Raw genomic sequence first — 98,540 nt, 5'->3', positions numbered from 1 at the left:
GCGCCGTACAGGGCACGTTCCCGTTCCACCAGCAGCGGCATCTCCTCCGAGACGGTCACCAGGTCCCGCAACGGGTAGCGGGCCAGCACCGCGTCCACCTCCGGCGTCAACGCCGCCGCCAGACGGGAGGCGGCGGGCCTCGACTCGTCGCGCAGGGCGTCGACGACGGCGAGGACGGTGGCGCGCAGGCCGTCCGCCGTGGGCACCCCGGCTGCGGCGCGTTCGTGCAGCCGCGCGCCCTCCTCCAGGACCAGGTCCGTGTCGATGCCGGCGGGGACCTTGATCTGTGCGTGGTGCCGCCAGGTGGTGACCGGATCGCCCCAGGCCTCCACGGTGAACGTCCACCGGCCGGGCGCCCCGGCCGTGACGGTGGCGCCCCAGCGGTCGGTGCCGGGGGACAGTTCCCGCATCGGCGTCCAGGGACCCCGCCGCCCTTCGGGATCCCTGAGTACGACATTGGCGGCGACGGCGTCGTGTCCCTCGCGGAACACGGTGGCCGACACCTCGAACTCCTCGCCGGTCACCGCCTTGGCGGGGCGGCGTCCGCGCTGGACGACGGGGCGGACGTCGAGGACCGGTATGCGCCCGACAGCGGTGTCGTCGCCCGCGAAGGGTGGCTCCGGGGCCGGCGGACCGGCGTCGGCGGGGCGCCCGGGGAAGGTCTCGTGGCCTCGGGTGCTGGGTGTCGGGGGTGCTGACGAGTGGTGCGTGGCTGGCATCACCGCTCCTGTCCGCGTCAACGTGGGTGGGCGGATGGCATGTGGGAGATGGGTCATGCGTGAGGTGCCTGCGGGGTGTTCCGCAGGCAGCCTTCCCACCCTATTCGGGTGAGCAATCCGGCACTTTGTTAACTACTCACGCGTATGTCTACACACAAGACCGGCCTCGTCCGAGAGGGTTGGAGCAGATGGCGTGAGTGTGCCCTCAAGAGGCCGGTACACGCCGGAGTTCCTCCGGTGAGCCGGTGCTCTGACCGGAGACATTGCCGTGCGCCGCGCCCACGGCGAACGCGCTCCCCAACGGGCCGTCCCGTGCGCCCCGTTCGCCGTATACGCGTGGCGTGGACCGTTACGGCCCTGGGCAGCCTCTCGTGCGGGGTGCGGCGTCCAAGGGTGCCCGGGGGGCGGAATCGGCCATATCGTCCGAAGTGGGCAGAGGGGGATCGCGGCGATTTCCGGACGAACTGCCGGGTGCCACTCCCAGCGGAGGCGGTGTCCGCGCCGGTACCGTTTCCCGTCAGACGACGAGACCGCCCCCGGCGGTCTCTTCCACAACCGCCGAGGTGGAATGTGAAGGCGATCCGTCGGTTCACCGTCCGTCCCGTACTCCCCGAACCCCTTGCGCCCCTGAGCGATCTCGCCCGCAACCTCCGCTGGTCCTGGCACCCCGAGACCCGTGACCTCTTCCAGTCCGTCGACCCCGAACGCTGGGCCGCCTCGGACGGCGATCCCGTACTGCTGCTGGGCAGCGTGGCGCCGGAGCGGCTCGCGGAACTGGCCGGTGACCGCCGCTTCCTGCGCCGCCTCACCACGGTCGCGGCCGACCTGCACGACTACGTCACCGGCGACCGCTGGTACCAGACCCAGCCGAACTCCGCCGAACTGCCCGCCGCCGTCGCCTACTTCTCCCCCGAGTTCGGCATCACGGCCGCGCTGCCCCAGTACTCCGGCGGCCTCGGCATCCTCGCCGGCGACCACCTGAAGGCGGCCAGCGACCTCGGCGTCCCGCTGATCGGCGTCGGTCTGCTCTACCGGCACGGCTACTTCCGGCAGACCCTCTCCCGGGACGGCTGGCAGCAGGAGCACTATCCCGTCCTCGACCCCAACGAACTTCCGCTCGTCCTGCTCGACGAGGCCGACGGCACCCCCGCGCAGGTCGCCCTCGCGCTGCCCGGCGGGCGGTCGCTGCGCGCCCGGATCTGGCTGGCCCAGGTCGGCCGGATCCCGCTGCTGCTGCTCGACTCCGACGTGGAGGACAACGACCCCCACGAACGCGGGGTGACCGACCGGCTCTACGGCGGCGGCAGCGAGCACCGGCTGCTCCAGGAGATGCTGCTCGGCATAGGAGGTGTGCGGGCGGTGCGGACGTACTGCCGGCTCACCGGGCATCCCGCGCCCGAGGTGTTCCACACCAACGAGGGCCACGCGGGCTTCCTCGGCCTGGAGCGGATCGCCGAGCTGTGCGACGGGGGGCTGGAGTTCGACGCGGCGCTGGAGGCGGTGCGCGCCGGGACGGTGTTCACCACCCACACGCCCGTCCCGGCCGGGATCGACCGCTTCGACCGGGAGCTGGTCGCCCGCCACTTCGGCAGCGACGCCGAACTGCCCCGCATCGACGTCGAGCGCGTCCTGAACCTGGGCATGGAGACCTACCCCGGCGGGGAGCCCAACCTGTTCAACATGGCCGTGATGGGCCTGCGCCTCGCCCAGCGCGCCAACGGGGTCTCCCTGCTGCACGGCGACGTCAGCCGGGGCATGTTCGCGGGGCTCTGGCCGGGCTTCGACCCCGACGAGGTGCCGATCACCTCCGTCACCAACGGGGTGCACGCGCCCACCTGGGTGGCGCCGGAGGTGTTCCGGCTCGGCGCGCGGCAGATCGGCGCCCAGCGCACCGAGGACGCGCTGTCGGTGGGCGGCTCCGAGCGCTGGGACGCCGTCGCCGACATCCCCGACCAGGACATCTGGGACCTCCGGCGGGACCTGCGCGAACAGCTCGTCGTGGAGGTACGGCGACGGCTGCGGGCCTCCTGGCGGCAGCGCGGCGCCGGGACCGCCGAGCTGGGCTGGATCGACGGGGTGCTCGACCCGGACGTCCTGACCATCGGGTTCGCGCGGCGTGTCCCCTCGTACAAGCGGCTGACGCTGATGCTGCGCGACCGGGACCGGCTGATGGAGCTGCTGCTGCACCCCGAACGGCCGGTGCAGATCGTCGTCGCGGGCAAGGCGCACCCGGCGGACGACAGCGGCAAGCGGCTCGTCCAGGAACTGGTCCGCTTCGCCGACGACCCGCGGGTGCGGCACCGGATCGTCTTCCTGCCCGACTACGGCATGGCCATGGCGCAGAAGCTCTACCCCGGCTGCGACATCTGGCTGAACAACCCGCTCAGGCCGCTGGAGGCGTGCGGGACGAGCGGGATGAAGGCCGCGCTCAACGGCTGCCTCAACCTGTCCGTCCTGGACGGCTGGTGGGACGAGTGGTTCCAGCCCGACTTCGGCTGGGCGATCCCCACCGCCGACGGCGCGGCCACCGACGCGGACCGGCGCGACGACATAGAGGCCGCGGCGCTGTACGACCTGCTGGAGCAGCGGGTGACCCCGCGCTTCTACGAGCGCGGGGCGACCGGGCTGCCGGACCGGTGGATCGAGATGGTCCGCCAGACGCTCAGCCTGCTCGGCCCCAAGGTGCTCGCGGGCCGCATGGTCCGCGAGTACGTGGAGCGGCTGTACGCCCCCGCCGCCCGCGCCCACCGGGCCGCCGGCCCGGACTCCGCGCGCGAACTGGCCAACTGGAAGGCCCGGGTGCGCGCGGCCTGGCCGCGGGTCACCGTCGACCACGTGGAGACCTCGGCGACCGCCGCCACCGCCGAACTCGGCACCACGCTCACCCTCCGGGTGCGCGTCGGCCTCGGCGACCTGGGCCCGGACGACGTGGAGGTGCAGGCGGTCTCCGGCCGCGTCGACTCCGAGGACCGCATCGCCGACGCGACGACGGTCGCCCTGAAGGCCGCGGGCGGTCCCGACCTGGAGGGCCGCTGGGCCTACGAGGGCCCCCTCGCCCTCGACCGCACCGGCCCCTACGGCTACACGGTCCGCATCCTCCCCGCCCACCGCCTGCTGGCCTCGCCCACGGAGGTCGGTCTGGTGGCGGTGCCTTCGGAGGAGGTGGCGGAGGGGGCCGGGGTGCTGATGCGGTGAGGTGCGCCGGTCCGGGGTGCGGCTCAGTCCTGTGCGTGCGGGGCGCACAGGCGGCGCAGGACCTTGCCGCAGCGGTGGGCGTAGGCGTGCTGGAAGCCGCGGTTGGCGGGGCCGCCCGCGCGGGTGTACCACTTCGCCGGGCGGCTGAAGGCCCGTACGGTCAGCCAGACCGTGCCGTCGCCGGTGCGTTCCACGACGAATGCCTCCTCCCCGCACTCGGGGTGGCCGTCCAGCGTGCCGTACGCCCATCCCGAGCGGCGGTACTCGTCCACCGTCCACACCACCCGGCAGGGCGCCTTCACCACCCCGGCGAGCCGGACGGTGACGTCGACGCCGGGGGCCGCGCGGTCGGCGCCGGTGTCCATGGTGACGCCCATCGTGCGGTGCAGCTCCCAGGTGCCCAGGGCCTCGGCGGCCCGCCGGAACACCGCCTCGCCCTCGCCGATGCGGGTGCGCACGTGCAGCCGGTGGAACCCGGGCGGACAGAAGTCCGGCTCCCGGGTCGCGCCGACGTCCTCGTAGGTGAACTCCGCCCCAGCCATGGGACCCAAGCGTACGGCGGCAGCCGGAGCCCGGTGGCTCCGGCTGCCGCTGGGACGCGCTGCGGTGGAGGGTTTACGGGAACGTCAGCTTCCAGCTGTTGATGTAGCCCGTGTCGTAGCGCGCCTGGTCCTGCACCCGCAGTCGCCAGGTGCCGTTGGCGGTCTCGGAGGACGCGTCGACCGTGTAGGTCTCCTGGACGTTGTCCGCCGAGTCGGAGGAGGAGAAGTTCTTCAGCCGGTACGCGGTGCCGTCCGGCGCGAGCAGGTCGATCACCAGGTCACCGCGCCAGGTGTGCACGATGTCGACGGTGACCCGGAGGTTCGCGGGAGCGTTGCCCGCCCGGCCGGTCACGGCGATCGCGGAGGTCACCGCGGCGCCGTTGTCGGGGATGGACACGTCGGCGGTGTTCTCGAAGGACGTGCCGGTCTCGTCGCCGCCACCGGAGCGGGCGCCGACGTTCACGCCCGCCCAGGCGTCCTGCACCGCCTTGTACTCGGTGCTCGTGGTGCCGTACAGCTCACCGGCGACCGCGAGGGTGCCGGTGCGGGCGGCGGCGTAGTTGGTGGTGGAGGTGAACTTCGTGGTGAGCGCCTTGAACCAGATCTGCTCCGCCTTGGCGCGGCCGATGCCGGTCACCGGCAGACCGTCGGAGGTGGGGGAGTTGTAGGTGACACCGTTGATGGTCTTGGTGCCGCTGCCCTCGCTGAGCAGGTAGAAGAAGTGGTTCGCGGGTCCCGAGGAGTAGTGCACGTCGATCGAGCCGATCCCGGAGTACCAGCTGTCCTTGGACGAGCCGTCCCTGCTGGGCTGGTCCATGTAGCGCAGCGGGGTGCCGTTGCCCCGGATGTCGATCTCCTCGCCGATGAGGTAGTCGCCGACGTCGGAGGAGTTGGCGGCGTAGAACTCGACGGCGGTGCCGAGGATGTCCGAGGTGGCCTCGTTCAGGCCGCCGGACTCGCCGCTGTAGACCAGCCCCGCGGTGTTGGAGGTCAGCCCGTGGGTCATCTCGTGCCCGGCCACGTCGATCGAGGTGAGTGGGTTGGAGTTGCTCGCGCCGTCGCCGTAGGTCATGCAGAAGCAGCTGTCGGACCAGAAGGCGTTGACGTAGTTGTTGCCGTAGTGGACCCGCGAGTAGGCGCCGACGCCGTCGCCGCGTATGCCGTTGCGGGCGTGCACGTTCTTGTAGTAGTCCCAGGTCAGCGCGGCGCCGTAGTGCGCGTCGGCGGCGGCCGACTCCGCGTTGGCGGGGGTGCCGTCGCCCCAGACGTCGTCGGCGCCGGAGAAGAGGGTGCCGGTGCCGGAGGTGCCGCGGTTGAGGTTGTAGGTGCGGTGGTTGCCGCGGGCGCCGTCGGTGAGGTTGTACGTCGACCCGGACTGGGTGGTGGTGAGCGGGACCGTGCCGCTGTAGACGGTGTGGCCGGTGCCGGTCTCGACGGCCTCCCACTCGTACAGCTTCTCGCCGCTGACGGCGTCGGTGACGACGTGCAGTTCCTGCGGGGTGCCGTCGTGCTGGAAGCCGCCGACGACGGTCTCGTAGGCGAGGACCGGTGTGCCGTCGGCCGCCCAGACGACCTTGCGGGCCTCGCGGCTGACGTCGGGACTCTTGGCGTCCTCGGCCTCCGCCGCGGCCAGGGCCTGCCGTTCGGCGTGCGCGGCGCCGACCTCCGGGGTCAGGGTGGGCACCTTGAGGGCGGCCCGGGTGGCGCGGGTGACGTTCTCGACGGCGCCGGACGCGGAGGTGGCGACGACCAGGTCACCGCCGAGGACGGGCAGACCGGCGTAGGTGCGCTCGTAGCGGGTGTGCAGGGTCCCGTCGCGGTCCTTGACGATGTCCTTGACGACGAGCTTCTCCTTGGCGCCGAGGCCGATCTCGGCGGCGGTCCCGGTGGTGTCCGCACCGGCCTCGCGCAGCAGCGCGGCGCGCTGGGCGGGGGTGAGCTTGACGGGCAGGGCGCCCGGGTCGGCCTTGCCCGCGACCGGCCGGGCCTGACCGGCCTGCTCCGGGGCGGCGGTGGCGGCGCCCGACTGGACGGCCGTGGCGACCAGGGCGGCGACACCGGCCAGCGCCACGGCGGCGGCGCGGCGGCGTGGGGTGCGGGAGGGGGTGGGTCTGTGGGGGTGGCTGCTCACACTGACTCCTTCTGCGTGACCGCGGGTCGCGCGGCCATGGGGAGACCGGACGGCGGGTCGGCCGTCCGGGCAGAACAGGTGGTGCCTGGGGTGCGGGGCCGTGGGAAGCGTGACAGGAGAGCGCGGTTTCTGTCAGGAGCGCGTCAATAGAATGGCCGGATGTGGTCCGTTGACCGGGAGTTCACGTTCGATAAACGGACCGGTTCCCGGGCGGCAGGGGCGGCCAGGGCGTCTGGCCGTGTCCGGCTAGGGCGTGTCCCCGTGCCACGTCCGCCACAGCCGCGCGTACGCCCCGTCCGCCGCCACCAGCTCCTCGTGCGTGCCCAGCTCGGTCAGCCGGCCGTCCTCCATCACCGCCACCCGGTCCGCGTCGTGCGCGGTGTGCAGCCGGTGCGCGATCGCGATGACCGTACGGCCCTGGAGTACGGCGGCGAGGGCGCGCTCGGTGTGCCGGGCGGTCGCCGGGTCGAGCAGCGCGGTCGCCTCGTCGAGGATCAGCGTGTGCGGGTCGGCCAGCACGACCCGGGCCAGGGCGAGCTGTTGCGCCTGCGAACCGTCCGCGCCCTGGGCGCCCGTGCCCAGCTCGGCGTCCAGGCCGCCCGGCAGCTCCCGCACCCAGCCGTCCGCGCCGACCGCGGCGAGCGCCGCCCACAACCGCTCGTCCGTGGCGGCCGGTTCGGCGATCCGGAGGTTGTCGCGGACCGTGCCGAGGAAGACATGGTGCTCCTGGGTGACCAGCACCACCTGGCGGCGCAGCTGCTCCGGGCCGAGCGCGGCCACCGGCACCCCGCCCACCGTCACCGACCCCTCTGTCGGCGCGTCCACTCCCGCCAGCAGCCTGCTCAGCGTCGTCTTGCCCGCGCCGGACGGGCCGACCACCGCCAGCCGCTCCCCGGGCCGCACCGTCAGATCGACCCCGCGCAGCACCTCACCGCCCCGGTCGTAGGCGAACCGCGCCCCGGTCACATCGATCCGGTCACCGGCGGGAACGAGCCCTTCCGTGCCGGCCGGCCGGTCCACCGCCGCCAGCCCCTCCACCCGGGCGAAGGAGGCGGAACTGGCCTGCAACTGCTCCACGCGGATCAGCAGTTGGTCGAGCGGTTCCGTCAGCTGCCGCAGGTACAGCGCGGCCGTCACCACCGCGCCCAGGCTCAGCGCGCCCTCCGTGTACCGCCAGCCGCCGAACATCAGCACCCCGGCGACGGGCAGCACGTAACTGAAGTCCACCGCCGGGAAGAACACACTGCGCAGCCAGAGCGTGTGCAGCCGGGTGCGACGGGCCGCCTCCAGGGCGTCCCCACCGGCCGCCGTCCGCCGCTCCCGCAGCCCGAACGCCTCCACCGTGCGGGCGCCCGCCGCGGTCGCCGCGACGATCTCCGCGACATCGGAGGTGGCCGCGCCCTCGGCGAGATAGGCGGTCCGCGCCCGGCGCAGGTACCAGCGCACCGACAGCCACACGGGCGCGAGGGTGACCGCGGCGACCGCGCCCAGCAGCGGGTCCACCACCACGACCGCGGCGAGCAGGAACAGCACCTGCACACCGGAGACCAGCAGTTCGGGCCCGGCGTCCCGCAGGGTGGTGCCCACGGCGGCCACGTCCGCGGTGCCGCGTGCCGTCAGGTCCCCGGTACCGGCCCGCTCCACCACCGACGCGGGCAGCCCCAGCGCCCGCCCGACGAACCCCTCCCGGATCCGCGCCAGCGTCCGTTCCCCGAACCGGTGCCCCGCGTACCGCGCCCAGCGCGCCAGCAGCAACTGCGCCAGCGCACAGCCGACGATGACGAGCGCCAGCCGGTCCACGGTGGCCACCCCGGCCCCCGAGCGCACCTCGTCGATGATCCGCCCCAGCAGCCACGGCCCGGCCAGCCCGGCCCCGGCCGCCGCCGCGTTCAGCCCGAGCACCACGGCGAACCCCCGCCCGTCGGCGCGCACCAGCCGCCCGGTCGCCCGCCGCACCTCCTCCCGCGAGGCGACGGGCAGCCGCCCGTCGGAGCCGGTCATGACAGGTTCTCCTCAGGGGTGGTGTCGGTGTCGGGGCCGGTTCCGCTGTCGGTGCCCCGGGCAGGGAGGGGCCGGTGGCTGGTTCCGCCCGGCCGGTCCGGGGCCCGCCGCAGCGCTCCTCGCCCGGCGACCGGCAGCTCTCCGTGGCAGCCGGTCACGGCAGAGCCTCCTCGGCGTCGGGGTCCGCGTCCCGGGCCACCAGGGAGCGGTACGCGGGGTCGTAGGACAGCAGGCCCTGGTGGGTGCCGTGGGCGACGGCCTTTCCGTCGACCAGGTGGTACACCACGTCCGCCTGGTCCAGCACCAGCGGCGAGGTCGTGGTGACGACGGTCGTACGGCCCGCCCGCGCCGCCCGCAGCCGCTGGGCCACCGCCGCCTCCGTGTGGGCGTCCAGCGCGGACGTCGGCTCCACCGCGAGCAGGACCTCCGCCTCCGCCAGCAGCGCCCGCACCAGCCGCACCCGCTGCCGCTGGCCCCCGGAGAGATTGCGGCCCTGCGCGTCGATCCGCGAGTCCAGGCCGTCCGGCAGCCCCTGCACGATGTCGTCGGCGACCGCCGCGCGCACCGCCCGCGCGATCGCCGCGTCGTCCGGTCGCCGCCGTCCGCTCACCACCTCCCGCAGCGTGCCCGCGAACAGGTCGGCCTCGTGGTCCGCGACCAGGATCCGGTCCCGGACCTGCGGCAGCGCGATGTCGTCCAACCGCTCCCCGCCCCAGGTGGCGTCCGACGGCACGAACCGCCCGAGCCGGTCGACCACCGCCGCCGCGTCCGCCGGGCGCGCGCAGGCCAGCGCGGTCAGCCGCCCCGGCAGCACCCGCACCCCCGACGCCGGGTCGTACAGCGCGGCCGGTTCCGTGGGGGCGTCCCGCACCCCGGTGTCCGCGAGCGGCTCAAGACCCAGGAACCGTACGACCCGCCGCGCCGCCACCAGACCCCGGCTGACCTGGTTGCCGAACTCCAGGAAGTACGCCACCGGCACCACCAGCACCGCCACGTACCCGTACACCGACACCAGCTCGCCCACCGTGATGTCGCCCCGCACCACCAGCCGCGCCGCCAGCCAGGTCACCACCGCCAGGAAGACCGTCGGCAGCCCGAGCCCCAGCGCCTGGATCCAGCTGGTCACCGCGCCCACCCGGTAGCCCTCGGCGCGCAGCCGCCCCGAGTCCCGGTCGAACGCCTCGGCCACCAGCCGCTTGCCGCCGAGCCCGTTCAGCACCCGCAGACCGCCCGCGAGGTCCCCGATCCGCGCCGTCAGCATGCTCTGCCGCTCCCGGTACGCCGACTCAACCCCCTGCAACCGCCCCATCAACGGCCCGACCAGCACCCCGATCACCGGCACCCCCAGCAGCACCACCACGGCCAGCAGCGGCGACACCGCCAGCAGCAACACCGCCACCAGCGCGTACGTGACGACCGCGCCCACCCCCGGCCCGATCACCGTCAGCGCGGTGGCGATGGTCTGCACATCGCCCACCCCGATCGTGACGACCTCCCCGGCCGCGACCTGCCGCCGCAGCGAGGCCCCCAGCCGCACCGACTGCGCGAGCACCACCTTCACCGTGCGGAAGTTGGCGTCCATCCGGACCCGGGTCATCGTGCGGTGCCGCGTGATGTCCAGCCAGGAGATCACCATCCCCGCCACCACCAGCACCGTCACCCAGCCCGCCAGCACCCCCAGCGCGCCCGGTTCCAGCCCTTCGTCGATCGCCCGCGCCATCAGGTACGGCACCAGCGCCGCGGTCGCCAGCGACACCGTCCCCTGCACCGCCGCGGCCACCGACCGGCCCGCCTGCGCCCGCACCAGCCACCACAGATACCGCCCGCCGCCGCGCCGGTCCGGGGTACCGGGGTCCCCGTACGCGTCGATGCCCGGCCGCCACCACCGGGCGCTCACGCCAGACTGTCCCGCCACGCCCGGTGCAGATCCGCGAAGCGGCCCGCCCCGCCGATCAGTTCGGCCGGGGTGCCGTCCTCGACGACCCGGCCGTGCTCCATGACCAGCACCCGGTCCGCGATCTCGACGGTGGACAGCCGGTGCGCGATGACGACCGCCGTACGCCCCTTCAGCACCGTCGCCATCGCCCGCTGCACCGCCCGCTCCCCGGGGACGTCCAGCGAACTCGTCGCCTCGTCCAGGATCAGCACCGCCGGATCGGCGAGCAGCGCCCGCGCGAACGCCACCAGCTGCCGCTGACCGGCCGAGATACGGCCACCCCGCTTGCGTACGTCCGTGTCGTAGCCGTCCGGCAGCGCGGCGATGAAGTCATGCGCGCCGATCGCCCTCGCCGCCTCCTCGATCTCCTCGCGGGACGCCTCCGGGCGGCCGATAGCGATGTTCTCGGCGACCGTGCCGGAGAACAGGAACGCCTCCTGCGTCACCATCACCACCCCGCGCCGCAGCTCCGGCACCGGCAGCTCGCGCAGGTCGACGCCGTCCAGCAGCACCCGGCCCTCGGTGGGGTCGTAGAAGCGGGCGAGCAGCTTCGCCAGCGTCGACTTGCCCGCACCGGTCGAACCGACCACCGCGACCGTCTGTCCGGCCGGAAGGGTCAGGTCGAAGCGGGGCAGCACCTCACCGCCGGTGCGGTACGCGAACCGCACCCCGTCGAAGACGACCTCCCGCCCCGGCCCGTCCGACCGGCGCTCCGGCAGTTCCCCGGGTGCCGACGGCTCCGGCACCGACGGCGTCTGTGCGAGCAGGCCCGCGATCTTCTCCAGCGAGGCCGCCGCCGACTGGGCGGAGTTCAGGAACATGCCGAGCCGGTCGATCGGGTCGTACAGCCGCCGCAGGTAGAGCACCGCCGCCGCCAGCACACCCAGCGCCAGCGTGCCGTCCGCCACCCGGTACGCGCCCCACAGCACGATGCCCGCGACGGCCGTGTTGGCGACCAGCCGGGAGCCCACCACATAGCGGGCCATCTCCAGCAGCGCGTCGCCGTTGGACCGCTCGTGCCGCCGGTTCAGCACCCGGAAGTCGGCGTCGTTGGCGGCCTCCCGGCGGAACGCGCGCACCGGACGGATGCCGTTCATCGTCTCCACGAACTTCACGATCACCGACGCGATCGCCGTCGACCGCACCTGGTACACCTGCCGCGCCCGCCGCTGGTAGAGCCGCACCAGCCCGTACAACGGCACGAACGACGCCACCGCGACCGCGCCGAGGCCCAGGTCCAGCCAGAGCAGCAGCGCCGCGATGTACACGAAGGACAGGATGACGGTGACCAGTTCCTGGAGGCCCTCGTCCAGCAGCTCGCGCAGCGACTCCATGTCCGTGGTGGAACGGGAGATCAGCCTGCCCGAGGTGTACCGCTCGTGGAAGTCGACGCTGAGTGCCTGCGCGTGCCGGAAGATCCGGCCGCGCAGATCCAGCAGCACGTCCTGGTTCACCCGCGCCGCCGCCACGATGAAGCCGTACTGCAACCCGCCCGACGCCAGCGCGCACAGCAGATAGCCGACGCCGACCGCCACCAGCGGCCCCAGGTCGTCGGCGCGGAACGCCGGTACGGCATGGTCGATGGCGTACGCCACCAGCAGCGGGCCCGCCTGCACGGCCGCCTGCTGGAGCAGCAGCAGGAGTGTCGTGAACGCCACCCGGGCCTTCATCGGCGCGAGCAGCGAACGCAGCAGCGCGCCGGTGGCGCCGGGCGGCGTGGGCAGCACATCCCGGTCGAAGGGATCGCCGGAGGTGTCAGCGGCGCGGGGCCGGTCCTCGTCCTCCTCCGCCGTGACGGGCGGGGACGTCGTGGGGGCCGTCATCGGTCGTCGTCCTCCCCGGACATCAGATGGGCGTACTCGGCGTTGCCGTGCAGCAGTTCGTGGTGGGTGCCCACGGCGGCGATCCGGCCGCCGGACAGCAGCGCCACCCGGTCGGCGAGCAGCACCGTCGACGGGCGGTGCGCCACGATCAGGGCGGTGGTGTCCGCGAGCACCTGCCGCAGCGCCGCCTCCACGGCGGCCTCCGTGTGCACGTCCAGCGCGGACAGCGGGTCGTCGAGGACGAGGAACTCCGGCTGTCCCACGACCGCCCGCGCGAGCGCGAGGCGCTGCCGCTGGCCGCCGGACAGGCTCAGACCCTGCTCACCGACCTGGGTGTCCGTCCCCTGCGGCAACGCGTGCGCGAACTCGGCCTGCGCGACGGCGAGCGCCCGCTCCAGCTCACCCGCACCCGCGCCGTCCCGGGCCCCCATGAGGACGTTCTCCCCGATGCTGGCGGAGAAGAGGGTGGGTTCCTCGAACGCGACGGCGACCTTCTCGCGAAGCTCCTCGCGGCTCATGTCCCTGATGTCGACACCGTTGAGGGTGATCCGCCCCGAGGTCACCTCATGCAGCCGCGGCAGCAGCGCGGTGAGCGTCGTCTTCCCGCTGCCGGTGGCCCCGACGAGCGCCATGGACTCCCCGGGCCGGATGTGCAGATCGATGTGGTGAAGGACCGGCGGAGAGTCGGGCGGAGCATCCGGATACCGAAAACTGACGTCGTGGAAACGGAGCCCGGCTTCCGCTGAGCCGGACGCCCCCGCACCGGCAACCCCGCTGTCCTCGACCCCCTCGTCCATCACCTCGAAGTACCGCTCCGTGGCCGTCGCCGCCTCCTGACTCATCGCCAGCAGGAACCCGATCGAGTCCACAGGCCACCGAAGAGCGAGCGCCGTCGACAGGACGGCGACCAACGTCCCGGCGGACAGCCCCCCGTCCGCCACCATCACCACGCCCACCACCAGAGCCGCCCCGATGGCAAGCTCCGGCAGCGTGATGATGACCCCCCAGATCGCCGCCAGCAGCCGCGCCTTGCGCAGCTCGGTCCCCCGCAGCGTCCGGGACAGCTCACGGAACGCCCGCGCCTGACTGCGGTGCCGCCCGAAGCCCTTGATGATCCGGATGCCGAGCACGCTCTCCTCGACGACCGTCGTGAGGTCCCCGACCTGGTCCTGCGCCCGCCGCGCCACGACGGCGTACCGCTTCTCGAAGACCGCGCAGGTGACCATCACCGGCACCGCGGGCACGAGGACGACCAGCCCGAGCACCCAGTCCTGCGCCAGCATGATGATCACGCCGACGAGGATGGTGACCCCGTTGACCAGCAGGAACGTCAGCGGAAAAGCGAGGAACATCCGCAGCAGCATCAGATCCGTGGTCCCCCGGGACAGCAGCTGCCCCGAGGCCCACCGGTCGTGGAAGGCGACCGGCAGCCGTTGCAGATGCCGGTACAGATCCGCCCGCATCTCCGCCTCGACGCCCGCCAGCGGCCGTGCGACGAGCCACCGCCGCAGCCCGAACAGCAGCGCCTCGGCGATGCCGAGCAGCAGCAGGTACAGCGCCCCGAGCCACACCCCCGCCGGGTCCCGGTCGGCGACCGGCCCGTCCACGATCCACTTCAGCACGAGCGGGATCACCAGCCCCGTGCAGGAGGCGACGATGGCGATGAACGCGGCGGTGAACAGCCGCGCCCGCACGGGGCGGACGTACGGCCACAGGCGCAGGAGGGTGCGGACGGCGTGCCGGTCGGAGCGGTCGCTGGGGGAGGCAGGTGTCGTGGGCATCAGGGGCGAGCCTACGGTTTGCCACTGACACTGCCCACCGAGTTTCCGGGCGTCCGCAGGTCACCCGGCACACGCGGGCTCACGCGGGGTTCCGCAGCTCACTCCGAGACCCGCAGCAGCAGCACGGTCCGCGCCGGCACGGTCACCTCCGCCCCCGCCGCGAACTCCACGCCCGGCGCCTCCCCCTGCTCCTCCCGCGAGGTGTCCACGACCACCTCGTACCGCTGTGCCCACGGCGGCCCCGGCAGGACGAAGTCCACCGGCGCCTCCCCGGCGTGCAGCACGGCGAGGAAGCTGTCGTCGCAGACCGGCGCCCCGCGTTCGTCGCGACCCGGGATGTCCCGCCCGGAGAGGTACATGCCCAGCGTCGCCGCGGGCGCGTACCAGTCGCCCTCGGTCATCTCCGTGCCCCACGCGGTGAACCAGGCCAGGTCCCGCAGCCCGTCGGCCGAGTGCGCCCGCCCGGAGAAGAAGGCGCGGCGGCGCAGCACGGGGTGGCGGTGGCGCAGCGCGATCAGCCGGGAGGTGAGGTCGCACAGGGCCCGCCAGCCGGGCTCGGCCAGCAGTTCCCAGTCCACCCAGCTGATCTCGTTGTCCTGGCAGTAGGCGTTGTTGTTGCCGCGCTGGGTGCGGCCCATCTCGTCACCGGCGACCAGCATCGGCACGCCCGTCGACAGCAGCAGCGTCGTCAGCAGGTTCCGCAGCTGCCGCCGCCGCAGCGCCCGTATCCGCTCGTCGTCGGTCTCGCCCTCGGCGCCGCAGTTGGCCGAGCGGTTGTCGTCGGAGCCGTCCCGGTTCCCCTCGCCGTTGGCCTCGTTGTGCTTGCGCTCGTACGACACCAGGTCGCGCAGGGTGAAGCCGTCGTGCGCGGTGACGAAGTTGACCGACGCGTACGGCCGCCGCCCGCCCCAGGCGTACAGGTCGCTGGAGCCGGAGAGCCGGTAGCCCATCTCCCGTACGTCGGGCAGCGCGTGCCGCCAGAAGTCCCGCACGGCGTCGCGGTAGCGGTCGTTCCACTCCGTCCACAGCGGCGGGAAGGCGCCCACCTGGTAGCCGCCGGAGCCCACGTCCCAGGGCTCGGCGATCAGCTTCACCCGGCGCAGCACCGGGTCCTGGGCGATGACGGCGAGGAAGGGGGAGAGCATGTCGACGTCGTGCATGGAGCGGGCCAGCGCCGCCGCCAGGTCGAAGCGGAAGCCGTCCACGCCCATCTCGGTCACCCAGTAGCGCAGCGAGTCGGTGATGAGGCGCAGGACGTGCGGCTGGACGACGTGCAGGGTGTTCCCGCAGCCGGTGTAGTCGGCGTAACGGCGGGCGTCCGCCTGGAGCCGGTAGTAGCCGCGGTTGTCGATGCCCTTCAGGGAGAGCGTCGGGCCCAGTTCGCCCGCCTCGGCGGTGTGGTTGTAGACCACGTCGAGGACGACCTCGATCCCGGCGGCGTGCAGCGCGCGCACCATCCGCTTGAACTCGCCGACCTGCTGGCCCGCCGTGCCGGTGGCGGCGTAGGCGGCGTGCGGGGCGAAGTAGCCGATGGAGTTGTAGCCCCAGTAGTTGCGCAGGCCACGGCGGAGGAGATGGTCCTCGTGCGCGAACTGGTGCACCGGCAGCAGTTCGACGGCCGTCACACCGAGCCGCGTCAGGTGCTCTATGGCCGCCGGGTGCGCGAGTCCGGCGTAGGTGCCGCGCAGCTCCTCGGGGATGCCGGGATGCAGTTTGGTGAAGCCGCGCACGTGCAGTTCGTAGATGACCGAGTCCGCCCACGGCGTCTTCGGGCGGCGGTCGTCGGCCCAGTCGTCGTCATCGTGGACGACGACACCCTTGGGGACGTACGGCGCCGAGTCCCGCTCGTCGCGGACGGTGTCGGCGATGTGCTGCTGGGGCCAGTCCCGGACGTGCCCGTACACCTGTGGCGGCAGTCCGCAGGCCGCGTAGTCGCCGTCCACCGCGCGCGCGTACGGGTCGAGCAGCAGCTTCGCGGGGTTCCAGCGGGCGCCGGTCCACGGGTCCCAGCGGCCGTGCACCCGGTAGCCGTACCGCTGTCCGGGCGCCACCCCGGGCACGAAGCCGTGCCAGATCTCGTGCGTCAGCTCGGTCAGCGGCAGCCGCCGCTCGGCGCCGTCCGCGTCGAACAGGCACAGCTCGACGGCCTCCGCGCCGCCCGCCCACAGCGCGAAGTTGGTGCCCGCCACCCCGTCCGGGCCCACCCGGTAGCGGGAGCCCAGCGGCATCGGCGCACCCGGCCACACCGGCCCGGCGGCGGACGGCGCCGGGTGCCGTGCGCCGTTCACCACGGCGGCCGGACGCCCGCCCGCCGTGGCGTGTTCTCCGGTCGCCGTCTCCTGCTCGGCTGCGCTCGACACCTGTCGGCCTCCCGCGGCTCGTGGGCACGACACCGCGAGGAGCCGTCGGCGCCCCGTCCGCGGCTCCCCACGCATCGTCCTCCCCCTGTTCTGCCCAGCGCGTGGCTCGCACTCACGTTTCCCCAGGGCGGGGCGCGTCGTTGGGTTCGTTTGTGAGGCACGAACATGGGCGCGCGCGACGCGCGAGGGCCGCACTGGCCGCCGTAGTGACATGGGCAGGACTGCTCGCCGGGACCGCATGCACCGCCGACGGCGGGCCCCCCGGGATCGGCGCGCTCGGCGCGCCCCGCGCGGCGGAGGACGTCATCCGCGTCACGCCCCGCGACGGCAGCGAGGATGTGCGCCCCGAGGAGAAACTGCTGGTCCGCATCCCCAGCGGCCGTCTGGAGTCGGTCGAGGTCACCCGGTCCCAGGACGCCCGCCAGACCCCGGTGCCGGGCCGGATCTCCGACGACGGGCTGCGCTGGGAGCCCACCGAGGAACGGCTGTCGCTGGCCGCCGAGTACACCGTCGACGTGGTCGCCCTCGACGGCCACGGACGCCGCTCGGCCCGCCACACCACCTTCGCCACCCAGGTGCCCGAGGAGCGCTTCATCGGCTACGTCACCCCGGAGAACCGGGCCACCGTCGGCACCGGAATGATCGTCTCGCTGGAGTTCAACCGGGAGATCGTCAACCGCGCGGCCGTCGAACGCGCCGTCCGCGTGAGCGCGCGGCCGGCGGTCGAGATCCGCGCCCACTGGTTCGGCGACGACCGTCTCGACTTCCGCCCCGAGAAGTACTGGCGGCCCGGCACGCGCGTGACGGTCGACCTGCGCCTGCGGGACGTCGAGGGCGCGCCCGGTGTCTACGGCCTCCAGTACCGGACGTTCACCTTCACCGTCGGCCGCGACCAGGTCTCGGTCGTCGACGCCGCCGAGCACACCATGGAGGTGCGCCGCGAGGGCGAACTCCTCGGCACCGTCCCCATCACCGCGGGCGCCCCCAGCACCACCACGTACAACGGCAAGATGGTGGTCACCGAGATGCTGGAGATGACCCGCATGAACGGCGCCACGGTCGGCTTCAAGAAGAAGGACGGCAAGGGCGAGTACGACATCCCGGACGTCCCGCACGCGATGCGGCTCACCGAGTCCGGCACCTTCCTGCACGGCAACTACTGGGCGCCCGCCGAGGTGTTCGGCGAGTCCAACGTCAGCCACGGCTGCATCGGCCTGCGCGACGACAAGGGTGGCGGCTCCGACACCCCGGCGGGCTGGTTCTTCGACCGCAGCCTCGTCGGGGACGTGGTGGAGGTCGTGGGCAGCGCGGACCGGACGGTGGCTCCCGACAACGGGCTCGGCGGCTGGAACATGGCCTGGCCGCAGTGGAAGGCGGGCAGCGCCCTGAAGTGACCTCCGGTCACCCTCGCACCGGGCCCCCGGAACTCGGTACGGAACGGTGACAAACGCGCGACGTCAACCCCTGTGAGCATGTGGTTAATATGCGCGGACGCGCGAGTCGCGCGAGACGCGCCGCGTGTACGGCGCTGGGGAACGGGCCCGTTCGGGCCCGCGAGGGCCCCTGTCACGGGCCCGCGGAGGGGAGAACAACTTGAACGTGCGACCGATATCGGGGGCGTCGGTTGACGCGCGCGGGGGGCGTGGCGGCGGGCGGCGCAGGGGGCTGCTGGCGCTGCTGCTGGGCGTGCTGCTGCTGGCCGTCACCGCATGCGGCGGCGGGGGATCGGGCCCGGGGTCCGGGTCCGACTCCGCGAACGGCGGCGGCAAGGGCAAGAACGGGGACTCGTCCAGCGCGCGCAGCGCACAGTCCGATGCGGTCGTCACCATCGCCCCCAAGAACGGCGCCGAGTCCGTCGACACCAGCGGTGACCTGTTGGTCACCGCGGCCAAGGGCAAGCTGACCGAGGTCGTCGTCAAGGACACCAAGGGCAGGAAGATCGAGGGTGAGATATCCGGGGACGGCGCCACCTGGAGGCCGTCCACCCACCTGGCCGCGTCGACGAAGTACCAGGTGCACGCGGTCGCCGAGGACTCCGAGGGCCGGGAGGCCGCCGAGGACTCGACGTTCACGACCCTGACGCCGCAGAACACGTTCATCGGCTACTTCACCCCCGAGGACGGTTCCAAGGTCGGCGTCGGCATGACCTTCTCCCTGAACTTCACCCGGGGCATCACCAACCCCGAGGACGTCGAGAAGGCCATCGAGATCAAGACCGAGCCCGCCGTCGAGGTCGAGGGCCACTGGTTCGGCAACGACCGTCTCGACTTCCGCCCCGAGAACTACTGGGAGCCCGGCACCAAGGTCACCGTCAACCTCAACCTCGACGGTGTCGAGGGCCGCGACGGCGTCTACGGCGAGCAGTCCAAGACCGTCTCCTTCACCATCGGCCGCAGCCAGGTCTCCGTCGTCGACGTCAAGAAGCTGACGATGACCGTCAAGCGCGACGGCGAGGTCGTCAGGACCATCCCCGTGACCACCGGCAAGGCGGGCATGGAGACCTGGAACGGCAAGATGGTCATCACCGAGCGGCTCCCCGTGACCCGGATGAACGGCGAGACGGTCGGCTACGGCGGCGAGTACGACATCAAGGACGTCCCGCACGCCATGCGCCTGACCACCTCCGGCACCTTCATCCACGGCAACTACTGGGGCGGCGACGCCTTCGGCAACTACAACGCCAGCCACGGCTGCATCGGCCTGCGCGACGTCCGCGGCGGCTGGGACAAGCAGGCCCCGGCCGCCTGGTTCTTCGACAACTCGCTGATCGGTGACGTGGTCGAGGTCAAGAACTCCAACGACGCCGTGGTCGCCCCGGAGAACGGGCTCAACGGCTGGAACATGTCGTGGGAGAAGTGGAAGGCGTGACGAAGGCATAACCCTCCACCGCGATCCGGCCCCGGCCCCGGCGCCCGCCCCTCTCTGTGAGGTACGGCACCGGGGCCGTTGTCGTTAGTGGCCGTTAACCTGCTGGCATGACCGTGAATCTCGAAGTCGCCGAGGGCGTCGGCACGATCCGCCTCGACCGCCCGCCCATGAACGCGCTGGACATCGCGACCCAGGACCGGCTGAAGGAACTCGCCGAGGAGGCCACGCGCCGCGACGACGTGCGCGCCGTGGTCCTCTACGGCGGGGAGAAGGTGTTCGCGGCCGGCGCGGACATCAAGGAGATGCAGGCCATGGACCACACGGCGATGGTCCTGCGCGCCCGTGGTCTCCAGGACGCCTTCACCGCCGTGGCCCGCATCCCCAAGCCCGTGGTGGCGGCCGTCACCGGCTACGCCCTGGGCGGCGGCTGCGAGCTGGCGCTCTGCGCGGACTACCGCGTCGCCGGGGAGAACGCCAAGCTGGGCCAGCCGGAGATCCTGCTCGGCCTGATCCCCGGCGCGGGCGGCACCCAGCGCCTGCCCCGGCTGATCGGCCCCTCCAAGGCCAAGGACCTCATCTTCACCGGCCGTATGGTCAAGGCCGACGAGGCGTTGACGATGGGCCTGGTCGACCGGGTGGTCCCGGCCGGGGAGGTCTACGAGGCGGCGCACGCCTGGGCGGCGCGGCTGGCGCAGGGCCCGGCGATCGCCCTGCGCGCGGCGAAGGAGGCCATCGACACCGGCCTGGAGGCCGACATCGACACCGGCCTCGCGGTGGAACGGAACTGGTTCGCGGGCCTGTTCGCCACCGAGGACCGCGAGCGCGGCATGCGCAGCTTCGTGGAGGAGGGGCCGGGCAAGGCGAAGTTCCTCTGATCCGAACTCCGCCGTTTTCCCTCTCGTTGTCTCTTGCAATTGACGCGATGTCTGATCCGGGTCCCTCGAAGGGGCGGTTTATGGAAGCCTTAAGGCAACCTTAAGTCTGCCTCGTCGAGGGAGTCCGTCCATTGCCGCCAACTGACCACTTTCCGCAGGTCAACGGGGCTGTGGAGAGCCCCGAAATGCCGCTGGCATATGCCGGACGGCTTCCTCGGAACGTCAGCCTCCGGGGGGCCTATTCGCCCGGAACGGCCACAGAGGCCCCGCTCGGCGGCCATGATGGGGTCATGGCGGGGCTGGAGGGCATCGAACAGCCACGGGGACACAGCCGTGCTGCCGCGGCGCGCTGGTCGCCCGCGGTCGAGGACGAACGAGGTCTCAAGGCACTGGAGCTGTACGGCAACCCGGCGGATGCCGAGGTCCCCCTGCCGTCCCGCCCCGAATCCGCGGCCACGGCGCGCAGGCTCGCCCAGGTCGTCGTCCTGCGCCACTGGGGCCTCACCCCGAGGATGACCGAGGACGCCGTCCTGCTCGTCTCCGAACTCGTCGGCAACGCCGTACGCCACACCGGCGCCCGGGTCTTCGGCCTCCGTATGCGCCGCCGCCGCGGCATGATCCGCGTCGAGGTCCGCGACCCCTCCCGGGGCCTCCCCTGCCTTCTCCCCGTCCAGGAACTCGACACCACCGGCCGAGGCCTCTACCTCATCGACAAACTCTCCGACCGCTGGGGCGTGGACCTGTTACCCCGAGGCAAGACGACATGGTTCGAAATGAGAGTCGTGGACCGCTGAACGACGTCGTCCCGCCGGGCGCATTCAGCCCGTCTGGGGGCGCCCCCTCTGGGGGAGTTTGAGGACGAGGCACTTTCGGGGCCGACAGGGGGGTCCGGGGGCACAGCCCCCGGGGTCGGGACGGGAAGGGGCGGCGGGGGCGAAACCACTCAAGGGGAAGCCACCCCCAAACGGCTCAATCCCCCTCAAGCCGACGTCAGATCCCTTAAATAGGGCGCATGACACCCCCGCCCCGAACCCGCACCGCCACCACCCTCCTCGCCGCGACCCTCGCCACCCTCGCCGCCGCCTGCACCACCGACCCCCGGGACCGCACACCCCCCACCACCACCGCAGCCGTCCCCGCCCCACCCGAGAAACCCCCCATCGACGGCCTCCCAGGCATGCCCCCCGTCCTCGACCCCGAGGACGTCTACGCCGCCGACCGCCCGGGCAACCTCTCCCCGGTCGTCAAGGACTTCCCGTCCCGCGTCTACGTCCCCAACTCCGAGGCCGACACCGTTACCGTCATCGACCCGAAGACGTACGAGATCATCGACACCATCCCCGTGGGCCGCCAGCCCCAGCACGTCGTCCCCTCCTGGGACCTGAAGACCCTCTGGGTGAACAACAACCGCGGCCACACCCTCACCCCCATCGATCCCAGGACGGGCAAGGCGGGCAAGCCGGTCGACGTCCACGACCCGTACAACCTCTACTTCACCCCCAACGGCAGGCACGCCGTCGTGATGGCCTCCCTCGACCGGGAACTGGTCTTCCGCGACCCGCACACCATGAAGCCCGTCAAGACCGAACCGGTCAGCTGCTACGGCGTCAACCACGCCGACTTCTCCCTCGACGGCCGCTACTTCATCGTCTCCTGCGAGTTCAGCGGCGAACTCCTGAAGGTCGACACCGAGAAGATGAAGGTCGTCGCCCAGCAGAAGCTGCCGTTCGAGGGCGCGATGCCGCAGGACGTGAAGATCTCGCCGGACGGCAAGAGGTTCTACATCGCCGACATGATGGCCGACGGCATGTGGGTCCTGGACGGCGACACCTTCGACGAGCCGACCCTGCTGCCCACGGGCAAGGGCTGCCACGGCCTCTACGTCAGCCGCGACTCGCGCGAGATGTACGTCTCCAACCGCGGCGAGGGCACCGTCTCCGTCTTCGACTTCACCCGCAACAAGCTCACCAGGAAGTGGCGCCTCCCCGACGGCGGCAGCCCCGACATGGGCGGCGTCTCCGCCGACGGCAAGGTCCTGTGGCTCTCCGGCCGCTACGACGACGAGGTCTACGCCATCGACACCCGCACCGGCGCCCAACTCGCCCGCATCCCCGTCGGCAGCGCCCCGCACGGCCTCGCCGTCTACCCCCAGCCGGGCCGCTACTCACTGGGCCACACGGGCATCTTCCGCTGAGCGGGCCCTGATACCGACCGGGACACGATCACGGGGCGACGAACAACGCCTCCGCCCCCACCGGGCGGTACCCGGCCGCCTGGAACGCCCGCAGACTGCGGGCGTTCCCCGCCGCGACCTGCGCCCACACCGGCTCACCCGCGGCCAACTGCCGCGCCGCCGTCGCCAGCGCCCGCCCCAGCCCCCGGTGCCGTACCGCCTCGTCGACCTCCACCGCGGCCTCGAGCCGCCCGCCGATCCCGCGCCCCAGCACGACCACACCTCCGTCGGCGGTCCACACCCGCACGTCGTCGCGCCGCTTGCGGGAGCTGACGACCCGGGGATGGTCCGGGTCCGCGATCTCCCGCAGCGCGAGCGAGGGCGTACCCGGCAGTGGGTCCGCGACCGTCATGACGTCGACGGTGTCGGTGCGCCGCCCGGTCCGCGCCAGGAAGGCGGCGAGGAACCGCGGGTTCATGGTCGCGGCGAGCGCGTCGCAGTCCAGCGCCCGCAAGGTGCCGTGCACCCACTCGGGGTCCTCGTCCGTGAAGACGACGGAGTGCGCGGTGAAGGCGAGCACGCCCGCGTCCCGGGGCGAGTCCTGGGCCACGACGGTCGTGCCCCCGTCGGCGGGCGGGAAGACCCCGCGCGCCGCCGCGTCCAGAATGTCCCGCAGCCCCTCCACCGCACCCCTCCCGCACCGCTTGAGTCTCCACCCACTGGAAGGCCCAGACTCCCAGACATGATCGACGACGGCACCGGACTTCTCACCATCGGCGAGCTGGCCAGGGCCACCGGACTGACCGTACGCACCATCCGCTACTGGTCCGACGAGGGCGTCCTGCCCCCGGTCGCCCGCTCCCCGGGCGGCTACCGCCTCTACGACACCGCCTCCGCCGCCCGCCTCGAACTGGTCCGCACCCTGCGCGAACTGGGCCTCGGCCTGGACGCCGTGCGCGAGGTGCTGGCCGGGGAGCGGACGGTCGCCGAGGTCGCGGCGGCGCACGTGGTGGCGCTGGACGCGCAGATCCGGTCCCTGAAGGTGACCCGCGCGGTGCTGTCGACGGTGGCGCGACGCGGTTCGACCACAGAGGAGATGACCCTGATGAACAAGCTGGCACGGCTGTCGGCCGCCGAACGGCGGCGGATCATGGAGGAGTTCGCGGCGGAGGTCTTCCACGGGGTGGACGCCACCGTGGACCCGGACGTCGAGCACCGGCTGCGGCACACCCTCGTCGACCTGCCGGACGACCCGACCCCGGAGCAGGTCGACGCCTGGGTGGAGCTGGCGGAGCTGGTGCGGGACCCGCAGTTCCGGGCGCGGATGCGTCAGATGGTGGAGTTCAACGCGCGGGGCCGGGGCCCGGACACCCCGCCGGGCGCCACGATGTGGTTCTTCAAGCGCCTGGTGGAGCTGGCCGGACGCGCCCGCGCCGAGGGCGTCGCCCCCGAAGCCCCCGAGGCCGAGCCGTTCCTCGTCGAACTCCTCGGCCCGGACGCCGACCGGGCCGCCGTACTGGAGCGTCTGGAGGCCACGTTCCACACCGAGGCCAACCGCTACCGTGAGCTGATCGCGCTGGTCAACGGCCGTGATCCGCGGCCCGCGCACGCCGAGGACTTCGCCTGGGCGGTCGCCGCACTGCGGTGGCGGACCGGCGGCTAATCTGATCACCGTCATCCAGACGGCAAGGCACGACAGAACGACAAGAGGGGCGACCGGTGGCGGACATCGAGGAAGCGCGCAAGCAGTTCGAGCGGATCGACACAGACGGGGACGGCGCCATCACCGCCGCCGAGTTCAAGACCGCTCTGGCCCAGGGCGGTGACTGGAACGTCACCGAGGCGGTCGCCGAGGCCGTCATAGCCAGCCGCGACCTCGACGGCGACAAGAAGCTGTCGTTCGACGAGTTCTGGGCGTACCTGGACAAGTGACGCGTGGGCCGAAGGGGCGCCCGGACACCTCCGGGCGCCCCTTCGCCATGTCGCTCACCCGGATGCCGTACGCCCCGGAATAGCCCGCTCGCCACCGCGGTTGACCCACCCCAAGAGCATGCATGTGCATCCACTCCGAAAGGGTCCCTCGTGAAGATCGGAATCATCGGCGCGGGCAACATCGGCGGCAACCTCACCCGGCGGCTCACCGCCCTCGGCCACGAGGTCTCCGTCGCCAACTCGCGCGGCCCGCACACCCTCACGGAACTGGCCGAGGAGACCGGCGCGACCCCGGTACGCGTCGAGGAGGCCGCCCGCGGCGCCGAGATCGTCGTGATCACCGTCCCCGTCAAGGCCGTACCCGACCTCCCGGCCGGTCTCCTTAAGGACGCCGCCGAAGGGGTCGCCGTCATCGACACCGGCAACTACTACCCGCGGCAGCGCGACGGCAGGATCGCCGGTATCGAGGACGAGGGCCTGACCGAGAGCCAGTGGACCGAACGGCAGATCGGCCACCCCGTGATCAAGGCCTTCAACGGCACCTACGCCCAGGACCTCCTCGACCGCCCCCGCCCCGCCGGCGCCCCCGACCGCATGGCCCTCCCGGTGGCGGGCGACGACGAGACCGCCAAGGCCAAGGTTCGCGCCCTCATCGACGACCTGGGCTTCGACACCGTCGACGCGGGCCCCCTCGCCGACTCCTGGCGCCAACAGCCCGACACCCCGGTCTACGGCCTCCGCGGCGGGGTGGACGAGGTCACCAGGGCCCTCGCGGAGGCGTCCCCGGAGCGCAAGCCGGAGTTCCGGGGCTGACGGCGGCCGGGCGACGGGCGGTCAGCACTCGATGATGTTGACCGCGAGCCCGCCCCGTGCCGTTTCCTTGTACTTGACGCTCATGTCGGCGCCGGTGTCCTTCATGGTCTTGATGACCTTGTCGAGGGAGACCTTGTGGGAGCCGTCGCCGCGCAGGGCCATGCGGGCGGCGGTGACCGCCTTGACCGCGGCCATGCCGTTGCGTTCGATGCAGGGGATCTGGACGAGGCCGCCGACCGGGTCGCAGGTGAGGCCCAGGTTGTGCTCCATGCCGATCTCTGCGGCGTTCTCGACCTGCTCGGGGGTGCCGCCCATGACCTCGGCGAGGGCGCCCGCGGCCATCGAGCAGGCCGAGCCGACCTCGCCCTGGCAGCCGACCTCGGCGCCGGAGATGGAGGCGTTCTCCTTGAAGAGCATGCCGATGGCGCCGGCGGCGAGGAGGAAGCGGACCACGCCGTCCTCGTCGGCGCCGGGGACGAAGTTGATGTAGTAGTGGAGGACGGCGGGGATGATGCCCGCGGCGCCGTTGGTGGGGGCCGTGACGACCCGGCCGCCCGCCGCGTTCTCCTCGTTCACCGCCATCGCGTAGAGGGTGATCCACTCCATGGCGTGGGCGAGCGGGTCGCCCTCGGCGCGCAGCTGGCGGGCCGTGACCGCGGCGCGGCGGCGTACCCGCAGGCCGCCCGGCAGGATGCCCTCCCGGGACATGCCGCGGTCCACGCACTCCCGCATGACCCGCCAGATCTCCAGCAGGCCCGCGCGGATCTCGTCCTCGGTGCGCCAGGCGCGCTCGTTCTCCAGCATCAGGGAGGAGATCGACAGGCCGGTCTCCTCGGTGAGGCGGAGCAGCTCGTCGCCCGTGCGGAAGGGGTACTTCAGGACCGTGTCGTCCAGCTTGATCCGGTCCGCGCCGACCGCGTCCTCGTCGACGACGAAACCGCCGCCCACCGAGTAGTACGTCTTGGACAGCAGCTCGGCGCCCGAGGCGTCGTACGCCCAGAGCGTCATGCCGTTGGCGTGGTAGGGGAGCGCCTTGCGTCGGTGGAGCTTGAGGTCCTTGTCGAAGTCGAAGGGGATCTCGTGCTCGGCCAGCAGGTTCAGGCGGCCGTCGGTCCTGATCGTCTCGATCCGGTCGTCGGCCGTCTCCACGTCCACCGTGCGCGGGGAGGCGCCCTCCAGGCCGAGCAGCACCGCCTTGGGCGTGCCGTGGCCGTGGCCGGTGGCGCCGAGGGAGCCGTACAGCTCGGCGCGTACGGAGGCGACGGAGGGCAGCAGGTCCTCGTTGCGCAGGCGGCGCGCGAACATGCGGGCCGCCCGCATCGGTCCCACCGTGTGGGAGCTGGACGGGCCGATGCCGATCGAGAACAGGTCGAAGACCGAGATGGCCACGGTCACTCCTCAGGGGCGGGGCGGCGGCGCACCCGGTGTCCGGGTCTCGGACCGGGTGCGCCACCTGGGACTTACTTGTTCAGGCCGGCGTACAGGGGGTGCTTGTCCGCCAGGGCCTTGACTCGGGACTTCAGCGACTCGACGTCGGCTCCCCCAAAGGGAGAGGCCGCCTTGAGCGTCTCCGCGATCACGTCCGCGACCTCGGCGAAGTCCTCGGCGGTGAAGCCTCGGGTCGCCAGCGCGGGCGTGCCGATCCTGAGGCCCGAGGTGACCATCGGGGGCCGTGGGTCGTTCGGGATCGCGTTGCGGTTGACGGTGATGCCGACCTCGTGGAGACGGTCCTCGGCCTGCTGGCCGTCCAGCTCGGAGTCGCGCAGGTCCACCAGGACCAGGTGCACGTCCGTGCCGCCGGACAGCACGTCCACGCCGACCGCCCGGACGTCGTCCCGCACCAGGCGCTCGGCGAGGATACGGGCGCCCTCCAGGGTACGGCGCTGGCGCTCCTTGAAGTCCTCGCTCGCCGCGACCTTGAAGGCGACCGCCTTCGCCGCGATCACATGCTCCAGCGGGCCACCCTGCTGACCGGGGAAGACCGCGGAGTTGATCTTCTTGGCGAGTTCCGCCGTGGAGAGGATCACACCGCCGCGCGGGCCGCCCAGCGTCTTGTGGGTGGTGGTCGTGACGACGTGCGCGTGCGGCACCGGGTTGGGGTGCAGCCCGGCCGCGACGAGGCCCGCGAAGTGCGCCATGTCGACCATCAGGTACGCGCCGACCTCGTCCGCGATCCGGCGGAAGGCGGCGAAGTCCAGCTGCCGCGGGTAGGCAGACCAGCCCGCCACGATCAGCTTCGGCCTGGCCTCCTTGGCCAGCTTCTCGACCTCGGCCATGTCGACCCGGCCGTCCTCGCCGACGTGGTAGGCGACCACGTCGTAGAGCTTGCCGGAGAAGTTGATCTTCATGCCGTGGGTCAGGTGCCCGCCGTGCGCGAGGTTCAGACCCATGATCGTGTCGCCGGGCTTCAGCAGCGCGAACATCGCCGCCGCGTTGGCCTGCGCGCCCGAGTGCGGCTGCACGTTGGCGTGCTCGGCGCCGAACAGCTCCTTGACGCGGTCGATGGCGATCTGCTCGACCACGTCGACGTGCTCACAGCCGCCGTAGTAGCGGCGGCCCGGGTAGCCCTCGGCGTACTTGTTGGTGAGGACCGAGCCCTGCGCCTCCATCACCGCGACCGGCGCGAAGTTCTCGGAGGCGATCATCTCCAGCGTGGACTGCTGGCGGTGCAGCTCGGCGTCGACCGCGGCGGCGACCGCCGGGTCCAGTTCGTGCAGGGGGGTGTTCAGGACGGACATCCGGATACGACTCCTCAGCCGGCGGTGTGGGCGACGTACTCGTCGGCGGAGAGCAGGTCGGCGGGCTCCTCGGTGACGCGCACCTTGAACAGCCAGCCGCCCTCGAAGGGCGCCGAGTTCACCAGGGACGGGTCGGCCACCACGTCCTCGTTGATCTCGGTGACCTCACCGGACACCGGGGAGTACAGGTCGCTGACCGACTTGGTCGACTCCAGCTCGCCGCAGGTCTCACCCGCGGTCACCGTGGAGCCGACGTCGGGGAGCTGGGCGTAGACGACATCGCCGAGCGCGTTCGCCGCGAACTCGGTGATACCGACCGTCGAGACGCCGTCCTCGGCGGCCGACAGCCACTCGTGCTCCTTGCTGTAGCGCAGCTGCTGGGGGTTGCTCATGGCCTGAATTCTCCTGTACGGGCGGGAGTGCTGATGATGGGGATGACGGGGGGAAGACGGGGGGATGACCGAAAACCCGGTGAAACCGCTGGTGAGCGGCGTGTGTGTGCGGGGTCACGGCGGACCGCCGCGTCCAGTGTCTACTTCTGGCGCTTGTAGAACGGCAGCGCCACGACCTCGTACGGCTCGTGGCTGCCCCGGATGTCCACGCCGACCCCGGCCGTGCCCGGCGCCGAGTGCGCCGCGTCGACGTACGCCATCGCGATCGGCTTGCCCAGGGTGGGGGAGGGGGCGCCCGAGGTGACCTCGCCGATCACCTCGCCACCGGCGACGACCGGGTACCCGGCGCGCGGCACCCGGCGGCCCTCGGCCACCAGGCCGACCAGGACGCGCGGCGGGTTGGCCGCGGCCCGCTCAGCCGCCTCCGCCAGCGCCGTACGCCCGACGAAGTCGCCCTCCTTCTCGAACTTCACCACCCGGCCGAGGCCGGCGTCGAAGGGCGTCAGCGAGGTGCTCAGCTCATTGCCGTACAGCGGCATGCCCGCCTCCAGGCGCAGGGTGTCCCGGCAGGACAGCCCGCACGGCACCAGACCGGCCGCCTCGCCCGCCTTGGTCAGCGCCTGCCACAGCTCCACGGCGTGCTCCGGCTTCACGAACAGCTCGAAGCCGTCCTCGCCGGTGTAGCCGGTGCGCGCGATCAGCGCCGGGACGCCCGCGACCGTGCCGGGCAGCCCGGCGTAGTACTTCAGGCCGTCCAGGTCGGCGTCGGTGAGGGACCTCACGATCGCCGGGGACTCGGGGCCCTGCACGGCGAGCAGCGCGTAGGCGTCCCGGTCGTCGCGCACCTCGGCGTCGAAACCGGCGGCGCGCTCGGTCAGCGCGTCCAGCACGGTCTGCGCGTTGGAGGCGTTGGCGACCACCATGTACTCGGTCTCGGCCAGCCGGTAGACGATCAGGTCGTCCAGGATGCCGCCGTCCTCCTGGCAGATCATGGTGTAGCGGGCCCGGCCGACGCCGACCGAGGCGATGTTGCCGACCAGGGCGTGGTTCAGCAGGGCGGCGGCCTGCGGGCCGGTGACGGTGATCTCGCCCATGTGGGAGAGGTCGAAGAGCCCGGCCTTGGTGCGCACGGCGTTGTGCTCGTCGCGCTCGGAGCCGTAGCGCAGGGGCATGTCCCAGCCCGCGAAGTCGGTCATCGTCGCGCCCAGCGCGCGGTGCACGGCGTCGAGCGCGGTACGGCGGGGTTCGGTACTGCTCATCGGTCGGTCGTCTCCCAGGGCATGACGGCGGGGGCGAGGTCGTTCCTCCCCATCTGTCATCGGAACCTGAGAGGTTCGTCATGACCGCGCACGAGCGCCGCGTACGACATGACTTGCACCTTGGGTGGGACCGCCGGGGACGACGGCCCGCTTTTCAGATGTGCCTCGCCCGCGCGGTAACGGGGCCTGAGAGATTCAAGGGAGGGACTTGCTCCTTCGGCGCCCCGGCGACTGGCCGGGGACTCTCCCGCGCGGATTCAAACGGCCGGTATGCAGTTGGCGGGCACATCATTGCACGCATCGACGCGGGGCGGCAGGGGGAGCCTAGGCACAGCGCTCTGTAGCGGGTCTGTTGCGGGAAGCGCACAGAACGACGAGACGTCACGTATTACCTTCGCTTTACAGTCGACGGGCAGGGAGCACGTGAACCGCCCCAGGGGAGGACGATCACGGTGAACAGGACCACGGCGGCGTACGCCACCACCTCGGGTCTCCCGCTGCCCAAGCGGCCCGCCGCGCCGGCCCGTCAGGCCTGCCCCCCACTGCCCGCCCCCGTCGTCCGTGACCTGCGCGAGCGCGGCGGCCACAGCCCGCACGCGCTGCTCTTCGGCCCCCGGGACCTGGTCGTCGTCACCGGCCTGCCCGGCAGCGGCAAGTCCACCCTGATGCGGCGCACGGTCCGCGACCGGCGTATCGACTCCCAGGACACCCGCGACCGCTGGGACGCCCGTACGCCGTCCTGGCTGCCGTACGCCGTCTACCGCCCCCTCGTCCGCCTCGCGCACTACGCCGGGCTGCGCCGGGCGCTGCGCGCCGGTGCGGCCGTCGTCGTGCACGACTGCGGCACCCAGGCCTGGGTGCGCGGCTGGCTGGCCCGCGAGGCCCGGCGCCGCGGCGGCACCCTGCACCTGCTGATGCTCGACGTCACCCCGCGGCAGGCCCTCGCGGGCCAGCGCGAACGCGGGCGCGGCGTCTCGCGGTACGCGTTCCTGCGCCACCGCGGCGCCGCCGCCCGGCTGCTGCGCCGGGTGGAGCGGGGCGAACTGCCCGACGGCTGCGGCTCGGCGGTGCTGCTCGACCGCGACGCGGCGGACACCCTGCGCCGGATCGGCTTCACCGGTTGAGCACTCCCCGGGGACCCCGCCCGTCACCCGATAGCCTTTCCAGCCACACGGCAGTACGGAGCAGGCGGTAGCAGATGGACTTCCCGGCACAGGCGCACCCCCATTCGCACGGCGGATGGCCCGGCAACGAACTGGAGGAGGTGCTGTCCGCCTCCCTCGGAGTGCCCTCGGCCGGCGCCCGCGTCGTCGAGGTCCTCGGCCGCAGCTTCCTGTGGGTGCCGCTGCCGGGCGGCGGCGGCCCCGACAGCGGCCCGCTCGACCTGCCCACCATGGAGATCGACGGCCAGGCCTACGTCCCCGTCTTCAGCTCCGAGGAACAGCTCCGCCAGGTCGCCGGGGCGCACATGTCGTACACCGTCGCCCCCGCCGTCGAGTTCGCCCGCGGACTGCCGCCCCAGGTCGGCCTCGCCCTCAACCCCGACGGCGTGGTCGGCATACCCCTGCCGCCTGTGGCCGTGGCCGTGCTGTGCCGGGCCGGGCGCACCCCGCTCGACGGCTTCGCCGGCGGTGGCCGGGTCCGCCTCTTCGAGCCCGACTGGCAGGACGACCCCGTCGACTTCCTCGCCGCGGCGTCCGCCGAGTTCGAGGGCACCGGCGTGGTCCGCACCGCCCGCCGCTGCCTCGCCGCGGTCGAGACCGACGACCCGGTCATGTTCGTCGGCGTCGAGCTCTCCCAGTGGGAGGGCGACCTGCGCCTCCTCCCCCTGGACGCCCTCGGCCGCGCCCTCGGTAAGGTCCCCGTGAAGTGGCAGGTGAACCTCGTCCTGATGGACGTCACGGACGACCCGGTGGTCACCTGGCTGAGGGAAAAGGTCCGGCCGTTCTTCCAGCAGGGGATGTAGGCCGGACTTTTCTCCTGGACGGGGACTTTTCAACGCCGCCAGGGGCAGCGACCCTAGGGGCGCGGGGCCGGGTCGGCATGCGGCTCCGCCGCCGGGCGCGATCAGCCACGATGGGCCCGCAGACACAACGCGGCACCAGCCCCGCAGGCAAGGGCAGGCTTACGCTAGGGTCGCAGCCGAGTAACGGCGTTGTACGGAGGGGCGTAAATAAGGTGAGCGCTGGCACCGCCGCGACCGGCCAGGTCGAGCACATGCTGCGCCAGGTGACGCCCGGGCGCTACGACGCCTACGAGGCGCTGCTGAGGGCGCTCGCCACCCCGTCGTCCGGCCGGATCTGGATGCTCCTCTGGCACGGCCAGGCCGGTTCCCCCGACGCCCAGTACGGCAACATGGAGGTCGACGGCTTCGGCTACGCCCCCTGCGTCACCTCCGCCCAGGAGTTGTCGGCCAGTGGCTGGAACCGGTCCTACGAGGTCGTCGACGGCATCGACGTCGCCCGTACCCTCTACCCCGACCACTACGGACTGTGGCTGAATCCGCATGCCCCCGGTGGCGGCGTCGGCGTACCGTGGCTCGATCTGCGCCGGATCGCCACCGGCCTGGACCGTCAGCCCGCCGGACCGCTCAGGCTGTCCGAACCGGCCATCGAGGTCCCGCAGTTCTACGCCCTGCTCACGCAGAACGCCCACCGCACCCCCGCGGTGCGCTCGCTGCGCCGCGCCTGGGTGCAGCCCGCGCTGGGCGCGCCGTACCTCGCCATCGGCCTGGACGTGTACGACACCTCGCCGCCCGCCGTGGACTCGGTGCGCGCGATGATGCAGCAGTCCGTCAGCGCCGTACCGGACGGACTCCCCGTCTCGACGGTCGCGATGTCGGACGAGTACGACCCGGTCGCGATGTGGCTGCGGTCCAACGCCCGGCCGTTCTACGACCGTGAGGCCCACGCCGCCCCCTCCGCGGCCGCCCCGGTCAGCGGCTACGGCTACCCGCCCGCACCCGGTCACCAGCCCGGCGCCGCAGCCCCGCACGCTTACTGAGCGAAGTCGTCCCGTCACCTCTGGCCTGGGCCAACGCGGTTGAGCCAGGCCCGCCAACTGGTGTGTGTATCGGGCAAGTTAACTTTCACACCCGCGATGTACCGGTACCCGCCGATTTATTGAGTGTTCAGATCTCGACTAGGTATCACCGCTATGCGGACTGTTCTCCGTCGCCGGTTGCAGTCTGTAGTGTTCTGGCGGTCAGTAGTGCATTCCCCTTTTTCAAGCGGAACCCGGAGTGTCCTCCCTATGCGCATACCCAGATCCCGTGCCGCCAGGGCGATCACGGCCGCGTTGGCGGTCGGTCTGATCGTCACCGGCTGCGCCAGTGAGCGAGACCAGGAAGACGACGCCAACGGCTCCAAGGACACGTTCGTGTTCGGTGCCCCCGGTGACATCGCCTCCCTCGACCCCGCGCTCGCGAGCGACGGCGAGACCTTCCGCGTCACGCGCCAGGCCTTCGAGGCTCTGCTTGAGCACGAGTCGGGCGGCAGCAAGCTCGTCGGCGGCCTCGCCGAGAGCTGGGAGAGCAACGACGAGGGCACGGTCTGGACCTTCAACCTCCGCAAGGGCGTGAAGTTCCACGACGGCGAGACCTTCAACGCCGACGCCGTCTGCGCCAACTACGACCACTGGTTCAACTGGACGGGCACCTACCAGTCCAGCGCGGTCTCCTACTACTGGCAGACCATCATGGGCGGCTTCGCGAAGAACGAGGACAAGGAGACGCCCGAGGCGAACTACAAGTCCTGCACCGCGAAGGACGAGAACACCGCCGTCATCGAGGTCAAGAAGCCCTCCGCCAACCTGCCCGGCGGCTTCTCCCTCCAGGCGCTGGCGATCCACTCGCCGAAGGCCATCAAGGCGTACCAGGAGCAGGAGGCGACCGCCAAGGGCGACGCCATCACCTACCCCAAGTACAGCCAGGAGGCCGGCACGGTCGCCGGTACCGGCCCGTACAAGATCACGAAGTGGAACAAGGGCAACAAGGAAGTCTCCCTGACCCGCTTCGACGAGTACTGGGGCGACAAGGCCAAGGTGAAGAACCTGGTCTTCCGCACCATCGACACCGACAACGGCCGCCGTCAGGCGCTCCAGGCCGGTGACATCGACGGCTACGACCTGGTCGCGCCCGCCGACGTCAAGACGCTCGAGGGCGAGGGCTTCGAGGTCCCGACCCGTGACGTCTTCAACCTCTTCTACGTCGGCATGACGCAGACCGCGAACCCGGCGCTGAAGAAGAAGGAAGTCCGCGAGGCGATCGCGCACGCCATCGACCGGGAGAACCTGGTCAAGACCCAGCTGCCCGAGGGCGGCAAGGTGGCGACGCAGTTCATGCCGGACACCGTCGCCGGTTACTCGGACAAGGTGAAGACCTACGAGTACGACACCGCGAAGGCGAAGCAGCTCCTCGCCGGCGCCAAGGAGAGCAAGCTCAAGATCGAGTTCTGCTACCCGACCGAGGTCACCCGCCCGTACATGCCCTCCCCGCAGGACCTGTTCGAGCTGATGAAGGCCGACCTGGAGAAGGCCGGCATCACCGTCACCCCGAAGCCGATGAAGTGGGCCCCGGACTACCTGGACGCCACCGAGGCCGGTTCCTGCGCCCTGCACATGCTCGGCTGGACCGGTGACTTCAACGACGGCTACAACTTCATCGGCACCTGGTTCGCGGGCTTCGACAAGCAGTGGGGCTTCAAGAACCAGAAGCTGTTCGACGCCGTGAACGCCGGCTCCGAGGTCGGTGACGAGGCCGAGCGCACCGCCGCCTACGAGGCCGCCAACGTGGCGATCATGGACTACCTGCCGGGTGTCCCGATCTCCTCCTCGCCGCCGGCCATCGCCTTCGGCAAGAACGTCAACCCGCCGAACGTCTCGCCGCTGACGCAGGAGAACTTCGCCGAAGTCTCCTTCAAGTAAGCAAGACAGGCATACGTACACAGGTCCGTCCGGCTGCTGAACCTTGGCGGCCGGACGGACCTGTTCATGAAGTCACACACGTAAGAAAGGGGCATGCGGGGTGCTGCGTCTCGTCGTACGAAGACTGCTCCAACTCATTCCCACCCTGCTCGGCCTGTCGGTTCTGCTGTTCCTCTGGCTCAACCGGCTGCCCGGCGGACCCGCCTCAGCGATCCTGGGGGAGAAGGCCACCGAGGCCGAAGTGGCACGGATCAACCGTGCGTTGGGGCTCGACCAGCCCCTCTACGTCCAGTACTGGCGGTTCCTGAAGCGCATCGCCGAACTCGACCTCGGCACCTCGGTGCAGACCGGCCAGCCGGTGTGGGACGAGTTCACGCTGCGCTTCCCCGCCACCGTCGAACTCTCCGTCGCCGCGATGATCATCGCCATCGCGATCGGTGTGCCGCTCGGCTACTTCGCGGCCCGCAAGCGGGGCGGCTGGCTGGACGTCACCGCCGTCTCCGGCTCGCTGGTCGGCATCTGCATCCCGGTCTTCTTCCTCGCCCTGATCCTCAAGGGCGTCTTCGCCGTCGAACTGGGCATCTTCCCCAGCTACGGCCGCCAGTCCACCGGACTCAACGCCACCGACGTGACCGGATTCGCCATCCTGGACGGCATCCTCACCGGCGAACTCGACGCCTCCTGGGACGCCATCCAGCACCTGGTGCTGCCCGCCATCACCCTCGCCTCCATCCCGCTCGCCGTCATCGTCCGGATGACCCGCGCCAGCGTGCTGGAAGTGCTGGGGGAGGACTACATCCGCACCGCCGAGTCCAAGGGCCTCAAGCGGAGCACCGTGCGCGGGCGGCACGTGCTGCGCAACGCCATGCTGCCGGTCGTCACGGCCGTCGGCCTGCTCACCGGCTCACTGCTGTCGGGAGCCGTCCTCACCGAGTCCGTCTTCTCCTTCGGCGGCATCGGCTCCTTCATCCGGACCGCGATCGACGGCCGCGACTACCCCGTGCTCGTCGGCTTCATCATGTTCATCGCGATCGTGTACGTCCTGATCAACCTGCTGGTGGACGTGGCGTACAGCCTCATCGACCCGAGAGTGCGGGTGCACTGACGTGAGCCTCACGAAAACCGAGAAGATCGAGCGTCTCGCGCAGCTGACCGCACAGCACGAGACCACCTCCGGAGCCAGCCTGTGGCGGGAGGCCTTCCGGCGGCTGAAGGCCAGCAAGATGGCGATCATCGGCGCGGGCATCATCGCCGTCTTCGTCGTCCTCGCCGTCATCGGCCCCTGGATCGCCCCCCACTCGCCCACCGCGCAGACCTGGCGCGGCGAGGTCCTGGTGAACCAGGGGAAGTTCGTCGGACCACGTGCCGAGAACTGGCTGGGCCTTGACCACCTGGGCCGCGACATGTTCTCCCGGATGCTGATCGGCGCCCGGCAGACCCTGCTCGTGGGTGTCGTGTCCACCCTCATCGGCCTCACCGTCGGCTTCCTCATCGGCGGCTTCTCCGGTGCCGCCGCCACGCTGGGCGGCGCCACGGGCAAGCGGATCGACTCCGTGATCATGCGTGTCACCGACATGCTGCTGGCGCTGCCCTCGCTGCTCCTCGCGGTGTCCGTGGCCGCCGTCCTCGGCCAGTCGCTGACCACCGTGATGATCGCCGTGGGTGTCGTGCAGGTGCCGATCTTCGCCCGGCTGCTGCGCGGTTCGATGCTCGCCCAGGGCGGCACCGACTACGTACTGGCCGCCCGCGCCCTCGGCGTGCGCCGCAAGCGCATCGTCGTCACCCAGATCCTGCCCAACTCGCTCAGCCCGGTGATCGTCCAGGCGACACTCTCCCTGGCCACCGCGATCATCGAGGCTGCCGCCCTGTCCTACCTGGGTCTCGGCAACCCCGACCCGTCGGTGCCAGAGTGGGGCGTCATGCTGGCCCGTGCGCAGGACTTCTTCGACAACGCGCCGATGATGGCCGTCTACCCGGCGGTCGGCATCATCATCACCGCCCTCGGCTTCACCCTGCTCGGCGAGGCCATGCGGGAAGCCCTCGACCCGAAGCTGCGAGGCTGAACCACCATGCCACTTCTCACAGTCGACGAACTGACCGTCACCTTCGGCGGCCAGCACGGCCGCAAGGAGTCCCGCGCGGTCGACGGGGTCTCGTTCTCCGTCGACCAGGGCCAGGTCGTCGGGCTGGTCGGCGAGTCCGGCTGCGGCAAGTCCGTCACCTCCCTCGCCCTGATGGGGCTGCTGCCCCGCAAGGGCGTCAAGATCGGCGGCCGTGCCGACCTCGACGGCTCCGACCTGCTGACCATGGACCGCAAGGCGCTGCGTGACCTGCGCGGCAGCAAGATGGCCATGATCTTCCAGGACCCGCTGTCGTCCCTGAACCCGGTCGTCCCGATCGGCGTCCAGGTCACCGAGATCCTCCAGCGGCACCGGGGGCTCAGGGGCGAGGCCGCCCGCAAGGAGGCCGCCCACCTGCTGGACCGGGTCGGCATCCCCGACCCCACCCGGCGGCTCAAGGAGTACCCGCACCAGATGTCCGGCGGCATGCGCCAGCGCGCGCTGATCGCCATGGCCGTGGCCTGCGCGCCCAAGATGCTCATCGCCGACGAGCCGACCACCGCCCTCGACGTGACCATCCAGGCCCAGATCCTGGAACTGCTCAAGGAACTGGTGGACGAGGAGGGCACCGCCCTGCTGATGATCACCCACGACCTGGGCGTGGTCGCGGGCCTCTGCGACCAGGTCAACGTCCTGTACGCGGGCAAGGTCGTGGAGTCCGCCGGGCGCCGCGAGCTGTTCGCCCACCCCACCCACCCCTACGCGCACGGACTGCTGGGCTCCATCCCCCGCCTGGACGCCCCGCGCGGCGAGCCGCTCACCCCCGTGCGCGGCTCCATCAACGACCGGATCGCCTGGGCCGACGGCTGCGCCTTCGCGCCCCGCTGCGACCGCTACGAGGTGGACTGCCTGACCGGCGGCCCCGCGCTCACCGAGCCGCGCGCCGCCGGACACCAGGTGCGCTGCGTCCACCCCGTACTCGAAGACGCACGGGCCGAGGAGGTCCCCGCATGAGCCTGCTCGAACTGGACGGCGTGAAGGTCCACTTCCCGGTGAAGAGGGGCGTCCTCTTCGACCGTGTCGTCGGCCACGTCCACGCGGTCGACGGTGTCTCCCTCAAGGTGGAGGCGGGCCAGACGTACGGACTGGTCGGCGAGTCGGGCTGCGGCAAGACCACCCTCGGGCGGGCCGTGCTGCGGCTGGTGGACATCACCGAGGGCGAGGTCGTGCTCGACGGCACCGACCTGGCGAAGCTGCCCGACGAGGAGATGCGCCGCTTCCGGCGCCGCCTCCAGATGGTCTTCCAGGACCCGCTGGGCTCGCTCAACCCCCGGCAGAACATCGAGTCGATCCTCACCGAGGGCATGCTCGCCCACGGCATCGGCGCCAGCCAGGAGGAGCGCCGGGAGAAGATCAAGGCCATCCTCGCCAAGGTCGGCCTGCCCGCCAACGCGCTCTCCCGCTACCCGCACGAGTTCTCCGGCGGCCAGCGCCAGCGCATCGGCATCGCCCGCGCGCTGGTCCTGGAGCCCGACGTCATCATCTGCGACGAGCCCGTCTCGGCGCTGGACGTCTCCATCCAGGCGCAGGTGATCAACCTCCTCGAGGAACTCCAGGAGGAACTGGGCCTGACGTACGTCGTCATCGCCCACGACCTGGCCGTGGTCCGGCACATCTCCGACGTGATCGGCGTGATGTACCTGGGCGCCCTGGTGGAGGAGGCCCCGAGCGACGCGCTGTACGCGGAGCCGAGGCACCCCTACACCAAGGCCCTGATGTCCGCGGTGCCGGTGCCCGACCCCGAGGTCGAGGACCGGCGCGAGCGCATCCTGCTCACCGGCGACCTGCCCTCGCCCGCCAACCCGCCCACCGGGTGCCGCTTCCACACCCGCTGCCCGTGGGTGCAGGAGACGCTGTGCACGACCGAGCGGCCCCAGCTGACCGACGTCGGCGGCGGGCACCGGGTGGCGTGCCACTACGCCGCCGAGATCGCGGCCGGGACGCTGACGCGGACGATGGGCGACGTGGTCCCGGCGGCGCGTGAGGAGATCGCGGACGCCGAGGTTCCGGCGCAGTCGGAGGCGCCCGAGGCGGAGAAGGCCGCGGAGGAGCCGACGGCGGTTGAGGACGCCGACAAGGCCGCGGAGGAGCCGACGGCGTCCGAGGCCGACGAGAAGCCCGCGAAGGCCGAGAAGGTCGAAGAGACCGAGAAGGTCGAGAAGGTCGAGAAGGTCGAAGAGACCGAGAAGGCTGAGAAGGCCGAGAAGCCCGCGTAACGGTGTCTTCAAGGGGTGTGCGCCTTGCTTCGTAAGGTGCACACCCCTCGGCGCGTCAGAATGTTCGGGTGTTCCAGCAAATCTTCAGCCCGTCCGTCCAGCACACGCTCGACCTGATCGGCATCTTCGTCTTCGCCATCTCCGGCGCGCTGCTGGCCGTCCGCAAGAACTTCGACGTGTTCGGCATCGCCGTCCTCGCCGAGGCCACCGCGCTCGGCGGCGGGCTGTTCCGGGACCTGGTCATCGGTGCCGTGCCCCCCGCGGCGTTCACCGATCTCGGCTACTTCCTCACCCCGCTGCTCGCCACGCTCCTGGTCTTCTTCCTGCACCCGCAGGTGGAGCGCATCCAGGTCGGCGTGAACGTCTTCGACGCGGCGGGCCTCGGCCTGTTCTGCGTGGCGGGCACCACGAAGGCCTACGAGTACGGGCTCGGCCTCACCGCCTCCGCAGCCCTGGGCCTGGTCACCGCGGTCGGCGGCGGCGTCGTGCGCGACGTCCTCGCCAACGAGGTGCCGTCGCTGCTGCGCTGGGACCGCGATCTGTACGCCGTACCCGCGATCGTCGGAGCCGCGCTGACCGCGCTGTGCATCGGCTACGACGTCCTCAACCCGCTGACCAGCGCACTCGCCGCCGTCGTGGCCTTCGTCCTGCGGCTGCTGGCGATGCGTTTCCACTGGCGGGCGCCCCGGGCGTGGAACCGCAGGTCGACGGTGCGGGAGGAGCCGCCGGACCAGGCGGCCCCTCCCAAAGCTACCGCTTAGTAATTGTCTGTTGTACGGTACCGCCATGTCTCAGGCATCCCAGGCGACCCTCGGCAGCAGCGAGTTCGACCGTGACACCGCGGTCACCCGCCGCGAACCCGGCGTGTACGACATCGACCTGTCCGCGGGCTGGACCATCATCAACGCCGTCAACGGCGGGTACCTGCTGGCCGTCCTGGGCCGCGCCCTCGCGGACGCCCTGCCGCACCCGGACCCCTTCACCATCTCCGCGCACTACCTCACCGCCTCCCAGCCCGGCCCGGCGGTCGTCCGCACGGAGACCGTCCGCACCGGCCGCACCCTCTCCACCGGCCAGGCCTCGCTCTTCCAGTACGACGAGCAGGGCGCCGAGGTCGAACGCATCCGCGTCCTCGCCTCCTACGGCGACCTGGGCGCCCTCCCGGACGACGTCCGCACCTCGGCGAAGCCGCCCGCGATCCCGCCGATGGACCAGTGCTTCGGCCCCCAGGACGGCCCCGCCCCGGTCCCCGGCAGCTCCGCCATCACCGACCGGCTGATGCTCAAGCTCGACCCCGCCACCCTCGGCTGGGCGCTCGGCGCGCCCTCCGGCAAGGGGGAGATGCGGGCGTGGTTCGGCCTCGCCGACGGCCGCGACGCCGACCCCCTCTCGCTCCTCCTCGCCGTCGACGCGCTGCCGCCCACCGCCTTCGAACTCGGCCTCACCGGCTGGGTCCCCACGGTCGAACTGACCGTGCACATCCGCTGCCGCCCGGCCCCAGGCCCGCTGCGCGTCGCCATCACCACCCGCAACCTCGCGGGCGGCTTCCTGGAGGAGGACGCGGAGGTCTGGGACAGCGCCGACCGGCTGGTGGCGCAGTCGAGGCAGCTGGCGCGGGTGCGGCTGGCCTGAGGGGCGGCCCTAGTCCAGCCAGTGGACACGGCCGATGCTGATGAGCCGTAGGCGGCGGGTCGCGAGGTGGGCGACCCGCCGCCGCTCGCTCTCCGGGGTGTCCAGGGACTCCAGGAACTGCGAGGCCGTGACCAGCATCTGGTCGACGTAGAGCCCCGCGAGCATCGTCAGGTCGTCGTCGCTCCAGCCCCGGGCCTCCGGGTCCCGCGCCAGCACCGCCCGCACCTCCTCGGTGAACAGGGCGAGCTGACCGCTGATGGCCTGCCGCACCGGCTGGACCCCGCCGTGCTGCTCACGGGCGATGAAACGGACGTGGGCGGGATGCGCCGCCACATACGCGCCGATCAACCCGACGGCGCGCACTATGCGTTCGTCGCTGTCACCGGCCGAGGACACGATCGTGCGGATCGTGGCGTGCAGGCTGTCCAGCGCCTCCTCGACCAGTGCCACACCCAGGTCGGCGATGGAGCGGAAGTGCCGGTAGAAGGCGGTCGGCGCGACACCCACGGCCCGGGTGACCTCGCGGAGCCCCAGACTGCTCAGGCTCTGCTCCTCCAGCAGCTCCAGCGCCGCGTCGAGGAGTGCCTGCCGGGTCTTCCGCTTCTGGGCCTGCCGGATACCGAGGGTGTGACTCATGCCATGCAGTTAACAACTGTTCTCCGGAATTGAGAAGGCATCGCGCGAGTTAGACTGGGAAGTCAGTGAACAGATGTAACTACAGTCGTTCACCCAACTGAAGACCACTGAAGACCACTGGAGACCTGGGGGATTGGCTCCATGTTGTTTCTCGTCGCCGCACTTCTGCTCCTCGGCGTCGTGCTGGGCACCGTCGCCCACGCACCGCTGACCTTCTCCGTCGCCGTGGGCGCCGCCATCGCCGTCTGGCTGGGCCTCTTCGCCCTCCGCGAGCGCCACGGCCGCAGGCACCGCACCCCGACCACCGGGAGCTGACCACCATGCAACTGACCGCACCGGCCACGAGCCACACCGGCAAGCGCGACCCCGACGGCATGGCCGTCGCGTCCTTCATCCTCGGCCTGCTCGGCCTGCTCGTCCTCAACGTCTTCCTGGGCCCCGTCGCCATCGCCCTGGCAGCGGTCGCCCTGTGGCGCGGAACGAGCCGCCCGGCACGGGCGTACCTGGGCCTGGGCCTGGGGGTCGCGGACCTGCTGGTCCTGGCCGCCTTCATGCAGGCGGACAACACGATCTCCTGGAGCTTCTGACCGACCCCTGCTCCCGCTGGGGGCGGTCGCCCAGGTAAGGCGCACTCCAGGTCGGCATGGGGACCGCCGTAGAATCGGCGGCACCATGGCATACCTCGACCACGCCGCGACCACCCCCATGCTCCCGGAGGCGGCAGAGGCACTGACCGCCCACCTCACCCGGACGGGCAACGCCTCCTCCCTCCACGCATCCGGCCGGGCCGCCCGCCGCACCGTCGAGGAAGCCCGTGAGACCCTCGCGGACGCGCTCGGCGCCCGCCCCAGCGAGGTCGTCTTCACCTCCGGCGGCACCGAGGCCGACAACCTCGCCGTGAAGGGCCTGTACTGGTCCCGCCGCGACGCCGACCCGGCCCGCACCCGCGTCCTCGCCAGTCCCGTCGAGCACCACGCCGTCCTGGACGCCGTCCACTGGCTCGGCGAGCACGAGGGCGCCACCGTCGAGTACCTCCCGGTCGACAAGTACGGCCGGGTGCACCCCGACGCCCTGCGCGAGGCCGTCGCCCGCGACCCCGACGATGTCGCCCTCGCCACGGTGATGTGGGCGAACAACGAGATCGGCACCCTCTTCCCCGTCGCCGAACTCGCCGCCGTCGCCGCCGAGTTCGGCATCCCCCTGCACGCCGACGCCGTCCAGGCCTTCGGCCAGGTCCCGGTCGACTTCGCCGCCTCCGGCCTCGCCGCGATGACCGTCTCGGGCCACAAGATCGGCGGCCCGTACGGCATCGGCGCGCTGCTCCTCGGCCGTGAGCACACCCCCGTACCCGTGCTGCACGGCGGTGGGCAGGAGCGCCATGTCCGCTCCGGCACCCTGGACGTCCCCGCCATCGCCTCCTTCGCCGTCGCCGGCCGGCTCGCCGCCGAGCAGCGCGAGTGGTTCGCCCGGGAGATCGGCGCCCTGCGGGACGCGCTGGTCGACGCGGTCCGCGAGGCCGTACCGGACGCGATCCTCGGCGGCGACCCGGCACCCGGCGGCAGGCTCCCGGCCAACGCCCACTTCACCTTCCCCGGCTGCGAGGGCGACTCGCTGCTGCTCCTGCTGGACGCGCAGGGCATCGAGTGCTCCACGGGCTCCGCCTGCACCGCGGGCGTCGCCCAGCCCAGCCATGTCCTGCTCGCCACGGGCACCGACCCGGACCTGGCCCGCGGCACCCTGCGCTTCTCCCTCGGCCACACCTCCACCGAGGCCGATGTCGAGGCCGTGGCGAAGGCCATCGGCCCGGCGGTGGACCGCGCCCGCGCGGCAGGCCTGACTTGAGCGCTTGGCGCTAGGCGCTAGGTCGGCGTAGGCGCCGTGGACGCCCGTCGCACCAGGCGCAGATACCGGTCCCAGTCCCAGTGCGGCCCGGGATCGGTGTGGTCCGTGCCCGGCACCTCGACGTGGCCGATGATGTGCTCGCGGTCGACGGGTATGCCGTAACGGCGGCATATCCCCGCGGTCAGACGGGCGGAGGCGGCGTACATCGCGTCCGTGAAGTCCTCGGGCCGGTCGACGAAACCGGCGTGCTCGATGCCGACGCTCCGTTCGTTGTAGTCGCGGTTGCCCGCGTGGTACGCCACGTCCAGCTCGCGGATCATCTGCGTGATGTGCCCGTCGTCCCGGACTACGTAGTGGGACGCGGCCCCGTGGCCCGGGTCCTGGAAGACCTGGACCGCGCTGTCGAAGCTGCCCTGTGTGACATGGACGATCACCATGTCGATGGAGTAGTCGTCGGGGCGGTCCGCGCGCCGCCAGTTGGCCGACGAGGCCGCCACCCAGCGCGCTCCCCGGTAGTCGACGGCGCCCTCGACCCGCGGCTTCTCCACCCCGGGAACCCGCCACCACAGCCGCGCCAGCTCGTCCCGCGCCAGCACCCCGGCGGTGCCGAGCCCGGCTGCCGCCGCGCCGCCGACGATCAGCGAGCGCCGCCCGATGCGGCGTTGCGAGCCGCCCTCCGTCTGCCCCATGTGATCCACAACGGATACTCGCGGGCTTCGGTTCCCCGGCCCCCGTACCCTGGATGCGTTATGACTGACACCCCGCAGCGCTCCCGTCCCCTCCGCGTCCTCGCCGCCATGTCCGGCGGGGTGGACTCCGCCGTCGCCGCCGCCCGCGCCGCCGAGGCGGGCCATGACGTGACCGGCGTCCATCTGGCGCTCTCCGCGAACCCGCAATCTTTCCGCACGGGCGCGCGGGGCTGTTGCACCATCGAGGACTCGCGCGACGCCCGCCGCGCCGCCGACGTCATCGGCATCCCGTTCTACGTCTGGGACCTCGCCGACCGCTTCCGCGAGGACGTCGTGGAGGACTTCGTCGCCGAGTACGAGGCCGGACGCACCCCGAACCCGTGCCTGCGCTGCAACGAGAAGATCAAGTTCGCGGCGCTGCTGGACAAGGCGCTCGCCCTGGGCTTCGACGCCGTCTGCACCGGCCACTACGCCAAGGTGATCGTCAAGGACGACGGCACGCGCGAGCTGCACCGCGCCTCCGACATGGCCAAGGACCAGTCGTACGTCCTCGGTGTACTGGACGACCGCCAGCTCGCCCACGCGATGTTCCCCCTCGGCGACACGGTGACGACCAAGGACGAGATCCGCGCGGAGGCCGAGCGCCGCGGCCTCGCGGTCGCCAAGAAGCCCGACTCGCACGACATCTGCTTCATCGCCGACGGCGACACCCAGGGCTTCCTCGCCCGTCGCCTGGGCCGCGCCGAGGGCGACATCGTCGACGAGGCGGGCAACAAGCTGGGCACCCACGAGGGCGCGTACGGCTACACCATCGGCCAGCGCAAGGGCCTCAGGATCGGCACCCCCGCCCCCGACGGCAAGCCCCGCTACGTCCTGGACATCTCCCCGGTCACCAACACGGTGACGGTCGGTCCGGCCGACGCCCTCGACGTCACCGCCCTGCGCGCGGTCAAGCCCCGCTGGTGCGGCACCGCCCCCTCCGGCCCCGGCACCTACACCGCCCAGCTGCGCGCCCACGGCGACGAGACCCCGGTGACCGCCGAACTGGTCGACGGCCACCTGGAGGTCACCTTCACCGAGGCCGTCCGCGGTGTCGCCCCCGGCCAGGCGATCGTCCTGTACGACGGCACCCGCGTGGTCGGCTCGGCGACGATCGCGTCCACGGTGCGGGCGACGGCGGACGTGGCCTGACACGGGCGGAGCGACGCGCGGGGCGTTCAGCCCGCGAGGAACTCCGCCAGCACCGGCGCCAGCACCGCCGGTTCCACCATGTGGTTCTGGTCCGTCAGGGCGCGGTACGTGCCGTCCGGCACCGCCTCGGCGATCGCCTGCGCGGACTGCCGCATCCACTGCGCGCTCGCGCCGCCCGCGAGGGCGAGGACCGGGCAGCCGACCGAGGCGAGGAGGGCGCGCGGTACCCGGCCGTCGCCCATCACCTCGTCGTCGTAGGCGAGGGTCGGCGCGATGGCCTCCATCTCGCTCCACATGGGGGACCGGCGGGCGCCCTGGATCAGCTGGGGAGCGAGCCCGGTGAGGGACAGGAACAGCTCGACGGCGTCGCCGCGCCGTCCGTCCGCGAGCGCCGCCGTCAGACCCTCGGTGTACTCGGCGCGTGCCCGCGCGTCCGCGTCGTCCATGGCGAACGGCACCTCGTAGACCGCCACCTGACGGACCGGCAGCCCGCTCGCCGCCGCGCGCAGGGCCAGCGCGCCGCCGGACGAGACGCCGTACAGCGCGGCCTCGCCGCCCGCGGCCTCGATCAGTGCCGCCAGGTCCTCGATCTCACGGGCCACCTCGTAGGGCGCCGTGTCCCCGCTCGCGCCGCGACCCCGGCGGTCGTAGGCCAGGACGGTGCAGCGGTCCGACAGGGCCCCGGCCAGCGGTGCCACCGTGGCCCCCGTCGACATCGCACCGCTGACCAGGATCACGGCGGGCCCGTGCCCGGAGCGTTCGTACGCGATCGGCGTGCCGTCGCGCGAGATGGTCTGCTTGTCCATGCCGTGGAGACTGCCACGCGGCACGGAACTCAATCACTCACAACACGTCGACGTCGTAGAAGCAGAGGTGGTCCTTGATCTCGGCGACGCCCGGCTTGGGCTCCGGGTAGGACCAGACGAGGTCCGCGGCGTCCGGCAGGGACCAGTAGGAGGCGGTTCCCTTGAAGGGGCAGTAGGTGTGGGTGTCGGAGGGCGTCAGCAGGTCCAGGCGTACGTCCTGCGCGGGGATGTAGTAGCGGACCGGACAGCCGGTCTCGCGCAGCAGCAGGGGGCGGTGGCTGTCGGCCAGCACCTGTCCGTCCCGGACGACCCTGACGTGCTGCGTGCCCTGCTCGATGGTGATCGTGTGTCCTTCGGCCATACCGGGACAGCGCGTCCGGGGCGGCGGTTGTTCCCGCGTACGGTGGCTCCATGAACATCTGTGTCTTCCTCTCCGCCGCCGACCTCGACGAGCGCTACACCCGCCCCGCGCGGGAGTTCGCGAAGCTGCTCGGCAAGGGCGGTCACGCGCTCGTGTGGGGCGGCTCCGACGTCGGTCTGATGAAGGTGGTCGCCGACGGCGTGCAGGAGGCGGGCGGGCGGCTGATCGGGGTCTCGGTGGACTTCCTGTCGGCCAAGGCGCGTCCCGGCGCCGACGAGATGGTGATCGCGCGGGACCTCGCCGAGCGCAAGAAGCTGCTGCTCGACAAGGCCGACGCGGTCGTGATCATGGTGGGCGGCACGGGCACGCTGGACGAGGCGACGGAGATCCTGGAGCTGAAGAAGCACGGGCGGACCGGGAAGCCGGTGGTGCTGCTGAACACCGCGGGCTTCTACGACGGGCTGAAGGAGCAGTTCCGGCGGATGGAGGACGAGGGCTTCCTGCCCCGCCCGCTGGCCGACCTGGTCTTCTTCGCCGACGAGCCGGTGGGGGCGCTGGCCTATCTGGAGGAGAACCTGGGCGTCGTGTGACGCCCGGGGGGTGCGAGCATGGCGGGCATGGCTACACATGTGATCACCGGGGCCGGGTCCGGCATCGGCGCGGCCGTGTCCCGCCGACTGCACGCGCGCGGGGACGAACTCGTGCTCCACGCGCGCGACGCGGGCCGCGCCAAGGAGCTGGCCGCCCAGTTCCCGGGAGCCCGGACGCTGGTCGGCGACCTCGCCGACCCGGACCGCCTCAGCTGGGCCTTCTCCCACCAGACCCTGCCCGACCGGGTCGACTCCCTACTGCACATCGCGGGCGTCGTCGACCTGGGCCCGGTCGGTGACCTGACCCCGAAGACCTGGCGCCATCAGCTCAACGTCAACCTGCTCGCCCCCGCCGAGCTGACCCGGCACTTCCTGCCCCAGCTGCGCACCGCCCGCGGCCACGTCCTCTTCGTCAACTCCGGCGCGGGCCTCGCCGCCCACGCGGGCTGGTCGGCGTACGCGGCCTCCAAGCACGGCCTGAAGGCCCTCGCCGACTCCCTGCGCCACGAGGAGCACGCCAACGGCGTCCGCGTCACCTCCGTCTACCCCGGCCGCACCGCCAGCCCCATGCAGGCCAAGGTCCACCAGCAGGAGGGCAAGGACTACGACCCCGGCCGGTGGATCGACCCCGAGTCCGTCGCCACCACCATCCTGATGGCCCTGGACCTGCCCAGGGACGCGGAGGTCAACGACCTGACGGTGCGCCCGGGCCGCTGATCGTCCGCGGAGGGTTCCGTAGGCTGCTCCGGTGAGCGAAAACAGCCAGATCAGCTTCGGCGCCGCCACCGGCGTCGGGTCCATGCCCGGGACCGATGCCCGGGAGGCCGCCAAGACCGTCACCGGGTCCTTCGAGGACTTCCCGTACCTCGCCGAGCTGCCCGCGCGCGGCCCCGGCGCCGACATGATCGGCCGGACCGCCGGGCTGCTCGTCGAGCTGTACGCGCGCGTGGAGCCCAGTGGCTGGCGGATCGGGGACCGGCCGGGCCGGGACACCCGGCGGGCCCGTTCCTGGCTCGGGGAGGACCTCGACGCCCTCGAGGAGTACACCCGGGACTACGAGGGGCCGCTGAAGGTGCAGGCGGTCGGCCCGTGGACGCTGGCCGCCGCACTGGAGCTGAGGAACGGCGAGGCCGCCCTCTCCGACCCCGGCGCCTGCCGCGACCTCGCCGCCTCGCTCACCGAGGGCCTGCGACTGCACCTGGCGGAGGTACGGCGCCGCGTCCCCGGCGCGCACATCGTCCTGCAACTCGACGAACCGTCACTGACCGCCGTACTGCGCGGGCAGGTGAGGACCGCCAGCGGCTACCGCACCCACCGCGCCGTCGACCGGCAGGTCGCCGAGGCCACGCTCCGGGACGTCATGGGGGTGCACGACGGCGGCCCCGTCGTGGTCCACTCGTGCGCACCGGACGTGCCGTTCGCGCTGCTGCGCCGGGCCGGGGCTAAGGGGATCTCCTTCGACTTCTCGCTCCTCACCGAGCGTGACGACGAGGTGATCGGTGAGGCGGTGGAAGGGGGGACCCGGCTGTTCGCCGGTGTGGTGCCGGGCACGGACGGCCCATTGTCGGACCCTGCCGGTAGCGTCATGGGTGTCAGGACGCTCTGGCGCAGGCTGGGGCTGCATCCGGGCCTTCTCACGGATGCCGTCACGGTCACTCCGGCGTGCGGGCTCGCGGGTGCGTCCCCCGAGTACGCCCGTCGGGCGCTCGCCCACTGCGTCCGGGCGGCGAGATCCCTCGCGGACAACCCAGAGTAACGGGAGGACAACACGGTGGCCGGCGACAAGCAAGCGGAGACGACGGTGCCCGCCGAGGCACGGGACAGGCACGCGCAGCTCGCCCAGGAGATCGAGGAGCACCGCTTCCGTTACTACGTGAAGGACGCTCCCGTCATCAGCGACGCCGAGTTCGACGAGCTGATGCGCCACCTGGAGGCGCTGGAGGAGGAGCACCCCGAGCTGCGCACGCCCGACTCGCCGACCCAGAAGGTCGCGGTGGCGTACGAGACGGACCTCGCCGAGGTGGAGCACCGCCAGCGGATGCTCTCCCTGGACAACGTCTTCGACGACGAAGGGCTCGCCGCCTGGGCCGAGCGGGTGGCGAAGGACGTCGGCACCCCCGACTACCACCTGCTGTGCGAGCTGAAGGTCGACGGACTCGCGGTCAACCTGACCTACGAGGACGGCAGACTGGTCCGCGCGGCCACCCGCGGCGACGGCCGGGTGGGCGAGGACATCACGCCGAACGTCATGACGATCGGGGAGATCCCGCACCGCCTGCACGGCGACCGCGTCCCCCGGCTCGTGGAGATCCGCGGCGAGGTCTACTTCCCGATGGAGGCGTTCCAGGACCTCAACGCCCGCCGGGTGGCCGCCGGTGAGAAGCCGTACGCCAACCCCCGCAACTCCGCCTCGGGTTCGTTGCGCCAGAAGGACCCCAGGGTCACCGCGACGCTGCCGCTGCACATGGTCGTGCACGGCATCGGTGCCCTGGAGGGCTTCGAGGGCCTGACCCGGCTCTCCCAGGCGTACGACCTGCTCAAGGAGTGGGGCCTGCCGACCTCCTCGCACAACCGCGTCGTCGACGACCTGGACGGCGTACGCGAGTTCATCGCCCACTACGGCGAGAACCGCCACTCGGTGGCGCACGAGATCGACGGCGCCGTCATCAAGCTCGACGAGATCCCGCTCCAGGGCCGCCTCGGCTCCACCTCCCGCGCCCCGCGCTGGGCGATCGCGTACAAGTACGCGCCGGAGGAGGTGAACACCAAACTGGTCAACATCCGCGTCGGCGTGGGCCGCACCGGCCGCGTCACCCCGTACGCGCAGGTCGAGCCGGTCACCGTCGCGGGCTCCGAGGTGGAGTTCGCCACCCTGCACAACCAGGACGTGGTCAAGGCCAAGGGCGTCCTCATCGGGGACACGGTGGTGCTGCGCAAGGCCGGTGACGTGATCCCGGAGATCCTGGGCCCGGTCGTCGACCTGCGCGACGGCAGCGAGCGCGAGTTCGTGATGCCCGCCGAGTGCCCAGAATGCGGTACGGCGCTCAGGCCGATGAAGGAGGGCGACGTCGACCTGCGCTGCCCGAACGCCCAAACCTGCCCGGCGCAGTTGCGGGAGCGCCTGTTCTACCTGGCGGGCCGCAAGGCGCTGGACATCGAGCACTTCGGCTATGTCGCCGCGGCGGCCTTCACCAAGCCGCTGGAGCCGAAGGCCCCGCCGCTGACGGACGAGGGGGATCTGTTCGACCTCACCGTGGAGCAGCTGCTGCCCATCAAGGCGTACGTCCTCGACCAGGACAGCGGGCTGCCCAAGCGCGACCCGAAGACGGGCGAGGAGAAGGTCGTCACGGTCTTCGCCAACCAGGAGGGCAAGCCCAAGAAGAACGCGCTCGCCATGCTGGAGAACATCGCCGCGGCCAAGGAGCGCCCGCTCGCGAGGATTCTGACCGGGTTGTCGATCCGTCATGTCGGGCCGGTGGCGGCCGAGGCGCTGGCCCGGGAGTTCCGTTCCGTCGACCGCATCGAGCAGGCGAGCGAGGAGGAGCTGGCGAACACCGAGGGCGTCGGCCCGATCATCGCCGCCTCGCTGAAGGAGTGGTTCGCCGAGGAGTGGCACCAGGAGATCCTGCGCAAGTGGAAGGCGGCCGGGGTCCGCATGGAGGAGGAGGGTTCCGGCGAGGACCAGGGCCCCCGCCCGCTGGAAGGGCTCACGGTGGTCGTGACCGGAACGCTGGAGCACTTCACCCGCGACGGCGCCAAGGAGGCGTTGCAGAGCAGGGGCGCCAAGGTGACCGGGTCGGTTTCGAAGAAGACGGCGTTCGTCGTTGTGGGTGACAACCCCGGATCGAAATACGACAAGGCGATGCAGCTGAAGGTGCCGGTCCTGAACGAGGACGGGTTCAACGTCCTGCTGGAACAGGGCCCGGAGGCCGCCGCGGACGCCGCACTTCCGGCCGAGGAGTAGCGGTTGAAGGCCACCCGATCGGCGTATATCAGATGCATACGGGTGGCCCGGGTGTAATCGGGCAACCACCGACGACCGCTGCCCGTGGAAGCCTTCCGCGGCCTACTGTTGAGATGTGCGCCTGCCGTGCCCAGCTGCGGTCGGGGCATCCCCGTGCTCTGGAACGAGGGCCCGGGGAAGGGTTTTCCAACGCGGCGCCAAGGATGGTTGTCGGGCATCGGGCCGCGTGGCGTGGGCACCGCCGGCTGTGAGAGGGACGGGAATGGAACCGACCGAGAGCGCCGCCCCGGACTCACGCCTGCGCCGGATGGCCGGTGCCTGGCGGACGGGCCGCCGCCCGCTGTGGCGCGCCGGCCCCGCAAGCCGCCTCGGCCGCCCCGCGCAGGCACCCGGGCACGCCGGACCGGCACCCGTGGGACCCGGGCACGTCCGGCCCGCCCACACCGGGCCCGGCCGAGTGCCGCCCGGACACGGCCCGCACGGCGGGCAGTTCGCCGGACACCCGGGCGCCGGGCACACCGCCGGACTGCCGGGCACCGGACCGGGCGCCGACACCGACCGCCACCAGGCATGGCCCGCGCTGCCCGCGGCCGTGGTCGCCGCCGCCGCCTTCGTGCTCGGCGCCGGGTTCCTGCGCGCCTTCACCGGCAACCACGCGCTCTTCCCGTCCGGCACGGTCGGCTGGTCCCTGGCCGTCCTCACCGGCATCATCGTCGGCCACCTGGTCGCCCTCGGCCGCGCCCGCTGGTGGGGCGGCACCGGCTCCGGCGCCGCGCTCACCCTCGCCGTACTGCTGCTGTACGGCTGGGTGTCCGCCGGGATGGTCAGCCTCACCGTCGTCGTCCTGGTCGGCATAGCCCGCCGCCACCGCTGGCGCCAGGGCGTGCTGCACGGCGCGGTGGACATCCTCGGCATCGGCGCCGGCGCGCTGGTCCTGGCCGCCTTCGGACGGGTGCCGTCCGTCGAGCACCCCTGGCCCCCGGACACCTGGACCCTCTACACCGCCCCCGGCGTGGTGCTGGTCGCCGTCGCCTACCTCGCGGTCACCCGCGTCCTGCTGTGGTACCTGCACGCGCCCCCGACCGGCGGTCTGCCCACCATCGCCCGCACCGCCCTGGTCAGACAGGGCCTGGTCGCCGTGGCGCTGCTCGGCATCGCACCGCTGGTCTGCGTCGTCGCCGTCGCCGAGCCGATCCTGCTGCCGCTGTTCTCCATCCCGCTCATCGCGCTCGACTCCACCCTGTGGATGGCCCGCGCCCGCGCCGAGGAGCAGCTGCGCGACCCGCTGACCGGACTGCCCAACCGGCAGTGGCTGCTGGAACGCATCTGGACCGCGCTGGACGACGCCGAACGCATCGGCGCCCGCTCCGCCCTGATGCTGATCGACCTCGACCGCTTCCGCTCGGTCAATGACACCCTCGGTCATCTCGCCGGTGACCGGCTGCTGCTCCAGACCGCCGACCGGCTGCGGCTGGCGCTGCCCCGCGGGGCGGAGGCGGCCCGGCTCGGCGGCGACGAGTTCGCCGTGTTACTGCCGGTCGCCGACTCCACCACCTCGGCGACCCGAGTGGCCCGCAACCTGGTCGCGGAACTCAGCTCCCCGCTCGACCTGGACGGCCTCACCCTGGTGCTGGAGGCCAGCGCCGGGGTCGCCGTCTACCCCGACCACGCCCTGGACGCGGAGGGCATGCTGCGCCGCGCCGACGTCGCGATGTACCAGGCCAAACGGGACCGGACCGGGGTCGAGGTCTACGAGTCCAAGCGCGACTCCAACACCCCCGACCGGCTCGGCCTGCTGGCCGACCTGCGCCGCGCCCTGGACGCGCGCGAGGTGCAGCTGCACTACCAGCCCAAGGTCCGCTTCGACGGGCAGGTCGCCGGGCTCGAGGCGCTGGTGCGGTGGGTGCACCCCGAGCGCGGGAAGGTGCCGCCGGACGAGTTCATCGCGATCGCCGAGTCGTCCGGGCTGATGCCGGTCCTCACCGAGTACGTGCTGGAGACGGCGCTCGGGCAGGTCGCCAAGTGGCGCGGACAGGGGCTGTTCGTGCCGGTCGCGGTGAACGTCTCCCCGCGCGATGTGCACACCCCCGGCTTCGCCGGGTCCGTCGCCGCCCGGCTGGCCCGGCACGGCGTCCCCGCGGGGGCGCTCCAGCTGGAGATCACCGAGCATGTGCTCCTGGAGGACCCGCAGCGGGCCGCCGACACCCTCGCCGGGCTCACCGGGCACGGGGTGAAGATGTCCCTGGACGACTTCGGCACGGGGTACTCCTCGCTGGTGCACCTTCGGCGCCTCCCGGTGAGCGAGCTGAAGATCGACCGGTCCTTCGTGGCGCGGCTCGCCGTGGACACCGAGGACGCGGAGATCGTGCGGTGCACGGTCGACCTCGCCCACTCCCTCGGGCTGCTCGTCGTCGCCGAGGGCGTGGAGGACGACGAGACGTGGGAGCGGCTGCGGGACCTGGGGTGTGACGCCGTACAGGGCTGGCTGGTCGCGGCCGCGATGCCGCCCGAGGAGACGACGGCGTGGTTGCTGGCGCGGGGGTCCCGGGGGTGGCAGCGGCCCCGCGCCGCGCTGCCTGCGGCGGCGACCGACGAGTAGTTTCCCGCCCGCCTGTAGGCACCCGTCCACCAGGGGACTGCCCGGCGTGACCGCTGGCCGGGGGTGGGTGTGCTTGCCCGCGCTGGCGGGGTGCCGCTGCGCCCACCGGTGCCGCCCCAGCGGCACGACTGCCCGCAGCTGCCACGAAACCGTTTAACGGGCACCCGTCCCCGCCCCATAGGATTGGCCCCAAACCAAATCACACTCACCCCAGAGGATCGCTGCATGCCTGGCATCACGCGCGAGGAGGTCGCCCACCTCGCCCGGCTGGCGCGTCTGGAGCTGAAGCCCGAAGAGCTTGATCACTTCGCCGGCCAGCTGGACGACATCATCGGCGCGGTCGCCCGCGTCAGCGAGGTCGCCGACCAAGACGTTCCGCCGACCTCGCACCCGCTCCCGCTGACGAACGTCATGCGCCCGGACGAGGTCCGCCCCTCGCTCACCCCCGAGCAGGCGCTCTCCGGCGCCCCGGCCCAGGAGCAGCAGCGTTTCAAGGTGCCGCAGATCCTGGGGGAGGAGTAACACCCAATGACGGACAGCCCCATCATCAAGCTGACCGCGGCCGAGATCGCCGAGAAGATCGCCTCCGGCGAGCTGGCGGCCGTCGAGGTCACCGAGGCCCATCTGGCCCGTATCGAGGCCGTCGACGAGAAGGTGCACGCCTTCCTGCACATCGACCGTGAGGGCGCCCTGGCGCAGGCCCGTGCCGTCGACGCCAAGCGGGAGCGCGGCGAGCAGCTCGGCCCGCTGGCCGGTGTGCCGCTCGCGCTGAAGGACATCTTCACCACCGAGGGCGTGCCCACGACCGTCGGTTCGAAGATCCTGGAGGGTTGGATCCCGCCGTACGACGCGACGCTCACCAAGCGGCTGAAGGCCGCCGACGTGGTCATCCTCGGCAAGACCAACATGGACGAGTTCGCCATGGGGTCCAGCACCGAGAACAGCGCCTACGGCCCGACCGGGAACCCGTGGGACCTCACCCGCATCCCCGGCGGCTCCGGCGGCGGCTCCAGCGCGGCCCTGGCCTCGTACCAGGCCCCGCTCGCCATCGGCACGGACACCGGCGGTTCCATCCGCCAGCCCGCCGCCGTCACCGGCACGGTCGGCGTGAAGCCGACGTACGGCGCGGTGTCCCGGTACGGCATGGTCGCCTTCTCGTCCTCCCTGGACCAGGGCGGCCCCTGCGCCCGCACGGTGCTGGACGCGGCGCTGCTGCACGAGGTCATCGCCGGGCACGACCCGATGGACTCCACCTCCATCGACACCCCGGTCCCCGCGGTCGTCGAGGCCGCCCGCAACGGCAGCGTCGCCGGGATGCGCGTCGGCGTGGTCAAGCAGTTCCGCGGCGAGGGCTACCAGGCCGGTGTCATCCAGCGCTTCGACGAGTCCGTCGAGCTGCTGAAGGAGCTGGGCGCCGAGATCGTCGAGCTGGACTGCCCGTCCTTCGACCTCGCCCTGTCGGCGTACTACCTGATCGCGCCGTCGGAGTGCTCGTCCAACCTCGCCCGCTTCGACGGCCTGCGCTACGGCCTGCGGACCGGCGACGACGGCACGCACTCCGCCGAGGAGGTCACGTCCCTGACCCGCGAGGCCGGTTTCGGCCCCGAGGTCAAGCGCCGCATCATGCTCGGCACGTACGCCCTGTCCAGCGGCTACTACGACGCCTACTACGGCTCCGCGCAGAAGGTCCGCACGCTCATCAAGCAGGACTTCGAGCGGGCCTTCGAGCAGGTCGACGTGATCGTCTCGCCGACGACCCCGACCACCGCCTTCGCGATCGGCGAGCGCGCCGACGACCCGATGGCGATGTACCTCGCGGACCTGTGCACCATCCCGACCAACCTGGCGGGCAACGCCGCGATGTCCCTGCCCTGCGGTCTCGCACCGGAGGACAACCTGCCGGTGGGCCTCCAGATCATCGCCCCGGCGCTCCAGGACGACCGCCTCTACAAGGTGGGCGCCGCGGTCGAGGCCGCCTTCGTGGAAAAGTGGGGGCACCCGCTCCTGGAGGAGGCTCCGTCGCTGTGAGTGCACTGAACAAGGCCAAGGACTTCAAGAGGTCCAGGTCCGGTCTGTACGTCTCGATGGCCACGTCGGCGTTCGGCGCCGTCGGGGTCTACAAGCAGATCAAGAAGGCCCGTGGCGAGAGCGACACGCTGCGGCTGCTGGACGCCGTCCTGACCGGCGCCGCCGTCGTGACCAACCTCGCCATTCTCTACCGCGAGCTGAAGCGGCTGGGCGACGACGACGTCCTGCTGGGCTGAGAGGGAAGTTTCACCGTGACCACCACGACCGACCTGGTGTCGTACGAGGACGCGCTGGCGTCGTACGACCCCGTCATGGGCCTCGAGGTCCATGTCGAACTCGGCACCGCCACCAAGATGTTCTGCGGCTGCTCGACCTCCCTCGGCGCCGACCCGAACACCCAGACCTGCCCGGTCTGCCTCGGCCTGCCCGGAGCGCTCCCGGTCGTCAACGCGACCGGCGTCGAGTCCGCCATCAAGATCGGCCTCGCGCTGAACTGCGAGATCGCCGAATGGTGCCGTTTCGCCCGGAAGAACTACTTCTATCCGGACATGCCGAAGAACTTCCAGACCTCCCAGTACGACGAGCCGATCGCCTTCAACGGCTACCTCGACGTGCAGCTGGAGGACGGGGAGACCTTCCGGGTGGAGATCGAGCGCGCCCACATGGAGGAGGACACCGGCAAGTCGACGCACGTCGGCGGCGCGACGGGCCGTATCCACGGCGCCTCGCACTCGCTGCTGGACTACAACCGCGCGGGCATCCCGCTCATCGAGATCGTCACCAAGCCGATCGTCGGTGCCGGGGAGCGCGCCCCCGAGGTCGCCCGGGCGTACGTCCGTGAGCTGCGCGAGCTGATCCGCGCGCTGGGCGTCTCCGAGGCCCGCATGGAGATGGGCCAGATGCGCTGCGACGTGAACCTGTCGCTGATGCCGAAGGGCTCCGACAAGTTCGGCACCCGCTCCGAGACCAAGAACGTCAACTCGCTGCGGTCCGTGGAGCGCGCGGCCCGCTTCGAGATCCAGCGGCACGCGGCCGTCCTGGGCGACGGCGGGACGATCGTCCAGGAGACCCGGCACTTCCACGAGGACACCGGCTCGACCACCTCGGGCCGTGTCAAGGAGGAGGCCGAGGACTACCGGTACTTCCCGGAGCCCGACCTCGTCCCGGTCGCCCCGTCCCGCGAGTGGGTCGAGGAGCTGCGCGCGGGCCTGCCCGAGCTGCCGCTGGTGCGCCGCAACCGGCTCCGTGAGGAGTGGGGGATCTCGGCGACCGACATGCAGGCGATCCTCAACGCCGGTGCCCTGGACCCGATCGTCGCCACCATCGACGCCGGGGCCGACGCCGCGTCCGCCCGGAAGTGGTGGATGGGCGAGCTGGCCCGCAGCGCCAACGAGTCCGGCACCTCGCTGGACGAGCTGGCGATCACCCCCCAGCAGGTGGCCCGCGTCACCGAGCTGGTGGCCTCCGGCGACCTGAACGACAAGCTGGCCCGCCAGGTCATCGAGGGCGTCCTCGCGGGGGAGGGCACCCCGGACGAGGTGGTCGACAAGCGCGGTCTGAAGGTCGTCTCCGACGAGGGCGCCCTGGGTGCCGCCGTCGACGAGGCCATCGCGGGCAACCCGGGCGTCGCGGACAAGATCCGCGGCGGCAAGGTGGCCGCGGCCGGTGCGCTGGTCGGCGCGGTGATGAAGGCGACCCGCGGCCAGGCCGACGCGGCCCGGGTGAAGGAGCTGATCCTTCAGAAGCTGGGCGTCGAGGGCTGACCCGTACGCAGCGAAGGGGGCCGCACCGGCGTCGGTGCGGCCCCCTTCCGCGTGCGGTCAGATACGGCGTCCCACGACCCGGGTGAATCCCAGCACCGCCCCCTGGTCGGCGCGCAGCATCGCCGCCGACTCGCGCGCCATGCCCGCCATGAAGTCGCTGGGGCTCTCCTCGGCGCACACCTCGCTCCACAGCAGCCAGTCGCGCCAGCCGTCGTCCAGCCAGTCGGCCGCCTCCACCTCTACGGCGCCGCTGCGGGTCCAGTGCCGTCGCCACCAGGCGGGGGAGTGGAAGCACCAGAAGGCGGGCTCCCAGAAGGGCCTCAGGTGCTCGGGCGGCTCGGTGCCGTCGATCTCCTCGCGCACCGAGGGTACGACCACGCCGATCCGCCCGCCGGGCTTGAGCAGCCGGGTGAGGGTGGGCAGGTAGAGGTCGTCGGTGCCGAAGTACTGGTAGGCGTCGATGGAGACGATCGCGTCGAAGGTGTCCCCGCCGAAGGGCAGGTCGTGCGCCTCCGCCAGGACGGGCAGCACCCGGTCGGCGACCCCTGCCTCGGAGAGGCGCCCGGCGTTGTCGTCGGGCTTGATCCACAGGTCGGCGGCGGTGACCTGGACGTCGTACTCCCGGGCCAGGAAGACCGAGGTCATGGCGCGTCCGCAGCCCAGGTCGAGGACGCGGGCGCCGGGGGGCAGGGTGTCGAGGCCGAGGGCCGGGGCCAGCCACTCCAGCAGCCACAGCGCGTGCGGGCCCATCTGGTTCTCGATGGTCCAGCGGGCGTCGTAGGCGTTGCTGCGGGGATGGCGGGGGTGGGTCAGGCGCGTGAGATCGGACACCGGCGGGACGCTAACAAAGGCCGGTCGGGCCGCGCACCTGCTTATCGGCCGAGAAAGTTCACCTGATGGTCCTGTGATCCGACTTCCGCTGTTGTGAGTCGGCCCACGAAACACACAAACGATCATTTTCGACTGCAAGAGTGGCAGCGCATTGCTCATGCGTTCTTTGCGGGCTTTCAGTACAAGGACTGACGTTCGGCTGTTCCCGGTCAAAGATCCACAAGAGTCACTCGGGAGCAGCTCGTGGCAGCCCTTGCGCGCTGGTGTGTCAGGCACCGTCTGGCGGCCGTACTGCTGTGGCTCCTCGCCTTCGGCGGGGCGACCGCCGCCGCCTCCGTCGCCGGATCGGCCTACTCCAACGACTACAAGGTGCCCGGCACCGAGTCCGGCCGCGCGGGCGAACTCCTCCAGCACGGCTTCCCGGGACTCGGCGGCGACAGCGACCGGATCGTCTGGCACACCGACTCCGGCACCGTCCGCGCCGCCGACGTCGAACAGACGATGACCCACACCCTGGACGAGGTCGCCGCACTGCCCGGCGTCGCCGCCGTATCCAGCCCCTACGACGACCAGGGCGCCGCCCAGATCAGCGCCGACGGCCACACCGCCTACGCCACGGTCACCTTCGCCGACCAGGCCAAGGACATCGACGCGGGCCAGGCGCGGGCGGTGGTCGACACCGCCGAGTCCGCCGGGACGACCGGGCTCCAGGTGGAACTGGGCGGCAGCGCCATAGGGCTCACCGAGTCCTCCGGCGGACACCTCGCCGAGGCGGTCGGCGTGATCGTCGCCGCCGTCGTGCTCTTCCTCGCCTTCGGCTCCCTCGCCGCCTCCCTGCTGCCCATAGCCACCGCGCTGGTCAGCGTCGGCACGGCCTACGCCGGGACGGTGCTGCTCGGGCACTTCATGACCGTCGCCGACTTCGCGCCCATGCTGGGCATGCTGATCGGGCTCGGCGTCGGCATCGACTACGCGCTGTTCATCGTCACCCGGCACCGGCGCGGTCTGAAACGCGGGCTGAGCGTCACCGAGTCCGTCACCAACGCGGTCGCCACCACCGGGCGCGCGGTGGTGTTCGCGGGTGCGACGGTGTGCATCGCCCTGCTGGGCATGCTCATCCTGCGGCTCAACTTCCTCAACGGGGTCGCCATCGCCGCCTCGCTGACCGTGGTCCTCACCGTCGCGGCCTCCGTGACCCTGCTGCCCGCGCTGCTGTCGCTCATCGGCATGCGGGCGCTCGGCCGCCGCGAACGCCGGCGCCTCGTCGAGCACGGCCCCGAACCGGAGCTGCCCACCGGCTTCGCCGCCCGCTGGTCCGCCTTCGTCGAACGGCACCCCAAGAAGCTCGGTGCCATCGCGCTCGCCGTGATGACCCTGCTGGCGCTGCCCACCCTCTCGCTCCACCTGGGCACCTCCGACCAGGGCAACAACCCCGCGACCTCGACCACCCGCCAGGCCTACGACCTGCTGGCCGAGGGCTTCGGACCCGGCGTGAACGGCCCGCTCACCCTCGTCACCGAGGTGCACGGCGGCTCCGACCGGCTCGCCCTGGACAACCTCGACGGCACCCTGCGCACCACCGAGGGCGTCGCCGCGGTGACCCCCGTCACCTACAACTCCGGCGGCGACACCGCGTACCTCACCGTCGTACCGGAGTCCTCCCCCCAGTCGAAGCAGACCAGCGAACTCGTCGAACGGCTGCGCGACGAGGTGCTGCCGCGTGCCGAGACCGGCACCTCGCTCGACGTGCACGTCGGCGGTGTCACGGCGGGCTACGACGACTTCGCGGACGTGATCGTCGGCAAGCTGCCGCTGTTCGTCGGCGTCGTCATCGGCCTGGGCTGTGTCCTGCTGCTGCTCGCCTTCCGGTCGGTCGGCATCCCGCTCAAGGCCGCCGCGATGAACGTCGCCGCGGTCGCCGCCGCCTTCGGTGTCGTCGTGGCGATCTTCCAGTGGGGCTGGGGCAGCGACCTGCTCGGCCTCGGGCGCGCGGGCCCCATCGAACCCTTCCTCCCCGTGATCATGGTGTCCGTCCTCTTCGGGCTCTCCATGGACTACCAGGTCTTCCTGGTCAGCCGGATGTACGAGGAGTGGCTGGAGACCGGCGACAACCGGCGCTCGGTCCGCGTCGGCCTCGCCGAGACCAGCCGGGTGATCAACTCCGCCGCCGTCATCATGATCTCCGTCTTCCTCGCCTTCGTGCTCAGCGGCGACCGGGTGATCGCCATGTTCGGCATCGCGCTGGCCGCCGCCGTCGCCCTGGACGCCTTCGTGCTGCGGACCCTGCTGGTGCCCGCCCTGATGCATCTGCTGGGCGGCGCCAACTGGTGGCTGCCCGGCTGGCTGGACCGACGGCTGCCGCGCATCAGCATCGAGCCGCCCGAGTGCCGCTCCGCCCTCGCCGATCATGAGAGGCTCGCGGGCGTCGAGGACGTACTCGAGAAGGAGCGGCACCACGATGTACGCGATATCCCTGGGTGACGACGGAGCCGAACTGCGCCCCCTGGAGCCCTGGCACGCCGAGGAGTTCCTCGCCCACCTCGACCGCGGGCGGGAGTTCATCAACCGGCACATCCCCTTCGGGATGAACGCCAAGGACGTAGAAGGCGCGCGCGCCGTCCTCCAGGCCTACGCCGACAAGCGGGCCACCGACCGGGGCTCGATCCACGGCGTGTGGCTGGACGGGAAGCTCGTCGGCGGTGTGCTCTTCTTCGCCTTCGACGCCGCCACCGGCAACTGCGAGATCGGCTGCTGGCTGGAGCCCGCGGCGGCCGGGCGGGGCCTCATCACCCGGGCGTCGCGCGTCCTCATCGACTGGGCGTTCGGCGAGCGCGGCATGCACCGCGTGGAGTGGCACGCCGCGTCCGAGAACACCCCCAGCGTCAATGTCGCGCGGCGCCTCGGCATGACCAGGGAGGGCGTGCTGCGGCAGAGCTACCCCTGGCGCGGCGGCCGTCAGGACTACGAGATCTGGGCCGTGCTCGCGCCGGAGTGGCAGGACGCACGCGCGCGTGCCGCTCACAGCGATCATTAAGGGACTTCTCAGACAGCGTCCGTACGGTGCGGGGCATGGGTACCAAGACTGAGGACGAGACCGGCGCCGACACCGGTACGGCGACGACGGAACCGGCCACCGACGAGGTGACCGGTGCCTCGCCGACGGACGGGGCGGACACGCCCGCCGGGGACGACGCGGCCGAAGCCGCCGAAGCCGCTGACGGGGCCGAGGTGGCTCCCGAGGCCGGTCCCTCCGGCGTCGGGCAGGGCGCCGCGGCCGTCGTCTCCGCCGCGCTCGGCATCGTCTCGCTCACCGGCAGCTGGGTCGGCACCGTGGCCTCCGCACGGCAGTCCCTCATCGGGCAGCTGGAGTCCTCCGGCTCCTCGGACGTCGCCGAGATGATCCGCCGCGGCTACGGCGACGCCTGGCAGGCCAACGCCCTGTGGGCGGGGCTGTTCGCACTGACCGCGCTGGTCGTCGGCGTCGTGGTGCTGGCCCGGCCCGCGTTCGGCGCCCCCGGCGCACCGCAGGCGCCGTGGATCAAGTCGGTCTCCTGGGCGGGCGTCGCGCTCGGCGTGATCGGCCTGCTGCTGGCCGTGCTCAAGTACACCGACGTCCTGCTCGGACTGCCGTCCACCGGCTGACGCCCGACCCCACCGCACCCGCTGAGGGGCCTTAGGACACGCGCCTGAGGCCCCTCCCCACATCTAAGGCCCCGTGCTCGCCGAAGATGCGGAACTCTCCCGATGTGGCCACCCCGCCTTGGAGACGAAGGTAGAGGCATCGCAGCACCGCGATACCGACACCGCATTCCAGGACCTCCGGACACTCCGGAACGGGGAGAAACCATGCACGAGTACGCCCTCCACGAGATCCGCTCCGCCGAACTGCTCCGCCGGGCCGAGCAGGAGCGCCTCGCCCGCGAGATCCTCCGCGGCCGTCGCGCCGCCCGCCGAGCAGCCGTACCACGCGCCGCCGACGGCGAGAGCCATACCGGGCGGACCAGGCGGCTCCGTTTCCCGCGCACCGCATGACCACCGGCCGCGCGGCACCGGACCGAAGGAAAACCGGTGCCGCGTTGTCGGACCCGCGTGCGATGCTCTCGGCTGTGGAGACCAGGTCAGTCAGTCCCGTGTTCGTCGGCCGCACCACAGAACTGGACACCTTGCAGGACGCGCTCGCCCGTGCCACCGCGGGCGAGCCGCAGGCATTGCTGGTCGGCGGCGAGGCGGGGGTCGGCAAGTCCCGGCTGATCGAGGAGTTCGCGGCCACCTCCTGCCGCGAGGGCGCCGTCGTCGCCGTCGGCGGCTGTGTCGAGATCGGCGCCGACGGACTGCCGTTCGCCCCGTTCTCCAGCGCCCTGCGCGCCCTGCGCCGGGAGATGCCCGCCGAACTCGCCGCCGCCGCCGACGGCCAGGAGGAGGAGCTGTCCCGGCTCCTGCCCGAACTGGGCGAGGCCCCCACCGGACGGCACGACGAGGAGGGCATGGCCCGCCTCTTCGAACTGACCGCCCGGCTGCTGGAGCGGGTCGCCGCCGACCGCACCGTCGTCATCGCCCTGGAGGACCTGCACTGGGCCGACGCCTCCACCCGCCACCTCCTCTCCTACCTCTTCCGCACCCTGCACACCGGCCGCCTCGTCGTCCTCGCCACCTACCGCTCCGACGACATCCACCGCCGCCACCCGCTGCGCCCCCTCCTCGCCGAACTGGACCGGCTGCGCACCGTCCGCCGCATCGAGCTGGCCCGCCTCAACCGTGAGGAGGTCGCCCGCCAGATCGCCGGCATCCTGGCCCAGGAACCCGACCCCGCCCAGGTCGACGACATCTTCGAACGCTCCGACGGCAACGCCTTCTTCGTCGAGGAACTCGCCGTCGCCGCCCACGAGGGCTGCTGCACCGGCCTCACCGACTCCCTGCGCGACCTGCTGCTGGTGCGGGTCGAGGCGCTGCCCGAGAGCGCCCAGCGGGTCGCCCGGATCGTCGCCGAGGGCGGCTCCACCGTCGAGTACCGGCTGCTGGCCGCCGTCGCCCGGCTCGCCGAGGACGACCTCATCGAGGCGCTGCGCGCCGCCGTAAGCGCCAACCTCCTCACCGCCGCGCCCGGCGGCGACGGCTACCGCTTCCGGCACTCCCTGGTCCGCGAGGCCGTCAGCGACGACCTGCTGCCCGGGGAGCGCTCCCGCCTCAACCGCCGTTACGCCGAAGCCCTGGAGGCCGACCCCACGCTCGTCCCCGCCGACGAACGCGTCATGCGCCTGGCGAGCTACTGGTACCACGCCCACGACCCCGCCAAGGCCCTCCCCGCCGTCCTGGACGCCTCCACCACCGCCCGCCGCCGCCACGCCTACGCCGAACAACTCGGCCTCCTGGAACGCGCGATGGAACTGTGGGACAGCGCCCCCGAGGACGTCCGGGTCACCCTGCGCCCCGCCGACTACACCGAGGGCTACCCGCCGTGCGGCTGCGACCCGCAGACCACCCCGCTGCGCTACCTCGACCTGCTGGCCGAGGCCGCCGTCGCCGGACGGCTGTGCGGCGAGCGGGAACGCGCCCTGAAGATCACCAAGCGTGCGCTACGGCTGCTGGAGGACGACCCCGATCCGCTGCGCGCCGCCTGGTTCTGGACCCAGCGCGGCCGGCTGGTGCAGGCCCTCGCCCGCGGCGACGGCTGGCGCGAACTGGGCATCGCCCAGGACCTGGTGCGGGGCCTGCCGCCCTCCGAGGTGCACGCCGAGGTCCTCACCGGCGCCGCGAACTGGTCGATGCTCCATGAACCGGGCCCCGACGCCCTCGTCGCCGCCGAACGCGCGGTGGAGTACGCCCGGATGGTCGGCGCCCGCGAGATCGAACTGAACGCCCGGGTCACCCTCGGCGGCCTCGTCGTCGACTCCGGTGACCACGAGGCCGGGCTCGCCCAGACCCGGGAGGCGATGGACCAGGCCCTGGCGGAGGGCGTTGTCCATGTCGCGGGCCGCGCCTATGTGAACCTCCCCTCCGAACTCGAAGCGGTCGGCCGCTCCAAGGAAGCCGTGGCGCTCCTGCGCGAGGGCGTCGACTACACCCGCAAGTACGGCCAGTTGGACGCCGAGGCATGGATCTGGGGCAACCTCTCCGACTCGCTGTACGCCCTGGGCGACTGGGAGGAGGCCGCCACGGCCGCGGCGACCGCGCTGCGCCGGGGGCAGAGCGCCCAGCCCCGGGGCATGGGGGCGCTGCAGCTGGCCCGCGTCGCCCTGTCCCGGGGAGACGTGGCCGAAGCACACCGCCAGCTGGACGCCGCGCGGGCGCACTTCGGCTCCCACGACCCGGTGCCCCAGCAGCGGCTCCCGCTCGCCCGCATCGCCGCGGGCATCGCCGCCGCGGAGGGCCGAGTCCTCGACCTCCGGGCGGAGGTCACCGAAGCGCTGGAGGGCGGTGTGCCGCTCGGCACCCACCGCTACGGCTGGCCGCTCCTGCTGGCCGCCGCCACCGCCGAGGCCGACGCCCGCCTGCTGCCCGCCGCCCAGCCCGGCCGAGAGGAGTTCCTCGAACGCCTCCTCGGCGCGGTCAAGTCGCTCACCACCGACGCTCCCATCTGGCTCGCCTACGAGGAGTGGGCCCGCGCCGAACTGGCCCGCGCCCAGGGCACGGCCACCGCGGACCTCTGGTCACCGGTGGTCACCGCCTTCGAGCACCTGGAGCGGCCCTACGACCTCGCCCGCGTCCGCCACCGCCTCGCGGAGGCCCTGCTGACACCCGCTCCCGGACGGGCTTCCGCCGCCGAGGACGACCGCGACCGCGCCACGGAACTGCTGCGGCTGGCCCACGCCGTCGCCGGACACCTCGGCGCCCGTCCGCTCGCCGAGGCCACCACCCGCCTCGCCCAGCGTGCCCGCCTCAGCCTCAGCCACCCCCCGGCGCGGACCGACACCGACCCCGTCACGGCGCTCGGCCTCACCACCCGGGAGCGAGACGTCCTCCACCTGGTCTCCGCCGGTCGCACCAACCGCCAGATAGCCGAGGAACTCTTCATCTCCCCGAAGACCGCCAGCGTCCATGTCTCCAACATCCTCGCCAAGCTCGGCGTCTCCGGCCGGGGCGAGGCGGCGGCGGTGGCCCACCGACTGGGTCTGTTCCGGGCCGCTCCCCAGGACAGGCCCTAGCTCACCTGCACCTCCAGGATCCGGTCGTCGCCGCTCTCCGGGGAACCGCGGCCGTCCGTCTCGCTGGTGATCAGCCACAGCTTGTCGCCGCCCGCGGAGGCCACCGTGCGCAGTCGGCCGTGGTCGCCCTCCAGGAAGGACTGGGGGTCGGCGGAGGTCTCGGTGCCGTCGAGGGGGATGCGCCACAGGCGCTGCCCGCGCAGGCCCGCCATCCAGATGGAGCCCTCGGCGTAGGCGATGCCGCTGGGGGAGGCCTCGTCGGTGGACCACTGGGCTATGGGGTTGTGGAAGCCGCCCTCGTCGGTGGTGCCCTCGGCCTCCGGCCAGCCGTAGTTGTCGCCCGGCTTGATCGCGTTCAGCTCGTCCCAGGTGTCCTGGCCGAACTCCGCGGCGAACAGGCGCTGTTTGGTGTCCCAGGCCAGGCCCTGGACGTTGCGGTGGCCGTACGAGTAGACCGCTGAGTCGCCGAACGGGTTGCCCGGTGCCGGGTCGCCCTCCGGGGTGAGGCGCAGGATCTTGCCGCCGAGGGACTCCCGGTCCTGGGACAGGCCCTCCTCGCCGCTCTCGCCCGTGCCCGCGTAGAGCATCTTGTCGGGGCCGAAGGCGATCCGGCCGCCGTTGTGGATGAAGCCCTTGGGGATGCCCCGGAAGATCGTGTCCGGTGCGCCCAGCTGCTGGCCGGAGGGCTTGTCGGCGTCGTAGAGCATGCGGACGATGCGGTTGTCGGAAGCCGAGGTGAAGTAGGCGTAGACCATGTTGTCCGAGGCGTAGTCGGGGGAGAGGGCCAGGCCCATCAGGCCGCCCTCACCGGCCGGGGACACCCCGGGCACCTCGCCCACCTCGGTCTTCTTGCCGGTCTCGGTGTCGACGCGGGTGATCGTCCCCTCGTCGCGGGAGGAGACCAGCAGGTCGCCGTCGGGCAGCGCGGCCAGGCCCCAGGGGGTGTTCAGGCCCTCGGCGACCGTGCGCACGACCTTGGCGGAGCCCTTCGCGGGGGGTGTCTCCTCGGCGGGCGCCTGACCGGACGGGGCGGCCTCCGTGGCCGTACGGCCGGGGGCCGTGCTCGCGCCGCCGGTTGCTCCCCCTCCCTCGTCGCCGGAGCAACCGGCCGTGAGCAGGAGAGCGGCCACGGCCACCGCGGCCGGCACAACTCGACGTAGCACGATCATGGTCCCTTCGACGCGGGCGTCCAGCGGCAGGTTCTACTTGTCATACACCGCCCGCGCCTCCCAGGTTCCCGATCACCGGAACCCGAACCGGAAGGCCAGGAAATCCCGGCCCGGCCAGCTCCGCCGGTTCCGCGGGCGCCCCCTACTCCCAGGACCCCTGCGCCCCCGGCAGCTCTCCCACCGCCGCCAGGTCCTCCGGTGTGAGCCGCAGCTGAGCCGCCGCCGCGTTCTCCGCCACCCAGCGCTCCCGCTTCGTCCCCGGCACCGGAACCACATGACCCCCCTGCGCCAGCACCCACGCCAGCGCCACCTGAGCCGGGGTGACCTCCCCGCCGTGCCGGGCGGCCACCCGGCGCAGTCCGGCGACGATCGGCTGGTTCGCGGCCATCATCTCGGCGGTGAAGCGGGGGTGCCGGGCGCGCATGTCGTCCGGCTCGAAACCCTCGCCCGGCGTCAGCGTGCCGGTCAGGAAGCCGTTGCCGAGCGGCATCGCGGCGAGGAAGCCGACGCCGCGCGCCGCGCACCACGGCAGCAGCGCGTCCAGCGCCTCCGGCGACCACACCGACAGCTCCGCCTCCACCGCGCTCACCGGGAAGACCTGCTGCACCCGCTCCAGCTGCCGGATCGTGGTGTCGTGCAGCCGCCCGCCGGACCGCCGCCCGCCGCGCGCCCCGACCGCGCACAGCCCGAGCGACCGCACCTTCCCCGCCCGCACCAGGTCCGCCATCGCGCCCCAGGTCTCCTCCACGGGCACCTCGGGGTCGGCGCGGTGCAGCTGGTAGAGGTCGATGACATCGGTCTGGAGCCGCCGCAGGGACGCGTCGCAGGCCCTTCTGACGTACCCGGGGCGGCCGTTGGCGACGATGTGCTGCTCGCCCACCAGCAGTCCGACCTTGGTGGACACGAAGGCGTCCTGGCGCCGCTCCTTCAACACCCGCCCCACCAGCAGCTCGTTGGTGAAGGGGCCGTACATGTCGGCGGTGTCCAGCAGGGTCACCCCGAGGTCGAGGGCGCGGTGCACCGCCCGGACCGACTCCTCGCCCCGCTGCCGTGACGTGCTGTACGCCCAGCTCATCGGCATGCACCCGAGTCCGACGGCCCCCACCGAGAGCGCCGCCGCGCCGATCGTCCTGCGCTCCACCTGGCCGTAACCCTCCCTCTGCCGGCCCCCAACCTAACCTCTGCGCCCGCGCGGGCCTGACATAGCCTCCTGACCATGACTGCTGACGTGTGGCTGCCCATCCCGCCGGAGGAGATCGAGGGGCTTCCGGAGGGGCCGAACTACCGCTTCTGGAACGGCGCCGAGGAGTTCCCCGCGGACCCGGCCGACTGCGTCTTCTACGTCGTGCCGTACATGAAGCCCGCCGGGGTCGGCGTACGGCCGCTGCCCGCCATGCGCTCCCTGAAGGTCGTGCAGACCCTGTCGGCCGGTGTCGACCATGTGACACCCGGCTTGAGGCATCTGCCCCCGGGAGTACGGCTGTGCAACGCGCGCGGGGTGCACGAGGCCAGTACCGCCGAGCTGACCCTGGCGCTGATCCTCGCCTCGCTGCGCGGCATCCCCGACTACGTGCGCGCGCAGGACCGGGGGGAGTGGCTCGGTGGTTTCCGGCCCGCGCTCGCGGACAAGACCGTCCTCATCGTGGGATACGGCTCCATCGGCGCCGCGATCGAGGACCGGCTCGCGCCCTTCGAACTCGCGCGGGTGGCGCGCGTGGCGCGCTCCGAGCGCACCACGGCGCGCGGGCCGGTGCACCAGCTCACCGAACTGCCCGCCCTGCTCCCCGAGGCGGACGTCGTGGTGCTCTCCACGCCCCTCACCGAGGCCACCCGCCACCTCGTCGACGCCGAGTTCCTGGCCCGGATGAAGGACGGCGCGCTGCTGGTCAACGTGGCCCGCGGCCCGGTCGTCGACACCAAGGCGCTGCTCGCGGAGCTGGAGGGCGGGCGCATCACCGCCGCGCTGGACGTCACCGATCCCGAGCCGCTGCCCGCGGACCATCCCCTCTGGCGTGCGCCGGGCGTGCTGATCAGCCCGCACGTCGGCGGTCCCACATCCGCGTTCCGGCCGCGCGCCGAGCGGCTCCTGGTGGAGCAGTTGGGACGTTTTCTGAACCGGGAGCCGCTGGGCAACGTGATCCTTACGACGGGCGCGATGGACGGCTAGCGACGGGACGCGGCGGTCGTACGGTTCGCTTCGGGCACGGTCCGCAACCCTCCGGGTGCGGTCCGTGCCCGCGTTCCCGCTGGTGGTCACGGAGCGTAGAGAACCTATGTCCCTGAGTGACGATCCTGGTGTATCGTCCCGACAGGGGCAGCGCCGTGACCCGTTCGGCGCCGGGGATGGACATTTCAGACTGCGAGGGGGGCGACGGGCGATGCACGGCCTATGGACCAACGATCCGACGCGGCGGGACCGCCGACGGCGACCCTGGCGCAGGGCCGCGTCCAGACGCGGTCCACACCCGGCCCCCGGCGGCCTCCATGGCCTCCACCGGAGCGGCCTTCACCACAGCCAGCAGCACCACACTCAGCAGCACCGCAGGCCCGGCAGCCGCAGGAGGCACGCGCGCCCGGCCCACCGGGACCAGCGGGACCGGACAGCGGTGCGGACCGGGAGGCCCCGGTGAACTCGCCGCCGACCGCCACCACCCTCGACGCGACCCCGCGCCCGCACCCGCCCTCCGGCGCCCCGCTGCCGCGCCGCCCGTTCGCCCCCGGCGGGCCGGGCAGCCGGACCGGCGGTGGCATCAGGGGCGGGGCGACCGTGGTCCACCAACTGCTGCTGGCCCTCGTCTGCGCGGGATACGCCGTCGGTTCCGCGCTCGGCTGGGGCACGGAGCAACTGGCCCTGATCATGGGCGACTTCGGACTGAGCGCCGCCGCCGCCACGGCCGCCGTGTCCTGCCTGTTGTACGCCCGCAGCCGCCGGGTGCCCTTCCGCCCCGCCTGGCTGCTGTTCGCCCTCTCCTCGGTGATGGCCGCCCTCGGCAACGCGGTCTGGGGCTGGTACGAGGTCGTGCTGGACCGCGAGGTGCCCAGCCCCAGCTACGCCGACCTGTTCTTCCTGTGCTTCGCGCCGCCCGCCATCGTCGGCCTGCTGGTGCTCGCCAAGCGGCCGGTGACGAAGGCGGGCTGGGGCTGTCTGGCGCTGGACGCCTGGCTGATCGGCGGCTCGCTGCTGACCCTGTCGTGGAGCCTCGCGCTGGCCCAGACGGCGAGCGTCGAGGGCGCCAGCGTCTCGCACACCGCGCTGTCACTGGCGTACCCGCTGCTGGACATCGCCCTGGTCAGCATGGTGCTCGCACTGCACTTCCGGCGCTCGGGCGCCAACCGCTCCGCCGTCAACACCGCGATCGGCGCGCTGGCCCTGACCGTGATGTGCGACGCCCTGTTCACCTCCCCGCTGCTGCACGACAACTACAGCTCCGGACAGTTGCTCGACGCGGGCTGGTTCGCCGGATCGCTGCTCCTGGCGTACGCCCCCTGGGCCGCGCCCCGGCACGGTCAGGGCGCGGAGGAGCAGCACACGCGCGTGGTGCACGAGCACGTGCCGGGCCAGCGCCCGGGACCCACCCCGCCCCAGGCGAGGCCACCCCAGCCGCCGGGCGCCGGGCAGCAGGGCGAGCACAGCCGCTATCTGACCACCCGGCCCATCACCGGCTCCCTGGCCGCCCTCACGCCGTACCTCGCCGCCGCCGTCTGCACCCTGGGCATCCTCTACAACGTCCTCAACGGCCGCAGCGTCGACCGCGTGGTGCTCTTCACGGGTGGCACGGTCGTGCTGGCCCTCGTGGTCCGGCAGGGCATCATGCTGCTCGACAACATCACCCTCACCCAGGAACTGGCGCAGAAGGAGAACCACTTCCGCTCCCTGGTGCAGGGCTCCAGCGACGTCATCATGATCGCCGCGCCCAACGGCATCCTCCGGTACGTCTCCCCGGCCGCCGCCGGGGTCTACGGCCGCCCCGCCGAGGAACTGGTGGGCACCGAACTGGCCGATCTCATCCACCCGGAGGACCTGGGCTGCGTGGTGCACGAGGTGCGCCGCTTCCTCGCCGCCAGCCCGCTGGAGGAACCCACGACCCGTATCGAGTGCCGCTTCCGCTCCGGCGGCGGGGGCTGGCTGAACGTCGAGTCCACCGTCAACCGCCACCACGGCGGCCTGATCTTCAACAGCCGCGACGTGACCGAGCGTGTGCGCCTCCAGGCGCAGCTCCAGCACAACGCCGAGCACGACCCGCTCACCGACCTGCCCAACCGCGCCCTGTTCACCAAGCGGGTGCAGCAGGCGCTGTCCGGCCGCCGTGCCACCGACCGCGGCGCCGCGCTACGGGGCACGGCGGTGCTCTTCATCGACCTGGACGGCTTCAAGGCGGTCAACGACACCATCGGCCACCAGGCCGGTGACGAACTCCTGGTGCACGCCGCCCGGCGGCTCCAGGAGGCGGTCCGCAAGGGCGACACCGCCGCCCGGCTCGGCGGCGACGAGTTCGCCGCCCTCATCGTCTCGGACGGCGCCCGCGACCGCGCGGCCCGCGAACGGCACATCCTGGAACTGGCCGACCGCCTCAGGATCACGCTGTCGCAGCCGTACGTCATCGACGGCAACGATGTCCGTGTCGCCGCCTCCATCGGCGTCGCCTTCGCCGAACCGGGCCTCGGCGCGGGCGAGTTGCTGCGCAACGCCGACCTGGCGATGTACCGCGCGAAATCGGCCGGAAAAGGCCGGGTCGAGCTGTACAGACCACAGATGCAGCAGGACGTCGTACGCAAGGCGGAACTGGCCACCCGGCTGCGGGCGGCGCTGCACGACGGCGAGTTCACGCTGCTGCACCAGCCCGTGGTGTCGCTGGCCGACGGCCGGATCACATCGGTCGCCGCGCAGGCCCGCTGGCGGTCGTCCCAGGGCGTGCTGTTCACGCCCGCGGAGTTCCTGCGCGTGGCGGAGGACAGCGACCGCACCGCGGAGCTGGACCGCTGGCTGCTCCAGGAAGCCGTGGAGCAGGCCGCGGAGCGGACCACGACCGGTCTCTCCGTCCCGGTGGTGGTCCGGATGAGCGCCCGTCGGCTGCTGGACCGCTCGATGCCGCTGGGCTCCGTGGAGGCGCTGCTCACCCGGCACGGGCTGCCGTCCGGATCGCTCGCCATAGAGCTGTCCGACATCGACGCCAGGGTCCCCCTGGACGACCTGGAGCGCCGCCTGGGCGGCCTCAGGCGGCTCGGGGTGCGCATCGCCCTGGACGGCTTCGGCGGCGGCTTCTCGGCCGTCACGGCGCTGCGCAGGCTCCCCGTCGACGTGCTGAAGCTCGACCGCTCGCTGGTCGAGGGCGTCGTCGAGTCCGCCAGGCTGCACAAGATCACCGGCGGGCTGCTGCGGATCGCCGCCGACCTCGGGCTGTCGTCCGTGGCCGACGGCGTGGACCTCCCGGAGCAGGTGACCGCCCTGCGCGCGCTGGGCTGCACGCACGGGCAGGGCATGGCGTTCTCCGGCCCGCTGGACGAGTACCGGCTGCGCCGGGCGCTCACTTCCGGCCACTGCCCGGTGCCGCACGCACCGGCCGAGCCCGCCTGTGTCGGCGGGGGCGCGGGGGTCTACGCCAGCGGGGTGACCAACGGTATGACCAGCGTCCTCAGCGCCGGTCCCGCCCTCGGCACACCGCTGCGTTCACATGATGAGACTCCCGTCCCACCCACTTGACAGTCGGTGCGTGCCGGGGGGAGGGTCTGTGCCATGCGCACCCGAATTCTCGTACTTGGAAAGCGCGTCGGCTGAAGCTGGTGACGTCCGGACGGACCCGGAACTCCCAGCGACCCCACCCGGCGCGCTCCCCTCGCTTGCCTTATGGCACGAGGGGTTTTTTGTTGCACAGGCACCTGTCGTGCCCCAGCCCCCACTCCGCACAAAACTCGCAAAAACCCTCAGCATCGAGAAGAGAATGCCGATGACCGAGCAGGCCACCGGGGCCCATCACCCGCAGCCGCGGCCCCGATCCGGAGGACACCAGTCCGCCCCCGAGCGCGTGACGGGTGCGCAGTCCCTCATCCGCTCGCTTGAGGAGGTCGGCGCCGACACGGTATTCGGCATTCCAGGGGGCACGATCCTGCCGGCGTACGACCCGCTGATGGACTCCACCCGGGTCCGCCACGTGCTGGTCCGCCACGAGCAGGGCGCCGGGCACGCCGCCACCGGCTACGCCCAGGCCACCGGCAAGGTCGGCGTCTGCATGGCGACCTCCGGACCCGGCGCCACCAACCTGGTCACCCCGATCGCCGACGCGCACATGGACTCCGTGCCGCTGGTCGCGATCACCGGCCAGGTGGTGTCCAAGTCGATCGGCACGGACGCCTTCCAGGAGGCGGACATCGTCGGCATCACCATGCCGATCACCAAGCACAGCTTCCTGGTCACCAAGGCGGAGGACATCCCCCGGGCGATCGCGCAGGCGTTCCACATCGCCTCCACCGGACGCCCCGGACCGGTCCTGGTCGACATCCCCAAGGACATCCTCCAGGCGCAGACCACCTTCTCCTGGCCGCCCACCATGGACCTGCCCGGCTACCGGCCCGTCACCAAGCCGCACGCCAAGCAGATCCGTGAGGCCGCCAAGCTGATCACCGCCGCCCGCCGCCCGGTCCTCTACGTCGGCGGCGGCGTCCTCAAGGCCGGGGCCACCGCGGAACTGAAGGTCCTCGCCGAACTCACCGGAGCGCCCGTCACCACCACCCTGATGGCGCTCGGCGCGTTCCCCGACAGCCACCCGCTGCACGTGGGAATGCCGGGCATGCACGGTTCGGTCACCGCCGTCACCGCGCTGCAGAAGGCCGACCTGATCGTCGCCCTCGGCGCCCGCTTCGACGACCGCGTCACCGGCAAGCTGGACAGCTTCGCCCCGTACGCCAAGATCGTCCATGCCGACATCGACCCCGCGGAGATCGGCAAGAACCGCGCCGCCGACGTGCCGATCGTCGGGGACGCCCGCGAGGTCATCGCCGATCTGATCCAGGCGGTGCAGAAGGAGCACAGCGAGGGCCACCAAGGCGACTACAGCGCTTGGTGGAACGACCTGAACCGCTGGCGCGAGACCTACCCGCTCGGCTACGACCAGCCCGAGGACGGCTCGCTCTCCCCGCAGCAGGTCATCGAGCGGATCGGACAGCTCGCCCCCGAGGGCACGATCTTCGCGGCGGGCGTCGGCCAGCACCAGATGTGGGCGGCGCACTTCATCGAGTACGAGAAGCCCGCCACCTGGCTGAACTCCGGCGGCGCCGGGACGATGGGCTACGCGGTCCCGGCCGCCATGGGCGCCAAGGCCGGGGCGCCGGACCGCGCGGTCTGGGCGATCGACGGCGACGGCTGCTTCCAGATGACCAACCAGGAGCTGACCACCTGCGCCCTGAACAACATCCCGATCAAGGTCGCCATCATCAACAACGGCGCCCTGGGGATGGTCCGCCAGTGGCAGACGCTGTTCTACAACCAGCGCTACTCCAACACCGTGCTGCACTCCGGCCCGGACGACGTCAACCCGCAGGCGCGCGGCACCCGGGTCCCCGACTTCGTGAAGCTGTCCGAGGCCATGGGCTGCTACGCGATCCGCTGCGAGGACCCGGCCGACCTCGACAAGGTCATCGAGGAGGCGAACTCCATCAACGACCGCCCGGTCGTCGTCGACTTCGTCGTCCACGAGGACGCCATGGTGTGGCCGATGGTCGCCGCCGGCACCTCCAACGACGAGATCATGGCCGCCCGTGACGTCCGCCCCGACTTCGGCGACAACGAAGACGACTGAGCGAGAGAGACGTAAAGAGAAATGTCCAAGCACACGCTCTCCGTCCTGGTGGAGAACACCCCCGGCATCCTCGCCCGGATCGCCGCGCTCTTCTCCCGCCGCGGCTTCAACATCGACTCGCTCGCCGTCGGTGTCACCGAGCACCCCGACATCTCCCGCATCACGATCGTGGTGAGCGTCGACGACCTGCCGCTGGAGCAGGTGACCAAGCAGCTCAACAAGCTCGTCAACGTGCTGAAGATCGTCGAGCTGGAGCCGTCGGCGGCCGTGCAGCGTGAACTTGTTCTGGTGAAGGTGCGCGCGGACAACGAGACGCGCTCCCAGATCGTCGAGATCGTCCAGCTGTTCCGCGCCAAGACCGTGGACGTCTCCCCGGAGGCCGTCACCATCGAGGCCACCGGCTCCGGCGAGAAGCTGTCCGCCATGCTCAAGATGCTGGAGCCGTACGGCATCAAGGAGCTGGTCCAGTCCGGCACGATCGCGATCGGCCGCGGCGCACGTTCGATCACCGACCGGTCGCTGCGCGCTCTCGACCGGTCGGCCTGACCCACCAAACGGGCGGCCGACGACGCGCGGCCGCCCGTATGCCGAGACCACCGAACTTCCCCCACCCCCACCGTCATACGGTGGGACGCAACACCTGCACCCAAGGAGAGAACCCAAAGTGGCCGAGCTGTTCTACGACGCCGACGCCGACCTGTCCATCATCCAGGGCCGCAAGGTCGCGGTCATCGGTTACGGCAGCCAGGGCCACGCCCACGCCCTGTCGCTGCGCGACTCCGGCGTCGACGTGCGCGTCGGTCTGCACGAGGGCTCCAAGTCCAAGGCCAAGGCCGAGGAGCAGGGCCTGCGCGTGGTGACGCCGTCGGAGGCCGCCGCCGAGGCCGACGTCATCATGATCCTGGTGCCGGACCCGATCCAGGCCCAGGTCTACGAGGAGTCCATCGCGCCGAACCTGAAGGACGGCGACGCGCTGTTCTTCGGCCATGGCTTCAACATCCGCTTCGGCTTCATCAAGCCCCCGGCCGGTGTCGACGTCTGCATGGTCGCCCCGAAGGGCCCGGGTCACCTGGTGCGCCGCCAGTACGAGGAGGGCCGCGGCGTCCCCTGCATCGCCGCCGTCGAGCAGGACGCCACCGGCAGCGCCTTCGCGCTGGCCCTGTCCTACGCCAAGGGCATCGGCGGTACCCGCGCGGGCGTCATCAAGACGACCTTCACCGAGGAGACCGAGACCGACCTGTTCGGTGAGCAGGCCGTTCTCTGCGGTGGCACCGCGGCGCTGGTGAAGGCGGGCTTCGAGACGCTGACCGAGGCGGGCTACCAGCCGGAGATCGCCTACTTCGAGTGCCTGCACGAGCTGAAGCTGATCGTGGACCTCATGTACGAGGGCGGCCTGGAGAAGATGCGCTGGTCGATCTCCGAGACCGCCGAGTGGGGCGACTACGTCACCGGCCCGCGGATCATCACCGACGCCACCAAGGCCGAGATGAAGAAGGTCCTCGCCGAGATCCAGGACGGCTCGTTCGCGCAGGCCTGGATGGACGAGTACCACGGCGGTCTGAAGAAGTACAACGAGTACAAGCAGCAGGACTCCGAGCACCTGCTGGAGACCACCGGCAAGGAGCTGCGCAAGCTCATGAGCTGGGTGAACGAGGAGGCGTAGGCCTCACGCCGAGGGGCTGTCGCCGCGTGGGCGACAGCCCCTTCGCCGGCTGCCGGGCAGCGTGCCACCAGGGGCGTTGTCCAACCCGTCCAGCCCCGGACGGGTGATCCTTCCGCAGAGGCGCATAACGACCTACGCCGCGCCACTACACTGCCGTACTACATACGCGTCAGGCCCACAGCGTCGTGCGTCTTCCACGCGGCTAGCCAACCTCCTCCGCCTGCGGCCGTCGGGACGGCCGTCCGCATGCTTTGGACTTGTGAGGACTCACGTGAGCTCGAAACCTGTCGTACTCATCGCTGAAGAGCTGTCGCCCGCGACCGTGGACGCGCTTGGGCCGGACTTCGAGATCCGGCACTGCAACGGAGCGGACCGAGCCGAACTGCTCCCGGCCATCGCCGACGTCGACGCCATTCTGATCCGCTCCGCCACCAAGGTCGACGCCGAGGCCATCGCCGCCGCGAACAAGCTCAAGGTCGTCGCACGAGCCGGCGTCGGCCTGGACAACGTCGACGTCTCCGCCGCCACCAAGGCCGGCGTGATGGTCGTCAACGCCCCCACCTCCAACATCGTGACCGCCGCCGAGCTGGCCTGCGGTCTGATCCTCGCCACCGCCCGCAACATCCCGCAGGCCAACGCCGCGCTGAAGAACGCCGAGTGGAAGCGCAGCAAGTACACCGGCGTGGAGCTGGCCGAGAAGACCCTCGGCGTCGTCGGCCTCGGCCGCATCGGCGCGCTGGTCGCCCAGCGGATGTCCGCGTTCGGCATGAAGGTCGTCGCCTACGACCCCTACGTGCAGCCCGCGCGGGCCGCGCAGATGGGCGTGAAGGTGCTCTCCCTGGACGAACTGCTGGAGGTCTCCGACTTCATCACCGTCCACCTGCCCAAGACCCCCGAGACGGTGGGCCTGATCGGCGACGAGGCGCTGCGCAAGGTCAAGCCGAGCGTGCGCATCGTCAACGCCGCGCGCGGGGGCATCGTCGACGAGGAGGCGCTGTACTCCGCCCTCAAGGAGGGCCGGGTCGCCGGTGCCGGTCTCGACGTGTACGCCAAGGAGCCCTGCACGGACTCCCCGCTGTTCGAGTTCGACCAGGTCGTCGCCACCCCGCACCTGGGTGCCTCCACCGACGAGGCGCAGGAGAAGGCCGGCATCGCCGTCGCCCGCTCGGTCCGTCTCGCCCTCGCCGGTGAGCTGGTCCCCGACGCGGTGAACGTCCAGGGCGGTGTCATCGCCGAGGACGTCAAGCCGGGCCTGCCGCTCGCCGAGCGCCTCGGCCGCATCTTCACCGCGCTCGCCGGTGAGGTCGCCGTCCGCCTCGACGTCGAGGTCTACGGCGAGATCACCCAGCACGATGTGAAGGTGCTCGAACTCTCCGCGCTCAAGGGCGTGTTCGAGGACGTCGTCGACGAGACGGTGTCGTACGTCAACGCCCCCCTGTTCGCCCAGGAACGCGGTGTCGAGGTGCGGCTGACCACCAGCTCCGAGTCGGCCGACCACCGCAACGTGGTCACCGTGCGCGGCACCCTCTCCGGTGGCGAGGAGGTCGCGATCTCCGGCACGCTGGCCGGTCCCAAGCACATCCAGAAGATCGTCGCCGTCGGTGAGTACGACGTCGACCTCGCCCTCGCCGACCACATGGTCGTCCTGCGCTACGAGGACCGGCCGGGCGTCGTCGGCACCGTCGGCCGTGTCTTCGGCGAGGCGGGCATCAACATCGCCGGGATGCAGGTGTCCCGCGCGGTCGCCGGCGGCGAGGCCCTCGCCGTGCTGACCGTCGACGACACGGTGCCCGCGGGTGTGCTGACCGAGGTCGCCGCGGAGATCGGCGCGACGTCGGCCCGCTCGGTCAACCTGGTCTGACGCGTAGTCCCGAAAGCGCCGGGCGAGCTGGCTTCCGCCAGCTGGTCCGGCGCTTTCCCGTGCACCGGACCCGGCCCTACGGCCGCAGCCGCGCCCCCTTCAGCGCCATGTGCAGCAGCAGCCGGTCCTCGCCGTCGTCCAGGTCCAGGCCGGTGAGCTGCTCGACGCGGGACAGCCGGTAGTAGAGGGTCTGGCGGTGGATGCCCAGCTCGGCGGCGGTGCGGGTGGCCTGGCCCGCGCAGTCGAGGTAGGTCTCGGCGGTCCTCGCCAGTTCGCGGTGGGCGGGGGAGAGCAGGGCCGCCACGGCGGGGTCCTGGGCCGTCTCCGGGGGCAGCGCGGTCAGCAGCCGGAACGGGCCGATGGACGCCCACTCGGCGACCGGCCCGAACCGGGGTTCCGCCAACGCGGCCCGCGCCGCCGCCGACGCCTCCCGCCAGGCGACCCCCAACTCCGCGAGCCCACCACGAGCGGTGGCGATCCCGGCAGCGGGCCCGGACGACGCCCCGACCTGCCACCCGGCCCCGCCGGACGACGCCCCGGCCTGCCTGGCCGTCGCGCTGGTCGGCGTACCGGCCTGCTTCCCCGTCCCGCCGCTCGGCGTCCCCGCCTGCCTCCCCGTCGCGCCCGACGGGGTGCTCGGCTGCCCGCCCTCCGCGCCGGACGGCGTACCCGTCTGCCCGCCCGCTGCGCCGGACTGCGTACTCCCTTGCCCGGACGGCGTACCCGTCTGTCTGCCCGCGGTCCCGTCGCTCGGCGCCCCCGCCTGCCTGGCCGTCCCGGACTGCCTGGCCGCCGTACCGCCCGACGGCATCCCCGTCGGCCCCATCGCCCCGCCCGACGGCGCCCCCGTCAACCCCCGTGCCCGCTCCAGCAGGCGGGCCGCCGCTGAGGTTGCCGGAGTCGGTACGTCCGTGGAGCGCAGGCGGATCAGCAGGGCCAGGGCGGTGCCCGCCGCGCCCCACGGGACCGTGCACAGGGCCGTCGCCCCCGGCACCGTACGCACCGACGGGGCGTCGTCCGGGTCGGCGGACGGCCAGGGGGCCACGCACACCACCGTGTGCGGGGCGTCCGCGCGGGCGCCGAGGGCGGTGCGCAGCTCGGCGACGGCCATGTCCTGCTGCCAGCCGCGCTCGGCGCCGAGGACCGCCCGCAGCTCCCGGCTGAGGTCGGCGCCGTGCTGGGCCTCGTCGGCGAGCAGCGCGCCGATCCGGACCGTCACCTCCATCGCCGCCGTGAGCTGCGCGTCCGTCGGCCCCGGGTCGCTGTCCAGGAGCCAGACGTAGCCGAGGACCACGCCCCGGTGCCGCACCGGCAGGCAGATACGGCCCCGGTGCACCCCCGCCTCCGGGGTGCGCGGGATGCGGACGGGACCGGTCGCGCGGGTGATGCCGAAGCCCTCGAACCAGGCCCGGACGGCGGCCGTGGAGCGCCGGGTGAGGATCGAGCGGGTGCGCACCGGGTCCAGGGCGGAGGGATCGAGGTCGCCCTCACTGTCGTACGCGCCGAAGGCGATCAGCTCGAAGTCGCGGTTCTCCAGGGTCGCCGGGGCGCCCAGCAGCTCCGAGATCTCGTCGACCAGCTCCTGGTAGTCAGCCCTGAATTCCGACGTCACCCGGGCATTCTCCCCCATGTAACGACGGACTTCAGACATCTGTCTGAGATCGGTGGCACGGATGCGTGACAGCTGTCGATGGCCCACGATCGGAGGGATCCTTAGGTTTCACGGTGGTTCTCCGTGCCGTAGCCGAATCGTCGGCCGACGGCCCAGTCATGCATGTGTAAGTGGAGGTGCCCCGTGCTGGGTCCCGTGATTCTCGCCGCCTCGCGCAGCGACCGGATGCGACGAATGATCTCGGCGGCTCCCGGTACCAAGCAGGTCGTCGACCGCTTCATCCCCGGTGAGACGGTCGACGAGGTCCTGCCGGTGGTGCGGGAGCTGACCGCGCGGGGCCTGGAGCTGACGATGGACGTCGTCGGCGAGGACATCACCAGCCCCGCGCAGGCCGAGGCCGCCCGGGACGCCTACCTGGAGTTGATCGACCGGCTCAAGCCACTGGACCTCGGCACCCGCGCCGAGATGTCGGTCAAGCTGTCCATGTTCGGGCAGGCCCTGGACGGTGGCCACGAACTGGCGCTGAAGAACGTCCGCCCGGTCGTCGAGGCCGCCGCCGAGATCGGCACCACGGTCACCCTGGACGCCGAGGACCACACCACCCTCGACTCGATGTTCGCCATCCACGACGAACTGCGCGCCGACTTCCCCCAGACCGGCTGCGTCATCCAGGCCTACCTGTTCCGCACCGAGGCCGACGCCCGCCGCCTCGCCGGGAGCGGCAGCCGGGTGCGGCTGGTGAAGGGCGCCTACAAGGAGCCCGCGTCGGTCGCTTACCAGCAGAAGCACGAGATCGACAAGGCGTACGTCCGCGCCCTGAAGATCCTCATGGACGGCGAGGGCTACCCGATGATCGGGTCCCACGACCCGCGCCTGATCTCCATCACCCAGGAACTCGCCCGGCGCGCCGGGCGCAAGCCGGACGAGTACGAGTTCCAGATGCTGTACGGCATCCGCGGTGACGAGCACCTGCGGCTGGCCGCCGAGGGCCACCGCATGCGCGTCTACACCGCCTATGGAACCGACTGGTACGGCTACTTCATGAGGCGTCTGGCGGAGAAGCCCGCCAACCTGCGGTTCTTCGTACGCAGCATGATCACCAAGGGCTGAACCACACCGCTCAGTAAGGAGTTACGGAACCCATGGACGCTGTGACCCAGGTCCCCACCCCCGTCAACGAGCCGGTGCACGGCTACGCCCCCGGTTCGCCCGAGCGTGCCCGGCTGGAGGCCAAGCTGAAGGAGCTGGCCGACAACCCAATCGACCTGCCCTGCACCATCGGCGGTGAGAAGCGGATGGGCGGCGGCGAGCGGTTCGACGTCGTGCAGCCGCACAACCACAAGGCCCGCATCGGCACCTACGCCAACGCCACCCAGCAGGACGCGCAGGACGCCATCGACGCCGCCCTCGCCGCCGCTCCGGCCTGGCGCGCTATGTCGTTCGACGACCGCGCCGCGATCATCCTGCGCGCCGCCGAGCTGCTGTCCGGGCCGTGGCGCGAGACGCTGGCCGCCTCCACCATGCTCGGGCAGTCCAAGACCGCCCAGCAGGCCGAGATCGACACGCCCTGCGAGCTGATCGACTTCTGGCGGTTCAACGTCGCCTACGCCCGCAAGATCCTGGCCGAGCAGCCCCCGGCCAACTCCCCGGGCGTGTGGAACCGGCTCGACCACCGCCCGCTGGAGGGCTTCGTCTACGCGATCACGCCGTTCAACTTCACGGCGATCGCGGGCAACCTGCCCACCGCCCCCGCCCTCATGGGCAACGTCGTGGTGTGGAAGCCGTCCCCGACGCAGACCCACGCCGCCGTGCTGCTGATGCAGTTGCTGGAGGAGGCCGGGCTGCCCAAGGGCGTCATCAACCTGGTCACCGGCGACGGCATCGAGGTCTCCAAGGTCGCCCTGGAGCACCGGGACCTCGCGGGCATTCACTTCACCGGCTCGACCAAGACGTTCCAGTACCTGTGGAAGACGGTCGGCAACAACATCGAGAAGTACCGCACCTACCCGCGTCTGGTCGGCGAGACCGGCGGCAAGGACTTCCTCGTCGCCCACCCGTCGGCCGACCGCGCCGTGCTGAAGACCGCGCTGACCCGCGGCGCCTTCGAGTACCAGGGCCAGAAGTGCTCGGCCACCTCCCGGGCGTACATCCCCGCCTCGATCTGGAACTCCGGCTTCAAGGAGGAGTTCGCCGCCGAGGTCGACTACCTGACCATGGGTGACGTCACCGACCTGTCGAACTTCATCGGCGCGGTCATCGACGAGCGGGCGTTCGCCAAGAACAAGGCCGCCATCGACCGCGCCAAGGAGGACCCGACCTGCACGATCGTCGCGGGCGGCAGCTACGACGACTCGGTCGGCTACTTCGTCCGCCCGACGGTCGTCGAGTGCACCGACCCGGAGAACGAGGTCTTCACGACCGAGTACTTCGGCCCGTTCCTCGCCGTGCACGTCTACGAGGACGAGAAGTACGACGAGATGCTGACGCAGATGGAGTCGGTGTCCGACTACGCGCTGACCGGCTCGGTCATCTCCGGCGACCGCGCGGCGGCGGCGTACACGATGGAGAAGCTGCGCTACGCCGCGGGCAACTTCTACATCAACGACAAGTCGACCGGCGCCGTCGTCGGCCAGCAGCCCTTCGGCGGCGGCCGTGCTTCCGGCACCAACGACAAGGCGGGCGCCCCGCAGAACCTGCTGCGCTGGACGCTGACCCGGGCCATCAAGGAGACCCTGGTCGCGCCGACCGACTACACCTACCCGCACATGGGCTGACCCCCTGGTGAGAGGGCCGGATCCCCCGGGATCCGGCCCTCTCGCGTGTTCGCCGTCTCAGATAGTAGGAAGTCCGAGTAATTGTGGAGACAGACGCTCCACCGTCGCCTACTTTTGTAGGAGCCGAACGTCTCGCTCGACCCAGCGAATGGCGGTTGTGAGCCGGGCCCCACGCAGGCAACCCCTGTGGCCCCGAAGCTCCCCGCACTTCCGGCGTCTCGTACCCCGTCCTTCCCGGTTCCTCGAAGGAGTCGATTCCCCATGGCCGAGACGACCGTCCGCCGCCGAGTCCGTCACCTCCCCCGTACGACCGACTCCGACCGCAAGAACGCCGCAGCCGCACTCCAGCGGGCTCTCGACCGCCGGGACAACGGCGGCGCCACCGGCCACTGACCGCATGTCCACATCGCGGACGGTCCGTGTCATCCCATGGGACGCGGAGTAGGGTGCCCGTCATGTCTCGCAGCATCAATCTCGCAGTGATCCCCGGTGACGGCATCGGCCAGGAGGTCGTGACCGAAGGCCTCAAGGTCCTCTCCGCCGTCCTCCCGCAGGATGTGAAGCTGGAGACCAAGGAGTACGACTTCGGCGCCCGGCGCTACCACGCCACCGGTGAGACCCTCACCGACGCCGACCTCGACGCCCTCAAGGGCCACGACGCCATCCTGCTCGGCGCCATCGGGGACCCCAGCGTCCCCTCCGGCGTCCTGGAGCGCGGCTTCCTGCTCAAGCTCCGCTTCGCCTTCGACCACCACGTCAACCTGCGGCCGAGCAAGCTGCTGCCGGGTGTCGAGACGCCCCTGAAGGGCCAGCCGGAGATCGACTTCGTGGTCGTCCGCGAGGGCACCGAGGGCCCGTACACCGGCAACGGCGGCGCCATCCGCAAGGGCACCGAGCACGAGGTCGCCACCGAGGTGTCCGTCAACACCGCCTACGGCGTCGAGCGCGTCGTCCGCGACGCCTTCGCCCGCGCCCAGGCCCGCCCGCGCAAGAAGCTCACGCTGGTCCACAAGAACAACGTGCTGACCTTCGCCGGTCATCTGTGGACGAACGTCTTCAACGCGGTGGCCGCCGAGTACCCCGAGGTCAGCACCGAGTACATCCACGTCGACGCGGCGACGATCTACCTCGTCACCCAGCCCGAGCGCTTCGACGTGATCGTCACCGACAACCTCTTCGGCGACATCATCACCGACCTCGCCGCGGCCGTCTCCGGCGGCATCGGCGTCGCCGCGAGCGGGAACATCAACCCCTCCGGCGAGTTCCCGTCCATGTTCGAGCCGGTGCACGGCTCGGCCCCGGACATCGCGGGCCAGGGCAAGGCCGACCCCACGGCCACCGTCCTGTCCGTCGCGCTGCTCCTGCGTCACCTCGGCCGCGACGCCGAGGCGACCCGGATCGAGGACGCGGTCGCCGCCGACCTGGCCGACCGGGTCGGCGGGCCCGCCCGCTCCACCGCCGAGATCGGCGACGCGCTCGCCGTACGAGTAGCCGGCTGACCCGTCGGTTCCTCCTCGAAGCCGCCGGGTCGCATCCGCACCCGGCGGCTTCCGCATGTCCCCGCCGGGTGCCACCATCAACCCTGGGCCCCGTTCACACCGTTTTCTTCCGCGTTTCTTCCTCGGCGACCCGCGCGCGATAATCGAACGCGGAGCCGCGGAATGAGGGAATGCTCGGACGTCCTAGCACTGGCCACCGGCCGCGACGGGCGTGAGCGCGGCCCGTCACTACAACCGGTGAAGGACAACCACTCATGACGACGCCCACGATCGAGCTCAAGCCCTCCGCCAGCCCGCTCTCCGACGCCGAGCGGGAGGCCATACTGGCCAACCCCGGGTTCGGCCGCCACTTCACCGACCACATGGTGACGATCAAGTGGACCGAGGGCCGCGGCTGGCACGACGGACAGCTCGTCCCGTACGCGCCGATCCCCCTCGACCCGGCCACCAACGTCCTGCACTACGCGCAGGAGATCTTCGAGGGGCTGAAGGCCTACCGTCGCCCCGACGGCTCGGTCGCCACGTTCCGCCCCGACCGGAACGCCCTGCGCTTCCAGCGCTCAGCCCGGCGCCTGGCCATGCCCGAACTGCCGGTCGAGACCTTCATCGAGGCCTGTGACGCGCTGGTCCGCCAGGACCAGGCCTGGGTGCCGGCGCACGGCGGCGAGGAGTCCCTCTACCTGCGGCCGTTCATGATCGCCACCGAGGTCGGTCTCGGTGTGAAGCCCGCTGGCGAGTACCTGTTCCTGGTCATCGCCTGCCCGGCCGGGGCCTACTTCCCCGGTGGCGTCAAGCCGGTCTCCATCTGGCTCTCCGAGGACCGCGTCCGCGCCGTCCCCGGCGGCATGGGCGACGCCAAGACCGGCGGCAACTACGCCGCCTCCCTGCTCGCCCAGGCCGAGGCCGCCGCCAAGGGGTGCGACCAGGTCTGCTACCTCGATGCGGTCGAGCACAAGTGGGTCGAGGAACTCGGCGGCATGAACCTGTACTTCGTGTACGGCAACAAGATCGTCACCCCCACCCTCACCGGTTCCATCCTGGAGGGCGTCACCCGCGACAGCCTCCTCACCGTCGCCCGCGACCTCGGCTACGAGGCCGAGGAGGGCCGTGTCTCCATCGACCAGTGGCAGCGCGACGCGGAGAACGGCAGCCTCACCGAGGTCTTCGCCTGCGGCACCGCCGCGGTGATCACACCGGTCGGCACGGTCAAGCGCACCGGCGCCGAGTGGCAGCACTCCGACGGGCAGCCCGGCGAGGCGACGATGCGGCTGCGGTCCGCGCTGCTGGACATCCAGCGGGGGACCGCCGAGGACACCCACGGCTGGATGCACCAGCTGAGCTGACCCTTCCGCTTCTTGGCGAGGCCCGCAACCCGGTCATGGGGTGCGGGCCTCGTTCGTATGCCCCCATCCGTTTTAGAACGGCGCTCTAACGGGTTAGAGTGCTGCTCTAACACCGGAGGAGGTGCCCCCTCATGCGACTGACCCCCACCGAACGGGACCGGCTGCTGCTCTTCGGCGCCGCCGAACTGGCCCGTGCCCGCCGGGCCCGGGGGCTGCGGCTGAACGTGCCGGAGGCGACGGCCCTCATCGCGGACACCGTGTGCGAGGCCGCCCGGGACGGCCGCCGACTGGCCGAGGCCATCGAGGCCGCCCGGTCCGTGCTCGGCCCCGACGACGTGCTGCCGGGCGTGGCGGACGTGGTCACCGAGGTCCATGTCGAGGCCGTCTTCGACGACGGCTCCCGGCTCGCGGTCGTCACCGACCCCCTCGGCGGTGGCGGGGGAGAGGAGGCGCCGGGTGCGCTGCTCCCCGGCCCCGCGCACGAGGAGCCGGTCGCCGCCGTACGGCTCACCGTCACCAACACCGCGACCGTGCCGGTCTCCGTCACCTCCCACTTCCACTTCTTCGAGGCCAACCCGCGGCTGGACTTCGTACGGGAACGGGCCTACGGGATGCGGCTGGCGGTGCCCGCGGGGTCGTCGGTGCGGTTCGGGCCGGGGGAGAGCGTCGAGGTCGGGCTCGTCCCCATCGGCGGGGCGCGGGTGGCCATCGGGTTCGCCGGGCTCGTCGACGGGCCGCTGGACGCGCCCGGCGCCCGGGAAGAGGCCCTGCGCAGGGCCGCCGCCTGCGGATATCTGGGAGCGTGAGATGGACCCGTACGAGTACGCCTCGGTGCACGGACCGCGGGCCGGGGACCGGATCAGGCTCGGGGACTCCGGGCTGGTGATCCGCGTCGAGTCCGACGCGCAGTCCTACGGCGACGAGTTCCTGGCCGGTTTCGGCAAGACCGCCCGCGACGGGCTGCACCTCAAGGCCGCCGCCGTACGCGACACCTGCGACGTCGTCATCAGCAACGTCGTCGTGATCGACGCCGTGCAGGGCGTCCGCAAGGTGTCCATCGGCATCCGCGAGGGCCGGATCAGCGCGATCGGGCGGGCCGGGAACCCCGACACCCTCGACGGGGTGGACGTCGTGGTCGGCACCGGCACCACCATCGTGTCCGGCGAGGGGCTGATCGCCACCGCCGGAGCGGTCGACACCCATGTCCACCTGCTGTCGCCGCGGATCATGGAGGCCTCGCTGGCCTCCGGGGTGACCACCATCATCGGGCAGGAGTTCGGGCCGGTCTGGGGCGTCGGTGTCAACTCGCCCTGGGCGCTGCGGCGCGCGTTCGGCGCCTTCGATGCCTGGCCGGTCAACATCGGCTTCCTGGGCCGGGGTTCGTCGTCCGACGCCGCGCCGCTGGTGGAAGCGCTGGCCGAAGGGGGCGCGTCCGGGTTCAAGGTGCACGAGGACATGGGCGCCCACACCCGGGCCCTGGACACCGCCCTGCGCGTCGCCGAGGAGCACGACGTCCAGGTGGCCCTGCACAGCGACGGCCTCAACGAGTGCCTGTCCGTCGAGGACACCCTGCGCGTGCTGGAGGGCCGCACCATCCACGCCTTCCACATCGAGGGCTGCGGCGGCGGACATGTCCCGAACGTGCTGAAGATGGCGGGCGTCCCCAACGTCATCGGCTCCTCCACCAACCCCACCCTGCCCTTCGGCCGGGACGCGGTCGCCGAGCACTACGGCATGATCGTCTCCGTCCACGACCTCAAGACCGACCTGCCGGGCGACGCCGCCATGGCCCGCGACCGCATCCGCGCCGGGACCATGGGCGCCGAGGACGTGCTGCACGACCTGGGCGCGATCGGCATCACCTCCTCCGACGCGCAGGGCATGGGCCGGGCGGGCGAGACCGTCCGCCGTACGTTCGCCATGGCCGGGAAGATGAAGGCCGAGTTCGGCGCCCCGGACGACGGCCACGACAACGAGCGCGTCCTGCGCTACCTGGCCAAGCTCACCGTCAACCCCGCCATCGCCCACGGGCTGGCGCACGAGGTGGGCTCGCTGGAGGTCGGCAAGCTCGCCGACATCGTGCTGTGGCGGCCGGAGTTCTTCGGTGCCAAGCCGCAGCTGGTGCTGAAGTCGGGGTTCCCGGCGTACGGCGTGGTCGGCGACCCCAACGCGGCCACGGACACCTGTGAACCCCTCGTCCTGGGCCCGCAGTTCGGGGCGTACGGCGCCACTCCGGCCGACATCTCCGTGGCCTTCGTGGCCCAGGCCGCCCTGGACCAGGGCCACGACACGATGCCCACCCGGCGCCGACGCGTCGCCGTGCGCGGCACCCGCGGCATCGGACCGGCCGACCTGCGGCTGAACTCCCGTACCGGGGCCGTCGACGTCGATCAGCGCACGGGCCTGGTCACGCTGGACGGGGAGCCGCTGCGCTCGGAACCGGCCGACTCCGTCTCCCTCAACCGCCTGTACTTCCTCTAGGACCGCCGATGACCTTCCGTATGCCCCCCGAGTGGGCCCCGCACGAGCGCACCTGGATGGCCTGGCCGGGCGCCAACCCGACCTTCGACGACCCCGGGGAGCTGGCGGAGGCCCGGGCCGCCTGGGCGGCCGTGGCCCGGACGATCCGCCGCTTCGAACCGGTGACCGTGGTGTGCGGGCCCGGGCAGTCGGCGGACGCCCGGGAACTGCTCGGTGACGGCGTCGACACCGTGGAGCGCGAACTCGACGACGCCTGGATGCGGGACATCGGGCCCACCTTTCTTACCAACGGCCGGGGTGAACTGGCCGCCGTCGACTGGACGTTCAACGGCTGGGGCGCCCAGCACTGGGCCCGCTGGGAGCACGACGCGAAGATCGCCGCGTACGTCGCGGACCTCGCGGGCGCCACGACGACGTACACCTCACCGCTGGTCAACGAGGGCGGCGCGATCCACGTCGACGGCGAGGGCACGGTCCTGCTGACGGAGACCGTGCAGCTCGGCCCCGAACGCAACCCCGGCTGGACGAGGGCGGAGGCCGAGGCGGAGATCCACGCCCGGCTCGGCACCCGCAAGGCGATCTGGCTGCCGCGCGGCCTCACCGCCGACTACCCCCCGTATGGCTACGGCACCCTCGGCCACGTCGACATCGTCGCCGCCTTCGCCCGCCCCGGCGTGGTCGTCGCCCACCACCAGCCCGACCCGGCACACCCCGACCACGAGGTGACCCGGGAGGTCATCGGCCTGCTGCGGACGCAGACCGACGCCCGGGGCCGCCCCCTCGAGGTCGTCGAGGTACCCGCCCCGACCGTCCTGGAGGCCGACGGACACTGGGCCGACTACTCCTACATCAACCACTACCTCTGCAACGGCGGCGTCGTCCTCTGCGCCTTCGACGACCCCCGCGACGAGACGGCCGCGGGCATCTTCCGCCGTCTGTTCCCCGACCGGATCGTGACCCTCGTCGACGCGCGTACGATCTTCGCCGGTGGCGGGGGCATCCACTGCATCACCCAGCAGCAGCCGAGGATCTAGGAGCCGTTCGATGGCCGGTGCGCAGCGCAGGCCCGCCCCGCCCCGCGAGGACGTCCTCGCCGCGGCCATGGCGATGATCGCCGAGCGTGGGCTGGAGAAGCTGACCATGGCGGGGCTCGGGCGTGAGGTCGGGATGAGCAGCGGTCATCTGCTGTACTACTTCCGGTCCAAGGACGAGCTGTTGCTGCGCACCCTGGAGTGGAGTGAGGGGCGGCTAGGGGTCGAGCGGGGGCGGCTGATGGACCGTGCCGTGTCCGCGCGGGAGCGGCTCGACGCCTATGTCGACCTGTATGTGCCCGACGGTCACCGCGATCCGCACTGGACCCTGTGGCTGGAGGTCTGGAACCGGTCGCAGAACGCCGACGACAGCGCCCGCGAGCGCCAGGCCGCCATCGAGGGGGCCTGGCACCGCGATCTGGTGGCGCTGCTCGGCGAGGGCCTCTCACGCGGCGAGTTCCGCGCGGTCGACCCCGACCGGTTCGCCGCCCGGCTGCGGGCGCTCCTGGACGGCTTCTCCATCCATGTGGCGATCGGGCTGCGGGGCACCGACCGGGAGCGGGTCCTCGCGCACGTACGGGAATTCCTCGACGAGACGCTGTCCGCGCCCTGACGTCCTGGACGGGCGCCCGAATCCTGAGACAGCGGTGAGATCCGGTGACCGTCTGTGCCAGACTGCCTCCGTGCTCTCGTTCGCCATGATTATTGGCAGCAGGCGCGCCGGTCCGCAGTGACCGCCACGTACGACCAGGTACGGGCGGCCATCGTCGTCCTCGACCCGCGCGCAGACCTCTCGCACCCGCGAGGGGTTTTTCTTTTGCCCGGACCATCCCATACCGGGCGGAGAGCGTGCGAGACCATAGGGGGACGGTGGAGCCGGTCATTCCGGTAGACCGAGATCAACTCAGGAGCCTTCAGACCATGACCGAGACGGCAACCAGCGAGCTGGACGACTCTTTCCACGTCTTCGACACCACCCTGCGCGACGGCGCGCAGCGGGAGGGCATCAACCTCACCGTCGCGGACAAGCTGACCATCGCACGGCACCTGGACGACTTCGGCGTGGGCTTCATCGAGGGCGGCTGGCCCGGCGCCAACCCCCGGGACACCGAGTTCTTCGCCCGCGCCCAGCAGGAGATCGTCTTCCGGCACGCCCAGCTGGTCGCCTTCGGCGCGACCCGCCGCGCGGGGGCCAAGGCGGCCGACGACCCACAGGTCAGGGCGCTGCTGGAGTCCGGAGCCCCGGTGATCACCCTGGTCGCCAAGTCCCACGACCGGCATGTCGAGCTGGCCCTGCGCACCACCCTCGACGAGAACCTGGCGATGGTCCGCGACACCGTCTCCTACCTCCGTGAGCAGGGCCGCCGGGTCTTCGTCGACTGCGAGCACTTCTTCGACGGCTACCGCGCCAACCCCGAGTACGCCAAGGCGGTCGTGCGCAATGCGTCCGAGGCCGGCGCCGACGTGGTCATCCTCTGCGACACCAACGGCGGCATGCTCCCGGCGCAGGTACAGGCGGTCGTGTCGACCGTGCTGGCCGACACCGGCGCCCGGCTCGGCATCCACGCCCAGGACGACACCGGCTGCGCTGTCGCCAACACCCTCGCCGCCGTCGACGCGGGCGCCACCCACGTCCAGTGCACGGCCAACGGCTACGGCGAACGCGTCGGCAACGCCAACCTCTTCCCGGTCGTCGCCGCCCTGGAGCTGAAGTACGGCAAGAAGGTCCTCCCCGACGGCCGCCTCCGCGAGATGACCCGCGTCTCGCACGCCATCGCCGAGGTCGTCAACCTCACCCCCTCCACCCACCAGCCCTACGTCGGCGTCTCCGCCTTCGCCCACAAGGCGGGCCTGCACGCGTCCGCCATCAAGGTCGACCCCGACCTCTACCAGCACATCGACCCCGAGCAGGTCGGCAACACCATGCGGATGCTGGTCTCCGACATGGCGGGCCGCGCCTCCGTCGAGCTGAAGGGCAAGGAACTCGGCATCGACCTGGGCGGCGACCGCGAACTGGTCGGCCGGGTCGTGGAGCGGGTCAAGGACCGCGAACTCAGGGGCTACACCTACGAGGCCGCCGACGCCTCCTTCGAACTGCTGCTGCGCGCCGAGGTCCAGGGCGGCAGGCCGCTGCGCTACTTCGAGGTCGAGTCCTGGCGGGCCATCGTCGAGGACCGCCCCGACGGCACCCACGCCAACGAGGCCACGGTCAAGCTCTGGGCCAAGGGCGAGCGCATCGTCGCCACCGCCGAGGGCAACGGCCCCGTCAACGCCCTCGACCGCTCCCTGCGCGTGGCCCTGGAGAAGATCTACCCCCAGCTGGCCAAGCTGGACCTGGTCGACTACAAGGTCCGCATCCTGGAGGGCGTCCACGGCACCGAGTCCACCACCCGCGTCCTGATCTCCACGAGCGACGGCACGGGCGAGTGGTCCACGGTGGGCGTCGCCGAGAACGTCATCGCCGCGTCCTGGCAGGCCTTGGAGGACGCGTACACGTACGGGTTGCTGAGGGCGGGGGTAGAGCCCGCGGAGTGACCCCGCACCCGGCGACGATGATCAAGCCGTGATGTGCGCCCCGGCGCGAAGCGCCAAACCCGCGCCGGGGCACACACCCGTTTCCCCCCGAATTCGGGTAGCTTCGAAGATATGAAGGCCACCTTGGTGCGCACTTCCGCACGCCTGCTGCTCGTGCCCATCGCCGCTCTCGTGGCGATGCTGATGGCCGGTGCGCCCAGCGCACACGCCGCCACCGACGTCTCCCAGATCGCCGCGGCACTCCGCGACAGTCCGGTCTACGTCGACCCGGCCGCCTCCGGCCAGCTGTCGTCGGCCGACGCCGAGGCGCTCGCCGACAAGATCGAGGCCGCCGACAAACCCGTCTTCGTGGCCGTGCTCCCCGAGGGCTATCCCACCGAGGACCTCTTCCGCAACCTCCGCACCGAGACCGGCGTGACCGGTCTGTACGGCATCAGGCTCGGCGACGAGTTCGACGCCCGTGCCGACAGCAGCGTGCTGAGCAACCAGGGCGTGGCCAACCTGGTCGCGTCCGTGCAAGGCGCGGGCGACCCCAAGGCCCAGCTGAACGACTTCGTCGACAGCGCCCTGCGCAACGTCGGCGGCTCGGCGCCGAGCAGCTGGAGCGACGGCGGCTCCGAGGGCGTGTCCGCCGGTGGGCTGATCGTGCTCGGCGCGGTGGTGGCGGCCGGCGGCGCGGGCGCGTACACGCTGGTGCGCCGCAACCGCAGGCGGCACGAGGAGGAGCAGCGGGCCGCGCTGGAGAAGCTGCGGGTCGTCGTCGACGAGGACATCACCGCGTTCGGCGAGGAGCTGGAGCGGCTGGACTTCCACCCCGGCGAGCCCGGCGCCACCGACGCGATGCGCGAGGACTACGAGCGTGCCCTGGACGCGTACGAGAAGGCGAAGTCGCACATGGCGGCCGCGGTGAAACCGGAGGACGTCCGCCCGGTCACCCAGTGTGTGGACGACGGCCGCTTCGCGCTGGCCCAGCTCGCCGCCCGCCGCGAGGGGCGCCCGCTGCCGCGGCGCCGCCCGCCGTGCTTCTTCGACCCCCGGCACGGCCTCTCGGTCGCCGACGTCGAGTGGGCCCCGGACGGCGGCGCGGTCCGTGACGTGCCGGTGTGCGCGGCCGACCAGGCCCGCATCGCCGAGGGCCGCGACCCGCTGGCCCGCGAGGTCGCCACCGACTCCGGCTCCCGCCGCCCGTACTGGGAGGCGGGCCCGGCCTACGGCCCCTGGGCGGGCGGCTACTTCGGCAGCGGCCTGCTCCCGGCCCTGCTCGTCGGCACCCTGCTGGGCAACATGATGGCGACCTCGGCGTACGCCGCCGACTACGGCTCCGGTTACGGCGACTTCGGCGGCGCCGGGTACGAGGGCGGAGACGTCTCCGGCGCCGACTTCAGCGGAAGTGACTTCGGCGGCGGTTTCGGCGGCGGGGACTTCGGTGGCGGCGGTTTCGGGGGAGGGGACTTCGGCGGCTTCTGAAGCCCCCTCGGGGAACGGATCAGACGTTCTTGATCGCCGAGATGTCGAAGTTCAGCTTGATCTTGTCCGAGACCAGGAAGCCACCCGTCTCCAGGGCCGCGTTCCAGGTCAGGCCCCACTCGGAGCGCAGGATCGTGGCCTTGCCCTCGAAGCCGACGCGCTCGTTGCCGAACGGGTCCTTGGCGACGCCGTTGAACTCCAGGTCGATGGTGATCGGCTTGGTGACGCCGAGGATCGACAGGTCGCCGGTGATGCGGTAGTCGTCGCCACCGAGCGACTCGGCCGACGTGGACCGGAAGGTCATGGTCGGGTACTCGTCGGTCTTGAAGAAGTCGGCGCTCTTCAGGTGACCGTCGCGGTCGGCGTTGCCGGTGTCGATGCTCTCCATCTTCACGTCGATGGACGCGGTGGACTTCGCCGGGTCGGTGCCGTCCAGGTGCAGGCTGCCGCTGAAGTCGAGGAACTTGCCCTTGACGTTGGTCACCATGGCGTGCCGGGCGACGAAGCCGAGGGTGGAGTGGGCGGGGTCGATGGTGTAGTCACCGGTGACGGCGGCGAGGTTCTGGGCGCTCATGGGGTCCTCCAGGAGGGTAGTAAGTTGAAGATTCAACGAGCCCAACACGGATGACCGTAGACCTATTCCATTCGTCTTTCAACGTCATCGGCGCGAGTCGCGATTGGATCACCCGGCGGGGTGGTACTCAGCGATCGTGAACTCGGTGGCGGTTCTGGTCGAACTGGCACGAACCCCCATGTCAGGCGGCCATGTGAAGTGCTGGGAGCGGTTCGCGGAGTGCGCCGCCCGGCTCCCGGGAGAACTGCCGGACGGCCCGGTTCCGGATCTCACCGTCTACTTCCTCGGCGAGCGGGACCACGTGGAGACGCTGACGCCGCGTGTCCGGTTCATCATGCTCCGTCCGGGCCTCAGCACCGCACCGCTGACGTCCGCCGACGGGGCCGAGGACCTGTCCGACCTGGCGCCGTACCACCACCGGCTCGCCACCCTGCTGCCCCGGCACGACGTCTGGCACCTCACCCATAGCTTCGCCTACGCCGCCACCGCCGTCCGGCTGGCCCGGACCGCCGCCCGCAGGGGCACCCGGGTGCCCCGCCTGGTGGCCTCCGTGCACACCGACGTCCCCGCGCTCGCCCCGGTCTACACCCGCTACCTCGCCGACCGCAGGCTCCCGCTGCCCGGCCACCACCACCCCGCCCCCGGCGACTTCCTCGCCGACCGGGTGGAGAGCTGGCTGCGACGGCGCCGCGACCGGCTGCTGAACGCCTGCGAACGCGTCCTCGTGCCCACCCCGGCGGGCCGCGCCGAGTTCGTCCCGCTCCTCGGTCCGCACCGGGTCTCCCTGCTGCGCCGCGGCATCGACCAGGACCGCTTCCATCCCGACCCCTCGGCCCGCGCCCGCCTCACCCAGCGCCACGGCATCCCCGCCGACCGCCCGCTGGTCCTCTTCGCGGGCCGCCTCGACGCCACCAAGGGCTTGCCGCTGCTCGCCCACGCCATGCGGCTGCTGCGCCACCGGGGCGGCACCGCGCACCTCGTCCTCGCGGGCTCGGGCGCCGAGGCGGACACCGTCCAGCGGCTGCTCGGTGCCGACGTCACCCGGCTCGGCCGGGTCCCGCAGGACCGGCTCGCCCAGGTGTACGCCGGGTGCGACGTCTTCGCCTTCCCGTCCCGCAGCGAGACCTGCGGCAACGTCGTCGCCGAGGCGATGGCCAGCGGCCTCGCGGTGCTGCTCCCCGAGGGCGCCGCCACCACCCAGTGGCTCTCCGCCCCCGGCCGGGACGGCATCGTCGTCCCCGACGACGACCCGCGCGCCTGGGCCGACGCCCTCGCGGCCGTCCTGGACCACCCCGACCGCCGCACCGCGATCCAGCACGCCGCCACGACCACGGCCCACCACTCCCACCCCACCTGGGACCGGGTCCTGGCGGAGGACCTGCTGCCGGTGTGGACCCCACCGCCCCGCGCCATCCCGGCCTGCGCCGCGTGACCACCCGACCCGCACGTGGCACCGGGACCGGCGGAGGACCTGCTGCCGGTGCGGACCCCACCGCCCCGCGACCACCGCCTCGCGACCGCCGTCCCGCGACCGCAACCCCGCGACCACCGCCCCGCGATCCGTCCCGCCGGTCCCACCCCGCCTGGGGCTGGGACGGGCGGAGGACCTGGTGCCGGTGTGGCCTCCACCGCCCCGCGACCACCGCCCCGCGACCACCGCCCCGCGATCCGTCCCGCCGGTCCCCCTGGGGCCGGGACGGGCGGCGGACCTGCTGAGGGTCCGGGACCCGCCCAGCCGGGCCACCGGCGCCATCCCGGTCCGTGCCGCCTGACTCACGCCGGTGGACCCGGCCGCCCCCGCCCCCCGTGCAGCGCCGCGATCAGTCGTGAGGTGTCCAGGCAGGCGATCCCCGCGGCCACGCACCCCAGCCCCGCCACGGTGACCGCGCTGACCGGCCAGCCCGTGCGCACCGTCTCGCCGAACAGGGTCGTGCCGACGGTGACGGCGACCACCGGCTCGGTCGCGTCGATGACCGTCAGGCTTGCCGCCAACGGCCCCTGCTGGAAGGCGCTCTGGATGAGCAGCAGCCCGCCCACGCTGGCCACCACCAGGGCGTACGTCTGCCAGGCGGCCAGCGCGGTGAGCAGCCCCTGCCGCAGCCGGTCCACGGTCGCGGCCAGCAGCACGGACTGCGTGCCCATCACCGCCCCCGCCGCCAACGCGGTCGCCGACGCCCGCCACGGCCCCGTCAGCACCCGCCCCACGGCCAGCGCCGCGCACACCAGTCCCGCGACCGCGCCCAGCACCAGCAGCCACGACCCCAGCCCCACCGCCTGCGGCCGGCCCCCCTCCGGCCGCGCCGACACCAGCGCCAGCGCCAGGCCCACGGCCACCGCCAGCGTGCCGAACCACTCCCGCCGCCCCAGCCGCATCCGGTACAGCCGCGCCGACAACGGCACCGCGAACACCAGCTCCGCCACGATCAACGGCTGTACGAGGCTCAGTGGCCCGAACGACAGGGCCAGCGACTGGAAGCCGTACGCGAGCACAGCCAGACCGATGCCGCACAGCCACAGCCGGTCCCGGACCAGCTGGGCCAGCAGCCGCGGCGTCAGCGCCTCGGAGTCCGGGCGGGCCGCCGCCGCCCACTGCTGGAGCACCCCCGCGACGGCGAAGCAGGCGCCCGCGGCGAGCGAGGCCGGGACGGCGATCGCCAGCACGGTTCCGTCCGTCACACCCGGCGCGCTACTCGGCGATACGGCGGCTGGGGGCGCCCTGGGTCGCCCCGCGCGTGTGGACGTACAGCTGCCGCCGGTCGGCGACGTCCAGGTGCTTCGGCAGCGGCAGCTCGTAGCGGACCGGCCGCCGGTGGTCCGCGAGCTGGCGGCGCGGGTTGTAGACCTTGTTGAACTTCCACAGCATGCGGGCGAAGTTCGTCTGCCCGTGCGCGAGGTTGCGGCCCAGGATCCGGGCCGCGCCGAACGCGGTGCGCAGCCCCAGGTGCTTGCGGTTGATCACCGCCTGGGTGCGGACGAGTTCCTCGTAGAACCGCTCCAGCGGCAGCTTGGTCGGCACCACGGCGTGCTGGATGTCGAAGAGCCGGTAGTCGCGGGTGGTGAGGCGGCGCGACTCGGTGTGCCAGATCTCGGTGCCGGGATACGGCGTCATGACGGTGAAGTGCACGATCTCCGGGACGGCGAGGGCGAACTCCCGTACCACCCGGAACTGTTCCTCGTCCCAGGCGGGGTCGACGATGAGGTTGATGGCGACCGTGATGCCGATCTTGCGGGCCGTCTCCAGCGCCTTGATGTTCTCGTCGGGGCTGACCCGCTTGCGGTACAGGTCGAGCCCCTCGGCGTCGATGGCCTCCATCCCGAGGAACATGTAGCGCAGCCCCAGCCGGGCCCACCGCTCGAACACCTCGGGATGGCGCAGCAGCACGTCGCTGCGGGTCTCCAGGTAGTACCGCTTGCGGATGCGCCGCCGCTCCACCTCGGCGGCGATGGCGTCCCCGTGCTCCGGCCGGATGAACGCCACGTCGTCGACGATGAACACGTTCGGCTCCCGGATGCTCGCCAGCTCGGCCGCCGCCGCCTCCGGTGACGCCTTGCGGTAGCTGCGGCCGTAGAACGTCCACGCCGAGCAGAAGGAGCAGTCCCACGGACAGCCGCGGGTGAACTCGATCGAGGCGCACGGGTCCAGCTCACCGATGAAGTAGCGGCGCCGGCCGCGCATCAGGTCCCGGGCCGGGAGCGGGCTGTCGATGCTGTGCAGCATCAGCGGCGCGGGACCCCGCCCGGCCGCGGTGACCACACCCGGCACCCCGTCCACGCCACCGTCGCGGACCGCCTGGAGCAGTGGCGCGACCACCGGCTCGCCCTCACCGCGCACCACCGCGTCCACGGCACCGCCCGCCTGCTCCAGCACGTCCTCGGCGACGAAGGAGACGCTGTGCCCGCCGAAGAAGACGAAGCACCCCGGCACCACCCGCTTCACCCGGGCGGCCAGCTCGATCGCCTCCGGGATGTTCGCCAGGTAGTTGAGCGAGATGCCCAGTGCCTGTGGCTGGAAGGACATCACCTCACGGCGCAGCCGGTCCTGGCCGAGCACCTGGAGGTCCACCACCCGCACCTCGTGCCCGGCGTCACGGGCCGCGCCCGCCACCCGTTCCAGACCGAGGGGTTCGAGCCGCAGGAAGATCTCCGAGTACATCAGGGCGCTGGGGTGGACGAGCAGCACGCGCATGGTCACCTCGCCACGAGAGCGGACGGAACCGGAACGCAGTGGTTCCGGGGTCTCCCCTTCGTATCCCGGCAAACCCGGGCACGCACCGCCCATACCGCCGCCTGGCGGCACCGGGCGGCCCGCAGGAGTGGTTCCGGGGCCCGGCGCACCGGACTCGCGCGGGCCCGGCCGGTGACCGATATTCGTACGAACGGCTCCACCACTGGCGCGGTCCGCCCCGGAGGCGGTGTCCTGGAACACAAGGACCCGCACCAGGACACATCGGGCACCGCCCGGCGTCCGTCCCCGGCCGCGCCCCACCGGCTCACCGGACCAACAGCCCAGGGAGACCGACAAGTGACCCACACCGGCTCCGGCTCCACCTACGACCCCGTCCCGAACTCCGCCCACCGACCCGACCCGCCACCCCGCGCCACCGGGACCGCGCCACCCCCCGACCGTCCCGTCGCCCTCGTCACCGGCGCCTCCTCCGGGATCGGGGCCGCGACCGCCCGGCGGTTCGCCGCGGGCGGCTGGCAGTTGGTGCTGACCGGGCGCGACCCGGGACGGCTGGCGGAGACGGCCGAGGGGACCACGGCGGTGGTGCTGCCCGCCGACCTCACCGAGCCGGAGGGGCCGAGGACGCTCGCGCAGGCCGCGCTGCGGTCCGCCGGGCGGATCGACGTGCTGGTCGCGGGGGCGGGCATCGGGTGGGCCGGGCCCTTCCTGACGATGCGGCACGCGGACATCGACCATGTGCTGGACGTCGACCTCAACGCCACCCTGCACCTGGTCCGCGAGGTCCTCCCGGCGATGGTCGCCGCCGGTCGCGGCCGGGTCGTGCTCGTCGGCTCGGTCGCGGGCTGCGTGGGCGTGCGCGACGAGGCCGTGTACTCCGCGGCCAAGGCGGGCATGGCCGCGTTCGCGGAGGCCCTGCGCCAGGAGCTGCGCGGCACCGGAGTGGGCGTCACCCTCGTCGTGCCCGGCCCCGTCGACACCGCCTTCTTCGACCGCCGGGGCACCCCCTACCGGCGCTCCCGGCCCCGCCCCACCTCCGCGCACCGCGTCGCGGGCGCCGTCTGGGACGCCGTACGGCAGGGCCGCGACGACGTCTACGTCCCCCGCTGGCTGACCCTGCCCGGCAGGGTGCGAGGTCTCGCCCCGTCCCTGTACCGTCGGCTGCTGGACCGGTTCGGCTGACCGGGCGACCCGTGGTCCGCTGTCGGGCACCCGCCCGTCGCTTGTACGCCTCCTACAACGACAACGCCCCCTGAGCAGTCGGAACGGCTGCATGGCGGTGGGGTTCTGTTCAGTCGTACCAGGAAAACACGCTGGAGACTGTACGGAGTCGACGGCCCGCTTTCCTTGCTCGGCTTCGTAAGGTCACTACATGACCGTTTTGGATGAGGCACCGGGTGAGCCGACGGACGCACGCGGGCGAGTGGCCGAGCTGCACGAGATCCGTGCGCAGGCCCTGGCCGGTCCCAGCGAGAAGGCGACGGCGGCGCAGCACGCCAAGGGCAAGCTGACCGCCCGGGAGCGTATCGAGCTGCTGCTGGACCCGGGCTCCTTCCACGAGGTCGAGCAGTTGCGTCGGCATCGTGCTTCCGGGTTCGGTCTGGAGGCGCGGAAGCCGTACACGGACGGTGTGGTCACCGGCTGGGGGACGGTGGAGGGGCGGACGGTGTTCGTCTACGCCCAT

General features: G+C 71.9%; 81 protein-coding genes and 1 riboswitch. Of the genes, 57 read left to right on the top strand and 24 right to left on the bottom strand.

The annotated features are described in order from the left end of the window. A partial coding sequence (locus KBY47_RS22595; RefSeq protein WP_210923523.1) for a maltotransferase domain-containing protein occupies positions 1–719 on the bottom strand: 719 nt, incomplete at its 3' end. 570 nt (positions 720–1,289) lie between these two features. On the opposite strand from KBY47_RS22595, the gene KBY47_RS22590 reads away from it, so the two are divergent. Further along, a complete protein-coding gene (locus KBY47_RS22590) occupies positions 1,290–3,914 on the top strand; it encodes a glycosyltransferase family 1 protein (RefSeq protein ID WP_210923522.1) in 2,625 nt (874 codons plus the stop codon). Positions 3,915–3,937: 23 nt separating this feature from the next. On the opposite strand, the gene KBY47_RS22585 is transcribed toward KBY47_RS22590, so the two are convergent. From KBY47_RS22585 to glgX, 7 genes are all read right to left on the bottom strand, one after another. Then, complete coding sequence (locus KBY47_RS22585) at positions 3,938–4,456, bottom strand: DUF1990 domain-containing protein (protein ID WP_210923520.1); 519 nt, start codon at positions 4,454–4,456, stop codon at positions 3,938–3,940. Between the two features lie 73 nt (positions 4,457–4,529). After that, positions 4,530–6,587, bottom strand: a complete 2,058-nt coding sequence (locus KBY47_RS22580; RefSeq protein ID WP_210923518.1) for a M4 family metallopeptidase — start codon at positions 6,585–6,587, stop codon at positions 4,530–4,532. A 246-nt stretch (positions 6,588–6,833) separates the two neighbouring features. Beyond that, the gene (locus KBY47_RS22575) at positions 6,834–8,588 is read right to left on the bottom strand and encodes an ABC transporter ATP-binding protein (protein ID WP_210923508.1); all 1,755 of its coding nucleotides are present in this window, start codon (positions 8,586–8,588) and stop codon (positions 6,834–6,836) included. A 154-nt stretch (positions 8,589–8,742) separates the two neighbouring features. Next, positions 8,743–10,485 (bottom strand): ABC transporter ATP-binding protein, encoded by a 1,743-nt coding sequence (locus KBY47_RS22570; protein ID WP_308405237.1) that lies wholly within the window; start codon positions 10,483–10,485, stop codon positions 8,743–8,745. Then, positions 10,482–12,347 (bottom strand): ABC transporter ATP-binding protein, encoded by a 1,866-nt coding sequence (locus KBY47_RS22565; RefSeq protein WP_210923506.1) that lies wholly within the window; start codon positions 12,345–12,347, stop codon positions 10,482–10,484. The genes KBY47_RS22570 and KBY47_RS22565 overlap by 4 nt, the downstream gene beginning before the upstream one ends. After that, positions 12,344–14,128 carry an ABC transporter ATP-binding protein gene (locus KBY47_RS22560; protein WP_210923497.1) on the bottom strand — a complete coding sequence of 595 codons (1,785 nt, stop codon included), beginning with the start codon at positions 14,126–14,128 and terminating at the stop codon, positions 12,344–12,346. The genes KBY47_RS22565 and KBY47_RS22560 overlap by 4 nt, the downstream gene beginning before the upstream one ends. Positions 14,129–14,226: 98 nt before the next feature. Further along, on the bottom strand, positions 14,227–16,488 hold the full coding sequence (gene glgX, locus KBY47_RS22555; RefSeq protein ID WP_210923496.1) for a glycogen debranching protein GlgX: 2,262 nt from the start codon (positions 16,486–16,488) through the stop codon (positions 14,227–14,229). A 152-nt stretch (positions 16,489–16,640) separates the two neighbouring features. Between glgX and KBY47_RS22550 the strand changes: the two genes are divergently transcribed. The 5 genes from KBY47_RS22550 (at position 16,641) to KBY47_RS22530 (ending at position 22,425) form a co-directional block, all read left to right on the top strand. Next, positions 16,641–17,882 carry an Ig-like domain-containing protein gene (locus KBY47_RS22550; protein WP_210923495.1) on the top strand — a complete coding sequence of 414 codons (1,242 nt, stop codon included), beginning with the start codon at positions 16,641–16,643 and terminating at the stop codon, positions 17,880–17,882. 199 nt (positions 17,883–18,081) lie between these two features. Continuing rightward, positions 18,082–19,356, top strand: a complete 1,275-nt coding sequence (locus KBY47_RS22545; RefSeq protein ID WP_210923494.1) for an Ig-like domain-containing protein — start codon at positions 18,082–18,084, stop codon at positions 19,354–19,356. A 107-nt stretch (positions 19,357–19,463) separates the two neighbouring features. Continuing rightward, positions 19,464–20,231, top strand: a complete 768-nt coding sequence (locus tag KBY47_RS22540; protein WP_210923493.1) for an enoyl-CoA hydratase/isomerase family protein — start codon at positions 19,464–19,466, stop codon at positions 20,229–20,231. 290 nt (positions 20,232–20,521) lie between these two features. Next, complete coding sequence (locus tag KBY47_RS22535) at positions 20,522–21,025, top strand: ATP-binding protein (RefSeq protein WP_247695062.1); 504 nt, start codon at positions 20,522–20,524, stop codon at positions 21,023–21,025. 218 nt (positions 21,026–21,243) lie between these two features. After that, positions 21,244–22,425, top strand: a complete 1,182-nt coding sequence (locus KBY47_RS22530; protein WP_210923491.1) for a YncE family protein — start codon at positions 21,244–21,246, stop codon at positions 22,423–22,425. A 28-nt stretch (positions 22,426–22,453) separates the two neighbouring features. Here KBY47_RS22530 and KBY47_RS22525 read toward each other — a convergent pair whose 3' ends face one another. Beyond that, on the bottom strand, positions 22,454–23,089 hold the full coding sequence (locus KBY47_RS22525) for a GNAT family N-acetyltransferase (protein ID WP_210923490.1): 636 nt from the start codon (positions 23,087–23,089) through the stop codon (positions 22,454–22,456). A 57-nt stretch (positions 23,090–23,146) separates the two neighbouring features. Between KBY47_RS22525 and KBY47_RS22520 the strand changes: the two genes are divergently transcribed. The 3 genes from KBY47_RS22520 (at position 23,147) to KBY47_RS22510 (ending at position 25,149) form a co-directional block, all read left to right on the top strand. After that, positions 23,147–24,067 (top strand): MerR family transcriptional regulator, encoded by a 921-nt coding sequence (locus KBY47_RS22520; RefSeq protein WP_210923488.1) that lies wholly within the window; start codon positions 23,147–23,149, stop codon positions 24,065–24,067. A gap of 56 nt (positions 24,068–24,123) precedes the next feature. Beyond that, a complete protein-coding gene (locus KBY47_RS22515) occupies positions 24,124–24,336 on the top strand; it encodes an EF-hand domain-containing protein (RefSeq protein WP_210923486.1) in 213 nt (70 codons plus the stop codon). A 150-nt stretch (positions 24,337–24,486) separates the two neighbouring features. Further along, positions 24,487–25,149 (top strand): NADPH-dependent F420 reductase, encoded by a 663-nt coding sequence (locus KBY47_RS22510; protein ID WP_210923484.1) that lies wholly within the window; start codon positions 24,487–24,489, stop codon positions 25,147–25,149. Between the two features lie 21 nt (positions 25,150–25,170). Here the strand turns inward: KBY47_RS22510 and KBY47_RS22505 are convergent, their stop codons facing one another. The 4 genes from KBY47_RS22505 to gcvT all read right to left on the bottom strand — a co-directional run bounded on the left by KBY47_RS22505 (position 25,171) and on the right by gcvT (position 29,538). Beyond that, positions 25,171–26,538 (bottom strand): L-serine ammonia-lyase, encoded by a 1,368-nt coding sequence (locus KBY47_RS22505; RefSeq protein ID WP_210923482.1) that lies wholly within the window; start codon positions 26,536–26,538, stop codon positions 25,171–25,173. A gap of 71 nt (positions 26,539–26,609) precedes the next feature. Further along, positions 26,610–27,887 (bottom strand): serine hydroxymethyltransferase, encoded by a 1,278-nt coding sequence (gene glyA, locus KBY47_RS22500; protein ID WP_210923480.1) that lies wholly within the window; start codon positions 27,885–27,887, stop codon positions 26,610–26,612. Positions 27,888–27,901: 14 nt separating this feature from the next. Then, complete coding sequence (gcvH, locus tag KBY47_RS22495; protein ID WP_210923478.1) at positions 27,902–28,279, bottom strand: glycine cleavage system protein GcvH; 378 nt, start codon at positions 28,277–28,279, stop codon at positions 27,902–27,904. A 140-nt stretch (positions 28,280–28,419) separates the two neighbouring features. Beyond that, positions 28,420–29,538 (bottom strand): glycine cleavage system aminomethyltransferase GcvT, encoded by a 1,119-nt coding sequence (gcvT, locus tag KBY47_RS22490; RefSeq protein WP_210923476.1) that lies wholly within the window; start codon positions 29,536–29,538, stop codon positions 28,420–28,422. A gap of 164 nt (positions 29,539–29,702) precedes the next feature. After that, a riboswitch (glycine riboswitch) is annotated at positions 29,703–29,798 on the bottom strand. Positions 29,799–29,984: 186 nt separating this feature from the next. Between gcvT and KBY47_RS22485 the strand changes: the two genes are divergently transcribed. The 10 genes from KBY47_RS22485 to KBY47_RS22440 all read left to right on the top strand — a co-directional run bounded on the left by KBY47_RS22485 (position 29,985) and on the right by KBY47_RS22440 (position 40,429). Next, positions 29,985–30,662 carry an AAA family ATPase gene (locus KBY47_RS22485; protein WP_210923530.1) on the top strand — a complete coding sequence of 226 codons (678 nt, stop codon included), beginning with the start codon at positions 29,985–29,987 and terminating at the stop codon, positions 30,660–30,662. Between the two features lie 74 nt (positions 30,663–30,736). Next, the gene (locus KBY47_RS22480) at positions 30,737–31,504 is read left to right on the top strand and encodes an enhanced serine sensitivity protein SseB (RefSeq protein WP_210923474.1); all 768 of its coding nucleotides are present in this window, start codon (positions 30,737–30,739) and stop codon (positions 31,502–31,504) included. A gap of 212 nt (positions 31,505–31,716) precedes the next feature. Further along, positions 31,717–32,541 carry an enhanced serine sensitivity protein SseB C-terminal domain-containing protein gene (locus tag KBY47_RS22475; RefSeq protein ID WP_308405236.1) on the top strand — a complete coding sequence of 275 codons (825 nt, stop codon included), beginning with the start codon at positions 31,717–31,719 and terminating at the stop codon, positions 32,539–32,541. A gap of 249 nt (positions 32,542–32,790) precedes the next feature. Then, positions 32,791–34,461 (top strand): ABC transporter substrate-binding protein, encoded by a 1,671-nt coding sequence (locus KBY47_RS22470; RefSeq protein ID WP_210923472.1) that lies wholly within the window; start codon positions 32,791–32,793, stop codon positions 34,459–34,461. A 100-nt stretch (positions 34,462–34,561) separates the two neighbouring features. Next, entirely contained in the window at positions 34,562–35,566 is a 1,005-nt protein-coding gene (locus tag KBY47_RS22465) for an ABC transporter permease (protein ID WP_210923470.1), read from the top strand. A 1-nt stretch (position 35,567) separates the two neighbouring features. Next, the gene (locus KBY47_RS22460; RefSeq protein ID WP_210923469.1) at positions 35,568–36,524 is read left to right on the top strand and encodes an ABC transporter permease; all 957 of its coding nucleotides are present in this window, start codon (positions 35,568–35,570) and stop codon (positions 36,522–36,524) included. Positions 36,525–36,530: 6 nt separating this feature from the next. Then, entirely contained in the window at positions 36,531–37,535 is a 1,005-nt protein-coding gene (locus KBY47_RS22455) for an ABC transporter ATP-binding protein (RefSeq protein ID WP_210923466.1), read from the top strand. Then, positions 37,532–38,797 carry an ABC transporter ATP-binding protein gene (locus KBY47_RS22450; RefSeq protein ID WP_210923464.1) on the top strand — a complete coding sequence of 422 codons (1,266 nt, stop codon included), beginning with the start codon at positions 37,532–37,534 and terminating at the stop codon, positions 38,795–38,797. Before KBY47_RS22455 ends, KBY47_RS22450 begins: the two co-directional genes overlap by 4 nt. 68 nt (positions 38,798–38,865) lie before the next feature. Beyond that, positions 38,866–39,558: a trimeric intracellular cation channel family protein gene (locus KBY47_RS22445; RefSeq protein ID WP_210923463.1), complete on the top strand. Its 693-nt coding sequence runs from the start codon at positions 38,866–38,868 to the stop codon at positions 39,556–39,558. A gap of 25 nt (positions 39,559–39,583) precedes the next feature. Further along, complete coding sequence (locus KBY47_RS22440; RefSeq protein ID WP_210923460.1) at positions 39,584–40,429, top strand: thioesterase family protein; 846 nt, start codon at positions 39,584–39,586, stop codon at positions 40,427–40,429. Between the two features lie 9 nt (positions 40,430–40,438). Here the strand turns inward: KBY47_RS22440 and KBY47_RS22435 are convergent, their stop codons facing one another. Continuing rightward, positions 40,439–41,065 carry a TetR family transcriptional regulator gene (locus KBY47_RS22435; RefSeq protein WP_210923458.1) on the bottom strand — a complete coding sequence of 209 codons (627 nt, stop codon included), beginning with the start codon at positions 41,063–41,065 and terminating at the stop codon, positions 40,439–40,441. 141 nt (positions 41,066–41,206) lie between these two features. On the opposite strand from KBY47_RS22435, the gene KBY47_RS22430 reads away from it, so the two are divergent. The 3 genes from KBY47_RS22430 (at position 41,207) to KBY47_RS22420 (ending at position 42,907) form a co-directional block, all read left to right on the top strand. Beyond that, positions 41,207–41,380, top strand: a complete 174-nt coding sequence (locus KBY47_RS22430; RefSeq protein ID WP_210923456.1) for a hypothetical protein — start codon at positions 41,207–41,209, stop codon at positions 41,378–41,380. A gap of 5 nt (positions 41,381–41,385) precedes the next feature. Beyond that, entirely contained in the window at positions 41,386–41,652 is a 267-nt protein-coding gene (locus KBY47_RS22425; protein WP_210923454.1) for a DUF4190 domain-containing protein, read from the top strand. A gap of 85 nt (positions 41,653–41,737) precedes the next feature. Continuing rightward, positions 41,738–42,907, top strand: a complete 1,170-nt coding sequence (locus KBY47_RS22420; protein ID WP_210923452.1) for a cysteine desulfurase family protein — start codon at positions 41,738–41,740, stop codon at positions 42,905–42,907. Positions 42,908–42,924: 17 nt separating this feature from the next. On the opposite strand, the gene KBY47_RS22415 is transcribed toward KBY47_RS22420, so the two are convergent. Continuing rightward, complete coding sequence (locus tag KBY47_RS22415) at positions 42,925–43,596, bottom strand: N-acetylmuramoyl-L-alanine amidase (RefSeq protein ID WP_210923451.1); 672 nt, start codon at positions 43,594–43,596, stop codon at positions 42,925–42,927. A gap of 60 nt (positions 43,597–43,656) precedes the next feature. Here KBY47_RS22415 and mnmA point away from each other — a divergent pair, with 60 nt between their 5' ends. Continuing rightward, entirely contained in the window at positions 43,657–44,787 is a 1,131-nt protein-coding gene (mnmA, locus tag KBY47_RS22410; protein ID WP_210923450.1) for a tRNA 2-thiouridine(34) synthase MnmA, read from the top strand. Between the two features lie 26 nt (positions 44,788–44,813). Here mnmA and KBY47_RS22405 read toward each other — a convergent pair whose 3' ends face one another. Both KBY47_RS22405 and KBY47_RS22400 read right to left on the bottom strand, forming a co-directional pair. Next, positions 44,814–45,593 carry an alpha/beta fold hydrolase gene (locus tag KBY47_RS22405; protein WP_210923449.1) on the bottom strand — a complete coding sequence of 260 codons (780 nt, stop codon included), beginning with the start codon at positions 45,591–45,593 and terminating at the stop codon, positions 44,814–44,816. A gap of 37 nt (positions 45,594–45,630) precedes the next feature. After that, the gene (locus KBY47_RS22400; RefSeq protein ID WP_210923443.1) at positions 45,631–45,954 is read right to left on the bottom strand and encodes a DUF427 domain-containing protein; all 324 of its coding nucleotides are present in this window, start codon (positions 45,952–45,954) and stop codon (positions 45,631–45,633) included. 50 nt (positions 45,955–46,004) lie between these two features. Between KBY47_RS22400 and KBY47_RS22395 the strand changes: the two genes are divergently transcribed. The 9 genes from KBY47_RS22395 (at position 46,005) to gatB (ending at position 56,898) form a co-directional block, all read left to right on the top strand. Further along, positions 46,005–46,544 (top strand): TIGR00730 family Rossman fold protein, encoded by a 540-nt coding sequence (locus KBY47_RS22395; protein ID WP_210923441.1) that lies wholly within the window; start codon positions 46,005–46,007, stop codon positions 46,542–46,544. A 27-nt stretch (positions 46,545–46,571) separates the two neighbouring features. After that, positions 46,572–47,261, top strand: coding sequence for an SDR family oxidoreductase (locus KBY47_RS22390; RefSeq protein WP_210923439.1), 690 nt, complete (start codon positions 46,572–46,574; stop codon positions 47,259–47,261). Positions 47,262–47,292: 31 nt separating this feature from the next. Then, the gene (locus tag KBY47_RS22385) at positions 47,293–48,300 is read left to right on the top strand and encodes a methionine synthase (protein ID WP_210923437.1); all 1,008 of its coding nucleotides are present in this window, start codon (positions 47,293–47,295) and stop codon (positions 48,298–48,300) included. Between the two features lie 15 nt (positions 48,301–48,315). Next, positions 48,316–50,508, top strand: a complete 2,193-nt coding sequence (gene ligA / locus KBY47_RS22380) for an NAD-dependent DNA ligase LigA (RefSeq protein ID WP_210923435.1) — start codon at positions 48,316–48,318, stop codon at positions 50,506–50,508. 262 nt (positions 50,509–50,770) lie between these two features. Beyond that, on the top strand, positions 50,771–53,107 hold the full coding sequence (locus tag KBY47_RS22375) for a bifunctional diguanylate cyclase/phosphodiesterase (RefSeq protein ID WP_210923433.1): 2,337 nt from the start codon (positions 50,771–50,773) through the stop codon (positions 53,105–53,107). A gap of 225 nt (positions 53,108–53,332) precedes the next feature. Further along, positions 53,333–53,629: an Asp-tRNA(Asn)/Glu-tRNA(Gln) amidotransferase subunit GatC gene (gene gatC / locus KBY47_RS22370; protein ID WP_004925108.1), complete on the top strand. Its 297-nt coding sequence runs from the start codon at positions 53,333–53,335 to the stop codon at positions 53,627–53,629. A gap of 6 nt (positions 53,630–53,635) precedes the next feature. Beyond that, positions 53,636–55,135 carry an Asp-tRNA(Asn)/Glu-tRNA(Gln) amidotransferase subunit GatA gene (gene gatA / locus KBY47_RS22365; RefSeq protein WP_210923431.1) on the top strand — a complete coding sequence of 500 codons (1,500 nt, stop codon included), beginning with the start codon at positions 53,636–53,638 and terminating at the stop codon, positions 55,133–55,135. Continuing rightward, positions 55,132–55,371, top strand: coding sequence for a hypothetical protein (locus KBY47_RS22360; protein WP_210923428.1), 240 nt, complete (start codon positions 55,132–55,134; stop codon positions 55,369–55,371). The genes gatA and KBY47_RS22360 overlap by 4 nt, the downstream gene beginning before the upstream one ends. A 15-nt stretch (positions 55,372–55,386) precedes the next feature. After that, positions 55,387–56,898 carry an Asp-tRNA(Asn)/Glu-tRNA(Gln) amidotransferase subunit GatB gene (gene gatB, locus KBY47_RS22355; RefSeq protein ID WP_210923426.1) on the top strand — a complete coding sequence of 504 codons (1,512 nt, stop codon included), beginning with the start codon at positions 55,387–55,389 and terminating at the stop codon, positions 56,896–56,898. Between the two features lie 57 nt (positions 56,899–56,955). Here the strand turns inward: gatB and KBY47_RS22350 are convergent, their stop codons facing one another. Beyond that, positions 56,956–57,729, bottom strand: a complete 774-nt coding sequence (locus KBY47_RS22350; protein WP_308405235.1) for a methyltransferase domain-containing protein — start codon at positions 57,727–57,729, stop codon at positions 56,956–56,958. 243 nt (positions 57,730–57,972) lie between these two features. Here KBY47_RS22350 and KBY47_RS22345 point away from each other — a divergent pair, with 243 nt between their 5' ends. The 5 genes from KBY47_RS22345 to KBY47_RS22325 all read left to right on the top strand — a co-directional run bounded on the left by KBY47_RS22345 (position 57,973) and on the right by KBY47_RS22325 (position 64,871). Further along, positions 57,973–60,210, top strand: coding sequence for an MMPL family transporter (locus tag KBY47_RS22345; protein ID WP_210923424.1), 2,238 nt, complete (start codon positions 57,973–57,975; stop codon positions 60,208–60,210). Beyond that, entirely contained in the window at positions 60,188–60,763 is a 576-nt protein-coding gene (locus KBY47_RS22340) for a GNAT family N-acetyltransferase (protein ID WP_210923422.1), read from the top strand. Before KBY47_RS22345 ends, KBY47_RS22340 begins: the two co-directional genes overlap by 23 nt. A 35-nt stretch (positions 60,764–60,798) precedes the next feature. After that, on the top strand, positions 60,799–61,371 hold the full coding sequence (locus KBY47_RS22335; RefSeq protein WP_247695061.1) for a hypothetical protein: 573 nt from the start codon (positions 60,799–60,801) through the stop codon (positions 61,369–61,371). Between the two features lie 204 nt (positions 61,372–61,575). Further along, the gene (locus KBY47_RS22330) at positions 61,576–61,761 is read left to right on the top strand and encodes a hypothetical protein (protein ID WP_210923419.1); all 186 of its coding nucleotides are present in this window, start codon (positions 61,576–61,578) and stop codon (positions 61,759–61,761) included. Positions 61,762–61,823: 62 nt separating this feature from the next. Next, complete coding sequence (locus KBY47_RS22325; RefSeq protein ID WP_210923527.1) at positions 61,824–64,871, top strand: helix-turn-helix transcriptional regulator; 3,048 nt, start codon at positions 61,824–61,826, stop codon at positions 64,869–64,871. Here the strand turns inward: KBY47_RS22325 and KBY47_RS22320 are convergent. Both KBY47_RS22320 and KBY47_RS22315 read right to left on the bottom strand, forming a co-directional pair. Continuing rightward, positions 64,868–66,040: a sorbosone dehydrogenase family protein gene (locus KBY47_RS22320; RefSeq protein WP_210923418.1), complete on the bottom strand. Its 1,173-nt coding sequence runs from the start codon at positions 66,038–66,040 to the stop codon at positions 64,868–64,870. The two genes, KBY47_RS22325 and KBY47_RS22320, sit on opposite strands and share 4 nt — an antisense overlap. Positions 66,041–66,182: 142 nt before the next feature. Next, entirely contained in the window at positions 66,183–67,181 is a 999-nt protein-coding gene (locus KBY47_RS22315) for an aldo/keto reductase (protein ID WP_210923417.1), read from the bottom strand. Between the two features lie 75 nt (positions 67,182–67,256). On the opposite strand from KBY47_RS22315, the gene KBY47_RS22310 reads away from it, so the two are divergent. The 6 genes from KBY47_RS22310 (at position 67,257) to serA (ending at position 77,357) form a co-directional block, all read left to right on the top strand. Continuing rightward, positions 67,257–68,207 (top strand): 2-hydroxyacid dehydrogenase, encoded by a 951-nt coding sequence (locus tag KBY47_RS22310; RefSeq protein ID WP_210923416.1) that lies wholly within the window; start codon positions 67,257–67,259, stop codon positions 68,205–68,207. 459 nt (positions 68,208–68,666) lie between these two features. After that, on the top strand, positions 68,667–71,741 hold the full coding sequence (locus KBY47_RS22305) for a bifunctional diguanylate cyclase/phosphodiesterase (protein WP_210923415.1): 3,075 nt from the start codon (positions 68,667–68,669) through the stop codon (positions 71,739–71,741). 244 nt (positions 71,742–71,985) lie between these two features. Further along, a complete protein-coding gene (locus KBY47_RS22300) occupies positions 71,986–73,833 on the top strand; it encodes an acetolactate synthase large subunit (RefSeq protein WP_210923409.1) in 1,848 nt (615 codons plus the stop codon). Between the two features lie 21 nt (positions 73,834–73,854). Continuing rightward, positions 73,855–74,379, top strand: coding sequence for an acetolactate synthase small subunit (gene ilvN, locus KBY47_RS22295; RefSeq protein WP_210923407.1), 525 nt, complete (start codon positions 73,855–73,857; stop codon positions 74,377–74,379). 118 nt (positions 74,380–74,497) lie between these two features. Further along, the gene (gene ilvC, locus KBY47_RS22290; protein ID WP_210923402.1) at positions 74,498–75,496 is read left to right on the top strand and encodes a ketol-acid reductoisomerase; all 999 of its coding nucleotides are present in this window, start codon (positions 74,498–74,500) and stop codon (positions 75,494–75,496) included. Positions 75,497–75,767: 271 nt separating this feature from the next. After that, positions 75,768–77,357 carry a phosphoglycerate dehydrogenase gene (gene serA, locus KBY47_RS22285; RefSeq protein ID WP_210923400.1) on the top strand — a complete coding sequence of 530 codons (1,590 nt, stop codon included), beginning with the start codon at positions 75,768–75,770 and terminating at the stop codon, positions 77,355–77,357. Between the two features lie 76 nt (positions 77,358–77,433). On the opposite strand, the gene KBY47_RS22280 is transcribed toward serA, so the two are convergent. After that, the gene (locus KBY47_RS22280; protein WP_210923398.1) at positions 77,434–78,987 is read right to left on the bottom strand and encodes a helix-turn-helix domain-containing protein; all 1,554 of its coding nucleotides are present in this window, start codon (positions 78,985–78,987) and stop codon (positions 77,434–77,436) included. A gap of 165 nt (positions 78,988–79,152) precedes the next feature. On the opposite strand from KBY47_RS22280, the gene KBY47_RS22275 reads away from it, so the two are divergent. The 11 genes from KBY47_RS22275 (at position 79,153) to KBY47_RS22230 (ending at position 92,099) form a co-directional block, all read left to right on the top strand. Beyond that, on the top strand, positions 79,153–80,079 hold the full coding sequence (locus KBY47_RS22275) for a proline dehydrogenase family protein (RefSeq protein ID WP_210923397.1): 927 nt from the start codon (positions 79,153–79,155) through the stop codon (positions 80,077–80,079). A gap of 32 nt (positions 80,080–80,111) precedes the next feature. After that, complete coding sequence (pruA, locus tag KBY47_RS22270) at positions 80,112–81,743, top strand: L-glutamate gamma-semialdehyde dehydrogenase (protein WP_210923396.1); 1,632 nt, start codon at positions 80,112–80,114, stop codon at positions 81,741–81,743. Between the two features lie 261 nt (positions 81,744–82,004). Further along, entirely contained in the window at positions 82,005–82,136 is a 132-nt protein-coding gene (locus KBY47_RS37080; protein WP_282108436.1) for a hypothetical protein, read from the top strand. Positions 82,137–82,198: 62 nt separating this feature from the next. After that, positions 82,199–83,242: a 3-isopropylmalate dehydrogenase gene (locus KBY47_RS22265; RefSeq protein ID WP_210923395.1), complete on the top strand. Its 1,044-nt coding sequence runs from the start codon at positions 82,199–82,201 to the stop codon at positions 83,240–83,242. Positions 83,243–83,496: 254 nt separating this feature from the next. Beyond that, on the top strand, positions 83,497–84,585 hold the full coding sequence (locus KBY47_RS22260; protein WP_210923393.1) for a branched-chain amino acid aminotransferase: 1,089 nt from the start codon (positions 83,497–83,499) through the stop codon (positions 84,583–84,585). Positions 84,586–84,716: 131 nt separating this feature from the next. Then, positions 84,717–85,391 carry an urease subunit gamma gene (gene ureA, locus KBY47_RS22255; protein ID WP_210923392.1) on the top strand — a complete coding sequence of 225 codons (675 nt, stop codon included), beginning with the start codon at positions 84,717–84,719 and terminating at the stop codon, positions 85,389–85,391. Between the two features lies 1 nt (position 85,392). Next, positions 85,393–87,066 (top strand): urease subunit alpha, encoded by a 1,674-nt coding sequence (locus KBY47_RS22250; protein ID WP_210923391.1) that lies wholly within the window; start codon positions 85,393–85,395, stop codon positions 87,064–87,066. 8 nt (positions 87,067–87,074) lie between these two features. Continuing rightward, entirely contained in the window at positions 87,075–88,100 is a 1,026-nt protein-coding gene (locus tag KBY47_RS22245; protein WP_210923390.1) for an agmatine/peptidylarginine deiminase, read from the top strand. A gap of 10 nt (positions 88,101–88,110) precedes the next feature. After that, complete coding sequence (locus KBY47_RS22240) at positions 88,111–88,710, top strand: TetR/AcrR family transcriptional regulator (protein WP_210923388.1); 600 nt, start codon at positions 88,111–88,113, stop codon at positions 88,708–88,710. Between the two features lie 308 nt (positions 88,711–89,018). After that, the gene (gene cimA, locus KBY47_RS22235; protein ID WP_210923386.1) at positions 89,019–90,632 is read left to right on the top strand and encodes a citramalate synthase; all 1,614 of its coding nucleotides are present in this window, start codon (positions 89,019–89,021) and stop codon (positions 90,630–90,632) included. A 111-nt stretch (positions 90,633–90,743) separates the two neighbouring features. After that, entirely contained in the window at positions 90,744–92,099 is a 1,356-nt protein-coding gene (locus tag KBY47_RS22230; protein ID WP_210923384.1) for a hypothetical protein, read from the top strand. 19 nt (positions 92,100–92,118) lie between these two features. Here the strand turns inward: KBY47_RS22230 and KBY47_RS22225 are convergent, their stop codons facing one another. Then, positions 92,119–92,673, bottom strand: a complete 555-nt coding sequence (locus KBY47_RS22225) for a YceI family protein (protein ID WP_210923381.1) — start codon at positions 92,671–92,673, stop codon at positions 92,119–92,121. Between the two features lie 145 nt (positions 92,674–92,818). On the opposite strand from KBY47_RS22225, the gene KBY47_RS22220 reads away from it, so the two are divergent. After that, on the top strand, positions 92,819–94,105 hold the full coding sequence (locus tag KBY47_RS22220) for a glycosyltransferase (protein WP_308405233.1): 1,287 nt from the start codon (positions 92,819–92,821) through the stop codon (positions 94,103–94,105). A gap of 341 nt (positions 94,106–94,446) precedes the next feature. Here the strand turns inward: KBY47_RS22220 and KBY47_RS22215 are convergent, their stop codons facing one another. Together KBY47_RS22215 and hpnR are read right to left on the bottom strand one after the other, a co-directional pair. Then, positions 94,447–95,349, bottom strand: coding sequence for a DMT family transporter (locus tag KBY47_RS22215; RefSeq protein ID WP_210923377.1), 903 nt, complete (start codon positions 95,347–95,349; stop codon positions 94,447–94,449). Between the two features lie 10 nt (positions 95,350–95,359). Further along, a complete protein-coding gene (hpnR, locus tag KBY47_RS22210) occupies positions 95,360–96,859 on the bottom strand; it encodes a hopanoid C-3 methylase HpnR (protein ID WP_210923525.1) in 1,500 nt (499 codons plus the stop codon). Between the two features lie 336 nt (positions 96,860–97,195). Between hpnR and KBY47_RS22205 the strand changes: the two genes are divergently transcribed. Together KBY47_RS22205 and KBY47_RS22200 are read left to right on the top strand one after the other, a co-directional pair. Beyond that, on the top strand, positions 97,196–98,038 hold the full coding sequence (locus KBY47_RS22205; RefSeq protein ID WP_210923375.1) for an SDR family oxidoreductase: 843 nt from the start codon (positions 97,196–97,198) through the stop codon (positions 98,036–98,038). 190 nt (positions 98,039–98,228) lie between these two features. After that, positions 98,229–98,540: carboxyl transferase domain-containing protein (locus KBY47_RS22200; protein ID WP_282108435.1), on the top strand; the 312-nt coding region annotated here is incomplete at its 3' end.

It is taken from the genome of Streptomyces sp. B93 (genome assembly GCF_018070565.1).
Taxonomy (GTDB): Bacteria; Actinomycetota; Actinomycetes; order Streptomycetales; family Streptomycetaceae; genus Streptomyces.
The sequence above is the reverse complement of the archived record's forward strand: the minus strand, read 5'-3'. Positions and strand labels throughout refer to the sequence as shown.

Excerpts from the sequence above, each read along its gene's own strand:
- gcvH (WP_210923478.1), bottom strand. The coding sequence starts at position 28,279 with ATGAGCAACCCCCAGCAGCTGCGCTACAGCAAGGAGCACGAGTGGCTG.
- KBY47_RS22470 (WP_210923472.1), top strand. The coding sequence starts at position 32,791 with ATGCGCATACCCAGATCCCGTGCCGCCAGGGCGATCACGGCCGCGTTG.
- KBY47_RS22540 (WP_210923493.1), top strand. The coding sequence starts at position 19,464 with ATGACCGTGAATCTCGAAGTCGCCGAGGGCGTCGGCACGATCCGCCTC.
- KBY47_RS22400 (WP_210923443.1), bottom strand. The coding sequence starts at position 45,954 with ATGGCCGAAGGACACACGATCACCATCGAGCAGGGCACGCAGCACGTC.
- glyA (WP_210923480.1), bottom strand. The coding sequence starts at position 27,887 with ATGTCCGTCCTGAACACCCCCCTGCACGAACTGGACCCGGCGGTCGCC.
- KBY47_RS22225 (WP_210923381.1), bottom strand. The coding sequence starts at position 92,673 with ATGAGCGCCCAGAACCTCGCCGCCGTCACCGGTGACTACACCATCGAC.
- KBY47_RS22435 (WP_210923458.1), bottom strand. The coding sequence starts at position 41,065 with ATGAGTCACACCCTCGGTATCCGGCAGGCCCAGAAGCGGAAGACCCGG.
- KBY47_RS22335 (WP_247695061.1), top strand. The coding sequence starts at position 60,799 with ATGGGTACCAAGACTGAGGACGAGACCGGCGCCGACACCGGTACGGCG.
- KBY47_RS22480 (WP_210923474.1), top strand. The coding sequence starts at position 30,737 with ATGGACTTCCCGGCACAGGCGCACCCCCATTCGCACGGCGGATGGCCC.
- hpnR (WP_210923525.1), bottom strand. The coding sequence starts at position 96,859 with ATGCGCGTGCTGCTCGTCCACCCCAGCGCCCTGATGTACTCGGAGATC.
- KBY47_RS22390 (WP_210923439.1), top strand. The coding sequence starts at position 46,572 with ATGGCTACACATGTGATCACCGGGGCCGGGTCCGGCATCGGCGCGGCC.
- KBY47_RS22395 (WP_210923441.1), top strand. The coding sequence starts at position 46,005 with ATGAACATCTGTGTCTTCCTCTCCGCCGCCGACCTCGACGAGCGCTAC.
- pruA (WP_210923396.1), top strand. The coding sequence starts at position 80,112 with ATGGACGCTGTGACCCAGGTCCCCACCCCCGTCAACGAGCCGGTGCAC.
- KBY47_RS22440 (WP_210923460.1), top strand. The coding sequence starts at position 39,584 with ATGTCTCAGGCATCCCAGGCGACCCTCGGCAGCAGCGAGTTCGACCGT.
- KBY47_RS22325 (WP_210923527.1), top strand. The coding sequence starts at position 61,824 with ATGCTCTCGGCTGTGGAGACCAGGTCAGTCAGTCCCGTGTTCGTCGGC.
- KBY47_RS22405 (WP_210923449.1), bottom strand. The coding sequence starts at position 45,593 with ATGGACAAGCAGACCATCTCGCGCGACGGCACGCCGATCGCGTACGAA.
- KBY47_RS22240 (WP_210923388.1), top strand. The coding sequence starts at position 88,111 with ATGGCCGGTGCGCAGCGCAGGCCCGCCCCGCCCCGCGAGGACGTCCTC.
- KBY47_RS22320 (WP_210923418.1), bottom strand. The coding sequence starts at position 66,040 with ATGATCGTGCTACGTCGAGTTGTGCCGGCCGCGGTGGCCGTGGCCGCT.
- KBY47_RS22310 (WP_210923416.1), top strand. The coding sequence starts at position 67,257 with ATGACTGCTGACGTGTGGCTGCCCATCCCGCCGGAGGAGATCGAGGGG.
- ilvN (WP_210923407.1), top strand. The coding sequence starts at position 73,855 with ATGTCCAAGCACACGCTCTCCGTCCTGGTGGAGAACACCCCCGGCATC.
- KBY47_RS22300 (WP_210923409.1), top strand. The coding sequence starts at position 71,986 with ATGACCGAGCAGGCCACCGGGGCCCATCACCCGCAGCCGCGGCCCCGA.
- KBY47_RS22230 (WP_210923384.1), top strand. The coding sequence starts at position 90,744 with ATGAAGGCCACCTTGGTGCGCACTTCCGCACGCCTGCTGCTCGTGCCC.
- mnmA (WP_210923450.1), top strand. The coding sequence starts at position 43,657 with ATGACTGACACCCCGCAGCGCTCCCGTCCCCTCCGCGTCCTCGCCGCC.
- KBY47_RS22575 (WP_210923508.1), bottom strand. The coding sequence starts at position 8,588 with ATGACCGGCTCCGACGGGCGGCTGCCCGTCGCCTCGCGGGAGGAGGTG.
- KBY47_RS22260 (WP_210923393.1), top strand. The coding sequence starts at position 83,497 with ATGACGACGCCCACGATCGAGCTCAAGCCCTCCGCCAGCCCGCTCTCC.
- KBY47_RS22585 (WP_210923520.1), bottom strand. The coding sequence starts at position 4,456 with ATGGCTGGGGCGGAGTTCACCTACGAGGACGTCGGCGCGACCCGGGAG.
- KBY47_RS37080 (WP_282108436.1), top strand. The coding sequence starts at position 82,005 with ATGGCCGAGACGACCGTCCGCCGCCGAGTCCGTCACCTCCCCCGTACG.
- KBY47_RS22375 (WP_210923433.1), top strand. The coding sequence starts at position 50,771 with ATGGAACCGACCGAGAGCGCCGCCCCGGACTCACGCCTGCGCCGGATG.
- ureA (WP_210923392.1), top strand. The coding sequence starts at position 84,717 with ATGCGACTGACCCCCACCGAACGGGACCGGCTGCTGCTCTTCGGCGCC.
- KBY47_RS22340 (WP_210923422.1), top strand. The coding sequence starts at position 60,188 with ATGTACGCGATATCCCTGGGTGACGACGGAGCCGAACTGCGCCCCCTG.
- gatC (WP_004925108.1), top strand. The coding sequence starts at position 53,333 with ATGCCTGGCATCACGCGCGAGGAGGTCGCCCACCTCGCCCGGCTGGCG.
- KBY47_RS22530 (WP_210923491.1), top strand. The coding sequence starts at position 21,244 with ATGACACCCCCGCCCCGAACCCGCACCGCCACCACCCTCCTCGCCGCG.
- KBY47_RS22560 (WP_210923497.1), bottom strand. The coding sequence starts at position 14,128 with ATGCCCACGACACCTGCCTCCCCCAGCGACCGCTCCGACCGGCACGCC.
- KBY47_RS22455 (WP_210923466.1), top strand. The coding sequence starts at position 36,531 with ATGCCACTTCTCACAGTCGACGAACTGACCGTCACCTTCGGCGGCCAG.
- KBY47_RS22245 (WP_210923390.1), top strand. The coding sequence starts at position 87,075 with ATGACCTTCCGTATGCCCCCCGAGTGGGCCCCGCACGAGCGCACCTGG.
- KBY47_RS22280 (WP_210923398.1), bottom strand. The coding sequence starts at position 78,987 with ATGGGGGAGAATGCCCGGGTGACGTCGGAATTCAGGGCTGACTACCAG.
- cimA (WP_210923386.1), top strand. The coding sequence starts at position 89,019 with ATGACCGAGACGGCAACCAGCGAGCTGGACGACTCTTTCCACGTCTTC.
- KBY47_RS22565 (WP_210923506.1), bottom strand. The coding sequence starts at position 12,347 with ATGACGGCCCCCACGACGTCCCCGCCCGTCACGGCGGAGGAGGACGAG.
- KBY47_RS22265 (WP_210923395.1), top strand. The coding sequence starts at position 82,199 with ATGTCTCGCAGCATCAATCTCGCAGTGATCCCCGGTGACGGCATCGGC.
- KBY47_RS22520 (WP_210923488.1), top strand. The coding sequence starts at position 23,147 with ATGATCGACGACGGCACCGGACTTCTCACCATCGGCGAGCTGGCCAGG.
- KBY47_RS22430 (WP_210923456.1), top strand. The coding sequence starts at position 41,207 with ATGTTGTTTCTCGTCGCCGCACTTCTGCTCCTCGGCGTCGTGCTGGGC.
- gcvT (WP_210923476.1), bottom strand. The coding sequence starts at position 29,538 with ATGAGCAGTACCGAACCCCGCCGTACCGCGCTCGACGCCGTGCACCGC.
- KBY47_RS22425 (WP_210923454.1), top strand. The coding sequence starts at position 41,386 with ATGCAACTGACCGCACCGGCCACGAGCCACACCGGCAAGCGCGACCCC.
- KBY47_RS22415 (WP_210923451.1), bottom strand. The coding sequence starts at position 43,596 with ATGGGGCAGACGGAGGGCGGCTCGCAACGCCGCATCGGGCGGCGCTCG.
- KBY47_RS22330 (WP_210923419.1), top strand. The coding sequence starts at position 61,576 with ATGCACGAGTACGCCCTCCACGAGATCCGCTCCGCCGAACTGCTCCGC.
- KBY47_RS22420 (WP_210923452.1), top strand. The coding sequence starts at position 41,738 with ATGGCATACCTCGACCACGCCGCGACCACCCCCATGCTCCCGGAGGCG.
- KBY47_RS22450 (WP_210923464.1), top strand. The coding sequence starts at position 37,532 with ATGAGCCTGCTCGAACTGGACGGCGTGAAGGTCCACTTCCCGGTGAAG.
- KBY47_RS22250 (WP_210923391.1), top strand. The coding sequence starts at position 85,393 with ATGGACCCGTACGAGTACGCCTCGGTGCACGGACCGCGGGCCGGGGAC.
- KBY47_RS22535 (WP_247695062.1), top strand. The coding sequence starts at position 20,522 with ATGGCGGGGCTGGAGGGCATCGAACAGCCACGGGGACACAGCCGTGCT.
- gatA (WP_210923431.1), top strand. The coding sequence starts at position 53,636 with ATGACGGACAGCCCCATCATCAAGCTGACCGCGGCCGAGATCGCCGAG.